Consider the following 97,157-nt stretch of genomic DNA (forward strand, 5'->3'; position numbering starts at 1 on the left):
TTGCCTCTCACGCCAGTCCGTATTGCTGCCCTCGCGCATCGCCGTCGTGGCATTGGGTGTGACCAGTTGGTCACGCTTCGTCCGGCCTGTGCGGAGGGTGCAGATGTTTTTGTGCGTTTTTTCAATCCTGATGGATCAGAAGCAGGTGCTTGTGGAAATGCCTCGCGGTGTGTGGCAGATTTGATCTGGCAGGAAACAGGGAACAAAACGCCCGTACTGCAAACGCGTGCAGGGCGTTTGCCAGCCCGTATCGAAGAAAATGGCTTGATTACGGTAGATATGGGCATGCCACGCCTGAACTGGCAGGATGTGCCTTTGGCGGCCGAAATGGATACGCTGCATCTGCCGCTGGAAGGTGATCCCGCAGCGGCCTCAATGGGCAATCCACACGCAACGTTTTTTGTGAAAGATTTTTCGCGTCTGTCACAGGGGCAGGCGCTTGAGCACGATCCGCTGTTTCCTGAACGGGCGAATATTGGTTTTGCGCGTATTGAGGGTCCCGCGCGTATGCAGCTCAAGGTGCACGAACGTGGTGCAGGTGTTACAGAGGCCTGTGGCTCTGGCGCATGCGCTGCCGTGGTGAATGCCGCGCGCCGTGGTCTGGTAGATCGTGTATGTGATGTGGAACTGGATGGGGGTGTGTTGCGGATTGAATGGGCCGCCAACAACCATGTGTTCATGACGGGGCCAGCAACCACATCTTTTGCAGGGACAGTTGATCTGGCGGGTTACCCAGAATGAGTAAGCCGGAAATTCTCACATTTGGGTGCCGCCTGAACACGTGGGAAAGTGAAGTGATGCGAAACCACGCAGCTGCACTGGATAACGTGATTATTGTAAACACGTGCGCTGTTACGGGGGAGGCGGAGCGGCAGGCACGGCAGGCTATTCGCCGTGCGCATCGGGAAAACCCAGATGCCCGCATTGTGGTCACAGGTTGTGCCGCCCAGATTAACCCGGAAAGCTGGGGAGAGCTGCCCGGTGTGGCCCGTGTTTTGGGGAATGAGGAAAAGCTGAAGGCTGAAAGCTGGTCTGCTTCAGCCATGGCGGAACCTCTTGCCGTATCCGACATTATGGCCGCCAAGGAAACAGCTGCGCATCTGGTGACAGAGTTTTCCGGCCGTACGCGCGCTTTCGTTCAGGTTCAGCAAGGGTGCAACCATAGGTGTACCTTTTGCATCATTCCGTTTGGTCGTGGGCCTTCGCGGTCTGTGCCTGTTGGCGCGGTGGTAGAGCAGGTGCGCGCGTTGGTGCGCTCCGGGTACCGGGAAGTGGTGTTGACTGGGGTAGATATGACATCCTGGGGGGAAGACCTACCAGGTAAGCCGGTGCTTGGTCAGCTTTGCCGCCGTGTGTTGCGGCTGGTGCCCGAATTGGAGCGGATGCGTCTTTCCTCGGTTGATCCGGTGGAGATTGATGAGGATATCTGGCAGCTTCTTGCGGAAAACCCACGGTTTATGCCTTATTTGCATCTTTCCTTGCAGGCTGGGTCAGACCTCATTCTCAAACGGATGAAGCGACGGCATCTGGTGGCGGATGCTGCACGTGTGGTGGAACGCGCCCGGAGTTTGCGGCCAGATATTGGCATTGGCGCGGATATTATTGCGGGTTTTCCAACAGAAGATGAATCGCTGTTTGACGAGACTCGTAACTTTCTTGTGCAGCAGGCGCTGCCGTATCTGCACGTTTTCCCTTACAGTGAACGCCCAGGAACGCCAGCCGCCCGTATGCGTGCAGTGCCTGTGCCAGAGCGTAAGGCGCGTGCCGCGCAATTGCGAGAGGTGGGTGCAGCCTCTGCAGCCCGATACTACAAAAGTCTTATAGGTCAGCCCCTACGTGTGCTGATGGAAACTCCTACAACCGGGCATAGCGAGCAGTTTGCACCGGTAAGGCTTGCGCAGGGTGAAGCCGAAGTGGGGGAAATTATAACCCTTCAGCCCACAATGGCCGAAAATGCCGGGCTGGTAGCGGAAAGGATCTGAGATGGCGCTTGGTTTTTTCTCTCGTCTCAAGCAGGGATTGTCACGTTCCACCCAAAAATTGGGTGGGGGCATTACGGGCATTTTTACCAAGCGCAAGTTGGATGATGAAGCGCTGGAAGAGCTGGAAGATCTGCTGATTACCGCAGATATGGGGCCAGCGGTGGCCGAACGTATTATCGAATCCTTCCGCTCCTCCCGTTTTGGAACTGAAGTGACGGACGAAGAAATCAGGACGACTCTGGCAAATGAGATCGCCACGATTCTTGAGCCTGTTGCCAAGCCGTTTGAGCCAGATCCGGCACATAAACCGCATGTTGTGCTGGTGGTGGGCGTAAATGGCGTGGGAAAAACAACCACTATCGGCAAAATGGCCCGCTTTTTTACCGAAGAAGGTAAAAAGGTGATGATGGTGGCTGGAGATACCTTTCGTGCAGCAGCGGTGGAGCAGTTGCAGATTTGGGGCGAAAGAACCGGCTGCCCTGTGATTGCAGGCCCACCTGGGGCAGATGCAGCAGGTTTGGCTTTTGAGGCCCTTAAGCGCGGCAAGGCGGAAGGGGCTGACCTTCTGTTTGTTGATACGGCAGGCCGTCTGCACAATAAAAGTGCACTCATGGAGGAGCTTGCCAAGATTATCCGCGTTATGCGTAAGTTCGATGAAACCGCACCTCATTCCGTATTGTTGGTGCTGGATGCCACAACAGGACAGAACGCAGTGGAGCAGGTGCGTGTGTTTCGCGAACTTGTGAATGTAACCGGTTTGGTGGTGACAAAACTGGATGGTTCTGCCCGCGGGGGCATTGTGGTGGCCTTGGCGGATCAGTTCGGATTGCCCGTGCATGCTGTGGGTGTGGGCGAACAGGCAGAAGATTTACGGCCCTTCTCGGCAGTGGATTATGCGCGCGGTTTGGTGGGCGTAGGTGAGACAGCCTGATTTTTTGTGAGGAATTATGATGGAAAAGGCAGATTTTGATGCATCTACCCCTCATGGTTTCTTGACAGGATATGACAGCCCCGTTAGCAAGCGCCTGCACCCCTCTGAAGGGGCGAAGAATGAGTAAGAACAGCGACGATTCCTTTGATGCCCGGCTCAAGGCGGCAGAACGCCGATCTGGCCTGGAGCAAAAGGAGGATTTAACCGAGAAAGAAGATGCCGTAGAGCAATCTCTTCCTGGGTTGGCGCTAAGAGCTGGAACAGAAATGCTTTCAGCTCTGGTGGTAGGCGTTGCAATCGGGTGGGAGCTGGATCACTGGCTGAAAACCCGGGCTGTTTTTCTTATTATTTTCGCACTGATGGGCGGAGGTGCTGGCGTGCTGAATGTTTGGCGGCTGGTCAAGTCGATAGACGGCAAGTAAGAAGCTGTCATCCGGATGTGATTCGGGTGCGGTAAAGGGTTTTAGGAGAGCGGTTGTGGCGGGCGGTTCCAGCATCAACGTACTTGAACAGTTTGAGCTTCATCCCGTTCTTGGTGGGCTGGGCGAAGCACTGCGTTTTAGTCAGTCCCCCCTGTACATGATCATGGCAGTGTGTGTGGTTCTGATGTTCCTTTACATGGGAATGCGCCCGGCAGCTGTGGTTCCGGGCCGTTTACAGGCCGCAGCAGAAGTGTGTTACGAATTTATTCATAACATGGCGGTTGATACGATTGGGCCGGAAGGCACAGCGTTTTTCCCGTTCATCTTCACGCTGTTCTTCTTCATTCTGGCCGGTAACTATATTGGTCTGTTGCCGTTTTCCTTTACGTTTACCAGCCATATTGCCGTAACCTTTGCGCTTGCCATGATGGTGTTTGTGCTTACGGTTATTGTCTCCCTCAAGGTGCAGGGGCTGCGTTTCTTTGCGCACTTCATGCCGGAAGGTGCTAGCCCCTTTCTGGCTCCGCTGTTGATCCCGATTGAAATTCTTTCTTTTCTTTCGCGTCCTGTCAGCCTCTCCATCCGACTGTTCGCCAACATGGTTGCCGGGCATGTCATGTTCGATATTTTCGCAAGCTTTGTTATCATGCTCGCCGGTTTTGGTGTGGTGGGTGACGTGTTTGCGGTTGGGCCGATTGCCATTAACGTGGCACTGATGGCTCTTGAGTTGCTTGTTGGGGTGTTGCAGGCCTATGTGTTTGCTATTCTGACGTGCATCTACCTGCGGGAGGCCGTGGCTCACTGAGGAGCTGCTTTGCCCGTTTCGTTTGAACTGTACTTGAAACAAGGAAGTGACTGATATGGACATCGCTGCAGCCCGGGAAATCGGTGCAGGTATCGCCGTGATCGCCCTTGCCGGCGTTGGTATCGGCCTCGGCAACATCTTCTCCACGCTGGTAAGCAGCATTGCGCGCAACCCGGCTTCCCGTCCGCATGTGTTCGGTCTGGGTATGCTCGGCTTTGCTCTGACAGAAGCTATTGCTCTGTTCGCGCTGCTGATCGCGTTCCTGATCCTGTTCGTCTGAGAAAGCTTTCAGGAAAGAGGAGAACATTCCTGTGGGTGTGATTAAGAAGATGCTTCGTGCCGGCCTGTTGGCAACGGTTTCCGGTGTGTCTCTTCTGGCCGTTTCCGCGCCTGGTGCATATGCCACGGGAATGCCTCAGCTGGATTTTGCCAACCCCCTTGTAACCGGTCAGGTTATGTGGGGCGCGGTGATTTTCTTTGTCTTCTATATGGTGCTCAGCAAGGCCATGCTGCCCGGTATTGCCCGGGTGCTGGAAGACCGTAGCAAGCGTATTTCTGGAGATCTGGAAATAGCACGTGCGGCCAAGCAGGACGCCGATAAAGCTGTTGCTGAACTTCAGCAGGCCCGTAAAGATGCCATGGCAGAAGCCCAGGCGCATCTTGATCAGGTTCTGGCAGAAGAACATAAAGCAGCAGAACAGCAGATGCAGGAAATCAACGCACGGGTAACAGCAGAAATTGCTGATGCCGAAAAACGTGTGGCTGAGGAAAAAACACGTGCATTAAGTGCGCTTAAAGAAATTGCAAGCGATACCACGCAGGCCATGGTTCAGCGTCTGACGGGTATTGTGCCTGATGCACAGCTTGTTGCCCAGAAGGTTGAAAGCGCTTCGGCGCACAGCACTATCTGACCAGCTCCGGGGGAATTTTCGTCATGTCTGGCATTTTTCACGAAGCGGGTTTCTGGGTCGCTGTTTCGTTCGTTCTGTTCTTTGTGCTGGTTGGTAAAAAGATTTGGGGCCCGATTGCCACCATTCTGGATAGCCGCGCAGACCGTATTCGCGAAGAACTGGATGAAGCAGCCCGCTTGAGAAGAGAGGCTGAGCAGATGCTGGAAGATGCCACGCGTGATCGTGAGCAGGCTATGGCAGAAGCAAAGTCTTATGTAGAGCAGGCTCATCAGCAAGCCGCTGAAATGGCTCAGAAAGCACGCGCAGAGGCAGAAGCAGCTGTGCAGCGCCATGAACAAATGGCGCGAGATCGTATTGCTGCTGTAGAACGCGCTGCTGTTAAGGAAGTGCGCCAGCTTGCAATTGATGTGGCCGTGCAGGCCGCCAACGGTGTTATCCCCCAAACTCTTGATGAACAGAAAGCCGCAGGGCTTGTTGATCAGGCGTTGGCTGGTTTGCCTGCCGCTTTTGCGCGCAAGGCAGCCTGAAATATTATCAGCTGAATGGTGAATACGTGACAGGTCTGGTGCCAACCTTACCGTCACAGCATAACGATGCTCAGTATGAACTGAGCATCGTTATTGCTGTTTTGGACGAACAGGATAACCTGCCACAGGTTTGCCGGGAACTGGCTGAGGCCATGCCGCAATTGCCTGCCACCGAAGTTGTATTTGTAGATGATGGCAGCCAGGATCAGACCGTAAAGGTGTTGCAGCGCCTGCGGGATGAGTGCCTGCCAAACTTACGTATTCTTTCTCATGATCGGCGGTGTGGTAAATCTGCTGCGTTGCGCACGGGCATTACAGCAGCACGTGGTGCATGGATTGCCACAATTGATGGGGATGCGCAGGACGACCCGCGTGAGCTGTGTGCTCTGGTTGCGCTCGCACAGAATCAGGCGGTTAAAGGAAAGGCGCCCCTTGTTGTAGGGGTACGCACACGCCGTAAAGATGGTTGGTCGCGCCGATTTGCAACACGTTTTGCCAATGGGCTGCGGCAAAAGCTCCTGAATGATCAGTGTCCAGATACTGGGGCTCCAATCAAGGTTTTTCAGCGGTCTGACTTTTTGCGCTTGCCGCAGTTTGAGGGTTTACACCGTTTTCTTCCGGCTTTGTTTGCGTCTTATGGCGTGCCGTTGGTGTGCCATCCTGTTACGCACCGGCCGCGTTTGCATGGGCAATCCAAATATACCAATTTCAATCGTGCCGTGGTTGGGGTGCGTGATTTGCTGGGTGTGATGTGGCTGCGAAATCGTACACATCTTCCAAAATCGATTCGTGAATGCTGAACCAGCAAAACGGTTATCAGCCTCTTTCTGTTAAGGCGTTAGTACTTTTAGGTCTTGCGGCTTTTTTGCTGTTTCTTCCGGGGCGCGCGGTTACGCCGCCATTTGATCGGGATGAACCCCGATATATGGAAGCCACAGCACAGATGCTGGAATCGCATAATTTTGTAGATGTGCGCTTTCAGGATAAACCCCGTTATTTGCAGCCTGCCGGTATTTACTGGTTGGAGGCTGCTGCTGTTTCCCTAACCGGTTCACAGAATCAGCGGGCTGTTTGGTCATACCGTATCCCTTCGCTTTTGGCGATGTCGGGTTCGGTGGTTTTAACAGCACTTATTGGCTCCATGTTATTTGGTCCGCAGGCTGGTTTAGGGGCCGGTTTGCTTTTTATGGCTTCTGTGCTGGTTGCAGCCGAAAGCCGTATGGCAACCATTGATTCCTGCCTGCTTTTTACCGTGTTGCTGGCACAGCTGGCGCTCACTGGCGCTTTGCAGGACCGTATGCGGGGCGTGTCTACTCCCGTAAAACGCGCTGTCCTGTACTGGGGCGCCATTGGGTGCGGCCTGATGTTGAAAGGGCCGGTCATTCTTATTCCATCGTTTGCCACGCCATTGATGCTGGGAATGCTGGAGCGAGATTTTGGTTTATGGCGCAGAATGCGTCCGGCATGGGGCTGGCTTTTATCTGCCGCTATTCTGGTGCCGTGGTGCATCGCTATTGGAGTTGTTAGCCACGGTGAATTTTTCCGGAACGCTGTTGGCACCAACTTTTTAGGTAAAGTTGCATCTGGGCAGCAGGCGCATGGCCTCCCTCCGGGGTATCATCTGCTGGTGTTTTTGTTGGCTTTTTGGCCGGGATCATTTTTTGCCGCTTGTGTTGCACCAATGGTTTGGCACGCTCGTAAGCAGGAGCGTGTGCGCTATTTATTGTGCTGGATTGTGCCGCATTGGCTAGTGTTTGAAGCTATTGCAACAAAGCTTCCGCATTACGTGCTGCCAACTTACCCGGCTATTGCCATTCTTACGGCCGCTTTTCTGGCGCAGGGCGGAGATGTATGGCGCAACTGGCCTTCGCGCATCTGGGGCAGGGCGCTGTTGGCCGTTTATGGTGTGGCATGGGTTCTGGTAGGTATTGCTCTGGCCGTTGCTGGCCCTACGCTGGTGTGGGTGCTTGAGCACCAGATATCTGTTGGCGCAATTGTTTTGGCCGTAGGCGTATTGCCACTTGTTGGTCTTTCTGCGTGGTATATGACGCGTGCCTATTTGCAGCGGGCGGTCTTAAGTGCGCTAGCGGCAGCCATGTTGCTCTATGTAGGATTATTTACAGTTGTGGTGCCGCAACTTCAGAGCATCTGGTTGGCGCCGCGTTTGACAGCATTGGTGCAAGCGCATCAGCCGTGTGCAGAATCACGCGTGATTTCGGTATCATTTTCTGAACCTAGTCTGGTTTTTCTGCTTGGGGGCAAGGTGCTGCTGACTGGTGCAGAAAATGCTGCTTCCGAGATGAAAGCGCATGCAACGTGCACAGTCGCGCTTGTTGATAAACGGGATACGCCAGCATTTATGGCCGCTCTGGGTGATAAGGCGAAGGATGCTGTTAGCCTTGGTGCCGTAAGTGGTCTGAATTATTCTAATGGCCGCCACTTACTTATAAATTTGTATAAGCTGCGCACAGCATCCCAATAGTAAAAGCTGTTGGGGTGTGTAAATCCATGACGCTTTTTTAAGCAAGATATCACGGCACGATAAATGTTTTTGGGAATGCAAAGGGAAATGCCCGCTGGCGGATTCGAACCACCGGCCCCATCATTACGAATGACGTGCTCTACCAACTGAGCTAAGCGGGCACATTTTGTTTGCGGGGCGGTGACTATCATGATCTTTATGCCCACGCAAGGAGAAATTATAATTCTGTTAAGGGCTGAAGCACAATAAAGCGGCATTTCCAACCGTAAGCAGGGGTGCCATTCTGTTTTGAGTGTGACGGAATAGTTTTTTCGTTTTAAGAACTATCTGTATGAATATGTCGCAGTTATTTGGCCTGGTGCGGGAGGCCCTTAATCCCGGGCAGAATGTTCCGGTTGATGAAAAGCGGCATGTTCGGCTTGTGCAAGGCATTGTGGAATGCCCATGTTGCGGGCATTACCAGCACCTGTCAGAGCTTAAACCCGGAACCCAGGCGCGGTGTTGCCGGTGCGGGCAATTGCTGGATCGGCGTAACCGCACATCTCCCATTGCTACCCCGCTGGCTTTTTGCATCAGCTCGGCATCTCTGTATTTGGCCATGCTGCTGTCTACCCTGATGATGCTGGATTTGTATGGGCGGGAAAGAACCGTAGATATTCTTACCGGCCCGTTAGAGCTACTGCATGAGGGCTGGGGAGAAATTGGTGTGTTGGTGGCAGTTGCCACCATTATTGTGCCAGGCCTTGTTATCAGCATGATGATGCTGGTGCTGGTGGGGGCACTTCAACCCAAGCTGCCTTTTTGGGTGCCACATCTTCTCAAATGGTACGAACGGCTGCGCCCGTGGTCCATGGTGGAAGTGTATATTCTGGGCGTTTTCGTGGCCTATACCAAGCTCTCAGATATGGCTTATGTGCAGGTTGGGGCCGCAGTGTTTCTGGTGGCTTCGCTTATGGTCACCATGTCTGCCACAGATGCCACGTTGGATACGGAGCTGATCTGGCGGCGCCGGCAAACAGATACCAGCCTCCGGCGGATGGATAATCAGCGTGTTCGCCTCTCTTGTGAGGAAATCGGGCCGAATGACCAAATGCCTTCGGCCAGTCATATGGTGTCTTGTCTGTCCTGTTCTGCGGTACTGGTATTTGATGAAAAACTGGATCAAACGGCCCCGTTAGGGTTTTGCCCGCGCTGTGGGCATGTGCTGCGGCAACGTAAGCCAGACAGTATTGCCCGTACGGTGGCGCTGCTTGTTTCTGCGGTGGTGTTTTATCTGCCAGCCAATATCTACCCGGTTATGACAGTTATCAGGCTGGGTGCGGGAACAGGGCATACCATTGTAGAAGGCGCCATAGAGCTGTGGGAAAGTAATATGATCCCGCTTTCCCTACTGGTGCTGTTTGCCAGTGTATTGGTGCCGGTTCTTAAAATTATCGGGCTGATGTTTATGGTTATCAGCACCAAATGGCATTCCGCCCGTAATCTGGTGGCCAGATCCAAGCTTTATAGGTTGGTGGATATCATTGGGCGTTGGTCTATGATTGACGTGTTCATGGTTTCCATTCTGGTGGCTATGGTGCGTTTCAGCAGCATGGCCAGCATTAGCGCCAATGGGGGCATGGTATGTTTTGCCGCCGTTGTGGTGCTGACAATTTTTGCAGTGCATGCATTTGACCCGCGGCTGATGTGGGATGCTGCGGGCAAAAACGGTGATACGGCCCCAGCCGATGCCGGGCAATGTGGCCCGGCACAAATTGAGGCCGCTGCATATTGGGATAACATGGAGCCGGATAGGGCGTGAACGGACACAGTCATAATCAATTCTCTCCGCCAGAAGGGGAGAGTGCGCAGGATGCTCTGGTCAGGCGCATTCGGTTTTCCATTATCTGGATCATCCCCATTGTTTCGGTGCTGATTGCCGGTTTTCTGGTCTGGCGCAGTTTTATGGACAATGGGCCAGAAATTACCGTTGTGTTTGATACGGCAGATGGCCTGACAAGCGGCCAGACACAGGTCAAGAACAAATCTGTGGTTCTGGGCACGGTGGAAGGTGTTTCACTGACGGATGATCTGCGGCATGTCAAAGTGCGTATCCGTATGAATAAGGGTACGAATGATATGCTGACCGATAGCGGTCGGTTCTGGGTTGTGCGGCCGCGTATCAATGGTGCCAGCATTACTGGCTTGGAAACCCTGATGTCTGGCGCATATATCGCCTTTGATCCGGGTCTGAACAAAGATGGCCACCCTGCTGGCAAACGCACCACCACATTTGAAGGGCTGGAAGCGCCTCCGGGTGTGCGCTCTGATCAACCGGGCCGCATTTATACGTTGGTAGCGGGTAATATCGGGTCTATTGGGCAGGGCGCTCCTGTTTTCTTCCGTGATGTAGATGTGGGGGAAGTGCTGGGTTACACCATGCCGCCGGGCGGACGGGGGCCAGTGCTGATTCAGATTTTTGTGCGGGAACCTTATGATCATTACCTGAACACCAATTCCCGTTTCTGGAACGTGTCTGGCGTTAAGGTTGGATTTGGTGCCGGTGGACTTAAGGTGCAGTTGCAATCCTTGCAGGCGTTGTTTTCTGGGGGTGTGGCTTTTGGTCTGCCACCTGTTGCAGAAAGCCGCATGCATCCGGCTTCGGAAGCGCCAGCCAACACAGTGTTCAAGCTGTATGATACGCATGAAGATGCCGATAATGCCGGCTACCGTGAGCGGGTGCCTCTGGCAACCTATGTGATGTCTTCCGTTAAAGGGCTGGATGTTGGCAGCCAGGTGACAATGTTTGGGATTCAGGTGGGGAATGTGACCAGCGTGAAGCTGGATCTGAGCTCCAACCCCGGACATCCACGTGTGCGTATTGGTATGGAAGTACAGCCTGAACGCGTGTTGTCTCCTGCAGAACTGCGTAACAGCAATCTGACAGATATGTTCCGTACATTGGTCGCGAACGGTCTGCGCGCTTCAACTGACAGTGTCAGCTTCCTGACAGGCGAGGGGATGATTTCCCTCAACTTCATCAAGAACCCAGCCCCGGCCACAACCAGTATGGAAGGTGCTACTCTGGTTATTCCAAGTCAGGCCGGTGGCATGGGTGGGATTATGGATTCCCTTTCCACCATTACATCGCGTCTGGCTGCCATGCCGTTTGAGCAGATTGGCACAAATGCCAATAATCTGCTGGCGCATGCAGACCAAACGCTTGTTAGCCCGGAAGTTAAGCAGTCTCTAATTGGGTTGCGCAATTCCATGCAGAATTTGCAGGAGCTTACAAAAGACCTGCGTAATGGGATGGCCCCGCTTAGCAAGCGTCTGCCAGAAATGGCACAACAGCTTGATCAGACACTCCAGAACGCCAATCGTCTGTTGGCAAGCTACGGCGGCAACAGTGATTTCCATCGGAATCTGCAATCCATGGTGGTGCAGTTGGGGCAGACGGCGCGCTCCCTGCGGTTCCTCTCAGATTTCCTGACCAACCATCCTTCCGCGCTGCTTTCAGGACGTTAAGATCATGACGCAAACTGTTTCTTGCCAGCCCATGAACACCCGTCTTGGCCGCCGGACATTGCTGCGTTTGAGTGGTGCAGCCGGATTAGGGGTTATGGCTTTTACACTTACAGCCTGTTCTGGCGGCAGCCCCACATTGTACACATTGGCGGTTGTGCCCGGTCAGCCGCAGCCGGGTGGTCCGCGCTTTGTGGAAGTGCGTCTGCCAACCGTGGCATCTGGTCTGGATCGGGACCGGATTGTTACGGCAGATAGTGGCTACAAGCTGACAGTGGCGACCGCAGATGCGTGGAGTGATTCCCTGCCAGCGCAGATCAGCCGAGTTATGGCGGGTGATTTGGCGCAACGTTTGCCGGGTACAGGCGTGTTTGTGGAAAATGATACCGTGGCGACAGAGCCGGAAGCCTATGTGGATCTGTCTATCAGCCGTTTTTCAACGGGTCCTTCAGGTAATGTGGAACTGGATGCCACGTTATCTATCCAGCCTGCTTCTGCTGGAGCGCCGGGTAAGGATGAGCAGTATTATATGCAGAACTTTACGCTGCAAGGTGCACAGGCCAGTGCCACCATGCCAATGGTGCAGGTGTTAAGCCAGCTTTTAGGCCAATTGGCAGATGTTGCTGCCCAGCAGTTGCGGCAGCTGCCTTCAGGCCAATCCACGGGTTGGCATACTATTGTGCGCAAGAAAGCGCCGCATGAGTGATGCTGCGCTAAAACACACAGCATAAAGGTTACAAAAAAAGCGGCCTAATTGGCCGCTTTTTTATTGGGTGAGGATGTTGGCCTCAGGCAGTGCCGGGGCCAAACTCTGCATCATGATCAATCAAGGGAATGGGATATTCTCCCGTAAAGCAGGCATCGCAATAATGGGCATTGCTGGCTTGGCGGTCTTTGTAACCCATAGCGCGATACAGGCCATCTAGCGAGATAAAGGCGAGGCTATCTACGCCAATCAATTCTGCCATGGCTTTCAGATCATTCTGGGCGGCCAGCAATTTGCTGCGTTCTGGCGTATCAATGCCGTAAAAGCAGGAATGCCGCGTGGGAGGGGAAGAAATGCGCATATGCACTTCTGTTGCGCCTGCGGCCCGCACCATATCTACAATTTTGCGGGACGTTGTGCCACGCACGATGGAATCATCCACCAGAATAACGCGCTTGCCGCTCAGAATAGGGCGATTGGGGGAGTGTTTCATCTTCACGCCCAAATGCCGGATTTGATCTGTGGGTTCGATAAAGGTGCGGCCCACGTAATGGTTGCGGATAATGCCGAGCTCAAAAGGAATACCGCTGGCTTCGGCATAACCAATGGCAGAGGGCACGCCTGAATCTGGCACAGGCACAACCACATCGGCGTCTACATGACTTTCACGCGCCAGTTCGTGGCCAATCTGTTTACGCACTTCGTAAACCGGCAGACCTTCCAGCACAGAATCGGGGCGGGCGAAGTAGATGTATTCAAACACGCAAAAGCGTGGGTGTGTTTCACCAAACGGACGCAGGGAGCGGATACCGTTTTCATCAATTACAACCAGTTCGCCCGGCTCCACATCACGCACAAATTCTGCGCCGATAATGTCCAGACCACAGGTTTCAGACGCCAGAACCCAAGAAGGCTTTTTGTCATCTCCGGTAGGTAGCTTGCCCAGCACCAGCGGGCGCACACCCATGGGGTCACGCACGCCAATCAGCGCATCTTCAGAAAGTACTACCAATGAATACGCACCGGTGACGCGTTTGAGCGCATCAATCAGGCGGTCTTCCACTGTTGCGTAAAGAGATATGGCAATCAGATGGATAAAAACTTCCGAATCCGTAGTGGACTGGAACAGGCAGCCACGGCGGATCAGTTCGCTCCGCAGGGTATCTGCATTGGTCAGATTGCCGTTATGGGCCACGGCCAAGCCACCAAACGCAAATTCAGCAAACAATGGCTGCACGTTACGTAGGAGCGTGGCGCCCGTTGTAGCGTAGCGGTTATGGCCAATGGCACGCGTGCCTTTAAGCGTGGCCATAACGCGGGAATCTGCAAACACATCACTAACAAGGCCAAGGCCCCGGTGAGAGTGGAAGCGACGGTCTTGCGGGTCAAAACTTACAATACCGGCGGCTTCTTGCCCGCGGTGTTGAAGGGCGTGCAAACCCAGAGTGGTAAGGGGAGCGGCATCCTTGGCGTTCCAGATACCAAAGACAGCACATTCTTCATGTGGATGATCATCATCCAGTGTCAGTGGATCGGGCAAAGAAGCAGACGGCGTGGGATGGGCGAGCATAAGCGTGCAGGGCCTCCGCAGAAGGTCAGAAACTGGCCGTATGGGATCACAAGGTGGCGTCATGACCTGTAGAAGGATTCCGCGCAACCCCTTTTGCGCTTAAATCCGGTAGATATGGCTGGATATAGGATGCTCCAAGCCGGATGTAAGGGGTAAGCCGGCTATCTTCTGTCAGGGCGGCCATGTCCTGAGGTTGTAGTAGCCATTGTGCAGCCATGAAGAGCACAATTACTAAAAACATCCCGCGCACAATGCCAAATAGCAGGCCAAGAAGCCGATCCAGTGCATCCAGTGGCGTTGCTTTCACGATTCGGACAATGGCAGCAGAAAGCACATAGCCCACACACAGCACAACAAGCAGCACTAAAACAAAGGAAGCGATGTGTGCACCAGTCGGTGATGTCACAAAGCGCTGAACAAAGGGCAAAAAGGCGGCATGGAAGTGCAAGGCCAGAACAATGGCAATGCCCCAACTGACAAATCCAAGCGCATGCCGCGTAAACCCTCGCCATGCGCCATGCAGGGCTGAAAGACCAATAATCAGCAGGGAAAGAGCATCTATGGCAGCCATGAGGGAGGCTTTATGCCAACGAATGGGCTGGCTGTCATGCGCTTCTGTATTTTTAAGGCAGCTTGCTGGTGGTCACACGCCACGGACGCATGATTTTACCGTTCCGTTTTTTTCTGTGCGGCGGCTGGTTCAGCTTCATGAGTAATTCCGCTACTTCCAGCCTGCGTAGCAGTTCTGTCCACACTTCAGCCGGATCAACATCCTGGCTTTCCCACAGTTTGTGCAGGGTTTGCAGGAACAGGGCACTTTCATGCACAATATCCTGCTGCCGGTCATCTATAAACGCGGCAGTACAATTTGTGGCATGGAGCCCAACCTGCCGGCAGAGCCGCTTGAGAGCGGCGCTGGCTGGAGGAGAGGCAGGTGGGTGAGGCGTAACCATAAGGTGAATGATGCGCAGCATATTCACCCTTGGTCAATGATATTAGATTGTGAAGTATTTTGCGTGCTTGTTTAAAATAACAAGAGCAGAGGTGGACTGCTCCGGATGCAGCTGATCTCCATCTGTCAGCGACACACCAATGCGTTCAGCACCCAGCAAAGCCAGAATGGGGTGCTGGTCTTCCAACCGCGGGCAAGCCGGATACCCGAAGGAATAGCGAGACCCGCGATATCCCTGTTGCAGCAGTTTCTCCATATCTCGCGCATCTTCTCCAGCAAAGCCAAGTTCGGCCCGGATACGCTTGTGGGTGTATTCGGCCATGGCTTCGGCCATTTCAACAGAAAGACCGTGGAGGTACAGATAATCCTGATACCGGTTTTCCTCAAACCAATCACGGGCGATGTCAGAGGCTTTCTGGCCGACGGTGACAACCTGTAGGCCAATAACGTCACGCTCCGGGTCTGAAATGTCACGCACGAAGTCAGCAATACACTCACCATCCGCTTTTGGCTGGCGTGGAAGAGTAAAGCGGCAGACTTCAGTCGTGCCGTCTTCTTCAAACAGTACCAGATCATTGCCATCCCCGGCAGCTTTCCAGTAGCCGTAAATAGCTTGCGGTTTGAGAATGTTTTCTTTGGCTGTCAGATCCAGCATGCGGCGCAGGATTGGGCGCAGCTCTTGCCGGGCCCATACCAAGAAATCATCCAAGGAGCGGCCTTGTTTACGGAAGCCCCACTGGAACTGATAAAGCGCGCGTTCGTTCAGGAACGGCAGAACGGCTTCTGGCGTAGCTTCCAGAACGCGGGAACCCCAGAATGGCGGAACCATCGGCGGTTCATCTGCCGTCAGGCGTTCACGTCGTGCACGGGCTGCAGCAACATCAACCGGGCCAAAGCCACGTGTTTCTGCTGTTTCTGGCGTGCGTGCGTTGGTGCGGGTGGCTTTGCCTTCGCGCCGTTTCTGGATAGCGGCCAGATAGTCATCAAACTTTTTCTGGCTGATCTGGTCCATCAGGGTCAGGCCATCAAATGCATCACGCGCGTAGGCTACTCGGCCGGTGGGTGCATAGGCAGCCACGCAATCTTCTTCCACATAATTGCGGGTAAGAGCTGCGCCGCCCAGAAGAACGGGTGTTTCCAACCCGGCGCGGGAAATTTCTTCCAAATTTTCGCGCATGATGACGGTAGATTTCACCAGTAGGCCAGACATGCCAATGGCATCGGCCTTTTCCTTGCGTGCCGCGTCAATCATGTCCTGCACGGGCACTTTGATGCCCAGATTGACTACACGATACCCATTGTTGGTGAGGATGATATCCACAAGGTTTTTGCCGATATCGTGTACGTCCCCTTTAACCGTAGCCAGCACGATTGTGCCGCGCTGCTGGCCATCTATCCGCTCCATATGCGGTTCCAGATAGGCAACAGCGGCTTTCATGGTTTCGGCAGATTGCAGCACGAAAGGCAGTTGCATCTTGCCTGCACCAAACAGTTCGCCAACTACCTTCATGCCATCCAGCAGAACGGTATTGATGATGTCTAGCGGGGCCATGTTTTGCATAGCTTCGTCAAGGTCTGTTTCCAGTCCTTTACGGTCCCCGTCAACAATACGGTCTTTCAGGCGTTCTTCTGCTGTTTCTGCTCGTTTCCGCTGTACTGCATCTGCTGCCTTACGATCTGCAAACATGGCCAGAAGTGTTTGCAGGGGATCATAATCTTCTGTGCGACGGTCAAAAATCAGATCTTCTGCAACTTTCACCTCTTCAGGGGCAATCAGATGCAGGGGGCGGATTTTGGACACATGCACAATGGCGGCTGTCATGCCGGCTTTTACAGCGTGGTCCAGATAGACTGAGTTCAACACCGCGCGTGCGGCCGGATTAAGCCCGAACGAAATATTGGAAAGACCGAGCACGATCTGAATGTCCGGGAAGGCATCCCGAATCATTTTAATGCCCTCAAGCGTCCACTGCCCCAGTTTGCGGTCATCTTCCGCACCGGTGGCAATAGTGAAGGTGAGGGGGTCTATCATCAGGTCAGACTGAGGCAGACCGTATTTTTCGCAGGCAAACTCCACAAGGCGGCTGGCAATGCGCAGCTTGTCTTCCGGCTTGCGGGCCATGCCTTCTTCATCAATCGTCAGGGCAACAACAGCAGCACCAAACTTGCGGGCCAGTGTCATGCGGTCTGATGCCGGGCCTTCGCCATCTTCAAAGTTGATGGAGTTGATGATGGGTTTGCCACCGTGCAGCTTGAGTGCAGCCTCGATAACCGGTGTTTCGGTAGAATCGATCACGAGTGGTGCGTTTACGGATGAGGTGAAGCGTTTGATCACTTCATCCATTTCTGCGCGTTCATTGCGGCCAACAAAAGCTGTGCAGATATCCAGCGCGTTGGAGCCCTCGCGTATTTGCTCACGCCCGACGGTTACGCACCCATCCCAGTCATGTGCTTCCTGAAGTTCACGCCATTTTTTGGAGCCGTTGGCATTACAGCGTTCCCCAATGGAGAAATAGGCGTTTTCTTGTCGGAGGGAGACCTGAGAATAAAGGCTGGCGACAGATGGCACCCATACAGATGTGCGGGGCACAGGGGCCGGGCGCAGGCGACCTGTGCCTTCTGCACGGCGGCGTAGCATGGCATCCAGCGCTTCTGTATGAGGTGTGGAGGTGCCACAGCAGCCGCCAATCAGGTTCAGACCGTCTTCTGTAATAAAACGTTCAACCCACGTGGCCATTTCTGCTGGTGTGAGGGGGTAGTGGGTCTGGCCGTTTACCAATTCAGGCAAGCCAGCATTGGGTTGGACGGAAATCAGCCGCGGCCAGTTTTCAGAGAGCCATTTGACATGCTCTGCCATTTCCTGCGGCCCTGTTGCACAGTTCAGGCCCATGAGATCGACATCAAGGCTGTGAATAACAGTGGCGGCTGCGGCAATATCCGGCCCCACAAGCAAGGTGCCCGTGGTTTCTACAGTAACCTGCACAAAAATCGGGGTTGTGGTGCCTAGTTCTTTCCGTGCGATCTTTACGCCATTTACGGCTGCCTTGATCTGAAGGGTATCTTGGCAGGTTTCAATCAGAATAGCGTCTACACCGCCTTCAATCAGGCCGCGTGCTTGTTCCGCCAGAGCTGCTTCCAGGCTGTCATAATCAATATTGCCCAGAGAGGGCAGCTTTGTGCCGGGGCCCATGGAGCCCAGAACATAACGGGTGCGGCCATCGGCAAAGCTTTCTGCCGCTTCACGTGCCAGTATGGCGGAGTTCTTATTGATTTCTCGCGTTCTGTCTGTCAGACCAAATTCACCCAGCGTGATGGGGGAACCACCAAATGTGTTGGTTTCCACCATGTCTGCGCCGGCTTCAAAGTAACCGCGATGGATTTCACGGATAAGTTCCGGGCGTGAAAGTGTGAGGATTTCGGTGCAGTTTTCCTGTCCCCAGTAATCACGCTGTATATCCAGATCCAGCATTTGGATACGTGACCCCATGCCTCCATCACAAAGCAGAACCTGATCACGTAGGGCATCGAGAAGCGGCAGACGAGAAGACATGGCGACCATAAAATGTAAAAAGAAAGGGGAAAGTGCTTTCCCAACCCTGCAAAGCACAAGGTTCCACGTTATTCCAGAGAGCAGCCTTTATGTCCACTAGCCTTATGGAGCCGCGTGCACAGTGCGGAGATGGCCGGATTCTGTTGCATGTGTGTGCATCTGTGCCAGATAACAAATATAATAAGCAGGAAGTCGCACTTTTATTTGTTAATTTAAAGGAAACGAAAGAACAAACACAGCAATGGGCTCACGTCTGGTATTGGAAAGGAGTATTGTCGCCTCAGATAGGGCGGCATTCGGCCCAGTGTTTGTGCTGTACAGGGCAAGCTGGTTTGTCGGCTTTTTTACTTGCACGCGCCCAAGAAAGTGTTCTGGGGCGTTGCATGCCGTATCGTTCTGTGTGGATTATATGCAGCCCTAACCAAATAGAGATGGTAAGGAATCAATTGCGGAAAGAAGGATTTCTCAATTCTTTTTATCAATTTTCAGCCTAAAATTTTTCTATCTTTAGTTAGGTCTTGGGTTTCTTTGTATGTTTTGTGATGCGCTACATAGAAAAACTTGGAGAGTGTGTATTCTCCTGTCATAACGGCGCATGTGCCGGAGCAGAGATACATCTGCTATATTTGTGTGGTACTTTGTTTATTAAGTTGGGTTAACCAAAAGGGTTGTGCGTGGACCAGACTGATCATGTGCCGGAACAGGCCGGTTCTTCCTCAGATACAGGGCGTGGCCAGGACGCTTCTGTTTCTGCGCCAATTATCCGGTTGCGCGCTGTTATTGCAGCAGCCAAGTATCACGGTCTGGAGCTAGACACTCGTGATTTTGCTGCAGAACCAGGGGAGGATACGCCCTCTCCGGCAACTCTGGTGCGTTGGTTGGAAGATCAGGGGGCTGTTGCAAAAGCAGTACGCATAAAGTGGCGTTATCTGGTAAAGATGACGCAATCGCCGCCAGTTGTTTTGATGTTTCGTGATGGTTCGGCAGCCCTGATGGTAAATACAACACCAGATCGTGGTGTTGTATGGTTGCAAGACCCACTTAAAACTGCAGCTGCGCCGGTAGCAGTGGATGAATTGCGCCTGTCACAGATATGGACAGGCGATATCCTGCTTATCAAACGGCGCAAAGGGGAATCAGAGGCCGATGCTCCCATTTCTCTGGGGTGGCTGGCAAAGATGGTGTTGCGTGAAAAGCGCTCCTTACGAGATATAGGCCTCGCTTCTATCACGCTAAGTATCTTGCAGATTTTTCCGCCCCTCATTGTGATGCAAGTTATTGATAAAGTTGTAAGTTATCATTCCATGTCGACACTTGTGTCGATTTCTGGGTTGTTGTTCATATTTTCGATTTATGAAGTTTTGATCAGCTACGCACGGCGTGATCTCTCTTTAGTGCTCACAACGCGTATTGATTCCCGTATTTCTCTTCATCTGTTCAGCCGTCTTTTAGCGTTGCCGTTAGAATATTTTGAACGGCAACAGACCGGGAATGTTCTCGGTCGTGTCATGTCAATTTATAAAGTACGAGATTTTCTGACTGGTCGACTGATGTCGACTTTTCTCGATCTTTTTACGTTGGTTGTCATACTGCCGTTTCTGTTCATTATCAGTTCAACATTGGCATGGATGACTGTTGCTTGTGCGGGCCTTATTGGTTTGATCGTTGTGGTGGCTATGGCTCCTCTAAGCAGAGTTATGGTGCGCCAGATGGAGGCCGAACGGGACCGGAGTGCAGTTCTTTATGAAAGTGTTGCTGGTATCCGCACGCTGAAAACACTTGCTTTGGAGCCTATTCGTAAGCAGGTGTGGGATGATGCAACTGCACGGGTCATTCGCTGGAAATTGGCCATGGGGCGCATGTCAAACTGGCCGCAGACACTTGTTATGCCACTTGATTTGTTTATTAGCCGTGGTGTTATTCTGGTAGGTGCATATCTGGCTCTTACCAGTCCTTCCACAGTTGGAGTGGGTGCCTTGGTTGCGTTCATGATGCTGGGTGGACGTGTTGCCACTCCCTTGGTTGGACTGGCAAGGCTTCTGGATGATTTCAACGAAGTCATGAGTTCGTTGGCTGAGGCCGCATCTGTTTTAAACCAGCCAACAGAAACAAAAGCACTCACAATGGGAATGCGTCCTCCTATCAAGGGTGCGCTTTTGTTTGAGGATGTAAATTTTTCGTATCCGGGTTCTACCCGTCTGGCTTTGAAGGATGTGAATTTTTCGGTGCCAGCGGGTACTATGCTTGGGCTGGTTGGTCGAAGTGGGTCAGGCAAGTCCACCATTACGCGTCTGCTACAAGGGGTTAGTCGGTCTTATACCGGCTACCTTAAGTTGGATGGTGTTGATCTGCGTGAAATTAATCTTACCCATTTACGACGTTCTTTTGGGGTAGTGCTGCAAGATAACTTCCTGTTCCGCGGCACCATTTACGATAATATTACGGCAGGCCGTCCCGGGTTTACGATGGATGACGTCGTGCATGCTGCCAGAATGGCTGGTGCGGAAGAGTTTATTGAGCGGATGCCAGCTGGCTACGATACGTTTATTGAAGAGGGCTGCACCAATATATCAGGTGGTCAGCGTCAGCGCCTTGCTATTGCCCGTGCAGTAATTACTGATCCGAAATTGATGATTCTGGATGAAGCAACGTCAGCTTTGGATCCGGAAAGTGAGGCATTGGTAAACGCCAATCTGGAACGGATTGGCAAGGGGCGTACCATGGTGATTGTGTCTCACAGGCTCTCCTCTCTTGTGAATTGTGATCAAATTTGTGTGATGAATCAGGGGGCTGTGGTTGATATTGCACCGCATGACGTTCTTCTGGAGCGCTGCGATATATACCGGACACTTTGGATGCAACAGAACCGGCATACATCATCACGTGCCCAATCTGAAGACTCATCCTTGATCGCGGAAGGAGAATAATCTCATGAGCGACCAGGATACCCACATTGTGCCGCAAGGCCCATCGGATAAAAATCAGCAGCAAGAAATTATGCCTGCTTCAGATGATTTTCTGAAGCAGGCTGATGATCCCTATGCACAAGGCGATATGCCTACGGCGTTGCTGGAGTTTCATTCTCCAACTGCAGCGTTGGTCAATATGCCTCCTACGCCAAGTGCACAATATCTGGTGTGGATCATTGGCGGGCTGGTACTGTTTTCCATGATAGGAATAACAGTGTTTCCTCTTGATCGGGTTGTTTCTACTGCAGGTCGATTGGTTTCCAGTGAGCCTTCTTTGGTGGTGCAACCTTTAGATACATCCATCATACGTTCGATTGATGTGCATGAAGGGGACTTTGTTCATAAAGGTGATATTCTTGCTCATCTGGATCCTACGCAAGCAGGTGCTGATACTGAAAATCTGAAAACGCAGATGGATCAATATCAGGCTGAAGTGGACCGTCTTCAGGCTGAAGCAAGCGGGAAAGATTACAAGCCAGATCTGAATGATGTTGCCGCATTGCCGCAGGGCGAAGCCTATATGCGTCGCATGGCTGAATTTAATGCCAAGGTTGAAAATTACGATAAACAGATTGCCAGTTTGCAAAGTGATCTGCAGGGATATGTTGCAAATGCTGCAATGTTTGCTGCACGTGCAAAAGTGGCGGCAGATGTACATAAAATGCGGATGCAACTGCAAAAAGACCAAGTGGGCAGCCGACTTTCCACTTTGGGTGCGCAGAATGATTTGATGGAAGTTGAACGTTCACAGATTTCTGCACAGCAACAGGCTTCTTCTACACGGAACAAGCTTGCTGCATCCATATCTGAAAAAGAAGGTTATGTGCAGACCTGGAAAGCCGAAGTTTATAGAGACCTTATAACAGCGCAGCATAAACTTGCTGAAGCAAAAGGTGAGTATCAGAAAGCTGTCTTACATAGCAGCATGATTACACTTAAAGCGGATGAAGATGCTGTTGTGCTAAATATTGCCAAAGTTTCCATTGGTTCTGTTGTGACCCCGGCTGAAAAAATTATGACTCTTGTTCCTGTTGGGAAAGGGTTGGAAATTGAGGCTGTTATGTCAGGTCAGGATGTGGGCTTTGTAGAGCTGGGCAATAAGGCATTGGTGAAATTTGCAACGTTTCCTTTCCAGCAATATGGTGGTGCAGATGCAACAGTGAAAACCATTAGTGCAGATGCTTTTACGCCTGACTCGAATTCTGATGAAATGACGCCAGACAATACGTCCAAGGCTTTTTATCGTGTTCGTTTGAAGGTTGATAAATATACATTACATGGGGTGCCTAACTTCTTTCATCCGCAGCCTGGTATGCCGGTTACAGCAGATATTCGCGTTGGCAAGCGTACTATCATGCAATATATGCTGAATAGACTTGTGCCGGTGGTGACAAATGGAATGCGTGAACCCTGATAGAAAAAGGGCAAAATCATATTCTGAAAGCAAAGGGTTAAAGCTTTGGTCTGGAAACCATTTCAGAAATTTTTTGGCAAGTCAGGTAAAGATGCTGAAACCCGGCTTGTAGAGGCCAAAGCGCTTTTGAAAGATAAGCCTGCTGATGCATTTGCTCAGTTGGCTGTTCTTGCACGGGAAAATGATCCTGAAGCACAGTTTCTGGTTGGGCAGTGTTATCTCAGCGCACAAGGGGCTCCACCAGACTTGGTGGAGGGCGCGCGCTGGATGCGCCGGGCTGCCAATAATGGTTGGACGCAGGCCTCTTTTATTTTAGCAACATTGTATTTGTATGGCTTGCCACCAGAGGTGGAAGAGCAGACATCTCTATCAATTTTCAATACATCAGAAGAACAGACAAAGCGGGAGCCGTCTTTTGTCAAAGCGGCAGAATGGGCCGAGCGCGCAGCAAATGCTGGGTACGTAGATGCACAAGCTTTGTATGGATATATTTTAACAGCAGGCCCAGAAGAAATCCGTGACCCCGAACAGGCTCTGATCTGGTATCAGAAAGCTGCTGATAAAGGGTGTGTACAAGGATATTTGGGCCTTGGCCTTGCGGCACTTGCCAAAGCAAAAACGCAGGAAGATTATAGTATTGCCGCAGATCAGCTTAAAAAGGCTGCTAAGGGCGGAATGGGTACGGCTTTGTACCTTATGGGAGTTATGGCGGAACGTGGATTGGGTGTTCCGCAAAATATTCAGCAATCCACAAAGTATTTTGCAGAAGCAGCAGAAAAAAAAGTCCGGGGTGCGCAAGCAAAATATGGCTTGGCGTTGCTATCTGGCAAAGGGGTTGCCCGTGATACAATTCGGGGGGAAACCTGGTTAAGGCGTGCAGCTTTGGCAGGGGATGCAGAAGCTGCCGCTATTTTGGGAGATATGCATGGCCGTGGGGGAGAGTTACCCCCTAATTATGCTGAGGCAATTTCCTGGTATCGTTTTGCTTCAAATCATGGGCATGCGGCTTCTAGTCGTACTCTGGGTAATATTTATCTGCGTGGCATTGGTGTGCCAAAAGATCCAGCGGCAGCGGCGCAATGGTTTAAGATTGCGGCAGAGCAGGGAGATAAGGAAGCAACAGCTGAATTGGGGAATCTGGCTCTGGCAGGTGTTATTCCAACGGCTGATGCAACAGAAGTGACAGAGAGTTATCTTAAAGCTGCAACACAAAATGATTTTCTTGCTGCGTTTAATGTGGGGGTTGCTCTTGCGCGTGGCATAGGCATTCAGAAAAATGAAGAAGAAGCCCTTAAATGGATTCGAAAAGCCGCAGATAACGTCGTAAATGCACAGTATTGGTATGGCCGTATGCTGTTGCAGGGGCGTGGCGTTGCGCGAAATCCAGAAGAAGGGCGGGAATGGATAAAAAAGGCTGCGGAATCTGGAATGGTAGAAGCCCAGCTTGCATATGGGCATTTACTGATTACCGGAACGGGTGGCGAAAAAGATCATTCTCAGGCACTGCAATGGTATGAAAAGGCTGCAGCAGCAGGCAATGTGGATGCCATGTTCTCTATTGGGGCCATGTATGGGGGCGGACACGATATTCCTGAAGATCTGGTGCTGGCGCGGTCATGGTTCCAACAGGCGGCAAACAATGAACATGGTTTGGCGCAACTTCTGATAGGGCGTTATCTGGCAAACGGTATTGGTGGAGACAAGGATCTGCCTGCTGCCCGCCATTGGTATCGTGAAGCTGAAAAGAAGAATATTGCACAGGCAAGTATTGAACTTGCCAAAATTAAGCCTGAAAATACTGTGCCAGCATCTTCGTAAGAAAACATCCGAAATTATAAAGATGTTTTCAATATCTGATAGTATGTTCAAAAGTAGGTAAATATTCATGCTCCACCTGAAACAGTCTGAGAGTCAGCAGGCAGGGTTTGTGGTGGAGGTAGATCGAAAAGCGCTTGAACACTATGCAAGTGCAGCGGCGCAGGCCTCCTTTCAGCAGGGAAATGCAGCTTGGGAGGAGGGGGCGTATAGTCTGGCGTGGAATTGGCTGGAAAGAGCAAACAGACAGGCGCGTGATAATCCACATGTCATGTTTGCATTGGTTCTGGCGCGTGAGGCGGTTGGGCAAACAGAGCAGGCGCTGGAACTTTTAGACAAGCTTTTAGAAAAATTTGATTTTCGTGAAGGCTGGAGTCTTCTGGCAACGTTAAAACAGACCCATGGAGCCGGATATCAGGCTTTGCATGCCATTCGGCATTTGCTTGCATATTATGCATGCACTCCAGATGTGGAAAAATTGGCACAGGTTATTACCCGTTTGAACGGTGTTACGCATTGGTGGGGCGTGCGCAGTAATGGGCAAATTATAGGTGCGGGATTACCAAAAACAGCATTGCAGTTGGTTGTTGATGGCAAGGTGCGTAAAGCCACACGTAAAAAGGAGAAATGGTTTTGTCCATCCGGTTGGCAGCAAGCGCACACGCTATGCATCATAACTGATCAAGGGAATATTTTTCCCAATGGTGGATTATATCCCCAACAGATTGTTCAGTGTGAAGGGATAGTGGATGTTGGGGAAAAAGGTCTGACAGGATGGGTATGGTTGCCGCGTGATTCAGACACTGTACCTGTTCTGGAGATTTTGGATGCACAAACCAACAAGAAAATTTTAACGTTCCACGCAGAAAGTTTTTGTGATTCTGTTAGTTCAGAAAAGCCATTAGCAAGATATAGAGTTCTGAATATTCCATTTACTGCTCTGCCTGATGGTCCGGTAAGAATAGTTGGGCCAGATGGAAAAGATCTTGCGGGAAGTCCAATAAACCCAACCATGATGCGTTGTGCCGCTAGTGAGATTGCTCACTATGTGGCAGCCCAGACCAAAGAAGAAGCATCCGCCTATAAGCATGTGGTTCTGCCAGAATTGATACCTATTCCAGTGACAGCGGAAAGGAATACGATACCTAAAGTTTCCGGAGGGCAAGCAGAAACTGTTGTTATTATCCCAGTTTTTAAAAATACCCCATGCACTCTTGCCTGTTTGAAGAGCGTGCGCGCGAGTTTGAAAGGCACGTCTGTGCCTCAGGTCTGGGTGGTGAATGATGCTTCCCCAGAACCGGATCTGGTGTCTTCAGTCATTGCGTTTTGTAAACAGGCAGGCTTTCGATATTTGGAAAGAGCACATAATGGTGGCTTTCCGTGTGCCGTAAATGAAGCTTTGCGTCATATAGATACGCATGATGTTGTGTTGCTGAACAGTGATACGCTGGTGCCAGCAGGTTGGTTGGCCGCGTTGCGAAAACTTGCCTATCACGCGGCCGATACAGGAACAGTGACTCCGTTTTCCAATGATGCCAGTATTTTTTCTTACCCGGATAAAAAAGGTACAAATCCTTTACCGGATCAGGAGGAAACAGAGCAGTTCATGCAACTGGCACAGGCGGCCAATGCAGGGCGCACTGTGGAGGTTCCGACGGCTCATGGATTTTGCATGTATATCCGGCACGACTGTTTACAACAAACAGGCTTGCTGCGTGAGGACCTGTTTGCACAGGGGTATGGGGAAGAAAACGATTTCTGTATGCGTGCCCGTGCCTTGGGGTGGAAGCATATGGCTGCCACAGGTGTGTTTGTTGCACATGTTGGGAGCAGTTCGTTTGGGGAAAGTGGTAGTCCCTTAATGCAGCGGAACCAAAAGGTTCTGGAACAATTGCACCCCGGATATCATGAACTTATTGCACGTTGGATTGCGACAGACCCTTTGTTCCCGGAGCGTCGGCGTTTTGATCTTGTACGGTTTAGAAATGATCGTGCAGAAGATGTTTCGGATCAAGCGGTATTATTGGTAACACACGCCGTAGGCGGTGGTGTGGAAAAAGTTGTGCAAGAACGCGTTGCTTTCTGGTGCCATCAGAAAGTGCGTCCACTGATTTTGCGCCCATCTGAACAAGGATACGTTCTGGAAGATGGGGGAAGCCAGCAAAAGTATCCTTCATTATGTTTTGCATTTGGTAAAGATATGCCGTTGTTACGGCGGCTATTGCATGCAGAAGGTGTGGAACGGATTGAAATTCATCAGGTTGCAGGTCATGACCAAGAGGTTATGCGTCTGCCTGCACATTTAAAATGTAAGTATGAAGTATTTGTGCATGATTATATTTGGTTCTGCCCACGCATTTCCCTGATGGGGTTGGAAAAACGTTATTGTGGTGAACCTGATGTGGCCGTGTGCAATGTGTGTGTGGCGATGTTGGGGAGGCGTGTTGATGATACTTCCAGCATTGTAGACTATCGCAAGACTGCACATGTTTTTTTACAAAAGGCTGATCAAGTTTTTGTGCCATCGCATGATGCTGCCCGCAGAATGCGTAAATATTTTCCGGATATTTCCTTTTCTGTTCACGAGCTTGAAAAAGACAGCCTTTTAAAAAAGCAATTTCATATTCCAAAACCCATAGATCGGAACAAAGCTCTGGCAAGCGCGTTTTTTGCACAAGGGCTTAAACGTGTTGAGCCACGTGTGCGGGTATGTGTGGTGGGCGGCATAGGCCCGGAAAAAGGTTACGACATTTTGCTGGAAGCTGGTGTGGATGCCGCTTTACGCAATTTGCCTTTGGAATTTGTAGTGGTGGGGCATACGTCTGATGATGCAGCATTGTTAAAAACAGGGCGTATTTTTGTAACGGGTGAGTTCCGTAAAGAAGAAGTTGTTTCTTTAATTCATGCAGTTGATGCAGATATTGCCTTCCTTCCATCTGTATGGCCCGAAACGTGGTGTTTTGCCTTGGGAGATATCTGGAAAGCCGGATTGCACGTTGTGGCGTTTGATTTGGGAGCGCCAGCCGAGCGTATTCGTGCCACCGGGTTAGGGGAGGTTTTGGCGTTGGATATTTCTATACAAGAGCTGAATAAAAAATTACTGGTAAAAGGCAAGGAGATGGAGAGAAAAAGAAGGCTTTCATCTCCCTAACTCTTTCTTTACGTTCAGGCGTTTTTTGTTTTACACTTCAACCGAAAATTTAGGATGGAAGAGGTTTTATGTCTCAGGGAAACCAGCAGCGGATTACTGATCTGAAAGTCACAGGTCATCTGATGACACTCCAGACCGGTCTGTTCTGTATCAGTCATGCTGCAGGTCAGCAGCCGCCCACACAAGCCGGTTTGCCTGGCGTGCGTGTTTCTCTTTCTCCTACGTCTGCTCCAGGCAACGTTCAGATTGTAACGTTTGAGCAGGATGGTTGGTTAGGTGGCAGAAATAATGCTGCCTTGGTGCGCGTGCTGCGTGGGCCAGCACAGGTCATGATTACCATTTATCAGGAAATGACCACGCAGCACCCTGCGCCGCGTTTGCAAGTTCTTCAGTTAAGTGCGGAAGCTGATTCTAATTCTAATCTGCAGCCAGTTGCAGCGCCAACTTTGGCACCGGCAGAACCAGCAAAAACATCTGTAGCGCCTCAGAGTAAGCCAGAAGTTGGCGCTCATATTCAACGGCGCGGTGATGTGACCGGGATGCTGGGTGAATGGATGGGTGTTCCAGGAAGCCAGTCCTGGATTGAAGGATTCGGTATTGCACCCACGCATCTGATTAAGCCCGAAGATATTGAATACCAAGCTGTTCTGGGTAAGGGATGGCTGTCTCCATGGGTGGAAAGTGGCCAGTATTGCGGCAGCCGGGGTATGGCGCTCCCCATTCTGGGTTTGTGTGTAAGACTGAAAGGGGCTGCCGCTAAAGAATTCATTTGCCGCGTTACGGCCAGTTTTACTGATGGCACCAAGATTGGCCCGGTTGATAATGGTGAGCCCATAGAGGCTGAGAGCCTTGCACCTTTGGAAGCTTTTCTTGTTGAAATTCTGCCGCGTGCTGAAGAAAGCGAAGCCAAGCCGCGTAGTCGCCAGAAAAAACGGAATGCATCTGAAGACCTAGCCGCTCTTTTGGAAGAGGAAATAGAAGAGCTGGAATCTGACGTTCTGGAAAGTGAAGAAGAACTGATTGAAGAAGAGATTATAGCTGAAATTGAAGAAGTTCCAGAAAAGCCAGCAAAGCCGGTAAAGCGTGTGGTTAAAGCGCAACCTCGTCGTGCCAGCTCTGCCAGCCAGAAAACAGCAAAGCCGAAAACAACAGGGCGTGGCGGAGCAAGAGGGCGGAAACCTTCTCGTAGCTAAAATACTTTAGGGACAGGCCTGGTTTAAGTATCAGGCCTGTTTTTATTTGTGATGAGAGCAGCACGCAGGTGCAAGTTTGAAATACCTTTTTATTCATCAAAACTTTCCTGGCCAGTATCTGCACATTGTGCGTCATCTGGTGCAAAATGATAATAATGAAGTTGTTTTCATTAGTGAAGACAACCAAAATGTTATTAAAGGTGTGCGGCGTGTCAGGTACCGTATGCCACGGGGGGCTGCTGTACAGGCCCATTTGGCTGTGCGTGAGCTGGATATGGGGATGGTACGGGCCAGTGAAGTGGAAAGAGCCGCGCGTACGCTCAAAAATCTAGGCTTCCACCCTGATATTATTATTGGTCATCATGGATGGGGAGAACTGCTGAATATTCAGGATGTTTACCCAGATGTACCAGTATTAGGATATTTCGAGTTCTATTATCATACAGAACCAGGGTTTGATGTAGGGTTTGACCCCGAATTTCCCCTGCAGCCACAGATGCTACCCATTGTGCGGGCCAAGAATGCCATTAACCTGTTGGCCCTTACCGCACCAGGTTATGGCCAAACGCCAACAGATTTTCAGAAAAGCGCTTATCCCGCATGGGCCGCAGATAAGATTTCTGTGTTGCGTGAAGGGGTGGATCTGGATGCTTGCAAACCAGACCCAAAACTTGCCAAAAAAACATTCAATTTGGGTGATATTAAAATTACGCCCAAGAATAAGCTGATTACCTATGTCTCGCGCGATTTGGAACCTTACCGTGGGTTTCATGTGTTTATGCGTGCATTACCTCGTATTTTAGAGGAAGAGCCCAATGCGCATGTTATCATGGTTGGCGGGGATGGTGTCAGTTATGGAGCACCACTGGCATCTGGATGCTGGCGGGAGAAAATGCTCCAGGAACTGGAAGGGCAACTAGACCTGTCTCGGGTGCACTTTGTCGGGAAAGTTGATTACCGTGATTTTCTGCGGCTTTTGCAGCGGTCTGATGCCCATGTGTACCTTACATACCCATTTGTGGCATCGTGGTCATTGCGGGAGGCCATGGCCATAGGGTGTGCCATTGTGGGAAGCGCGACTGCGCCTGTGCAGGAATTTCTGACAGATCAGGAAACCGCAATACTTGTGCCGTTTACGGAGCCAGACAAGATCGCATCTGGGGTGTTGGAACTGCTACGTAACAAACCTTTAGCAACGCGTTTGCGCCGGGCGGTAAGAGAAAAAGCTGAGCATACGCTCTGCATCAAGGCATACCTGGCCGAGTATGAAAATCTTATTGAGCATGTGATTGCAACACATAAGGCTAAAGTTCAGCTTCCACGTCAAAACGCAGTTGAAGTGGAAGAAAAGCCAGCAAAAACTGTAACAAAGCCAGTAAAGCGTCGTGTTACCACTCGCAAAACTGAGGGTAAAACTGGCACAGCGCGTGGCAGTAAAAAAGTAGTGCCCTTTCCCGCGCCAAAAGCAGTACGTTCGCCTGTTCAGAAAACTTCTGCAAAATCACGCAAATCTGTTTCTGCAAGAAAAACGCAAGGGTAATGCAGCCAAGTATAACCCCCTGCTTATAGATATAAGCAGGGGGTTATACCGGGTAAGTGTTTTACTGTGCTGATGGAATAGAGAGATTCACCTGATCGGCTAGCTGAATAACCAGCTTACGCATAAGTGCTGCTGTATCGGAATCTGTAGAAACAGATCCGGTTGCTGTCAGATGTGCACGGTTGCGGATAAGTGGCTTTTTAGGATCTCGTGGAATAACAGCCCAGTTTGCATCCAGAATTGCTTGTCCATCCACATTCACATCAAAGCGTGAAACGTTAATCTGAACGCGCATATTGGCGGCATCAGCCAATGGCTGGTCAGTAATCAGCTCATTGGGGTGAGAAGATGCAATCTCATTTGTCACCAGATCTGTAATGCCAAGGGAAAGACGTGTTGCCCACCGAGAGCGTGGACTACGAATAACCTCTTCTCCCTGTCGGGTAATCATGTCCTGACTATCAAGATAATCAGGCAACACTGCCCGGCTGATTTCTATGGTGGTCAGGCGGGCAGAAAGATGGGGCTGCTGGATATCCCGATCTCCCGGCATACCAAGCGTATAAAGCCGCAGAGGAGGAGAGGCGCAACCTGCAAGCAGCGTGCATGCCCCCAAGAAAGCCAAGGCGATACGGCGAGAAGATGACATCATGGGCGACGTCCCATCAGCAGAAGTTGCGGGTTACGTTCCACATCGCTGGCGAAGCCACGTAGAGAGGCCGCAGCAGCAGCAATATCACGCAAAGAAGCATCCAGATTTGCTCGGTCGATAGAACGTGGCGAGAGGATATCTTGCAAGGAATCCAGCGTTTTTGTCGCAGAAGCCAATGTGGCGTGCAGATCCTTGCCGCGGGCATCAAGCTGTGTAGTTCCGGTATCCATCAGCTTATCCATTTTCAGGAGTGTGACGTCCAGCTTGGCCTGTAGGTCTTTAATGGCTGTTGTTGCGGCCTGCACAGTCTCGTGGGAACGATCAGCCGTTTCCTTCACGCTGGAAATCAGCGGTGGAAGATCCTCACGCAAATGATCGCTCAAGGAGGTAATGGAAAGCAGGGCCAGATCAGCATGGTGGCTGATATCCTTGATGGGAATCTGGCCAATGGTGTCTTTCAGCTTTTCCATAGTGGAAAGACGGACAGGAATTTCTGGCAGATTGGTAATGCGCGGGTGCAGAACAGGTGCAACGGATTTATCAAAATCCAGCTCAATATTGGATTGCCCCGTTACAAAGCTTTGCAGGTTCAGTTCGGCGCGCAAACCATTGCTGATCATTTCCTGAATACTAACTTTTGTGCCCCCTGGCACGTCTTTTACCACATGGATCTGATCTGGTTCCAGCGTAAGCACAACGGGAATGTAAGCTTTACGATCTTGGGGATCAAACCGCAGCGTGATGCTTTTCACTGTTCCCACCTTAACGCCGCGGAAGTTTACAGGTGCACCTACGGAAAGGCCGGTAATGGAATTTTGGAACACAACGGCCGCTTCACGCGAGGGTGTGAAAAAGCGCATGTGACCAAATGCCATGATAATGAACAGGCCCAGCAAGCCGCCAAGGATCACAAACGCGCCGATCAGAGTTTTCCGGTTTGTGCTTTGAGACATGCCGTTCAGCCTTCTGTCTTGTCTGCGGAGGGAATAGAGGCAGATCGGTTCATAAAAGCCGTTACCTCAGGAATCTTGCAGGTATCATGCAGTGCGCGCGGTGAACCATGCGCAATGGGAGTGTGCGTTTTGGCATCTAAAAAGATGCCATCGTCTGCAATGGCAAACAGGCTGGGTAGCTCATGGCTGACAATCATAATGGTTGCCCCCAGCCCATCCCGTAATGTCAGGATCAGATCATCCAGACGGGCAGACGTAATGGGGTCCAGTCCTGCGGAGGGTTCATCAAAAAACAGAATATCGGGTTCCAGAGCTATGGCGCGTGCAAGGCCCGCGCGTTTGCACATGCCACCGGATATTTCGGAGGGAAACAGATCAATCGCCTGCTCCATGCCCACAAACCCGAGCTTGAGTTCCACCAGACGCCGAATGGTGTCGGGCTTAAGCGAAGTGAACATCTCCAAAGGCAGGGCGACGTTTTCTCCTACCGTCATGGAGCTCCACAAAGCACCGCTCTGAAACAGCACACCGTATCGGTGATTGATATCCGTGCGGCGGGCATCGGATTGCGCCCAGTAATCTTCTCCATCTACCAAAATCTGCCCGGCGGTGGGGCGCAGCAGCCCGATCATGCTTTTAAGTAAGGTGCTCTTGCCACAGCCTGAACCGCCCATAATGGCAAAAATAGAACCACGCTTCAGATCAAAGGAAACATGTTGCTGAATGATCTTGGGGCCGAACGATAACTGCAAATCGCGAACGGCAATAAGGGTTTCTGCGTCAGACATCATCAGATTCCAAGCGCGTTGGCTATCACGGCAAAAATGGCATCCATGGCAATAATGCCTACAATGCCAATAACAACGGCGCGTGTAGCAGCAACACCAACATCAGCAGCACTGCGTCCGGCTTTTAGGCCCACACGGCAGGCAGCCAGAGCAATGAAGCTGGCGAAAAAGAAGGATTTGATAAACCCGAATATAAATTCCTTCAGGTCCACACCATCAAAGGTCGAAATCCAGTAGCCGATGGGGGAAACGTCCATCATGCTCATAGAAACGGCAAAGCCGCCAAATATCGCAATAATGGTGCCGTAAAGATAAAGCAGCGGCATCATGAGAGCGAGGGAAACTATGGATGGCAGCAGAATGTAGCTGGAGATGGGAATGCCAAACACCTGTAAGGCATCAATTTCTTCATTCCCCAACATGGTGGAAATGCGGGCAGCATAAGCTCCACCAGTTCGGCCAGCCATGATAATTGCCGTCATGATGGCAGAAATTTCACGGGCGCAGGCAATACCCACCAGATCAGTAACGTAAATTTCCGCAGCAAATTTACGTAGTTCAACCAAACCAACAAAAGCCAGAATGGCGCCAACCAGAAAATTAACAATCCCTACAATAATCAGGGCATCCGGGCCGGCATTCCAGATATCCAGCAGCAGGTCTTTCATGCGCATGGCACTTTTGCCGCGCACGGCTTTTGCTGCACCCAGCGCCGTATCCAGGGCGAGTTCACTGACCGTACCTGTTTCAGCCAAGCCATTCAGTGTTGCTTCACCAACACGTGCAAAAATGCCTTCGTTATTGTGTGGTGGCTGAGCAGGTTGTGCCGGGGCATCGGGGAGGAGGGCTAAAAGCCTTTGTGCCGGGGCGGGGAGGTTTTGTTCATCAAAGTGGAGTTGTGCCTTGCTGGCGGCCTGTTTGACATCCCACAAAAAGGCAACAAAGGCTGAATCCCAATTTTGTAGCCCGGTGGTGTTCACATGCAGAATATGGCCAGGTTCTACGGGCAGTTTGTCTTGCGGGAAAGGCGTTGTGCCCCCAGCTTGAACTGTCCATGCCCCTTCAATGTTCAGGCAAATGCCATCTGCCGTGTTCTGAAGAGACCACGAAGGTGTATCGGCAGCCGCATGCGGACTGGAAGGGGAGGATTGATCAACCATAATTTGGTGGCGACATTACGGCACAGGCAAGCCTATGACCAGCCCCTTTGGTTCACACGTGTAAGAACCAACAAGCCGTGGGTTTGCCTTGGTTTAAGAACAAATAGTTAGCTGGCAATCTTTTTTAACAAGCCAGCATTGCGCTTGGGAGCAGCATTGCAAGGCATGCTGACCTTCGGTTACATGCTGCGCCGTGGGGGAAATATATATCTTCCATTCATGAGTATTGTACTAACGCGAAAACCTTCTGGCTAAGCCGTTCTGGGCTGCTGCATGGTAATTGGTACATCGCATACGGGAGTTTTCATGCGACGCAGACGTGGGCGGCCACTTAACGGCTGGCTTATAGTAGACAAGCCTTCCGGAATGACATCAACGCAGGTGGTAGGACGTGCCAAGCGGTTGTTTGATGCGCAAAAAGTAGGGCACGGTGGCACGTTGGACCCGTTGGCAACGGGCTTATTGCCATTGGCGTTTGGAGCAGCCACAAAAACTGTACCTTATGTAATGGACGGCACCAAAGTGTATCGCTTCACTCTTAAAATGGGAGAAGCGCGTGATAGCGATGATGCCGATGGTGAGGTGATTGCCACATCTGACATACGCCCATCTGATGCGGAATTGCGGGCGGCCCTTCCTGCGCTGACGGGTGATATCATGCAGGTTCCTCCTGTTTTCTCAGCCTTGAAAGTGGGGGGAGAGCGTTCCTACGATATGGCGCGGGCGGGACGCCCACCAGAATTGCCGCCACGGCCAGCGCGGGTGGACCGGTTTGAGCTGATAGAACGGCCAGATCGGGATACAGCAGTGTTTGAGGTCGAATCCGGCAAGGGTGTTTATATGCGTGCGTTGGCGCGTGATGTGGCTCTGGCATGTGGCACAGTGGGGCATATTACCGTGCTGCGCCGCCTACGTGTGGGGCCTTTTACAGAAGCCGATGCGATTGTGCTGGACAAAATCACCCCAAACGACGACAACGCCCATGCTTCACCGGAACTTCTGCGTCCGGTCTCGACCGCGCTGGCCGACATCCCGGCGCTGGCCTTGACACAGGATGAAGCGGTTCTGCTGCGGCACGGGCAGGCTCTTGGCCTTGTTGATCTGATGGGGCGTATCCCACAGACCGTCGGGGAGGAGAGTGTTGTGCGTGTCATGGACGGTGAGCACGTGCTGGGTATTGGCCGCCTGGAAGATGGATGGTTGAAGCCGGTACGGATTCTCTAAAACCTGATATGTTTTTTGATGGAGACATGTGATGTCGATTACTGCTGAACGTCGCACGCAAGTTATTGCTGAATACCAGACTGCACCGGGTGATACGGGCTCCCCGGAAGTGCAGGTGGCGATCCTGACCGAACGGATTAACAACCTGACCGAACATCTGAAGACCCACGCGAAGGACTTCCATTCCCGCCGTGGTCTGCTGATTCTCGTTGGTCGTCGCCGCAGCATGCTGGACTACCTGAAGGGCAAGAGCCAGACGCGTTATGAAACGCTGATTGGCCGTCTGGGCCTGCGCCGCTAAAAACGGCTTACCGGACGGGCAAGAGGAATACATACGTATGATCCTTTTGTCCGTTCGGGATTTTCGCTAGCACTTGGTTGTTGGCGTTACCATATTGGATACAGCCACAGGTTTTACATCAGGGCGTTTCGTGCCCGGTAAGCCACGGCGTTTCCGACCACATGGCGCCTGGGAGGTTTGTTCCGCCAGTCACCATGCCGTCCGAGGCGCTGTCCGCCCAGCCGGTCTGTCCTGTTGTTCTGTGGCTCTGAAGTGAAATAAAAACAGAGGCTTACAGAATGTTTAACTACTATCGCAAAGAGATTGAATGGGGCGGCCGCCCGCTGATTCTGGAAACCGGCAAGGTTGCTCGTCAGGCTGATGGCGCCGTGATGGTTACCTATGGTGAAACCGTTGTGCTGTGCACCGCCGTTGGCGCAAAGGACGTAAAGCCGGGTCAGGACTTCTTTCCGCTGACAGTGAACTATCAGGAAAAAGCTTACGCTGCGGGTAAGATTCCGGGTGGGTTCTTCAAGCGTGAAGGTCGTCCTTCTGAAAATGAAACACTGGTTTCCCGCCTGATTGACCGCCCGCTGCGTCCGCTGTTCCCCGAAGGGTTCCGCAATGAAGTGCAGGTGATTGCAACAGTGCTGACGCACGATATGGAAAATGATCCTTCCATTCCTGCGCTTATTGGCTGTTCCGCAGCGCTGACTTTGTCCGGTATTCCGTTCTTCGGCCCCGTGGGCGCTGCCCGCGTTGGCTTTAAGGATGGCGCATTCCTCCTGAACCCCACACAGGATCAGATCAAAGATTCCGATCTGGAACTGGTTGTGGCAGGCACGGCAGAAGGCGTGCTGATGGTGGAATCCGAAGCTTCCGAACTGTCTGAAGATGTCATGCTGGAGGCCGTAACCTTTGGTCATACAGCTTTCCAGCCGGTTTTGGATGCCATTATTTCTCTGGCAGAACATGCTGCTAAGGAACCGTGGCCACTGGCAGAACCCACCAAGGAAGAACAGCAGCTGCGCAAGCAGGTCGAAAAGGCTGGCCGCAAGCTGATTGCCGATGCCTACAAGGAAAAGCAGAAGCAGGTTCGCTACGAAAAGCTGAAAGCCGCGCGTGAAGCGATTGTTGAAAAGCTGACCGCAGATGAGCTGGATGTTGCCGCCGCTAAGCCGATGATCAAGGATCTGGAAGCTGATGTGGTGCGGTCTTCCGTTCTGAAAACCGGCAAGCGTATTGATGGACGTGATCTGGTTACCGTGCGCCCGATTGTGCCGGAAGTGGGTATTCTACCGCGTGTGCATGGTTCCTCCCTGTTCACTCGTGGTGAAACACAGGCGTTGGTTGTGACCACTTTGGGCACCGGACAGGACGAACAGGTTATTGATGCGCTGGAAGGTGAATACCGCACCAACTTTATGCTGCATTATAACTTCCCGCCTTTCTCTGTCGGTGAATGTGGGCGTATCGGTTCTCCGGGTCGTCGTGAAATCGGGCATGGCAAGCTGGCATGGCGCGCCATTCATCCGCTGATGCCTTCCCGTAAGGAATTCCCGTACACAGTGCGTGTGGTTTCTGAAATTACGGAAAGCAACGGCTCTTCCTCCATGGCAACCGTATGCGGTGGCTCTTTGGCTCTGATGGATGCTGGTGTGCCGTTGAAGCGCCCGGTTGCCGGTATTGCCATGGGCCTGATCAAGGAAGGCGATGATTTCGCTGTTCTGTCCGATATCCTTGGCGATGAAGATCACCTTGGGGATATGGACTTCAAGGTGGCTGGCACCGAACAGGGTGTGACAGCCCTGCAGATGGATATTAAGATTACCTCCATCACGCCGGAAATCATGAAGATTGCTCTGGGTCAGGCGCGTGATGGCCGGATGCACATTCTGGGTGAAATGAGCAAGGCGCTGACAGAAACACGCACCAATGTGTCTTCTACAGCTCCTAAAATCACCACCATGAAGGTACCGCGGGAAAAAATCCGTGATGTGATCGGCTCTGGCGGTAAAGTGATCCGCGAAATCGTGGAATATTCTGGCGCCAAGGTTGATATTGGGGATGACGGCACAATCACCATTGCCGCAGCTTCTGATGATCAGGCCCAGAAAGCCATTGATCGTATCAACGGTATTGTGGCGGAACCGGAACTGGGCCGCATTTACGATGGCAAGGTGGTAAAAACCGCTGATTTTGGCGCGTTTGTAAACTTCCTTGGTGCGCGTGATGGGCTGGTACACATTTCTGAACTGACGCAGGGCCGCGTTGGTAAAACCACGGATGTGGTGAAGGAAGGTGATACCGTGAAAGTTAAGGTCATTGGCTTTGATGATCGCGGTAAGGTTAAGCTGTCCATGCGTGTTGTTGATCAGAACACGGGTGCGGATATCACGGAAACTGTGGGTGAAAAGCCCTCACGTGGTCCCCGTCGGGATGCTGAATAAGCATCCCTTTTCGGGTCAGTTTCAACCATACGAATAGTTGCAGGAACGATAGGACGGTCATGAAGGCGATCAATACGGTTCGCATGGGGGGTGTGGATATCCTACCGCTGGTAGAAGGCGGTAAGGGGGTTTCCGTTTCCACAGGCGTATCGGCCGGGGCATGGGCTGCAGCAGGTGGCGCGGGCACGGTTTCTATCGTCAATGCAGATAGTTATGATGAAAACGGGCAACCAGTTCCCCAGATCTATCACGGACGCACACGCCGTGAACGGCATGAGGAACTGGTGGACTACGCTATTCGTGGCGGGGTTGCCCAAGCACGCGTGGCGCATGAAATGGCCGGCGGAAAAGGCCGGATTCATGCCAATATCCTGTGGGAAATGGGATCAGCCGAGCGCGTGATTACCGGTGTGCTGGAAGGTGCGCCGGGTCTTATCCACGGTCTTACATGTGGTGCGGGCATGCCGTATCGGCTGTCCGAAATTGCAACACGTTTTGGGGTCTATTATTATCCCATCGTGTCATCTGCACGTGCTTTCAATGCATTGTGGCGGCGGGCTTACCATAAATCAGCCGACCTGCTGGGTGGCGTGGTGTATGAAGACCCTTGGCGTGCCGGGGGACATAACGGCCTTTCCAACACAGAAAACCCGTTAAAGCCGGAAGATCCTTATCCGCGTGTTGCGGCTTTGCGTAAGCTTATGCGTGGGTTTGGGTTAGACAATACGCCAATTATCATGGCAGGTGGTGTGTGGTGGCTGGAAGAGTGGGAAGACTGGATTGATAATCCGGAGCTTGGCCCCATTGTATTCCAGTTTGGCACACGTCCGCTGCTTACGAAGGAAAGCCCCATTCCGGATGCATGGAAGCAACGTTTGCTGACCCTAAAAAAGGGTGACGTGTATCTGAACCGTTTTTCTCCGACAGGGTTCTATTCTTCTGCGGTGAACAACAGTTTTCTGCAGGAACTGCGTGAGCGGTCAGAACGGCAGGTTCCTTTTGCAACAGCAGCGGAAGGGGATCTGACCGTATCTTACGGCATTGGTGCACGTAAGCGCGAAGTGTTTGTAAAGGCGGAAGATCTGCCACGTATCCAGCAATGGGAACGGCAAGGTTTTACAGAAGCCATGCGCACGCAGGATTCCACGCTGATTTTTGTAACACCAGACAGAGCGCGGGAAATTCTGGCAGATCAGACCGATTGTATGGGCTGTTTGTCAGAATGTCAGTTCTCTAACTGGAGCCAGCGTGGCCCCAATTATTCTACGGGCCATAAGGCAGACCCGCGTTCTTTCTGTATTCAGAAAACACTTCAGGCTGTGGCGCATGCCAGTGGGCCTGATGCAGCCGAGGTTCTGGATCATAATCTGATGTTTGGTGGCACAAATGCTTGGCGTTTTGCGACCGATCCTTTCTATGCTAACGGGTTTGTACCTACGGTGCAGCAGTTGATTGATCGGATTATGACAGGGCGTTAAGCCTTGTGAATGCAAAAGTTTTTTCAAAAAAGGCGGCTTCCTATGGGGGCCGCCTTTTTTATGAACTCGAGATAAGAGCTTTATCGCCCCATGCGAGAGAGCTTTTTATCTGTTTCATACTGGTTAAGTGCGTAAACAGACCAGATGGCTGCCGGAATCCAGCCAATAACAGTTATCTGCAATATCAGACAGATAATGCCCGAAAACGGGCGACCAATTGTAAAAAACTGAAACCACGGAAACAGTAATGCCAAGAGCAGGCGCATGGCGGGAACTCCTTATAATGTGCAGCATGATGGGCACAGCCTTTTGCCTGAAGCAAGTCTGCTCTTTCAGCCGCTAGGTGGTGTGGGTTTTGTGTGCTAGAAAATATTCTGCAAGTGCCGGGTAACCGGTGCAGAAGTGGATTTGGCACATGCTCCATAATCTGGAGCGTGCAGCATGACAGAGCGGATAAACCTTGACCGAGATTTCTGACCAGCCGGGTGTACCGGAACCCTCAGACCTTCTGCCCGTAACCATTGAGGAGGAGATGCGTTCCTCCTACCTCGCATATGCGATGTCGGTTATTGTCAGCCGTGCGCTGCCGGATGTGCGAGATGGTCTTAAACCTGTTCATCGTCGCATCCTGTATGCCATGCATGAAAGTGGTTTTACTTACGATAAACCTTACCGCAAATCTGCCCGCGCAGTTGGTGAGGTTATGGGTAAATACCATCCGCACGGTGACTCCTCGATTTATGATGCCATGGTGCGTATGGCCCAATCTTGGTCCATGCGCGTCAAGCTGATTGACGGGCAGGGTAACTTTGGCTCGGTGGATGGTGATAGCCCCGCCGCCATGCGTTATACGGAAGCCCGGCTGGCCAAGGCTTCCACATTTCTGTTGAATGATATTGACCGCGATACGGTCGATTTTCAGCCGAACTATGATGAAAGTGAAGAAGAGCCAACCGTTCTTCCTGCCACATTCCCGAATCTGCTGATCAATGGTGCCACGGGTATTGCCGTGGGTATGGCCACCAATATTCCCACACATAATCCTTCTGAGGTTATTGATGCCACGCTGGCGCTGATTGCCAACCCGGATCTCTCACTTGATGATCTGATGGAATATGTGCCGGGCCCGGATTTTCCCACAGGCGGCATTATCCTTGGGCGTTCTGGTATTCGTAGTGCGTTTGCCACAGGGCGTGGGGCCGTTATTATTCGGGCCAAGGCGGATATTGAAGAAATCCGTAAGGACCGTAAGGCCATTATTGTTACGGAAATTCCGTATCAGGTTAACAAGGCCACTTTGCAGGAACGTATTGCCGATCTGGTGCGCAATAAGCAGATTGAAGGCATTGCCGACATTCGTGATGAATCTGACCGCTCTGGTATGCGGGTGGTCATTGAAATCAAGCGGGATGCCACACCAGAAGTGGTGTTGAACCAGCTTTATCGTTTCACCCAGCTTCAGACATCCTTCGGCGTGAACATGCTGGCGCTGGATGGTGGCAAGCCCCGCTTGATGGGCCTGAAGGATGTGCTGGAAGCCTTTATTGCGTTCCGTGAGGAAGTGATTCTGCGCCGCTCACGGTTTGAGCTGAACAAGGCGCGAGATCGCGGGCATATTCTGGTTGGGTTGGTGATTGCTGTTGCCAATATTGATGCTGTTATTGCGCTGATTCGTGGTGCGCCAGATGCAGCCGCTGCGCGTGAAGCGCTTATGGCCGCCCAGTGGGATGCCGCAGATGTGGAACCTTTGCTGGCCTTGATCCATGATGACGGCAACGTAGTTGTGGATGGCAAGGTAAGGCTGACAGAGGCACAGGCGCGCGGTATTCTGGAACTGCGTCTGCAACGTCTGACAGGGCTGGAACGCGATAAGATCCAGCAGGAACTCTCGGAAGTTGCCCAGCGCATTAACGAGCTTCTGGAAATTATCGGCAGTCATGTTCGCCGCATGGAAGTACTGCGTGATGAACTTTCCGTAGCCCGCGCAGAAATTGCCACCCCGCGTATGACCGAAATTGCAGATTATGCGGGAGATCAGGATGATGAAAGCCTGATTGAACCGGGCCAGATGGTTGTAACCATCACGCGGGAAGGGTTTATTAAACGCACGCCGCTGGATGTGTTCCGTGCGCAAAACCGTGGTGGCCGCGGCCGCACAGGTGCCAGCACTCGTGGCGATGATATTGTTGTAAGGTCCTTTAATGCCCACACCCATCAGTGGGTGATGTTCTTCTCTTCTGGCGGTAAAGTGTATCGTCAAAAGGTCTGGCGTCTGCCAGAAGCCGGGCCAGCTGCCAAAGGCCGCGCCTTGGTGAACCTGTTGCCAGATCTGGGTTCTGATAGCATTACGGCCGTGCTGCCTTTGCCGCAGGATGAGGAGCTGTGGGAAGCCCTGCATCTGGTTTTTGCAACAGCCAGTGGCAATGTGCGCCGTAACCGTTTGAGTGATTTCCGCAATATCCGTTCATCCGGCATGATCGCCATGAAGCTGGATGAGGGAGATAGCCTGATAGGCGTTGCCACCTGCCGGGAAGGGCAGGATGTATTCCTTGCAACGCGTGGGGCGCGGTGTATCCGTTTCCAGATTACCGATGACACATTGCGTGTGTTTGCGGGCCGTGGGTCTTCCGGTGTGCGCGGGATTCGCCTTGCAGAAGGTGACCGCGTGATCAGCCTTGCTGTGCTGAACCATGTTGAAGCAACGGTGGAAGAGCGTTCGGCCTATTTGCGGATGGCCAATGCCAAGCGCCGAGCTGAAAACGCAGCAGAAGCGGCTGAGGAAGATGCAGATACCGTGCAAGTCGATTCGGATGAAGAAGAAGGCAGCAACACCGATGCACTGCTTTCTCCGGAACGCTTTGCACAGCTCGAAGAAGCTGAAGAAATTCTGCTGATTGTCAGTGATGGTGGCTTCGGGCGTCGCTCTTCCGCGTATGATTACCGTGTAAGCGGACGTGGTGGGCAAGGCATTACCAACATGACGTTCTCGGCTAACAAGCGCGGGAAAGAAGTGGCGGCTACATTGCCCGTGTTGGAAGGCACGGATGTGATGCTGGTAACAGATGCGGGCCGTCTTATCCGTGTGCCGGTTGATCAGGTGCGTATCATGGCGCGTCAGGCCAGTGGTGTGACCTTGTTCCGCCTGAATGATGATGAGCGCGTAACCAGTGTTTTCCCTGTTATGGATGATGGGGAAGATGAAGCAGGAGAGGCTGAGGGGGAATGAACACCCCCGTAGGCTCCGTGCCCAAGCGGGTAGGCTTTTACGCTGGCACGTTTGATCCGGTAACGGTTGGCCATCTGGATGTGATTGAACGTGCCTCGCGCCTGGTTGATCGGCTGGTTATTGGTGTTGCGCATAATCCGGGTAAAAATCCGCTCATGCCGTTAGATGAGCGGATTACCTGTGTGGAAGAAGCCTTGCCAACCATCCGTGAAAACACGGGTGGGGAAATTGTGGTGGTGCCGTTTGATTCCCTGTTGGTGAAAGCCGTGCGGGAACTTGGTGCCACACTGATTTTCCGTGGCCTGCGGGTGCTTTCCGATTTTGATTACGAAATCCAGATGAGCGGCGTAAACCGCAAGCTGGATGCCGGAATTGAAAGCGTATTCCTTATGGCTTCGGAGCATACTCAATTCATTTCTTCTCGTCTGGTCAAAGAGATTGCCAGTTACGGTGGAGATATTTCGGAATTTGTAACACCGGGCACACAGGCGCGCCTATTGGCGCATCTTGCTGATAGGAAAGACGTTTCTGCCTGCGGTGGCAAATAACTGGGTGTTACAAACACAAGGAGAGTTTCTGATGTCTTCAGAAGATAAAAACGATATCATTCATATGGATATCCCCCACGGTCGCGTCATTATCAAACTGCGTCCGGATCTGGCGCCAAAAGCTGCGGAACGTATCCGTACGCTGGCAGCAGAAGGGTTTTACGATAACGTTCCTTTCCACCGTGTTATTCCTGGCTTTATGGCGCAGGGCGGTGACCCAACGGGTACAGGCATGCATGGTAGTAAACTGCCGGATCTGCCCGCAGAGTTTACAAATAAAGCCAAGTTTGAACGTGGCACCATTGGTATGGCTCGGACGTCTGATCCGAACAGTGCCAACAGCCAGTTCTTTATTATGTTTGAACCTTCTCCGCACCTTGATGGTCAGTACACCATTGTGGGTGAAGTGATTGAAGGCATGGAAAACGTAGATAAAATCAAACATGGTTCTGGCATGTCCGGCATGGTGAAGGATCCGGACCGGATTTCTCGCATGCGTCCGGCAGTTGGCGAAAAATCCTGATTTTTCGCATATCTGTGCAAAAAGCGTCACTCCATTGGGGTGGCGCTTTTTTTGTATCTGAAACCAACCAAACCATCTGATTTTGTTGGAAGTGCACAAAATTCTTTCTGCTGCTTGACAGAGGCAAGGTAATCCGTTTAGGAACACCTCCATCGCGCAGACATAAAGTTTTGCACGGTAAAAGGTGTGAGCCGGTAGCTCAGTTGGTAGAGCATTCGACTTTTAATCGAATGGTCGAGGGTTCGAGTCCCTCCCGGCTCACCACACCTTCTAAAAAATAGCGGTAAACCGCCATTCTCCCCAAGGTTAGACAATTAGGTTAGACAATTTTCCGGCTCTGTAGAGCGGCCATTGCATCTTCTGCCAGTTTTTTACGCTGGGCTGATTTTGTATATCGTTCAACTTCTGCCAGTGTTGTGTGACCTGTGATTGCTGCAATCTGGTGTGTTGTGCATCCGGCTTCAGCTAGTCGGCGAGCCGCAGCTTTTCTTATGCCATGCGGAGCACATCCAGAAGGCAGACCAGCCTGGGCGCACCACTTCACAAACTGATTGTAAAATCCGTTTGAGGAAAATTTCTTTCCCTTGTCTGTTTGCAGGAATGTTGTCCCAGATGATGGGCAGGCATCTATTGCGGCCTGTAGCTCAGGATGCACGGGAATTTCCAGATATGCGTTTGTTTTGATCTGAGATAAGCGCAGCACACCATCTCTGATAGAAAAGCTGCCTAGTTCCACAATGTCGCTACGCCGTTGCCCTGTGTAAAGCAGCAGGGCGAATGCAAGCCGCTGGCGTGTGCCTATGGGCCAATGCTTCTCATATTGGGATATCTGTTCCTCTGACCATGCCTGCACGCCTTCTTCTTTCGTTCTTAGGCGCTTCACTCCCACGGTTGGATCCGACTCTAGCCATTCCAATTCTATGGCGTAAGCAAAGAGCATGCGGAACATCCGCAAGATATGGTTTGCCCGCGCTGGCGTAGATGCACGCGCCTCCAAGATTTTCCTGATATGGGTTGGCCTGAACTTGAGAACATGAAACTGCGCATATGCCTGCGCTCTCATGTATTCCAATATCCGGCGATATGTTACTTGTGTAGTTGGCTTTATTCCCAAGAAATGCGGTGATCCATACCATTTCTCTATTAGATCACAGAGGGAGCGCGGCGCATATTTACGCTCACGCTCCATATTTTTCAGGGTTTCAAGTGCCTTTACATACGCAATGGCAAAATCAGGGCTATCTACGGGTGGTAGATTTACTTTTTCTTTACCGGGCACCCGCAAATAGCAACGCTGCTTTCCGTGCCGATCTTTGTAGCTCTGGACGTATTTCAGTCTAATTGTTGGTGATCGCATTCATCAAATCATCGTCTTGTGCTGGGCCTGAAGCAATGCCTGCGCGTGTATCTATCCATCTGTCTAGTTGGTCACGCAGCCACACAGGCCTGCGCGGCGTCAAATAGACAGGCTTTACCTCTTTGGCGACTGTGTTGCGGAACGCTGTTTCTTTTAGCCCCACATAATGGGCAGCCACAGAAATAGGCATGCCGCGTGGCATTACATCCATCATGCTCTCCCCAGGTAGCGTGTTTCAGATAGGGCGCCGCGTTTGTCGGCCTGCATGCCCTGGTGCAGGCGTATGTTTTTCCCAGCCAGAACGCCTTGGCTGTAAGCATCATTTGCTTCAGCTCCGAATGCGCCAGATCCGCGCAGATCTGCTTCCTTGGGATTGAATTTCATTTTGACGAGCTTTTTTGTTAGCTCACTTTCCTTCTGGCTAACGGTATCGGGCACGATGTTCTGCCGTACGCCACGCACCCAGCCCTCGCAGTATTCTTCTGCAAGTGCCACCTTTTTGCCTGGGCTGCATTTGAGGTGGGTAATGCTGAACTTATATTCAGCCATCTTTGTTTTCAGGATGCGGGCAAGCACTGTCCACGTGTAAACGCAGATCTTCGTTTTGGACTTTGTCCCCACAAAGATGATTTCTTTGTTGCACTGCCCATCACTGAAAAGGCATTTCACCCCAAAAGCCGATTCCACAAGGGATGCCATGTAACAGACATATGCTGGCATCCTGTGGCCGGATTTCACCAGGATCATGTCTGTGTATTCTGTTGCGAAATCCGTTAGCTCCAGATCCTCTTCCGTTATGGACAGTTCGCGCATCAGCTTTTGCGCTTTGGACATTGCCGCAGCTGCTTCATGCTCATTTGGGCTTTTGCTGAGTGCTAAAAGCCGCTTGATGCGTTCAATCAGTTTGTTTCTTTGGTCTTCAGTCATGTTTTACATGCCCAATGCGCGGCGGTAGATATCCAGCATGGTTTCCTGTTCTTCCACCTGTGCGGGATCCATCTTCCTGACCTTGATAAGCTGCCGGATGATTTTCACATCAAAGCCCGCGCTTTTGGCTTCTGTGAAAATGTCCTTTACGTCTCCACTAAGTGCAGCGCGTTGCTCTTCCAGATTTTCGACACGTTCGATAATGCTGCGCAGGTGACCCGCAGAAATTCCGGCCGTTGGATCCTTGCCTACCTTCTGGTTGCCATCGTGGTTATCTGGAAAGCTCATGTTGCCTTCCTTTTTAATGCGGCTTCTGCTTTTTCCTTAATATCTTCAAGGTATGCGCCGGGATCTGTGTCTTCTCCAATTTCAGCTAAGCAAATGACATTCTTGAGGGCTTCTTCTAGTTCCACAATTCTTGCATGACACACTGCAAACTTTGCCTGAGCATCTGATTGGCGCACCACACGCAGATCTTCATCAACGTTGATGAGATCTGGGCGATAGCAAAAAACTTCAGGCATATATCTTTTGCCAATTTGACGAAGTGTTGCCACCACATCCAAATTTACATCAGGAACAGCATCAGCGGCCAGGATTGCAGCCGTAAAGGCCTTGCGCAATTCTCCAGCAGCATATGGCTCTTTTTCCTGATACTCGGCAAAAGACATGCCGCCTTTGAACTGCGTTGTATGTTGCCATATAGCATGAACAGCAGCTTCAATTCTAGGATCTGTCATGCTTCCAATCCTTCAAAAAACCATGTCAGCGGCACGTCCAGTGCGGTGGCGAATGTGGGCAGGAGCGTTGCCTTTATGGCGTTCTTGCCGGTTTCATACTTCTGCATCTGCTGGTATGTGCAGCCTATGGCGTGGCCTAGCTGTTCCAAGCTCATGTGCAGTTCATGACGGCGCTGGCGGATGCGAAAACCCAAGCGTTTATCATTACGGATACGCTTTGGCGCTTCTACCTGTGGTGGTGGTGCGTAGGTGCCTAGAAGCTGCTCCAGATCTATCTGTGCAGAAGGAGGGATGTGCTGTGCAGAAGTAGGAACGTATTTCCGCATATTCCGATAACTGACAGCACAATCCACAACATGGTGAGGCGCTGAGAGGGTGCAGGGTTGCGCATGTTGGCGGTCTAGTGCTTGGCTGTTGAACATGGCATGCCATCCATTACGATATCTATGCTATCTCCGCGCCCAACCTGAATGCCATTATTGATAATATCCGCTATCTTTTCAGGCTTTGCATTTTTGGGAACATGCCGAACAGTGGCATCACCAAACACAATGGATGCTGCCCCAAGAATATAGTTAGGGTTCCCAAAATGATTTTGGAAACACATGAAATCGTTTCCTTCCACATTGATAACCCCTAACCCAGCAACAAATGTGAAATCTGCATTTTCACCTGCTTCCATGATCTGCGTGCGAATATTGTCGTAAGTTATCTGCAAGCATTCGAGGGCCATTTGCCGTTTGTCGGTCATTACGCAGCCCTCACTTCACGCTGGCGGAAGATGGAGGGCAGCGGGAACATGCGGCGCTTGGCGTAGCCGATGCGCAGGGCAGCATCTGCAATGTCCTGCTCAGCTTCCATTGCGGCGGCCATGTCTTTGACCAGGGAAAGCATGGCCAGCTTTTCTTTGCTGTCCACATTGCGGTGGATGAGCTGCTCCAGCTGCGTGCGGGCAGCCTGAAAGGCGTGATTGTTCATTTGGATTGTCCTGCAAGTTTATCAGCCAGAGAAACAAAGTTTTCGGCTTCTGTGCGGGTTACGTTTGCAATGCGCTGCCAAGCTGCCGCTCGTTCTGGCAAGCCGCTGGCCTGATTGGCGCGGCGGAAGCGTTCCATCTGATCCGCCATAACAAACAGATCATCAGCAGCGGTGCGGTATTCTTCAATTTTCTTGAGGGCCGCTTTGCGCTGTGTAGGGCAGGGGATGGCATTCATGCTGCCTGCTCCCTACGGCGGTACACCACGTTAAGCGCAAAGTGCAGCCGCGTGCCGTAATCCATATGCGCAGTTTTTGTGTTGAGGTTGCGTTTGAGCGTGCCCAGATCATCCAGAACAAGCTGGAAATCCTGTGCGTTGGCCATGCCTTCCAGATCAAGGTTGCAGACGCGGGAATGGCACACACGCAACAGCTTGTTGGTGAGGTCATACACCTTGTTGCGCCTTGGTGTTTCCTTGAGTTGGAAGTGATCTACTACGCGCCGGATGATGCGCAGAATGGCTTTGCCCTCAACATGAGAGAACACATACCGTTCTGTCCGATTAGGCTGATGAACCATCTTGCTTCTCTTTGAAGGGGAAGTCTGTTGCCAGACTCCCCCAACTTTTTCCATTCTTGGCGCACCAACAGACCCAAGAAAGGAAAAACGCTATGTCAGACCAAATAGATACAACTATTGAGGCGGCTCTTATTCAGGCTGCTGCAACACTAACAGCTTCTCATTTAAGTGCTCGCTCTGCTTCCAGATGTAATCCTAACACTGAATACGAGCACTCTAAGGTTTCCAGTGAGTTTTATAACCTTTTGAAGCGCCTGAAATCCGATTACCCACAGCCAAAATAGTATCTACTGACTAACACCTAAACTATAGGCCGTGCCTATTATTCTGTTTGTTGGCTGGGCACGGCCGCATTCTTGCGCAATTCCGCAATGGAAGCTGTTACCAGTTTTTCCACATACTCACGGATATCGAGTAGGCGTTGGGCATCTGGATCTTTTTCGATAAAAAATGATGCGGCATACCGCGCTAACTTAAGCGCTTCCACTTTGCGCTGATCCCTGAGCACATCACCATTACGGGATGCGGCGTCTGTTCCGCTTTCTGCTTCCTGCGCGATGGAATAAGGCACGCGGATTTCTGTGGGGAATGGCCCTGTGCGTTCTTCTATCAGCACAAAGCCGCCATCGGCTTCTTCAATTTTGTATCGTGTATTTGACACGGTTTTTCTCCACCACGAGTTGTGATGGAGGGAATGTGGGATATACTCACATTTAATGTCAAGAAAAAATGTGGGAAGAAATCACACGCGTGTTTATTTTTTTCCTTATTTAGTGGAGATGAAAAAAATATTGATCTTAGTGTCTGCCATATTTTTTAACTCATTAACCTTAGAGGCTAAAGCGCAAACGCCATATTCGCCTATTATAGGGCCGTGGCAGTTTCGTTCGAACCAAACGTCCGATGGATTATGGCAGTGTCAAATGGTAACCTACCTTCCTAATCGGGCGGGGTTACTTTCTATAAATATCTCTGATCCTAGTAGAAAGATGTCTATTTTTCTTGAAAAGTCTGGATGGGATATTCCTGATGGAACTCAGGTTCCGATAGATATTGTATTTGAAAAACATGGACTGATTAACTTCATGGGGTATGGCAAAGGGGATGCCATTATTATTATTCCAAATGAAGAGCAGAAAATAAAATTTCTTATTAGATCAACTTTTTCAAAAAACTTTATTCTTCATTTTATTAAGGGAAATGAAGGTGTTTGGTTTGTAACAGGAAAATATATGAAGGAAGCGATGAAAAATATGTCAACATGTTTAGATTATATTCATCAACTATCTCAACCCCCAACACAACCTTATTAGTGAGCAGGAGGCTTAACTCGATTTAGCAGCATTGCTAATAATGGTTCAGCTTCATCTCTCGGTAGAGCCCTGTAAGCATAAAGTAGCAAAGCCTCTTGCTCATTTTCAGCCACAGCAGAACGTTTGCTATTAGGTTTGTCACCAGACGTTAACCAGTCTAGTGAAACACCGTAAAACTCTGCAGCAGCCATCAATACCTCCCTACCTGGCAGGTATTCGCCAGTTTCAATCTTGGTCAGATTTGACCGAGATGTCCCTATGGCGACCGCTGCCTCGACTTGGGTCATATTGCGCTGCTTGCGTAAGTTCCGCAAACGTTCTCCTATACTTGACACGGCATTTTTCCGTCTTTCACGATTCTGGTATAATTAAATAGACGAAACATGCTTTATGACGGGTGAACTGAGCCCACATTTTTCTTGACATAGAATGTGGGAATATCCCACATTGCAGCTTATGAATGGCTTAGAAAGAGCAATTTCTGAGGTAGGTGGCGTCTGCAATCTAGCTCGCAAGTTAGACCTCCATCATTCCTCCATCATCCTTTGGAGGAAGAATGGAAGGGTTCCTGCTGAACGAGTGCTTGCGATTGAGCAAGCAACAGGAGTTCCTCGTGAAGAAATCCGTCCAGATATCTTCTCTAAGCATGAAAGCACTGGAGTTGCGGCATGACTGATTCCCATGAGGCAACAATTCCGCACACACCGGACACCGTCACGCGGATGGTGTCCGGTGAGGATGTGAAGGGGCGTCCTGCTGCGTCCCCGACTGATCTGGAAATGCTTGGCCTGCGTATCATTACAGATATGTCTGGCACATATGTTGTGAACAAAGACCAAGCACGTCCAGTTGCCATTAGCCGTAGGCAGGCATGGCTATTTATCAGGCTGCTGCAAATTTTGCAGCGAGCAGCTGACGGACATGATCCGCAATTTCCCCTGCTTCGGTTGATGGTAGATGTGGCTCCACAAAAGTTGCCGACATCTGAAGTTCTGGCCCAGCTTCATTTTGTAGAAGGCGGAAATTCACATTGATGGAAAATCCTTTCTGCCTTGTGCCAGCAGAAATAAACAGCTGGTCGATACAAATGGTTGGTGGTTTAGGCACGCCTTTTGTTGCAGGCATAGAATCGTCCTTTCATGGTTTGGGGAAACGCATGATGGACGTAGCGGGCAGTGGCGACAATGCTACTGCCCGCATCCCTGTTTTTCAGAAAAATACGAATGCTGGAGTTGCGGCATGACTGATTTCCATGAAACCAACCATGCCGCAGAGGCCGGAAGCCGTCACGCGGATGGTGTCCGGGGCACAGGCCTGAGCAATGAGCAAGCCCTGCGTAAATGGGCCTTGCAGACAATTCTGCTCAGCCCGCACCCCATGCCTAAATCATGGGCAGAGTTAGAACGTGGGGCATCGCGCTTGATTGCTTTTGTGGAAACTGGATCTTCAGTCCTTCCAGATGTCAGTTCTGTCGTAAATGCTTCCTTCTTCGACTGGAGCGTTCAAGCCGGGAATAAGAATGTTGGCACCTTTAAGGGCTTCCAAAATCTTGGTCTGCGTACGCTCCAGTTCGGAAATGCGGCGTTCCAGTTCTTCCGTAGTCGGCTTCATAAGAATTCGTCCTCTCATGGTTTTTGCAATCACATGATGGACGAAGCGGGCAGGGGCGACAACGCCGCTGCCCGCACTACAGATTGCCTGCAAAATGCAAATGCTGGAGATGCGGCATGACTGATTACCAGAAGCGTAATTCAAGAGACGTTGATCCAATTTGCATGATCAGCGTGGCAGATTGCGGTAGCGAATTGCTCCAGGTGAACAATGCTTCACAAGATGCAACCGTGCTGGAGCTGGATGCCAAACAAACATGGCTATTGGCCCGTTTGCTTTACATCATGCAGGAGTTCCAGAATGGCGCTGATGCCAATAAGGAATTTCGGTATCTGCTGCGTGATTTGGCTCAAAACGCATGGCCCACAATGTCTTGTGATCACGTTATGGGTGTGGATTATCAGGATAAGGCCAGAGGTTGTTTGGCGACTGTGTATGGGCCGGAAAAACCGCTTCAGCCCGAAGATCTTAGCCCACTGAAATCAGTCTCTTATCCGGTCTTGTTTCAGGAAGTAGCAAAGCATGGTTTTGCCAAAACAAATGGCGAAGCACGGCGCTTGGTGCGTGGTGGTGGCATTTGGGTAAACGGCAAACGCGCCAATGATGAAAACATGCCGGTCAAAGTTGGTGATGTTGTAGGCATGTGCCTTGGCACACCTAACCGGCGTGAATTTACCGTTTGCGCTCCAGATCAAGACGAGATCCGGGAAGGTTGATCATGCTGAATGAACTACGTTTCTGGTTGCATTCTGCCCCATGGTATAGCCTGCGAATGCAGCCTGACACACGGCTTTTGCAAGCCGTGGCTGTAACTGAGATTTCCATACAAAAGTTTGGGCAAAGCGAAGCCGTTACGGTTTGCTTTTACTACCCCAGACTGCGCGATTTTGTGCGCCATGTGAGGGTTTTCGGTTTTCCGAAATTGTATTGCCCTACGTTTGCACGCCTGAAGGCGTTTTTTACGCCATGACGCCATTTTCTAACCGCTTTCTGGCATCCATCAAAACAGCCACAAAACATGCGGTTGAAGCCGTTGGAGATTTCCGGGCCGCAGCCGGTTTTACGCGCGTGCAGAAATCCCAGCTAGAAGCATATGCGAGCAGACATCAGCCAACCGTTATCCCGCTGGACGTTGCCATAGATCTGGACAGATGTGCTGAGCAGCCCATTCTGCTTTCAGAAATGGCCAATGCAGAGGGCTTTGCTCTGGTTCCGGTCAAGTTCGGAAGCGGCCCACTGCCGCACGATATGGGCAAATTCGCCAAGGCCACCAGTGAGGTTCTGCAAAAGGGCTTCGAGAGCATGGCGGATGGCAACGTGGATGTGCAGGAAGCGCAAGAAATTCTCACATATGCGCAACGTGCCCGCACATCGCTGCATCACATTGAGTCCACAGCTCATAAGATCATTGCAGAAGGCAAGCCATTGCAGGTGACCTTTCCGCATGGGGCTAGTGGCTCCTGATGGCTGACGTGTTTTTTGATCTTGAGGCGGTGTATTCATTTTTGAATACACGCATGCGCAAAGCCGGTGGCAATTCGGCTTTTGCCCGCATGATGGGCCTGAATGACAAAACACTGTCAAACATGGCCAATGCACGCCGCAGGCTGAATGATCAGCTGCTGGCAGCGTTGGGCCTGGTTGAGGTTGAACGGTATGTGGATGTGGATGGAAACGTCCTGCCCATGCTGGAAGTGTATTCAAAACTGAATACAGCAATAAGGCGGGCTGGCGGCAATTCGGCATTTGCGCGGTTGCACGGCCTAAACGACAAACACCTTTCCAATATGATGAATGACCGTAGGCAGCTTTCCAAAGCATTGCTGCGCGTTGTCGGTATTAGGAGAGCAAAGCTGTACATGTATGCGGCAAGGAGCGCGGCAGCATGATATGCCCCAATATTGCGGAATTTGACCGCAGCCAAATACCATCACCCAAAACCTTGCGTTCAGCACCGTGCGAAATGCGCGGCGTGCTGGACAAGCTGCTGGATGCGCTGAAGGAAATGCGTTCTTGCGTGTTTCGTGCTGGCACACTGGTTTTGAATGATGCGGAAATTGCCAAACAGGCTGGATTGCAGGCCGATGAGCTGGAACGCAACCTGCCGCAGATGATTGCCCGTGGCATGCTGGCGCGTGATGATGAAAACGCGCTGTTCAGCACAGTCATGTATGATCGGCTGCTCCGGCGTGAGGAACGCGCTGCCCGCACAGCCACAGCAGACGCAGACTGGCAGCAGAAGCAGGAAAGCGGTGATGTGCCGGAAGGTATGACGCGCCAGCAAATGGCCAATAAAAAGAATGCCCAGATGGCAGGCAGACCCCGCAAAGGAGAAAGCCGGGAACAGGCATTTGAACGCAGGCAGCGTGAACAGGCTCAAAAACGCCAGCAGCCACACCTGCTTATGCCCATTTCAGGCGCAAAGACCGAAATCGAAAATCGAAACGGGAAATCGAAACAGGAAAATTCGATTAATTCGATTCCCATAGATCTAGAATTAGAGAGAGATATTAATATTCCTTCTAGTTCTATTTCTGGGGAAATCGAAAACCCAGCACTGGCTCAGGAGCAGGTGGCCCAGACAGTAGCCCGCGTGATTGCCACAACCGGCATGAACGATCAGGCGCCGTATGCGGTCTCGCTGGTAAGGCGCTGGATGGGGCAGGGCGCAGAACCGGATACCATTATTTCTGCCATTCGGGAGCATACCGAGGCCATGCGCAAGAATGGTGAGAAGCCTCGGCGGCTAAAGGTGTTTGAAGCCGCAGTTTTGCGCGGCATAGAGGTGCAGCACTTGCGCCCGAAAGCGCAGGATACAGCCCCCGAAAAACCGCAGACAGCCAAGGAAAATGCCAAATTCGAGCAGGCATGGGCCAAGGCCGCCAAGGTTTGGGAGGATGCGTTTACCGATTGCCGAGATTTTGGGGCTGTAAAGCGTCGCTGGCCAGAACTGGCGCAGGAAAATGGCCTGCCGCCCGTGCCGTTTGAGAAAGCCGCATATCAGCAGCACTTCATGCACCAGCAAAGCGCACAGGTGGCAGCATGAGCCTGCGTGTGTTGCTGCGAAACCTGCGGTTGAGGGCTGAAGGCAAGCCCAACGCGATTGATGCAATGGAAGATCTGCGGGCCAAGTTGGCCCAGGAACAAAAACGGCGTGCAGAGGCTGAACTGGAAATCACCACTCTGCAACGCCGCTTGTTTGATTACGAGAATGACCGTCCCCGTGATGCCAGAGGAAGATATGCACAAAAACGCGGGGCTGCAACATGCAAGAATTACCTCCCACGCCGGAGCGCCTAGAAAAAGGCGATATCACCAGCGTCTATATTGAAGATCCGGTTAGTAAATCAGATCAGCCGCGCCTGAGTTCATCGGGCGCGGTTTATGCGTTGCAGAAGTCTGGCACGTTGTCAGATGCGCAAGTTGCCGCAGCCGAACAGTGGGCGCGGGATTATGAAACAGGCATTTTAGGTGCGCGGGATCCTGAATCGTCAAAACAGTCTGGAAAGCCAGATCACGAATACTGCATGCTTTCGCGCATTCGTGCAGCTGATCGGTGCCTATACATTCGGGAACACATAGGGCCACTGGGCGAGAAGTTCCTGATAGATTTAATGGTAAACGGTCTTTCTGTTCAGAAGATTTCTGAAAAACATGGCAAGCGGCGGGAACGTATAGCCGGTGCCATTGATTTCTGCCTGGAGCAGCTGGCAGACCTTTATGCAGATATGCCAGGGAAGCTCTGGTTCAATAAATAGTTGCCTGCGGCAGCTTTTGCGTTTAATTTGTCAAAATCTCCGAAGTCGTGTGTCCATCTGGGCCACGGCTTTTTTTGTATCTTCTGAAAAGCTGAACGCATGAAACACTGGCAGAAGATCTGCCGTGGTGCTGTTCTGCTGCGCGGGAAGAAGATTGTTCTAGTCGTTTCGGCAGATGGAAATGTGGCGCATTGCGTGCGCATGGTTCCAGATCGTCTGCCACGGCATCGGGCTGATGTGATTTTGCGGGCCGTTGGTAGCCTGAAAAATACGGTTGCCCGTTGCAATGCCCTTGCATGCGAAAAATATGGCCACCTGCAATCGCTGCGCGAACTGCCAGCGGGTGCGGTGTATGCTGAGCACGACATGCAGCGCATTGATGCCGCACTACGCAAAGAACATGCTTCCCGCGCGGTGGAAGAGTTGCCACCCGGCGTGATGGAAACAACATGGCGCGGGCCAAAATGGGGCGATTGCGGCCGCAAGGTTGGCGGCGCTCCATCCGATTAAGCGAAACCCCCGGCTGTTCGAGCAGCGCGGGGGTTTCTTTTGTCCACCCCTGACCTTTCCAGGAATGAACATGCCTGATCTTAAAGATCTCTGGCGTTTGGTACAAGTGATGAATGAAATTAAAGCATGGCGCTTCACCGTGATTATGCTTGTTGCTCTAATCACTGGTCTCGCATTTGCTATCGAAAAAGCACTCCCAGGCGTGGCTGCTATCATTCAGGCATGTCGGTAAAAAGCGTCATGATAACGCGGTATTATCTGACAGGGCATACCTGCCAAGGTGTCAGATAACCCGCAGAACACCCCCCAAACCCGTCAGATAATCTCTGTTATCTGACGGATTTTGAGGGTTGGAAATGACCCGATAATATAGGGAAATCAAATGGTTAGCGGTGATCAGCCCAGATCGACCGCGCCAGCAGTGCCGGATGATGGCATTCACCGTGCGGATCTTCCGCTGGTCAAAACGTGGCTGCACAACCGCAGCAGCAACACGGTGCGGGCCTATCGCACCAATGTTGCGGAGTTCGCCCGTTTTGTTGCCAAGCCCATGGCAGATGTTGCCCTGGCTGACATTCAGGCATGGAACGACAGCATGGCCGATGCGGCGGACAGCACGCGCCGGCGCAAGATCAGCGCCGTGAAATCGCTGCTGACCTACGGCCACAAGCTGGGCTTTCTACTGCAGGATGCAGGCGCTGCGTTCCGCATGGAGCGTGGCCGCGACAATCTGAATGAGCGTATCCTTTCGCGCCAGCAGGTGTTGGCCATGCTGGCAGGTGAGAAGGATCCGCGCCGCCATGCGTTGCTGGCGCTGCTTTACGGCACCGGCCTGCGGATTTCAGAAGCCTGCGCGTTACGCTGGCGCGATATGACACGCCGCCAATCGGGCGGCATTGCAACGGTTTTCGGCAAAGGTGGCAAAACCCGCCATGTGCAGGTTTCACCATCGTTGTGGAAAGAGATCGCGGCTGTGCGGTCTGATGTCGGGCCTGATGCGCCCGTTATCCCCGGCCACGATGGCGGCCTGCTTCATGAACGCGCTGTGGATCGCGTTGTGAAGCGGGCCGCAAAACGAGCGGGCCTGCCGCCTGATGTCTCTGCTCACTGGCTGCGCCATGCTTTTGCGTCACACCAGTTGGACGCGGGGCAGCCGGTGCATTGGGTGCAGGCCCAGCTCGGCCACAGTTCGCTGGCTACGACAACACGATACAGCCACGCCAGCGCAGACGCGGCGGGCGCTGACCTTCTGGCCTGACGCCAACCGGCGCAGGCATTTCTGACAACGATGGAGAATGACAATGCAAACCGTGCCTGACGGTTTCATGCAGGACAGTCGCGGGCGTTTGGTGCCAGAAGCGAATGTCCGGCCATCTGACAAGCTGCAAGATGATCTTGTACGTCGGTTGCATCGTGAAGCTGACCCGGTGCGGCAGTTCATGATGGATTTCAAGCGGATGTGTTTCACTGACATCAATGCTTATCTGGAGTTGGTGGCCGAGAAATACGGCACCAAGATCGGCAGCGACAAAGGGAACATCACGCTGACCAGCTATGATGGCACGCTGCGCGTGACTGTGGCGGTCGGCAATATTAAGACGTTTGGCCCTGAAATTCAGGCGGCGAAAACGCTGATCCATGGTTGCCTGAACCGCTGGTCTGAAGGTGCTAACGCCAACCTGAAAGCCGTTGTGCTGGATGCGTTTGACGTGGACAAGCAGGGCAGCATGAACGTGGACAAGATCCTTGCACTCCGGCGCTTGGAGATCGAGGACGAGGAATGGCAGCGTGCCATGCAGGCGATTTCTGACAGCGTGCGCGTGGATGTAACCAAGAACTACGTGCGGTTGCACCGGCGGCCATCGCCAGATGCCAAATGGGAGCTAGTGCCATTTGATCTGGCAAAGATGGACGTGGCCACAGCATGAGCAGCCGCAAGAAAGCCGTTCTGACGTGCATGAGGCCGCTTGTAGGCGTTCTGGACACCAGCATAGCCAAAGAGCCACCCAAACGCGCTGACGGCTTTTATACAAGCCCTGAGTGGCGTGCCCTGATGGCATCCATCAAGCGCAAGCGGCCGCATTGCTGTGAACAGTGCGGCCGCACCGGCACGCGGCTCTTTGGGGATCACATTCAGGAGCTGAAGGACGGCGGCGCACCGCTGGACGAGAACAACGTCCAGTTGCTCTGCGGATCCTGCCATACCGCCAAGACCGCACGGGCGCGGGCAGAGCGATATAAGCAGGAATATTGAGCGGTAAGCAGGCTTATACAGCCTGCTCGCGGTTCAGTTTTTCCCAGGCGGCTTCAGCCAGAAACTTGGAGCGGTTTTTGCTGACAGCTGCAATGGCAGACACAAGGCTTTCGTCCAGCGTGACGTTCACACGCACGGCCTTAGATGGCAGCCGTACATGAACCATGAAGGCAACACCTTGAGCAAAGTTCGGATCCTGCATGACCTTATCCAAAGGCGATGGAGCAGGGATGGGCTCACCATCTTCTGTCATGCCAAAGATATGGAATTCCAAGGCTTCCTGAGCCATTTTCCGGGCCTCTTCCAATGAAGAGCCTGCTGTGATGCAGCCGGGAAAATCTGGAAAGCTGACCCCGAAATCACTTTCGGGCTCTTTGTGGATGATGGCGATATAGTCGCTCATTTCAGTTTGACCCCTGATTGTTTCTCTACGCTCCGCAGAGTGCCGAGTGGAAGATCCCGCTTAGGGTGAGGCACCGTTACCCGACCTGGTTTTGTCGGGTGCTTGAACTGCTGATGACTGCCTTTCGTGGCGACAAGATACCAGCCGTCTGCCTTGATCTTCTTGATTATCTCTCTGCTGTCCATGTGTATGATCATACACATAACGATACACAAAAGACAATGCAAGGAATGTGTATCAGTGTGTATTTTCAGGCATCTCCTGCCATGCGCTCAGCGGGTAGGGGGAGGGGTAAAAGTGCAGCGAACGCATGGCACCTGAACCGCGCCAGTGGCACGCGTGAAAAATTTTTCGTTCCAGCGTTTTGAAGTGCGCACTTTTGTTGCGCGGGATGGTGGGGAATGCCCAAAAAAACTGACACGGATTGGCACGCGATAGAGGCTGATTTTCGCGCAGGAGCCTTGTCAAACCGCCAAATTGCAAAAAAACATGGCGTGGCCGAAAGCACGCTGCGCAAGCGCATCGCGTCCGGTGGATGGGTGCGCACTTCTGCGCAAAAAGTGCGCAAAAACACCAAAACTGCGCACCAACCTGCGCACAATCCCCAGCGCAACCCAGCTCCACCACGGGAGAAACCACCATCAACCGGGCGCGGAATAGCCAACAACCTAGATGAACGCACCGAAAATCTGGTGTCGCGGCTGCTTGGCGAAGTTGAGGACACGACTGCGCATCTTGGCGAGATTTCCGAAGCGATTGAGCTGGAAACAGCCAGCGATACCGGATCGCGCCGGCGCGATGCGATGTTGAAGGCCATCAGCACGAAAGAGCGGGCGGAAACCGTACGCACGCTGAAGCAGATCCAGATGATGGGCGTCACGGGTTCCGGAAAAAAGAAGGGCGTGAAGGAAGAACGCCGGGAAGCTGCTGAAAAAGCAGCCAGCGGCAAGTTCTCGCGCATGTCTTCCCCCAAACTGGTTGTGAACAATGGCAAGTGAAACCGAGAAAAAGCCCGCAACACGCAAGCGCAAGGCGGCAACCACTGCACGAAAGACCGGGACAGCCACCACACGGCGCAAAGCAACGCCTACGGCCAAGACTGGCCTGTCATGGAGCACAGCCTGCCGGGATTGGGAAAAGCGCATCATTGCGGGTGAAAGCCTTGTGCCATGTGATCCGCTTTTTCCGGACGCCGCTGCGCAGGGAATGGCTGTTTTCAACGCCCTGAAGATCGTGGACGTGCTGGGTGAACCGACCATTGGTGAATCCTGCCGTGATTGGCTGAAGGATTTTGCCGCCGCCATTTTCGGTTCATATGACCCGGAAACCGGCAAGCGCATGATCACCGAGTTTTTCCTGCTGGTGAGCAAGAAGAACACCAAAAGCACCATTGCCGCGGGCGTGATGTTGACGGTGCTGATCCTGAACTGGCGGCAATCAGCCGAGTTCCTGATCCTGGCACCGACCAAGGAAGCCGCAGACAACGCATTCAAGCCTGCGCGGGACATGATCAAGGCGGATCCTGAACTGGATGCCCTGTTCCATGTGCAGGATTACACCCGCATCGTGACGCACCGCGAAACCGGGGCAACACTCAAGGTTGTGGCGGCAGATGGATCTTCCGTTGTGGGCAAGAAAGCCACCGGCATTCTGGTGGATGAGCTGTGGGAGTTCGGCAAGAAGCCTACGGCCGAGAATATGCTCATGGAAGCCACTGGTGGCATCGCCTCCCGTCCGGAAGGCTTCATCATTTACCTAAGCACGCAGTCGGATGAAGAGCCTGCCGGTGTGTTCAAGAGCCGTCTGGAATATGCGCGTGGCGTGCGGGACGGCAAGATCAATTCGCCCCGTTTCCTGCCGGTTATCTATGAATTTCCCAAGAAAATTCTGGATAAGAAAGGCGAGCACAACCCGGATAACTGGTACATGACCAACCCCAATCTGGGCGTGTCGGTATCGGATGAGTTCCTGCGGGACAGATACGCCCAGGCTAAAGAGGCGGGGGAAGGCGTGCTGCGCGTCTGGATGGCCAAGCATCTGAACGTGGAAATGGGCATGTCCCTGCGCGAAAAGGCATGGGCCGGGGCCAAATATTGGGAACGCCAAGGTGATCCGCTGGTCACGTTGGAACTGATCCTAGAATGCTCTGATGTAATTGTCTGCGGCATTGATGGCGGCGGTCTGGACGATTTTCTATCTCTGGCTGTGCTCGGCCGGGATGAAGAAAGCAGCGATTGGCTGCACTGGCAGCGCAGTTGGGTGTTTCAGGACGTGCTGAAGCATCGCAAGGAGGAAGCGCCGCGCTATCTGGATTTCCAGAAGCAGGGTGATCTCGTCATTGTCCATGAAATGCGTGACGACAATCGGCAGTTGGCGGACGTGGTGGAAATGATCGACCAGTCCGGCAAGCTGGCCATGGTTGGGCTGGATCCTGCAGGTGTGGCTGAAATCGTGTTTGCCCTGCATGCTCGTGGCATTGAGCAGGAGCGGATTGTGGGGATCAGCCAGGGCTGGAAAATGACCGGGGCCATCAAGACGCTGGAGCGCAAGCTGGCGGATGGCACGTTCTCCCATGGGGCGCGTCCGATCATGGCCTGGGCGGTTGGCAATGCGAAGGCGCAAGCCAAGGGCAACAATATCGAAATCACCAAACAGATGGCAGGCGGCAAGAAGATCGACCCACTGATGGCACTGTTTGATGCCGTGGCCTGCATGAGCCGGAACCCGGAGCCACCGATCCAGAGTATTTATGATCGTGAGGAACTATGGGAATCCTGAACAGCATTTTCGGTGGCGGGCAGAACACGCCGCAGGAACGTAAGGAACCCTCGTTCTTTGCCTCTGGTAACCCGGAAAATCCCAGCACACCGCTGACCGATATTCCAGATTGGTCGGAATGGCTGGGATACCCTGGCGGCCGGAGCATGGATTGGGCACCACGGGTAACGGAACGCACGGCCATGGCCTGTTCGGCCGTGTATCGGTGCGTGACGCTGGAAGCCGGTGTGATTGCCGGTCTGCCATTGAAGATCTGGAAACAGCATCCGGGCGGCCAGCGGGAATTGCAGCCGAACCACAAGCTGGTTCCGTTGCTCAATACAGTGCCATATCCGGGGCGTTCCCTGACCTCGTTTGTCTGGCGTGAGCTGTGGGGCCTGAATGTGCTGCTGTGGGGCAACCATTACAGCGCCATACGGTATGACGGCGCTGCACGGGTGATCGGGTTTGAAACCTTCATGCCGTGGCAGGTGCAGGTGGTGCGCTTACCTGCCAAACCGGGTGTGAATTACTACGTCTGCACACATCTGGACGGCACTGTGGAAACTGTCCTGCAAGAGGATATGATCCATATACCCGGCCCCGGTTTTGATGGTGTGAAGGGGCTATCGCGCATTCAGGCGTTTGCGCGTGGATCCATTGGTCTTGCGCATGCGATGGAAGAACGTACCGGCCGGATGCACCAGAATGCTACATTGCCCAGCGGGGTAATGCAGGTGAAAAGCCGCATGAATGCTGATTCCTTCCGGCGCATGAAGACGCAGCTGGAACAGAATTACGCTGGGGTAGGGAATTGGGGCAAAACCATCATTGTGGATGATGGTGCCGAATATACTCCATTCCAGCTTAGTCCGCAGGATCTGCAAACCATTCAGGCCCGTGGCTATCAGGTGGCAGATATTGCCCGATTTTTCGGGGTGCCGCTTCATATGCTCAATGCCACGGAGAAAAGCACATCATGGGGCACGGGCCTTGCAGAAAACACGCTGGCCTATCTGATTTTCACGCTGGATGCGGATCTCAAACGCATTGAGAGTGAACTGAATGCCAAGCTGTTCCTGGGCACGAATTTCTTTGCGGAGTTTGACCGCGAAGGGCTGCTTTCCATGGATCCGCTAAAAGCGGCCCAGGTCACGGCAGCGCAGGTGCAAAGCGGCCAGCTTACAATCAACGAAGGCAGGGCAAAGGATAACCGGCCGCCGGTCTCTGGTGGCGATACGGTGTTCATCAATGGCGCATATGTGCCGCTGGAACAGCAGATCAAAGATCCTGCACCACCCACGCCTGCTAAAGAATGAGGCAACATGTACCGACATAATTCACCAGCAGCCCGGTTTTCCAACCGTGTGTTGCTGACGTGTGCGCAGGCTGGTCTGCCCCAGACATTGGACATGCGGCCGCGTGCCGCAGCTGATCAGCCTGCCGTTATTTACCTGTATGATGAAATCGGCCTCTGGGGCGTCACCGCGCAGGATTTCACGCAGATCCTTGTCAGTGCTGGCCCAGGGCCGATTGAATTGCACATCAACAGCCCCGGCGGTGATGTGTTTGACGGTCTGACCATTTATAATGCGTTGGAAGCGCATGATGGGCCAGTTTCCGTTGTGGTGGATGGTCTGGCGGCGTCTGCGGCATCCTTCATCGCCTTGGCAGGGGATACCATCAGTATGGCTCCAAATGCCTTTCTGATGATCCATAATGCCTGGGGCGTTGTAGTCGGCAATCAGAACGACATGACGGAAACCGCCGCAGTGCTTGCCAAGATAGATGGCAATCTTGCCAACCTGTATGCTGGGAAAACCGGCCAGACCGTGCCAGCCATTGCCGACATGATGAACGCAGAAACATGGTTTACGGCGCAGGAAGCTAAAGATGCTGGCTTTATTGATAGCATTACGGATGCCAGCCAGAACAAGGCGCAACTGACGCTGAGGGCAGGGATATTTCCCAAGCAGCCCACGGCTCAGCAGAAGACCAAGAATACGCTGTCAGTGCCCGATATCGCGGCACGCCGCCGCATCGTTCAGCTGGCTGAAGCTGAAAACTGACACCGGCTGCTGAACAGCGGCCACCCCATTTTTCCGGAGACAAGAGAATATGAAATCCAAGGAACTGCGCGCCAAACGGGCGAAGCTGGTTGAAGACGCACGCGCTCTGACCAATGGCGACACCATGACTGACGAGCAGGCAGCTCAGTTTGATGCCATGATGGCTGAAGCTGACCAGATCAAGGCACAGATTGACCGCATTGAACGTGCCGAAGATGCTGAACGCACACTGGCACAGGAAATCGCCAACCGTGCAGATGAAAATGGCACCAGCACTGATGAACAGGAAGACGAGGAACGCCGCCATAAGCGTGTGTTTGCTTCATGGTTGCTGGGTGGCATCAACAGCCTGACAGGCGAAGACCGGGATTATGTTGTTAAGCGTATGTCGGCAGCTCAGTCCCAGTTCAAGAATGATGCCAATGGCACAGGCACAGGGCCTGCCGGTGGTTATCTGGTGCCGCCTGCCTTTGCCGATCAACTTCTGGTTGCCCTGAAGGATTATTTCTCGGCTCTGGATCTGTTTGATGAGGTCTCCACCGGGACGGGTGCAGATCTGCCTTGGCCTACCAATGACGACACCAGCCGCCGTGCCCGGATCATTGGGGAGAATACCCAGATCGGGCAGTCTCCCATGACCTTTGGCCAGTCCGTCCTGAAGGCTTTCCTTTACGCTACGGATGCCGTGCTTGTTCCGTGGACACTCATGGAGGATAGCTTCATTGATCTGGATGCCTTCATCACCACCGCGCTGGGGACTGCATTTGGGCGCACGCTGGCAGATGATCTGACCAATGGCACCGGTAACGGTATGCCCATGGGCGTGGCAACAGCCGCAGCAGCGGGCCCAACCTCTGTGGGTGCTGCTATCGCCTTTGAGGACATCATGGAGCTGAAGCACAGCGTAAACCGTGCGTATCGCACTGGCGCCGTGTTCATGATGAATGACAATACAGTCAAGTCTCTGGCGTTGCTGAAGGATAACGAAGGCCGGCCGCTCTGGATCCCGTCCTTGCAGGTGGATTGCCCTGATGTGCTGGCAGGCTTCCCGATTGCCGTGAATGAAAGCATGGCAGACGTGGGTGCGGGCAACGCGCCCATGCTGTTTGGCAACATGAAGAACTACAAGTTCCGCATGGTCAAACAGGTGTCCATCGTGCGCCTGAACGAACGGTATGCCGATTTCCTTCAGACCGGCTTCTTCGGATATGCCCGGTTTGGCGGTGGCCTACCTTCTGCAGCGCAGCCGATCAAGAAGCTGGTCATGAAAGGCACAGCAGCTCCGGCCACAGGCGGCTAATCATGCACACGCTTTCGCTGGATGGTCCGTCAACAGTGGTTCCGCTGGCCCTGCTGGCGGATCTGAAGGCGGAACTGGGCATTACCGATAGCACTACAGATACCATGCTGGCAGACAAACTGATGGATGCCTCCAGCATGGTGCTGGATTACATCGGCAGCCCCTTGCTTTCGGGGGCATGGACAGAGGAATTTGTCATTGAAGGTGGTGACCAGCTGAAAGAGATTGTTCTTTCAGTGCGGCCGCTGGATTCCATTTCCTCCATTTCCCGAAACGGGCAGATGTGGACGCCTGATCAGCTTTCAGACCTCGTTCTGGATAAGCGGGCAGGCATCCTCTCACACCCCACGCCAACGCGGCGTAGGTGGCAGCATGGTGTGTATAGTGCCGTTTATACGGCTGGATATGTGCCACCGCAGGTTGCTGAGGATGGCACAGTGAACAGAGGCACACTGCCACAAACCATTTCCCGCGCCACAGTGCTGGCAGTTGCGGCCATGGTGCAAGGGGCAGGGCGAGATCCCAACCTGAAATCGGAAAGTGTGCAGGGTGTTGGTTCTACCAGCTGGAACATCGCTTCAGGCACAGGTGGCTTGCCGCAGCAGGTAGCCGATATGCTCGCAAACTATCGGGGAGCACATCTGTAATGGGCTGGATCACACAGTCACGCCGCCGCCAGATCATGGCCAAAGGCCGCCCGATGGTGCTCCGGACAGCGGATGGCACAACATCCGTCACACTTATGGGCTACGCGCCACCAGCGCAGGCCGCACAGATTGTGGATGCCACGGCAAAAACGGCCTTTGTCTGCCAGATTACCAATACGGAACTGGCAGCATCCGGTTACGGCGCTCCAGCCGCGCTGGACCGGATCAGGGATGGGCCAAGGCTCTATGTCCTCACAGACGTCACCCCGGTTTACGATGGCGCAACCCTGTGCGGCTGGACGCTTGTTGCCGCAGGAGGCGAAACCTCATGACATCACCCGCAGTATGGAACAGCGCCTGGGCCATTGCCACAGCAGCAGCACAGGCAGATGGCCTGCAACTGCTGGATCCGGCAGCCCAGAACCGTACGGTGCCCGATGGCCCCTACTGGCTGATGGAAACCACATCCGGTACCTCAGACCGTGCCGGCGCGGGTGATCCCGTCAATCTGGAGGATGGCACCATCTGGCTGCACCTTATGGTGCCACGCGGGACAGGATCACCCACCGCTCTGGCGCATCGCAAAGCCATGTCAGATGCCTTCCGCACCACCATGAAGCAGGCCGAAACATCCCGCCCCGCAGATCTGCCGGTTGGACTTTACTACCACGGCCACAGCTTTGACCCACCCGATCTTGATCAGGATGGAAACCGCGTGCGGTTTTCCCTGGGCATTAATTACGAATATCAGGATATCCTCACATGAAATTCTTCCCTCTGTATGAAACAGGCGCCAATACCGGCACGTATGCTCTGGGCAGCACGGAAATCGAGGCCGACAGCACATCCGATGCTGTCACGCAGGCTGCACAGGCCGCACCGGCTGGCTGCCGCACGGGTGTGTGGCCTTATCAGATGATTTCTGGCACGCCAGCCGCCATTGCCCCGGCTGCGGATGAAAACGGCAAGCAATACAACGTGCTGACGGAACCTGCCGGCGCAACGGGATCATTTTCAGCCAATGGTCAGGTTTTTGCCTCCATCGGTGCCGATGCCGCAGGCATGTGCCTGAGCCTGCAAAAGTTCTTCGGCTACCGTCTGGGTCTGATCCCCACAGATGCCAAACCTGCCGCCGCGGCTACCCCGGCAAACACAGGCAGCGCCGGTTCCGGCACAACCAGCTCTGGCACAACCGGCAGTAGCACAACAGCTTCCACCAGCAGCACGGTCACATCAGGTGGCACCGCCACGCCTGCTGCGTAACCGGCAGTCTCGCACCTCTGTTTTTCTCTAGGGTCGGCATCATTGTGCGGCCCTTTTTTATTGGAGCAACATCATGGCTGCGGGTACAACCACCGGATATGCGGCTGGTGAACAGACCAATACCAGCCCTGTCGATTACGCGCAGGAAATCACTTACAACACGCCGCCAGCAGGCACCTACCAGCGCCTGCGCATAACGGGCGAAAGCGTGGCGGCGCAGGACAGCACCACCGCCCTGGATGAAATCAACGATCTGCCAGAAACTGCCGAAACCATTCTGACAGCACGTTCCACCAGCGGCAGCATCAATGGCATGCTGTCCTATGGCACGTATGATGACTTTTTCGCGGGCATTCTGGGTGCGGACTGGGGCACCACTTTTTTTGCCAGTCAAAGCTCTGGCGCAACCCTTAACCCGCGCCCTGATGGCGCCACCTGCAATATCAAACTATTCACGGCGGATTCAATAACCGGACAATATGTAAGCAGAAGCTTTGTCTCCGTAACGGGATTTTCCAATCCTGCCAATAACGGTATTTTCCTGTTAGACGTGTGTGGCTATAATCCAGACACCGCGCCAAACTCCATCGTCATACGGATATTCAATCCCAACTGTGTCAATGAGACGGCAACAGGAAGAGTTACGGTCAAATCACTGGATCTGATCAACGCCAACACGGACAAAACCTATACACTCCGCAAAAAACTTGCGGGACAATGGCAGGTCTTTTCCGGGCTGATGGTCAATCAGATACAGATCCAGCTGCAAAAGGGCCAGACACCCACTGTCCAGATTGATTTTATCGGCTCGGACATGAGCATCACTTCGGTGGATATCTCCAGCGCGGTCAATGCTGTCACCACCAGCCCGCTGATGGATGTGGTCTCCGGTTTTCTGGGCTGCTCCATTTTTGGGGCCAAGCCCGCAGGGTGCATCCAGTCCGCCACCATCACCCTCGCACGCGATGGAGCTGCGCAGGATACGGGCATGGGCCATGTAGGAGCCTGCGGCGTGCAGTTCGGCGCGTTCAAGGCAAGCATGGATATCGAATATTTCTTCAAGGACTACACCGAGTTTCTGGCATGGCAGGCCGGACAGACAGGTGTTGTCTGGGTGGGTATTCAAGGCAGTGATGGCTACGGATATCAGTTTGCTATTCTCAATGGTCAGATCTTCAATCCCAAGAACCCGACCAGTGGCAAGAACAGCACCATTGTCACCACCATCTCTGTCACGGGCAATCCGTTGCCCGGTGGGGGCACGTTCGGAATGACGCGTCTCACGCCATCTTCGTGATATTTCGCGTTCTTTCTGACTTTTCCGTTTTTCTTTTTCCAAAGGCCGCCACTGTGCGGTCTTTTTTTATTGGAGCAATGCAATGGCTACGGGCGCCACAACCGGATATGCTGCCGGTGAGCAGACCAATACCAGTCCTGTCGATTACGCACAGGAAATCACCTATGACACGCCGCCTGGAGGCACCTACCAGCGCCTGCGCATGACGGGCGAAAGCCTTGCCGTGCAGGACAGCACCTCAGCCCCGGATGAAATCACAAGCGTGCCAGAGGTGGCCGAAACCATCCTGACGGGACGTTCCACCAGCGGCAGCATCAATGGCGTGCTGTCCTATGGCACATATGATGACTTTTTCGCGGGCATTCTGGGTGCGGACTGGAGTGATCTGGAATTTACAACCACCAGTACCCTGATCATCACTTTAAATGACAATGATTCTTCATATGGCGGGTACGCCACGATGTGGGCTAATGATGGCAAGGAAGCCGTTCTCACATTTCCAAAATCAATGGGGCCATGTCTCGTAACCGCTACGGATAAAACAACAGGGTTTACCTTTACCGCGCCTTGTATGGGCTCGGACCAGAACGGATACGCCCTGAAATTTGAGAAAAACGCCCTCAGCCCTCTGATGTCTGCGGTCGGAAAAAATACCCTCAGTCCAGGTAGCACGATCACAATCCAGAGCCTGACCAACGGTGCGATGGGCAAAACCTTTACCATCCGCAAGAAAGTTGCAGGGCAGTGGCAGGTCTATTCCGGCCTGATGGTCAATCAGGTGCAGATCCAGTTGCAAAAGGGCCAGCCCCCTACGGTCCAGATTGATTTTATCGGCTCGGACATGACCATCACCTCTGTGGATGTCTCCAGCGCGGTCAATGCGGCCACCACCAGCCCGCTGATGGATGTGGTCTCCGGGTTTCTGGGCTGCTCCATTTTCGGTTCCAAGCCCGCAGGGTGCATCCAGTCCGCCACCATTACCCTCGCACGTGATGGTTCCGCGCAGGATACGGGCATGGGCCATGTGGGGGCGTGCGGTGTGCAGTTCGGCTCCTTCAAGGCGAGCATGGATATCGAATATTTCTTTAAGGACTACACCGAATTTCTGGCGTGGCAGTCCGGGCAGAAAGGTCCCGTCTCTGTGGGTATTCAGGGCAGTGATGGCTACGGGTATCAGTTCGTCATCTACAATGGCCGGATCTTCAATCCCAAGAACCCGATCAGCGGCAAGAACGCCACCATTGTCACCACCATTTCCGTCACGGGCAATCCGCTGCCTGGTGGGGGCACGTTCGGGATCGCACGGATCATGCCGCCCTCGTAACGCGCTGCGTTCTTTCTGACTTTTCCGTTTTTCTTTTGTCCAGAGGCCGCCACTGCGCGGCCTTTTTTATTGGAGCATTTTCATGAACCCGACACTTTCTCTTGCAGACCTGAAAACCGACAGCGCCGCCATTGCTGATGGCAAATGGGTCAAAATTGACAAATATCCCGGTCTGGAAATCAAAAGCCGTGGCTATACGGACCAGTTTGTGGATGCACAGGCACAGCGTCTGCGCAAGGCAGCGGAACGCTTCCGGGGTGATGTCTCGGCCATTCCCAACGCCGTGCGCCGCCAGATCAATGCGGGGCTGTTGCGGGACTTTCTCGTGCTGGATGTCAAGGGCCTGCACCATGACCGTGACCGGAAAAATCCTGTCACAGTCGATCAGTTCCGCGAACTGCTGGGCAATCCCGATTACCGGGAACTGATGGCAGCCTGCTGGGAAGCCGCAGCCCTTGTGACCACGCAGGCCTCTGAGCATGCCGAGGCAGCCGAGGGAAACTGACCAAGGCGCTGGCATGGCACCTGGAATGGGGCAGCTATGATGAGGAACTCTGGAACGATCTGCCAGAGGAACATGCCCGCGTGGATCCACAGCCTGAGTTTATGTGGATCTGGCGGGCATGGCATCGGCTGTCCGCATCACGCCAGCGTCTGCCGCAAGGTTTCAGTGTGGCATTAGGTGCCACAGTCTTTGAAAGCAGCCCCGGCATGATCCCGTGGGAAGTCGTGCAGGCCTGGTCGCATTATCACGGCTACACGCATGCCGAAATGGCGCTTCTGGATCGGTGCATTGGCGCCATGGACAGGGTGTTCATCGCGTATTGGTCGGAACGCATGAAAAGGCGGATGAAAAAATGAGCTGGGCTGCACGACTGCAAAAACCCATGCAGGTTGCCATCAGCCGCAACATGCGTAGTGCAACGGCTCACAAAATTGTGGCCAACAGGATCCGCAAGGAACGCGATGCGCTTATTCAGTCAGGCGTGGCATCGGCGCAATATGTGCGGCGTGTGGATGGCAAGATAGGCCTTCCGGAAGAAGCGGCAAAGCTCAATGGCGGCAATGTCAGCTATATTTTCAGCACTATTGGCGCAGCCACGGTCTGGGCCTTGGCGGAATTGCGCCAGCGTTCGCCATGCCGCAGTGGAGCCTTCCGTAAAAGCTGGGCGGTTCTGGTGAATGGCAAGGGCTGGACGGATGCGCCCGGCAAAATCCCCATGGGATCGGAAGTGCGCATTGTGAACACGATGCCCTATGCCCGCAAGATTGAGGTGGGCGGCCAGCGCATCAGCGTTCCACCTGGGATTGTAGAGGCTGTGCGCAGGCCACTGATGCGCCGCTTTAAACGCATTCGTGCCCAGCGTGCCTTCAAGCCATTGCAAGGTGGCCGCGATGCCCGTGGTGATCCCCTCCCTTACATTCTGAAGGGTGCGGGCATCGCTTCGGGCATTTCATGGGACAAAAAAGAGAAAAAATGGACGCAAAAGCATGCTGCTTACGTGAGCAGGCGTGCTGATCGGCAGGCTGGTGAGCAGATGCTCTACCCCACGTTGATCCTGACAGAAAAGTGATGGTGCCCCATGGCAGAGACAGATCTGGTTGAATCGCTAGAGGTTCAGATCACAGCCGTTGATCAGACCGAAAAGGCTACAAAAACTGCCGGTGACAGTCTGGACAGGGTTGCCGAAAAGGGCGTGACGCTTTCCGATGTCATGTCCGGCATGGGTAAAGCCTCAAAAGCCGCCACTGATACGCTGGCAGAAGGTGCCAGTGCTGCGGCCGGATCTTTCGAAACGCTGGGCACGCAGGCCGTCTCCCGCGTGAATAGCCTGACCAAGACGCTGGCAGTTCTGAGCGCGCAGCGTGACAACCTGCGTGCAGAGTTCCAGAAAGCTGCGGATGAAGGGCTGGATACGGCTGCCATCACGGACAATCTGGAGCAGTTGGAAAGCCGGATTGGCCATGTTGCCACGGAACTGCAAACGGTTTCCACCAATCTGCAGGCCGCAGCCTTGGGCCAAAAGGCATGGAATGGCCAGCTGGGTGAAGAAAATGCCCTGCTGAATGGCATCCGTGAGGCAGAAGGCAACCGGGCGCAGGCGCTGGACAAAACCACGGCTGCCATGGCCAGAGGCATTGCCGAGGCTGACAAGCAGGCCGAAGCCCTGGCCAAGGTCGGAAATGAATTTGATGATCTGACATCTGCAGCCGAACGTCTGCCCGATGCCATGGAACAGGTTGCTGATGCCGCTGTTGATGGCATCAATGATATGCGCCGCGTGGCCGAAACCGGGCAGGATGTTCTGGATAGCATGAGTGCGCCGGATGTGGATGCCAATGTTTCTGGAACCGTGGACATACAGGCGCCAGATCTGTCCAAAACACTGGATGAACAGGAAAAGCTCAAGAACAGCATCAGCAATGTCACGCATGAAGCCAGCGTTGCCAGAGATGAACTGTCCCAGATGGGCAAGGCAGGACAGCTGGCTGCAGAAGGCATGCAGGCCGGCATGGACAAAGCCACGGCTGCCATGTCCAGAAATGCCGCTGAAGCGGGCAAACAGAAGCAGGCGCTTTCTGGCGTTGATGCTGAATACAATCTGATTTCTGATACAGTGCAGCGCATGCCTGATGGCATGGAAACAGTATCTGAATCCGTATCTGCTGATATCAGTAAAATTGAGCGTGCAGCCAAGACCGAACAGGAATCCCTGGGTAGCATCACTGCGCCTGATGTGAATGTCCAAACCCCAGATATGTCTGGAACATTCCAGCAGCAGGACAGAATTAAGGAGGATCTGAACGATATTAAGAGCGACGCAGGCCTGGTTGCGGGTGAGCTTGCTGGTGTGGACAAAACAACGCAGCAGGCATCTGCAGGCCTGCAGCTTGGTCTGGATAGAAGCGCGACCAGTTTTATGCGCACAGGGCGTGCGGCAAGCCAGCTGGCCAAAGTCATGTTGCAGCTCAATGCAGCAGAAACTCGCTACGATGATATTGTGGCCCAAGCTGCCGCAGTTCCAGATGGCAAATTGGATCCACAGGTCAAGCAGATCGTCGTGCAGGATGCCAAAGCCAAGGTTGATGCGCTGAAGGCGCAAAAGGATGCCTTGATTGAAGCAGCCCAAGCTGAAGCTGATCTGGACGCGGCGCAACAAAAGTCCACCAGATCTGGCAAGCTGGAAGCCTACCAGATCACGGAAATCATGGATGATGCCCATAAGTTCTTTGATATGGTTCTGGCTGGTGGCAATCCGTTACAGGCGTTGTTTTATGAAGTGCCTAACGCGCTTGCAATCGCAGGTGGTAACGGGGGATATGGCGCAGGCCTGTCCATGCTCAAAAATGCTCTGACTGGTCCGGCTGGCATTGCTGTTGCTGCCGCCGCCGCGGGTGCGGCCATTCTTGGCGTGGGCAAATATGCCGAGAGCGAACAGGAAAGCCTTGCCCAGCTTTCCACACATCTGCGCGCCACACGCACTGACTACAATGATATGGCGACCTCTGCTGAAAATGCCGCCCGTGCGCTGCATGATCAGTATGATGATATCTCGCTCTCGGACAGCCGCAGCGCGGTGCAGACCATTGCGGCTGTGCCCACAGTGGATGCCAGCCAGATCCAGCGTCTGACAGCAGACAGTCGGGATCTGGCCGCCGTCCTGAACACCACAGTGCCTGATGCCGCCAAGACATTGGCAACAGCGCTTGAAGATCCTGCCAAGGAAGCGCAGGAACTGGCTGATCAGCGCCTGCCCGGTTTCAACGCCGGTCTGGTGCTAAGCGTGCAGCATATGGTGCAGATGGGCCAGCAGGCCGATGCGGTTTCCCTGGTGATCCAGAAGCTGGAAAGCGCCATTCATGGGGCTGCGGATCAGGGCTTAACATCATTCCAGATGGCATGGCGCAACCTGAAGGATGAAATGGGCAGCAGCTACAGTGCGATAGCGTCCGAAGCGCGTGGCATTGGAGATCTGTTTGTTTCCATGGCCACATCTGGCATCAACAGCCTGACGGATCTGGTCAAGCTGCTGAAAGAGCTTCCGGATGAACTATCCACCGTCTGGGTCAGCATAAAATCCGGGGCTTCCACCAGCTTTGGCTGGCTGGAAGGCAAGATTGAAAACCTGATGCCCGCCAACGTGCAAAAGCTTATGGCACAGGGCAACACGGCAGATCCTACGTTCGCCATGCCCAGCAATCCGGCAACATCTGCCACGCATGTGCAGGCAGATGGTGGCATCAAGGCCGTGCAGAGCATGATTGATCAGGTCGCGCAGGAACAGCACCTGAATGGTGATATCACCAGCCTGATGCATGCCATTGCCCCGGCGGAAAGCAGCACGGGCCAATACCTGAAAGGCCAGATTGTGCGCTCCAGCGCGGGAGCCATTGGCGCCATGCAGGTAAAGCAGGACAATGCCGCCGGGAATGATCTGACAGATCTGCACGGCAATGTTTCTGCCAGTGCCCAGCTTCTGGAGCATCTATACACCAAATATGATGGTGATCAGACACTGGTTGCCATGGCCTATAACTGGGGAGAAACCAACCTAGACCGCTATTTGAAAAGTGACGGTGATCCCAGCCGCATTCCGGCGGAAACCATGGATTACCTGGCAAAAACCACAGAGGGCGTGCCTTATGGCGCTGTCACATCTGCAAACATGCGGCAATCCGTGGATAGTGCAGTTTCCAAGGGTGATCCAAGCGTTGTTGGGCAGCGCGATGATTTAACCCGTTCCTTGCAGGGTGAATACACGGCTCTTGGATCTTTAGACAAACAGTATCAGGCGGGAATCATTTCCCAGCAGGATTGGGCTGAACAGTCCAAGGTCATCAATGCCCAGATTGATACTACCAAAGCATCCCTCGCCAACCTGCGAGATCCCTTGCAGGACGTGGATCATTCACAAACGCTGGCCGCTCAAAGTGCGTCTGCCTTAACAGGCTATGACCGGCAGATGGTCAGCGTGGCGCAGGAAGTGGACCAGGCACAGCTTTCGCTTAACGGTACGCATGCATCTGCAACCCAGATCATGGCAGCGCAGGCGCGTGAGCAAGCTATTCTGGCTGATGAGTGGCACGCGGGCACATCCTCTGTGGTGGATCAGACACAGGCTCTGGATAAGGCCAACGCCGCCTATGCGGATGGCAAAATGTCTGCGCAGGATGCAGCATCTTACGTGTCTGCCTATACGGATGCAGAAAACAGCTTCCAGAAAGGCACGCCAGAGTTTGTGCAGGCTATGCAGGAGCGTATCAGTGCTGCCAAGGCACTGACAGTGGCCCAACAGAATACCCAGATGATCGGGCAGACCAATCAGAACAATGATCAGGTTGCTATCCTGCAAACTGAAACATCCCTGATTGGCACAAATGATGATGCCCGGCAGAAGCTGATTGCCCACATGCAGGTGGAACAGCAGCTCTACCGGCAAGGGCGGCCGCTGACGGATGAATACGCCCAAGGTCTTTTGGCCAGCACGGATGCCCTGTCTGATGCCACGGCGGAATACCAGCACCAGCAACAGGTGATGGATGATTTCACCGGCTCCATCGGTGACATGGCGGATCAGCTGTCCGATGGCGTTGTGCAGGGCTTCATGCAGGGCACATCGGCGGGCATGTCTTTCAAAAGCATGTTGCAGGGTGTGGACGCATCTGTTGCCAGCGTGATTGCACGCTTTGCGCTCATCAATCCGCTGATGAACAGCATTGATGGCGGCACACGCACCACGCTGGCAGATCTGGGCAACCTGTTTGGCAAGGTGGGCGCAGATGGTTCCAGTGCTGACAGCATTCTGTCCGGATATGGTGGAGAAAACGCCATCACATCATCCGGCTGGGCCTATTCCCCCTGGGAAGCCCTGAACATGAAAAATCAGATCAGCACGCCATCCGGATCCGCTGCACAAAGTGGCGGCATGTTTACAGGAATCGGCAACCTGTTTTCCGGAAAGGCAGCAGATGGCAGCGGCATGTTCAGCAGCTGGGGCAGTGCGCTGTCCAGCATCGGCTCGTATGCGGGCATGGCGGGTGCTGCCTTTGGTGTGGGGGACATGATCTACAATCTGGTCGCGCCCTTATTCGCCAAGCGTAAAAAGGACTATCAATACGTTTCCGTAGATAACGGCCAGCTTGCTGTCAGTGGTCATGTGTACAAGGACATTCATGGCAACGACAACGTGCTGCCCGGCCTGCAGAGTGATCTGGATAGCATCAACAATGCGTTTGATTACACGGGTGTTTCCGCCACCAACACAGACACCATCGGCAAAGTGGGGTGGTCCAAGAAAGGCAAAAGCTCCAAAACCTACAGCCTGACAGATCTGCTGCCTGATCTGGATCTGACAAGTTCAGATGCGACCATGCAGCAGGAGCTGAAGCAGCTCATGCCAACCAGTTTCGATAGCGTGGACACGTTCACGCAGGATCTGGAAAGCCTGAAATCCCTGGCGGATGAACTGGACAGCATGAAGGTGTCTGTCTCCAAGTTTGATGACAGCTCCCACGTTACGGTGGATCATTTCAACGATTACACGGGAGACATGGCCAAGGCTCTTTCCACTCTGGATGGAAAGACGCTGAGTGTGGATGATCTGCAAAGCCAGTTTGAGGCGATTGAGGAATTTGTCGGCACCACAATACCAGGGCTTCTGGATGTGACGGCATCCGGTTCCGAAAGCCTGATGCAGCAGGTGGATGACCTGAAGCAGAAATACCAGGATGCCGCCAACACGGCCGCATCTTACGGTCTGGATGCCCAGGCATTGCTGGACAAGGGCAACGCCATTGCCGCGATGATGATTGCCAATGAGCAGACTACGCTTTCACAATCTGATCAGTCTGTGCAGGCGCGTTATCTGTCTGCCACGGGCGATCAGGAAGGTGCGGATCTGCTCAACCAGCAGGTGAGTGCCGCGCAGGAAGTCCAGCAGTTGCAGGAAAACTGGCGGGGCTTTCTGGGTGACAGTTACGCCAGTAACGTCACCTACCAGCAGCAGCTGGCGGATCTGGAGAAAACACAGGCGGCCGAGAGGTTGCAGATCCAGACCGAGTATCAGCAAAAGGCGCTGGCACAGCAGCAGCAATATCAGGATCAGGCCAACGAGCAGCTTTCCAGCGTGTTCAGCAATCTTGTGTCCTACGCAAAAGGGCTGGATACGTCTGATGCCTCGCCATTGTCTGTGGCTGATCAGTACAAGGCCGCCAACAATAACCTGAATATGGATTATCAGGCGGCCATGGGTGGCAACAGCACAGCACTTGCGTCCTTGCAGACCGATATGCAGACATATCTGTCTCTCTCCCAGAAGTATAATGGGGGTGGCGCTGCCTATGTTGCGGATTATCAGGCTGTGCTGAACATGCTCAAATCCCTGGGCAGCATGAACACAGATGCCCTGACGGCAGATGCCATGCGGGACATCATGCAGGACAGCACCACCACGCTGGCCAGCCTTTTGCAACAGCTCCTGCAGGCCACAAACAACCTGTATGCGGAAACACGGTTCCAGAAACTCAAAGCCGTATCGTAACGGGGTATCACCACCATGCAGCAACGCTGTTTTCTGGGAACGCTGGCCTTCGGGCCAGCGGCTTCCCGCACGACCACATGCCTGTCATCTGGCGGGTATGTGGATGTTGCCACCGGCACGAAATATCCACCCATTCTGGCCAGCCTGCCGGATGTGGACAGGGAACTGGATATGTCCATTTCCGGGAGCAGCATGACGCAGAGTTTCGGCCAGCTTACGGTCAATCTGTCCGATGGTGTGGCGGACAGCCTGAACGTGCGCAACCATACCGGAGATCTGTCCATCCTGACCGGCCTACGCAGCTATGACATGGCGCGTGGCTGGTGGGCAGATCCGGCACTCTCGGTCTGTCAGCCTCTGTTTACCGGATCTGCCACAGCCTGGCGCACCGGAGCCACGCAAGGCACGCTCACACTTTCGGGGCCTGCTGTGCTCTCGCGCCAGTTGCCACTGGCAACCTATGCCGGAACGGGTGGTGTGGAAGGTGGCTCGGATCTGACCGGCAAGGTCAAGCCACGCCTGCGGGGTTATGCTTTCAATATCACGCCGGTCTGCGTGGATAGCGTCAACCAGATCTATCAGGTTTCGGATGCGCCACTATGGATGGGCACACAGGGCAAGTTGCCTGATCTGACCGTTCTGGAAGGCGGTGTTCTGGGCAACTGGTCTGCCACATCCACGGATGGCAGCTGGTCGTACGCCGGCATGGTCAGTGATATCACCACCGCAGATCCGGCCGCTGGCACCTATGTTGTGGAAAGCTCCAGCCGGGGCGCGTTTTTCCGGCTGGGTGGTACGCCGGTCTATACCATCACCTGCTGGGCCACCGGCCTGATGCCCGATGGCACGTATGTGTCCAGCCTGCCTGACATCGTGCGGCAGGTGCTGGTGCAGGATGTCGGCATACCGGCGGCATCCATTTCCAGCGCCTGGACGGATCCGTTCGGGAGTGTGGACAGCGCCGCCGGCGCGTTCTGGGATGGCTCTGATAGCTATACCGGGCAGGACATGATTACCGCCCTGTTGCAGGGCAGCATGCGCAAGCTGGCCTTTGCGCGGGATGGCACGCTGACGCTGATTGGCATAACCGACAGCTTTCTGGGGCTGGTGCCAAATAAATGGGAAAAGCTGGCGATCCTTCCTGATGAGGTGATTGACATCAAGGAAACGGATCTGCCGTCCGAACTGGCGCTGCCGCTTACCTGCGGGCGGTGTACCTACAGCCGCAACTATACGGTGATGAGTGCCAGCACACTCAGCCCGAAGGCGGAACTGGCAACCCTGCGCACACAGCGCAGTGCTGTCACTGTGGGCACAGACAGCCCCACGGTGGAAGTGGTCAGCCCGCCTGAAGTGCTCACCAGTTTGCGCACGCAAGCCGGAGCACAAGTGGTGGCTGATGTCATCAACAAGCTGTGGACGGTGGCTGACCGGCGCGTGTTTTACGTCACGCTGCCGTTTGAGCGGCTGTTTGATTTTGAAATGGGAGACGAGATTGTGCTGTTTGCCAATGTGGACGGCCTGCGCGATGGCCTGGGTGGTCTGGTTGTGGGTGAAAGCTGGCGCGGCTCCAGCGCGGGCCAGTGCGTGCTGACGGTGTTGGTGTGATGCAGAACTGTGCTTTTGGCCTGAACAATCTGGTCAAGACCGCCAGCCTGAGTGGTTCGGCCTCCTTTTATGCCGGTGTCTCGGCTGCCAAGGATTTCTCACCCAATCAGCTGGCTACAGACCAGGGCAACACCACGGCGGCATTCTGGTCTGTAGGGGATAGCAACAAAACCGCATGGTTTCAGGCGCAATGGAGCAGTGCCCAGACCATGCGGGCCTTCTTTGTGGGGCGCACCAACCTTGGCCAGGCCGCAACGTGGCAGCTTACAGCCAGTTCTGGCGGCAATACGGTGTATTCTGCCTCTGGCAGCTTTGCTACGCTGGGCGGTGTTGGCCCGGTGCAGATGGTGCATGTGGCACCGCAGAACATTCAGGCCGATACGGTCAAGATTACCGTCACCAGCAATGGCAGCGTGTCGGAAAGTTATATTTCCATTGCCCTGGCCTATATCGGGCCGGTCTGGCAGCCGGTGCGCAACATGAGCACCAAGAGCACCACCGGGCTGGACAGTTCCATCACGGTGAATACCGGCATGAGCGGGGCCGAGTTTGTCACGCCCGCATGGATGCGGCGCAAGGCTGTGGTGGATCATGAATCGCTGGATCTGGCAGATGTGCCGGTGCTGGAGCAGATCCTGCTGCTGGGCGCATCTGGCGCCAATGTGCTGTTTGTGCCTGATCCGGATGCCGATGGCCCTACGCTGAACCTGCGCAGCCTGTTTGGACGTATCCAGCGCGGTGATCTGAGCAACCCTTACGGCGCTGCCCTGCGGCAGCAGACCAGTTTCACCATTACCGAGCGGCTTTAGGCCGCTTTTTTTATGCCTGAAAGGAAGAGTGTCATGCCTGATGCAGACACAGTGCGGCAGGATGAATTTGCCGCTTTTGAAACCAGCGTGAACGGTAAGTTCACCACGCTGGAAACTGGCATTGCCAATATCTGGACGGAACTGAAGCGGATCAACAACCGCAAGACCTGGATAAACGGCAGCCTGGTGGTGTTTGGCTCTGCCCTTGGCAGCGGAATTGTCTCCGCACTCCAGCATATGCACCCGTGACACCCAAAAAGCCGGCTTTTGTAAACCTGACCACGAAAACCTGCCAACGTATAAGGCCATTATAAATGGCTGTTTCCTGCGGGTTTTGTGCTCCGGTGGACTAATCCGGGCCAGATCACCTGTAAACTCGTCCACTCCGGCCGCGCATGACGCGGCCTTTTTTGTATCCGGAAAATTGATGAATGATCCGATTCTACTGGCGGCAGATCTGTGCCGCCGGTCTGAAGGCCTGCGCCTGTGCCCGTATGTTTGCCCGGCCGGGTATTGGACCATTGGCTATGGCTGCCGGTTTCTGGCCAACGGGGCCGCCGTAACAGCCAGCACGGCACCTATTACGGCCGAATATGCCGAAGGGTTGCTGCAAGCCACGTTGGCCAGGCTGCTGCCGCAGGTCCTGCGGCTGGTGCGTGTGCCGCTGACAACCGGCCAGCAGGCCGCGTTGCTGGACTTTACCTACAACCTCGGATTGCCCGCGCTGGCGGCTTCCACACTGCTGAAGCTGCTGAACGCAGGGCAGGGGAATGCCGCCCGCAATCAGCTTTTGCTGTGGAACCACATGCACCGCAACGGCCGGCTGGTCACCGTAGCCGGCCTTACGGCGCGGCGGCGTGCCGAATGGCAGCTGTGGGCCAGCTGATCCGAATTTTCAAAACATTTCACAGGGCATGTACCGCGTGCCCGAAAGGTAGATTGATGAACTTTTCCCGTATTGGTGCATATCTGCGCCAGCCGACCACGCTGTTTGCCCTCTCTCTGTCTGTTGGGGATCTGGTGGCAACGTGGTTTGACATTATTCCGGAAGCTGGCTCTCTGGCCATTCTGGGTGCGGCTCTGCCGCTGCTTTCCACCTACAATAGCAGCGTGATTTCTGGGCTGCTGGCAGACAAGCAGGATCTGGAACAGGCCGTGCATGCCGTGGCCACACATAAGGACATTGGCCCTACGGCTGCAAAGGTGATTGCCGATGCCGTGCCGGCCAGCACCATTCTGGCGGCTGCAACATCTGCCATGGCCACTGCCAATGCTGAAGCAGCACCCAAGAAAAGCAGCGCGGCTTCTGCCGTAGCAGGCGTCATGCTGCTTGGTCTGGTTGGCACCAGCCTGATGGCGTGCGGATCTGACCAGCTGGTGCAGCGCCAGCAGTCTGTTTACGGCCTGAGCCTGTCTTACGCCGCCGCAGCCCAGTTGGCGTCTGACTATGAAAAGAACCCGGCGGCAGATCCGGCTGTAGTGGCAAAGCTGAAGCCAGCTTTCCAGACTGCGCATGACCAGATCAAGCCGCTCGATGACGCCGCGGCTAAAGGTGATCCGCTGCCTGAAGCCGCGGTTGAGGCCGCACAGGATGCCCTGGACGCAGCCCGCAAGCTGCTGCCTGCCAGCAAGTAACCATTTTCCCGGCATCAGGAAAATGGCCCCCTCTGGTGTCGGTATTACCGACACCCTTTTTTATTGCCTGCCAGAAATGGCGGGAAACCAAGGAAAAACCACCATGAACTACGCAAGCATTGCCATTGCTGCGGTTGAAGCTCTTGTCGAAAACGGCCCGGTGATTGTGGAAGATATTTCCGCACTGCTGAAGCCGCTGAAGGAAGGCCGCGCACCCACGGCTGATGAGTGGGATTTTGCTGAAAAGCAGCTCGATGCCGCTAATGCGGCGGTGCAGGCTGGCTGATTATTCCGATTCGTTCAAAGAGCACGAATTTTTGACGGTGACACATGCCCCACCTTTGTGGGGTATGTTCTCGTATGCTCTAGTATGGAAAATTAGGTTATAAAAAAAACGGCTAAGCTATTGATATTAGGTGAGCGTAAATTCTAGGTTAGAAGATATAAGCCATTGATATTATTTGATATGCCTATTCCCTCCCGGCTCACCACACCATCCAAAAATGTTGTTATTTTTGCTTTCCCCGGAATAAAAATTACACAGTTTTTTCCCACGGTGGAGTTGGGCCGTAACAGTCTGCAAGATAATCAATCATGACCCTTACTTTTAAGGGAATACTCGTGCCGGGCGCATAAATAGCATGTAGGTCTGGGCCGGGTGTTGTGGGGTAATCCAAAGATAAAGCCATCAGCTGTTTTTGTTGCAGCGCGTGGCTAACAATAAAAAGCGGTAAATAAGCAATACCACCGCCCATTATGGCAGCTTCTCGCAAGGCATCTCCGTTATTGGCGCTGAGCAGGCCAGAAATGGGAACAGTCTTTTCTCCATTTTTGCCAAAATGCCAGCGGGATGCACCATTGTTTTCACTCAGTGTGTATCCAAGGCAATTATGGTTTTGCAAGTCATCCACATGCGTTGGTGTGCCAACTTTTGCCAAATAGGCTGGAGAAGCACAGATAACCATGCGAATGGCTGCCAACTTACGTGCCCGCAGTGTGCTTGCTGTGAGATTGCGGATGCGCAGTGTGAGATCCCAGCCTTCCTCAACCAGATCAACGGGCCTGTCGCTCATGCCCAGTTCTACCTGCACCTGTGGGTAACGCCTGTTAAATTCTGGCAAATAGGGCGCAACATATTGGATGGCGAAGGAAACCGGAGCATTTAACCGCAATTGCCCACGAGGTTCGCGGTACTGTTCGCTGACGGTTTGCTCCATGTTTTCCACATCTGCCAGAATTTTTTGGCAGCTTTCCAGAAAGAGGCGACCTGCTTCGGTTAGGGAAAGATGCCGCGTGCTACGCTGAAACAAAGAAACGCCTAAGCGTGTTTCCAATGCCGTAATATGTTTGGTAACCATTGTGGGAGAGAGTGCCATAAGGCGCGCGGCTCCCGTAAAGCTGCCAGCAACAACAACTTTTACAAAAACCTGCATGCTGGTAATGCGGTCCAGCATTTATAGTGCTCCTGCATGATGGAAAGGGTGCGTTTTTTCTAGCATGGGCCGTGGCTCCTTTGTCACGCAGGTCGTATGCTGCCAAAAGCAGCCGTGCAGCGTATTTGAGGTTGGGGGAGATGTGGCCACAGGTAAATCCACAATAGGCAGATATGTGTGCGGAATATTTGCCGCCTGTTTGCTCCAGCCTATAGTGCCAGCTTTAGCGGGTGAAGATGGTCTGCACGCTATTCCTGTTCCTGCTGTGCAGGAAGAATCGCTGGATGGTCAGCAAGGGGCATCTCTTTTTCTGCCAATTGGGGCAGAGGTCGCCCTTGCAGCTTTTTGGTCTGGTTCTGATCTGCTAATTGTGGCGGATCGTCCTGTAGTTTCTCTTGCACAAAATTTTACAGGGCAGGGCATATTTGCAGATGCAGATGTTACTGTTTTGGAAAACGCGACTGTCTTGCGTCTTCACGTCCCCTCTCATCCGCATATTGCTTTAAGCAAAAAACTGGATGGTTGGGTGTTGGTCCAGCTTCTCAAAAGCGATACCGGCAGCGTAAGAGCGGCACCTGCTGCTGTGATGATGCCAGAAACTGTTCTGTTTCCGCAAAAACAGTCTGGTCATGTTATTTCGTTTCCAGATCCAGCAACTGGTGCGCGTTTACTGATTGTGCCGTCTGTCATGGAAACCGGATACCGTTCTCCCTTTCGGGCGGTAGGGTATGGTGTACGTGCATCCTTTCAAGGCATGGTGGTGGCAGCAGATTCATCACAAATCAGATTGGATGTTGCCGCAGATAAAGGTGTGTTCCTTTCAGCTTTGGGGTTTGATGCCTTGCCTGTAGGGCTGGGAACGGCAGAAACAGCACCCGTAGAAGATGGGCTGGACTGGTTCTGGCTTGGGTTACATTCTGCATCAGATGCCATTTTGCAAAAAGACTGGTTGCAGGCAAAGATGGATGCTGAAAAAGCACCTCCCGCTTTGCGTTGGCCAGCACAGGTTGCCGCAGCGCGTGCGGCTTTTACGGTGGGCCATCCAGAAGATGCATGGCGTTTTGTAAAAAATATGCCCCAGCGTGCAGAACCGGGAGGCCCTCCCGCAGGGGTGCTCTTTCTACGGGCCTGTGCGGCCTTGTTAAGCCACGATATACGAGCCGCATCATCTGTTCTGGAGCAAATGGATGGCGCCCCCCCGGAACTGGAACTCTGGCATGGGTTGTATCTGATGTTCAGTGGAGGCAACAGCAAAGATGCTTCTATCCTGCTTGCGCGTCATTATGAACAAATCCTGCATTATCCAGAACCTTTGCGTGACCTCCTGCTTCCGCAGGTTACAGATTACATTGCACGTTATGGCGTAAATGAAGCGGCTCAAGTTCTGGAACCCTTGCCGAGTGATGGCGCGTACGATCTTGCGCGTGCGCAAATGCAGGACCGTGAAGGAAACACGGAAACTGCCCGGATCACGCTGGAAAATCTGACAGCAGCGGCAGATCCGGAAAAAGCTGCCTATGCGCGGGCAGATCTGGTGAATTTTCTACTGCGGCATGATCAGATTGATGCAGGTATGGCTGCAGAGAGTTTTCAAAATCTTCTTGAGGGCAAGGAAGGTGTTGGCAAACTTGCGCTTTCTGCGCGTGTTTATACAAGCTTTTTATTATCTGCAGCCCTTGTGCGGTGTGGCCGGGTGCGTCAGGCGTTAGCCGTGCTGGATGGGCTTTCGGCTTCTGCCCAAACGCCACAAGACAAGCTGGAGGGAGTAAGGCGTCAGGCGTTGTATGCGCTGGCTTTTAATACTTTGCCCTCTGGCAAATTTGTTACAGGAGAAGACGGTACCTTGTCTGCTGCACAAAGGGTGCATATTCTGCACAGCCAATTGCCTTTGCTGGAGGAGAATACGGCAAAGGCAAAACTGCTAACGGGGTATGGTAGCCTGCTTATGCAGGCAGGGCAGGCGGATGCTGCAGTTATGGTGTTCAAACAGGCTGTTGTGCTTACAGCAGACCCAGTGGCACGGGCAGAAATACAGGAACAGATTGTTCAGGCTGCTTTTAGGGCTGGTAATGTGAATGCAGCCATGGAAGCCTTGGAACAAGGCACTGTTCCGAGTTTACCAGAAGATATGGCTGCACGCCGCCATTATGATGAAGCCCATCTGGCCCTTATCAAAGGGGATAGGGCAGGTGCTTTGGCCCTGCTGGCCGATGATGAATCTGATACAGGTTTGGAATTGCGAGGCCAATTGTGTGAACAGGGCCAACAATGGGCAGATGCTGTGCAGGTGGTGGGGCGGCTTGCTAGTCGTGCCCTGCCAGAAAGAGGCCCTTTAACAGAACGGCAACAGGAGCTGGGTTTGGAACTTGCCTCCGATTCTGCTGCGGCACACGATGCAGATACTTTACAGCGCCTTAAGGCGTGGTTGGCGGGGCGAACCTTGGGTAAAGAGCGTGATCGCCAGTTTGACATGCTTGTGAAACAAACTGTGCATTCTTCGGCAGAGCATTGATTATTCTGCATTTTGCGCAAGTCTGTTTCTGAAAAATTTATGAAACACGTAAATAATGCTTGCAACGCAGGCGCAGTAGCCCTACCAAGCGCGCTCTTGGCCCAAGGGGGCAATTTTTGCCCAACAGGCTGTCTACTGGTTTGGGGGTACGTCAATGAACGCACTTGCTCAACTGGGGATGGTCTCGGAACACCCGAGCAATAACCAGGCATTTTCTGTTCCGGTCTCGTCTGCTGACGAAGAGCGAAAAGATTACTTCGTCGAAAAAAATGGCGAGAAGTTTGCAGGTACTCACCTGCTTGTCGATATGTGGGGCGCCACAAATCTGGATGATCCAGAAAAAATCGACGCAACACTGTGCGAAGCAGCGCGTGCTGCCGGGGCCACAATCCTGCACAGTCATTTCCATCATTTTTCCCCCAATGGGGGTGTTTCTGGCGTGGTGGTGCTGGCTGAAAGCCATATTTCCATTCACACATGGCCAGAACGCGACTTTGCTGCGGTGGACATCTTTATGTGTGGTGCGTGTGATCCACACCTGTCCATCCCTGTTATGCAGCGTCTTTTTCAGGCCAAACGGCTTGAAGTGGATGAAGAACGCCGCGGCCGCGTAGTTGCCTGAAGGCTGTTTTTCTTAAAGTTGTAAAACTCTGTTTGACGGTCGTGCTGATACAGTTCTGAAAAAGGGCGGTGTCAGCACGGCCCATCTGCGTATGTGGAAGATAAAGCTGGTATGGCAGAAACATGGATTGAAGAAACCCTGTACGATAACTGGGGGCAGCGTTTCCGTGTGACAAAGGAGCTGGCACGCACGCGCAGCCCGTTTCAGGATATTGTTGTTTTTGAAAGTGACTCCCACGGTCGTGTGCTCATGCTGGATGGCGTGGTGCAGATTACCGAAAAGGATGAATTTGTTTATCAGGAAATGCTGACGCATGTTCCGCTGTTTATCCACCCCAACCCCAAAAAAGTGCTGATTATTGGCGCGGGCGATGGTGGTGTTCTGCGCCGTGTTCTGGAACATCCCGGTATCGAAAAAGCCGTGATGGTGGAAATTGATGGTGCTGTAATAGAACTTTCAAAGCAGCACCTGCCTTCCATCGCTGGGGATGCATGGAATAATCCACGGGCAGAAGTGATTGTGGGGGACGGAATAGATTACGTTGCCCGTGCAGATGATGCCACGTTTGATGTGATTATTGTGGATAGCACAGACCCGATAGGCGTTGGAGAAGTGCTGTTTACAGATTCGTTTTACGAACACTGTGCGCGTATCCTGACAGCTGAAGGGCTGATTGTGAACCAGTGCGGCGTGCCGTTTATGCAGGCAGATGAACTGTATGAAACCAGTGTGCGGCGCGCAAAGTTCTTTCCGCATGTGTCTGCCTATGTGGCCGCTGTGCCAACTTATGTTGGCGGGTTTATGACACTGGGCATTGCCAGTAAGGGCTGTAACCTACAGGCACAGGACGTGGAGAAAGTGCGCACGCGTGCGCAGGATGCCGGTATTTTGGGGGAAACCCAATACTGGACGCCAGAAATCCACGTAGGGTCTTTTAATCTACCACCATATATTGCCAAACATCTGCCCAAGATTGCGGGGTAATGATCGCACCGGGAACCGTGATTGACTTGCAAGCGAAATGATGTCACGGTTCCTCAACGCAGAGGGAGAGACTGGTTCAGCCAGCGCCGAAGGAGCAACCGCCCCGGAAACTCTCAGGCAGAAGGACCCTGCGTTTTAAAACTTCTGGAGAGAGGTGCAATCGCACCCGCCGACGGGATAGCGATCTCAGGCAAAAGCACAGAAGGGGCAGCGGATTGTGTAATCCGGAGCCTCGCATTGTGCTGATGTGTCTGTCAGATTGCTGTGGGTTCCGGCCTTTTTGGCAAGGCGGCGGGCATGGGCACCGATACTCTCCTTCATACTCCCCTCTATTCATTGCATGAAGAATCCGGCGGCAAGATGGTGCCGTTTGCGGGTTATGCCATGCCTTTGCAGTATGCAGATGGCATTATGGCCGAACACCGGCATGTGCGTGAGCATGTTGGGCTGTTTGATGTCTCCCACATGGGGCAGGTGCTTCTACGCCCGCGTTCTGGTGATGTGGATGATGCGGCTTTGGCGCTGGAAAAACTGGTGCCAGCAGATATTGCTGCCCTTAAGCATGGCCGCCAGCGTTATACGCAGTTTACCAATGCCGCAGGTGGTATTCTGGATGATCTGATGGTGGCGCGTCTGGAAGATGGGCTGCTGTTGGTTGTGAACGCTGCATGCAAGGAGGCAGATATTGCTCTGCTGCAATCTGAACTGGTAGCGGAGTGTGTGGTAGAACCGCAGGAAGATCGTGCTTTGCTCGCCCTACAGGGGCCAGAAGCAGAGCAGGTCTTGGCATTGTTTGCCGAAGATGTGCGCAAGATGGTGTTTATGGATGTGCGCATATTGGATGTGGATGGTGCCCGCTGTGTTATTTCCCGTTCCGGTTATACGGGCGAAGATGGGTTTGAAATTTCCGTTTCCGCCAAGGATGCAGATCGGGTTGCCCGTAAACTGCTGGAACAGCCCAATGTAAAGCTGATTGGCCTGGGTGCGCGTGACAGCCTGCGGCTTGAGGCTGGCCTGTGCCTGTATGGGGCGGATATTGATACTACCACAACGCCGGTTGAGGCCGCTCTTGAATGGTCTATTCAGAAGTCTCGCCGCAATGGTGGCAAGCGGGCGGGTGGTTTCCCCGGTGCTGATATTATTCTTGGCCAACTTGAAAATGGTGTAAGCCGCCGGCGTGTTGGGTTGCGGCCGGAGGGGCGTGCACCTGTGCGCCATGATGCGCCTTTATATGCAGATGCAGAATTTGGCACGCGTATCGGTAAGGTAACCTCTGGTGCATTTGGCCCCACAGTGGGTGGCCCTGTAGCCATGGGTTATGTGGCAACTGATGATACCCAAACAGGACACACCATTTTTGCGGAATTGCGTGGGCGCCCTGTGCCTTCTGTAATTAGCGCACTGCCTTTTGTGCCTGCGCATTTCAAACGCTAGGCCATTGACATACTCACTTTACACATAACTGGAGAAATTGAGAAAATGACACTGTATTTCACAAAAGAACATGAGTGGCTGCGCGTTGAGGGTGAAACGGCAACTGTAGGCATTACGCGTCATGCTGCTGAAGAGTTGGGTGAACTGGTGTTTATTGAAGCTCGCCCATCCGGCACGAACGTAAAAGCTGGTGAAGCTATTGCTGTGGTGGAATCCGTTAAGGCGGCTTCGGATATTTATGCGCCGGTTGATGGTGAGATTTTGGAAAGCAATGCAGCGCTGGCAGATGATCCAGCACGCGTAAGCTCTGACCCAGAAGGGGAAGGCTGGATTGTCAAATTCCGTGTTGCCAACCCGGATCAGCTTTCCGGGCTGATGGATGCTGCGGCGTATGCAGCTTTTGTAGGCTGATTTCTGCCTGATTGGAAAAATTGGCCTGTCCTAGACAGGCCTTGCCCAGGAAAAATTTCTACATGTTCTCCCTTGCTCCCGGTTCGGATGCACGTTCCGAACAGAGTATTGAAGCTCTTCCCGCTTTTGCCGCCTTGAAAGCTGAAGGCGCGGCGTTTGCCACACGTCATATTGGCCCAACAGCAGCAGAACAGGCTGAAATGCTGCGTGTTGTTGGCGCGGCCTCTTTGGATGATCTGATAGATCAGACACTCCCGGCTTCCATTCGGGCGCATAAGCCTTTGGGAATTGGTGCGGGTTGGACGGAAACTCAGGTGCTGGCGCGTCTGCGTGAACTGGCCAACCAGAATCAGGTCATGACATCCCTGATCGGGCAAGGGTATTACGGCACAGTACTGCCGGCTGTTATCCAGCGGAATATTCTGGAAAACCCGGCATGGTACACGGCTTATACGCCGTATCAACCAGAAATCAGTCAGGGCCGTCTGGAAGCTTTGCTGAATTTCCAGACCATGATTACAGAACTGACGCAGCTGGATATTGCCAACGCGTCTCTGCTGGATGAGGCAACGGCAGCAGCCGAGGCCATGGCACTGGCGCGCCGGGTTGCAACGTCCAAATCAAACGTGTTTTTTGTAGATGCAGACTGTCTTCCGCAGACAATTGCTGTGCTGAAAACTCGTGCTGAACCTATGGGTATTACGCTCCAGATTGGTCAGCCTGAAACGGATATGGATGCCCAAAACGTATTTGGGGCCATTTTCCAGTATCCCGGCACATCAGGTCAGATTACAAACCCGCAAAAGCAGATCGAAAACCTGCATGGAGCCGGGGCTATTGCCGTTATGGCGGCAGACCCGCTGGCTTTGGTGCTCCTTGCGGCACCGGGTGATCTGGGGGCGGATATTGCCATTGGCTCTACGCAACGTTTTGGTATTCCCATGGGTTTTGGTGGGCCGCATGCCGCATATATGGCTGTGCGTGATGCCTATAAACGCAGCATGCCGGGGCGTCTGGTTGGGGTTTCGGTCGATAGTGCTGGGCGTCCGGCCTATCGCTTGGCGCTGCAAACCCGCGAACAGCATATTCGGCGTGAAAAAGCGACATCCAACATCTGCACAGCACAGGTGTTGTTGGCAGTTATTGCAGGCATGTATGCCGTTTATCATGGTCCGGAAGGGTTAAAGGCAATTGCACGGCGCATTCATGCTCTGGCTGCCACGTTGGCTGCTGGCCTGCGCGCATTGGGTGTAACGGTTGAAACAAGCGCGTTTTTTGACACACTTACAGTAAATGTAGGTGAAGGTACGCCTGATTTGCTGGAGCGCGCACGTTCTGCGGGCATGAATCTGCGGGATGCGGGAGATGGCCGTATTGGCATGAGTCTGGATGAGACCAGCACCCCGGAAACCGTTTATGCTGTATGGTCCGTTTTTTGTGCCGAGCATGGGCATGTAGAAAAAATGGCACAGGCGCTTTTGCCAGCCTCTGCAGCCTTGCCAGATGATTTGCGTCGACAGTCTGGCTTTATGGCACAGCCTGTGTTCCGCTCCTGTAGTTCAGAAACGGATATGCTGCGTTATCTGCGGCGCTTGTCCGATAAAGATCTGGCGCTGGATCGTACCATGATTCCGCTGGGTTCTTGCACCATGAAGCTGAACGCCACAGTGGAAATGCTGCCTATTACGTGGTCTGGCTTTTGTGACATCCACCCATTTGCACCGGCAGATCAGGCAAAAGGTTATCAGGTTCTTTTACAGGATCTGGAAAAGTGGCTGTGTGCCATTAGCGGTTATGATGCCGTTTCTTTCCAGCCCAATTCTGGCGCACAGGGCGAATATGCAGGCTTGCTTGTTATTCGTGCGTATCATCAGGCCCGTGGGGAAGGACATCGGACAGTTTGCCTGATTCCAGCTTCTGCTCACGGCACCAATCCGGCTTCAGCCCAGATGGCGGGCATGAAAGTAGTGGTTGTAAAGTGTGATGCCGGCGGGAACATTGATCTGGAAGACATGCGCGAGAAAATAAAGGCGCATGCAAATGATCTGGCTGCTGTGATGATTACCTATCCTTCCACGCATGGTGTGTTTGAAGAAAACATGCGTGAAATCTGTGATCTGGTGCATGATGCTGGTGGGCAGGTATATGTGGATGGCGCCAATATGAACGCGCAGGTGGGGTTGGCCCGCCCGGCTGATTATGGCGGGGATGTTAGCCACTTTAACCTGCATAAAACTTTCTGCATCCCGCATGGTGGCGGTGGGCCGGGTATGGGGCCAATTGGTGTGCGGGCGCATCTGGCACCTTACTTGCCCGGAAACCCCGCAGATGCCGCGGTTTCCATGGCTGTAAGTGCAGCGCCTTTTGGGTCTGCTTCTATTCTGCCAATCTCATGGGCTTATATTCGCCTTATGGGGGATGAAGGGCTGAAACAGGCAACGCAAGTTGCTATTTTGAACGCCAATTACATTGTAAGCCGCCTGAAAGACGCTTATCCAGTGCTTTATCAGGGCGCGCAGGGGCGTGTTGCGCATGAATGTATTCTGGATTTGCGGCCTATTAAAAATGCAACAGGCGTAACTGTGGATGATATGTCCAAGCGCTTGATTGATTATGGCTTTCATGCCCCAACGGTCAGCTTTCCGGTTGCGGGTACATTCATGATTGAGCCAACCGAATCTGAAGGGAAAGGGGAGCTAGATCGTTTTTGTGATGCCATGCTTGCCATTCGTGAGGAAGTCAGGACGGTAGAAAGCGGTCAGGTTACAGCGGAAGATGCAGTATTACGGCATGCTCCCCATACGGGTCTTGCGCTGACAGTTACTGAATGGACGCATCCTTATACACGCCAGGAAGCATGTTTCCCTGGTAATGTGCAGCCATCCATCAAATACTGGCCCCCAGTTGGTCGTATTGATAACGTATATGGTGACAGAAATCTGGTGTGTTCTTGCCCGGATATTTCTGAATGGATGGAATAAGTTTCTAGCATCCTGTTGCTGACACAAAAAAAGGGCGACCTATTGAATGAGGTCGCCCTTTTTTGTGTCTTGATATGAAAACGCATGTTGACAGAGTTAGCAATAAAAACGCCCGACAAAGCCGGGCGTTAAAAAAATGCTTTCACCAAAAAATGGAAAGCGCGTTTTAGTTGTTATCATCAAACGCAATATTGGGATCTTCCTGCCCAGCAGAAATCTGGCGAGGTGTTGCCGGAGCCTGCGCCAACTGTGTGGCTGTGCCTTTTTTGGCCCATGCAGTCATAACTTCTTGCTGCATGTTTCGTTCTGCACCGGGGTGACGCGCATAAATAAAGCCATAGGTAGGATAGATAGAGCCAAAACCACCAGAATGGTTATTGAGCGCTACACGAACGGCTGACCAGTCATTGTTTGGGGAAACATCAATCACAGCCACGTTGCGGCTAATGCCTGCCTGTGCCCAGTGTGACTGGTCGATCATAATGGTGCGGCTATCCACAACATTGCGTACAACGGCCACATGGCCCAAAGGCATCCGGCGTGTTGCACGGAAGTTCAGCACACTTCCTGCTTCGGGGGCATGGCCACGATCATAAACGCCGCTTGCATTGTGCCACCAATCACGCGCATTGCCGCGTAGCATAACTTCGGATGCAGACTTGGCATAGGCAACACATTGAATAACGTGGCCCCCGTGATAGCTGGAGCGATAGCGCCCCGCAGCAGGATGCCAACGCCCGCCTGCATATCGGCCTGCAGCATGCCCGGATGCAGAAAATACAATTTTATGCACTCCAGAATGCGTAGCATGATGAGTACGGGCAGAGGCGGAGGCAGCAAAGGCAGAAACGGACAGAAAAGATAGAACGGCCAGCTTCAGTTTGAGAATTCCGGACCGTCCATGCCGCATTGTGCTTACCTTTCCTGATCGCATTTGCCGTGAGTTGGGGTACTGCAATGTTCGGATTTAGGTATTAAACATCCATGCAGATCAGGCAAGCGTTGATTGCGCACCAAAATCGTTAAAGTTGCTCTTTGCTACATTAATGCCTGTTAAAAAAGAAAATTAGTATTTTAATCCTATTTGATGTCATGAATTCGCCTAATTCCGTTTCATTCTGACTATCATTCAGGAAAAGAGAGAACATGCGCCAGTTGGTGATGATTCGAGGGCTTGTTGCATGAATGCCACGTTTTTCACATCACCCACTGGCGCATCGTAAGATTTTTATTTTGTAGTAGTGACCATGATTTCCACAAGAATACGTGGATCAGCCATTACGGCTTCAACACAGGCGCGGGCAGGGGCCATGTTTTCGGGTAGCCATGCGCTCCAGATTTTATTCAGCTTATCGCGGTCATTCATATCTTTCAGCCAGATCTGGGCCTGCAGCAGCCGTGTGTTATCTGTGCCGTGCTGTTCCAGCAGGGTATCAATCTGTTCCAGCACATCGCGCGTCTGGCCTTCAATGTCCTGATCCAAATTGCGGGCTACAACACCCTGAGTGAAAATAAAGCCGTGATATTCAACCGCAGCGGAAAGAATGGGATTGGGGTTGGTGCGTAGAATTTTGCTCATGGTAAAACCTTGTTGAAAAACAGAGAAACGACCGTTCAGCATCAGCTACGGTCTGATTGAATTGTCGGAGGGTGGGCGCGCTTGGTCAACTGTTCGGAAAAATCATCTGACCATATATTTTCAACCGTTCTGGTGTATCAAAATCAACCAGTTCAGCAGAATTGGCAGGAATCAGGCGCATATTGGCACCAAGGGTGCGTAAAACGGAACGCCCGCCCTGATCTCCCATAATCTGAAGCAATTTTTCAAATTGTGAGGAATTCCAGACAACAGGGTTACCGGGTTTGTTATTGCGCAGAGGTGCTGTGGCAGCCGGGGTGAAGTGATGCTGGGTTTCTAGCAATGCGTTAAGCAACGTGGAGGAAACCAGTGGCATATCCCCCAAACACATAAGCAGGCTTTGTGCGTGCTCGGCTTGGGCAATGTGCACCCCTGTATGTAAGGAGGCAGAAAGACCCTCCTGCGCATTTGCGACAGTTTGTAACCTTAATCTTTCTGTTTTGAGTGTTTGCGGAAAATATGCACACACAACAGCATCCAGATCTGGTCTGTCTGGCGGTAAAAGAACGTAAACTGTTTCTACTTTACTCTGTAAAACGTTCTTAAGTGTTTGAACCACCATAGGTTGGCCGCTGGCATCTGGTGCCAGCAATTTGTTGGCGGGTGCTGTGCGCGTAGAAAGTCCGGCACATAGCACGCAGGCCACGCTTCCTTTTAAAAAAGGCGGCTTTACCATCCGCGTATATCTGCCAAGGGCGCATGGCGACGGGTTGCTACAATTTCTGCCATAATAGAAAGCGCAATTTCTTCCGCCCCCACAGCGCCAATGGCCAATCCAACAGGGCCGCGTATACGTTTCAGATCCTGTTCGGTAAAGCCAAGCGTTTGCAGCCGTTTCAATCGGCTGGCCTGTGTTTTGTGAGAACCCAGAGCGCCAATATAAAAAGCCGGACTTTTTAAGGCATATTCCAGTGTCGGGTCATCCAGCTTGGCATCATGTGTCAGGGTTACAATGGCGGTCATACTATCCACCCCCAAAGTGTCCAAAGCCTCATCAGGCCATTCTGTAATAAGGGTTGATCCCTGTTTCAGGCCAGGAAAGCGGTCTGGTGTGGCGAGTGCTTCCCGCGGGTCGATGACAGTAGGAGAAAAGCCGGTTATCTGCGCCATGCGTGCCAGATATTGTGCAATATGCACGGCTCCTACAATAAGAAGGCGTGGAGGAGGCAGAATGGGCTGTACAAACCATTTTTGCCCATCAGGTTCTTCTACAGTTATGCAACGTCCATCTTGCATTTGACGAGAAACGGCTTCCTGCACAGATAACGGAAGCCCTTCAGATGTATTTTGCTGCGGAGTTTGCACCAGTACATGCTGTGTACCATCCAGAGTGCGCACTAATACAGCCGCCTGCCGTGAAGACTGAAGGGTGCATATTTGTTCCAGCAGATGGAGGGGCCATGTCCCTGTTGGGCAGGCAGGGCTTTGAATAGCCTCTACCATAACATCCAGTTTGCCCCCGCAGGCCAGTCCGACTTCCCATGCTTTTGCGCTGCTGACACCATAGGAAAGCACAGTAGGAGGCTGCCCCTCCATAATGTCCTGCGCATGGAGCATGACGTCTGTTTCTACGCAGCCGCCACTTACAGAGCCTTCCATCAGGCCATTTCTGCTCATAACCATGTTGCTGCCTGCAGGGCGGGGGGAGCTCCCCCACGTGCCTGTTACGGTTGCAACGGCAACAGCTTGTCCCTGGCGTGCCCAAAGCAGGGCATGATCCAAAGGAGTAACAAGTTGGGAAAAGAGGGCTGGAACTGTCATGCCTCAATCCTATATCACTCACCACGCAGACTGCACATCAGCAGCGCAGCAGCGCTGGTGGTTAAATGTCGCATGATACGGCATGCTGGCAGGCTGATAGAGTGATTTGAAAAGGACGTATTCCATGACGGAAGCAAGAGATGGCCTGGTAGTTTATGTTGTTGCAGATGGCGGCAAGGTACGTTTTCTGCATGATGCAGAGGGCGAAATGCGTGATGTGCAGGATTTTGACACGCGTGGCCATGAAGGCACACCGGGTAAAATGCCTTCTGGTTCTACCCCGGCAGATGATGCGAAAGATGCTTTTGCCCGCGTTGTGGCAGACCGCATGAACAGCATGATTGCGCATGGCGGCAAGGTTGATGGTTTTGTGCTGGCTGCTCCCGCACCTGTGATTCATGAAATCAAGACGCATCTGAGCAAGCCTGCAACGGCAAAAATTATCAAGACCTTTACCAAGGATCTGACAAATGTGCCTGCGCACGAACTGCGCAAGCATTTTGATATTCCAGAAACAGGGTGGGTTCTGCCTAAATAAGCAGAACAGTTTCTGCCTATAAAAAACTGCCAGACACTGGTTCTGGCAGTTTTTTTTTGTGTAAAACACGGCAACGGATTGCTCAGCTCACAACAGAACAAGGAAAATAAGGCATGCAGGTTAATTATCCGGATATGCAGTTGCGTATCATGCCGGTTACGCCGTTTCGGCAGAATTGCTCTGTTCTGTGGAATGAGAAAACACGTAAAGCCATTATTGTGGATGCAGGTGGTGATGCAGACGTTCTGCTTGATTTCTTAAAAAAAAATATACTGGAAGTGGAAGCCATTCTGCTCACGCATGGTCATCTGGATCATGCCGGAGGGGTGGCCGCATTGTGCCGCGGCTTGGAAAATATGCAGCAAACGCAGCCAAATGTGATTGGGCCGAATATTCATGATCAGTTTCTGCTGCAATCCATTGTAGAACAGGCCCGTCATTTTGGGCTTTCGGGCTTGGAAAATGCAGATGTTGATCGTTTTACAGAAGATGGTGAAAGTCTAAACTATCTGGGATGCGCCTTTCGTGTCATGCACATTCCGGGGCATACACCGGGGCACGTGGTATTTGTGGATGAAAAAGCCCGTTTTGCTTTTGCGGGAGATGTTCTTTTTAGGGGAACAATAGGTAGAACCGATTTTGCGTATGGTAATAGCCAGCAGCTTATTTCAGGCATAAAGCAAAAATTGCTTCCTTTGGGCGATGACATTGTTATCGTGCCGGGGCATGGCGGCCTCACAACGTTAGGGGCAGAACGTACCGGTAATCCATTTTTGCAAAGATAATTGGAATTGAGGAGAACAGATAAGGTGCTGACAAAAAAGCTGTTGGGGCTGATGGCAGCCTGCATGATTGGCGGTGCTACAGGTTCTCTGTTACCGGCCTGCGCGGAAGAAACGGGGGAACCAACCCATGCCCAGCCAGAATTGCCACAGGAAAAACTGGCCATAGTTTCTCCCAGTGGGCGGCATGTTTTTTCAGTTGAGCTGGCAAAAACCCCGCGTGAACAGCAGGTAGGGGAAATGTTCCGTCAACATCTATCAGAAAATTCTGGTATGCTTTTTGTGTGGAAAACACCGCAGCAAAGCGACATGTGGATGGAAAATACACTGATTCCATTAGATATTGTTTTTATAGATGCAGATCATCGTATCCAGGCCATTACAGAAAATGCAGTGCCACGCAGTCTGGCGCGAATCAGCAGTCATGGGCCGGTTGCAGCTACTCTTGAGCTGGCCGGTGGCGTGACAGCCAAGTTTGGCATTACTGTGGGCGATAAGGTGGAAGCACCCTCTTTGGGTAAAAAGCTTTGATCAATAGCTGCATTTGTGACTGAGATTCTTGCAGTAATTGTGGGTGGGGCCAACGGATTGCCCTACGGCGTGGGGCAATACATTTTGACACTTTTGGTAACTGGAGCCGCTGGATTTGTGGGCTTCCATGTCGCGCAGGCTCTTCTGGCGCGTGGCGAACAGGTAATAGGGATTGATAATCTTAATGGTTATTATAATCCTCAGCTTAAGCAGGCGCGTCTTGCTCTGCTTAAGCAGCAGCCGCAATTTTCTTTTTATCGTTGTGACCTTGGTCAGCCAGAAAATTTGCTGGAATTGCAAAAGAAAGCCCCTAGCATAGAAGGAATCTTTCATTTTGCTGCGCAAGCGGGTGTGCGTTATTCATTAAAAGACCCTTACGTTTTTGCTGATTCCAATGTGCGTGGGCATGTGGCGATGTTGGAATTTGCACGTAAACTGCCTGCTCTTAAGCATTTTGTGTATGCATCATCTTCTTCAGTCTATGGGCGTAATCGCAAACTGCCCTTTTCAGAAAAAGATCCCGTAGATCATCCGGGATCTTTCTATGCCGTTACAAAACGCGCAGCTGAACTGGCATCATCTGCATATGGTCATCTGTATGGCATTCCACAGACAGGTTTGCGTTTTTTCACGGTGTATGGTCCATGGGGTCGGCCGGATATGGCCTATTATAGTTTTGCCCGTGCGATTAGGGAGGGAAGAGACGTCACACTTTATGAAGGGGCGTCTTTAGCACGGGATTTCACCTATATTGATGATGTGGTTGCAGCAGTGCTGGCCGTATATGAGCAGGCGCCAGCAGCAACAGAGCCGCGCGTGCTGAATATAGGAAACCACCGTTCAGAACCGGTAAAGCATTTAGTGGAGCTTTTGGAGCAGGCATTGGGCCGTAAAGCTGCAATTCGTTATCTGCCGCGTCCGGAATCTGATGTGGAAAAGACATGGGCCGATATTACGGCCATTCAGCAACTTACAGGATGGACCCCACAAACCACGTTGGAAAAGGGAATTCCTGAGTTTACGCGTTGGTTTCAGGCGTGTGGGCAAAATTTCAGTTGAGCTGATTCGTATAATAGAATCGGTTTTTGAGGAAAAGTTCTTATTTTTCAGTGAGTTGTATTTTTTCTGAAATTGGGTGTTGACGT

General features: G+C 52.8%; 104 protein-coding genes, 2 tRNA genes and 1 riboswitch (1 of these 107 only partly in view). Of the genes, 77 read left to right on the top strand and 29 right to left on the bottom strand.

All coding sequences use genetic code 11. The features are described 5' to 3' along the window. The 10 genes from dapF to CSR02_RS02430 form a co-directional block, all read left to right on the top strand. On the top strand, positions 1–741 hold the 3' portion of the coding sequence (gene dapF / locus CSR02_RS02385; RefSeq protein WP_042787976.1) for a diaminopimelate epimerase. It extends 72 nt beyond the left edge of the window; 741 of the gene's 813 nt are visible here — the last part of the coding sequence; its start codon lies beyond the left edge, outside the window; it ends in the stop codon at positions 739–741. Beyond that, positions 738–1,982, top strand: coding sequence for a tRNA (N(6)-L-threonylcarbamoyladenosine(37)-C(2))-methylthiotransferase MtaB (mtaB, locus tag CSR02_RS02390; RefSeq protein ID WP_099540435.1), 1,245 nt, complete (start codon positions 738–740; stop codon positions 1,980–1,982). The genes dapF and mtaB overlap by 4 nt, the downstream gene beginning before the upstream one ends. Before the next feature lies 1 nt (position 1,983). Further along, entirely contained in the window at positions 1,984–2,913 is a 930-nt protein-coding gene (ftsY, locus tag CSR02_RS02395; protein WP_042787979.1) for a signal recognition particle-docking protein FtsY, read from the top strand. A 119-nt stretch (positions 2,914–3,032) separates the two neighbouring features. Beyond that, entirely contained in the window at positions 3,033–3,335 is a 303-nt protein-coding gene (locus tag CSR02_RS02400) for an AtpZ/AtpI family protein (protein WP_042787980.1), read from the top strand. A gap of 55 nt (positions 3,336–3,390) precedes the next feature. Then, positions 3,391–4,140: a F0F1 ATP synthase subunit A gene (locus CSR02_RS02405; RefSeq protein WP_099540436.1), complete on the top strand. Its 750-nt coding sequence runs from the start codon at positions 3,391–3,393 to the stop codon at positions 4,138–4,140. A 55-nt stretch (positions 4,141–4,195) separates the two neighbouring features. Next, positions 4,196–4,420, top strand: coding sequence for an ATP synthase subunit C family protein (locus tag CSR02_RS02410; RefSeq protein ID WP_003624142.1), 225 nt, complete (start codon positions 4,196–4,198; stop codon positions 4,418–4,420). Positions 4,421–4,469: 49 nt separating this feature from the next. Beyond that, positions 4,470–5,051 (top strand): F0F1 ATP synthase subunit B family protein, encoded by a 582-nt coding sequence (locus tag CSR02_RS02415; protein ID WP_042788036.1) that lies wholly within the window; start codon positions 4,470–4,472, stop codon positions 5,049–5,051. A gap of 23 nt (positions 5,052–5,074) precedes the next feature. After that, positions 5,075–5,578 (top strand): F0F1 ATP synthase subunit B, encoded by a 504-nt coding sequence (atpF, locus tag CSR02_RS02420; protein WP_042787982.1) that lies wholly within the window; start codon positions 5,075–5,077, stop codon positions 5,576–5,578. Between the two features lie 26 nt (positions 5,579–5,604). Further along, entirely contained in the window at positions 5,605–6,378 is a 774-nt protein-coding gene (locus CSR02_RS02425; protein WP_099540437.1) for a glycosyltransferase family 2 protein, read from the top strand. Then, positions 6,372–8,060: an ArnT family glycosyltransferase gene (locus CSR02_RS02430; RefSeq protein ID WP_099540438.1), complete on the top strand. Its 1,689-nt coding sequence runs from the start codon at positions 6,372–6,374 to the stop codon at positions 8,058–8,060. Before CSR02_RS02425 ends, CSR02_RS02430 begins: the two co-directional genes overlap by 7 nt. 88 nt (positions 8,061–8,148) lie before the next feature. On the opposite strand, the gene CSR02_RS02435 is transcribed toward CSR02_RS02430, so the two are convergent. Next, a tRNA-Thr gene (locus tag CSR02_RS02435) sits at positions 8,149–8,221 on the bottom strand. A 170-nt stretch (positions 8,222–8,391) separates the two neighbouring features. Between CSR02_RS02435 and CSR02_RS02440 the strand changes: the two genes are divergently transcribed. The 3 genes from CSR02_RS02440 to CSR02_RS02450 are packed head-to-tail and all read left to right on the top strand — an operon-like array spanning position 8,392 to position 12,270. Further along, the gene (locus CSR02_RS02440; protein WP_099540439.1) at positions 8,392–9,861 is read left to right on the top strand and encodes a paraquat-inducible protein A; all 1,470 of its coding nucleotides are present in this window, start codon (positions 8,392–8,394) and stop codon (positions 9,859–9,861) included. Beyond that, positions 9,858–11,567 (top strand): PqiB family protein, encoded by a 1,710-nt coding sequence (locus CSR02_RS02445; protein ID WP_042787989.1) that lies wholly within the window; start codon positions 9,858–9,860, stop codon positions 11,565–11,567. Before CSR02_RS02440 ends, CSR02_RS02445 begins: the two co-directional genes overlap by 4 nt. A gap of 4 nt (positions 11,568–11,571) precedes the next feature. Continuing rightward, positions 11,572–12,270 (top strand): PqiC family protein, encoded by a 699-nt coding sequence (locus tag CSR02_RS02450; RefSeq protein ID WP_099540440.1) that lies wholly within the window; start codon positions 11,572–11,574, stop codon positions 12,268–12,270. An 82-nt stretch (positions 12,271–12,352) separates the two neighbouring features. Here CSR02_RS02450 and purF read toward each other — a convergent pair whose 3' ends face one another. The 4 genes from purF to metH are packed head-to-tail and all read right to left on the bottom strand — an operon-like array spanning position 12,353 to position 18,342. Beyond that, complete coding sequence (gene purF / locus CSR02_RS02455; RefSeq protein ID WP_042787992.1) at positions 12,353–13,840, bottom strand: amidophosphoribosyltransferase; 1,488 nt, start codon at positions 13,838–13,840, stop codon at positions 12,353–12,355. 46 nt (positions 13,841–13,886) lie between these two features. Beyond that, positions 13,887–14,411, bottom strand: coding sequence for a CvpA family protein (locus CSR02_RS02460; protein ID WP_099540441.1), 525 nt, complete (start codon positions 14,409–14,411; stop codon positions 13,887–13,889). Positions 14,412–14,463: 52 nt separating this feature from the next. Continuing rightward, positions 14,464–14,814, bottom strand: coding sequence for a phosphoribosyl-ATP pyrophosphatase (locus CSR02_RS02465; RefSeq protein ID WP_099540505.1), 351 nt, complete (start codon positions 14,812–14,814; stop codon positions 14,464–14,466). A gap of 21 nt (positions 14,815–14,835) precedes the next feature. Further along, a complete protein-coding gene (metH, locus tag CSR02_RS02470; protein ID WP_099540442.1) occupies positions 14,836–18,342 on the bottom strand; it encodes a methionine synthase in 3,507 nt (1,168 codons plus the stop codon). Between the two features lie 89 nt (positions 18,343–18,431). Here metH and CSR02_RS02475 point away from each other — a divergent pair, with 89 nt between their 5' ends. From CSR02_RS02475 to CSR02_RS02505, 7 genes are all read left to right on the top strand, one after another. Then, positions 18,432–18,836 carry a hypothetical protein gene (locus CSR02_RS02475; protein ID WP_208616788.1) on the top strand — a complete coding sequence of 135 codons (405 nt, stop codon included), beginning with the start codon at positions 18,432–18,434 and terminating at the stop codon, positions 18,834–18,836. 180 nt (positions 18,837–19,016) lie between these two features. Then, positions 19,017–21,269 (top strand): peptidase domain-containing ABC transporter, encoded by a 2,253-nt coding sequence (locus tag CSR02_RS02480; protein ID WP_095045889.1) that lies wholly within the window; start codon positions 19,017–19,019, stop codon positions 21,267–21,269. Between the two features lie 4 nt (positions 21,270–21,273). Then, positions 21,274–22,725, top strand: a complete 1,452-nt coding sequence (locus CSR02_RS02485) for an HlyD family type I secretion periplasmic adaptor subunit (protein ID WP_042787995.1) — start codon at positions 21,274–21,276, stop codon at positions 22,723–22,725. A gap of 45 nt (positions 22,726–22,770) precedes the next feature. Then, positions 22,771–24,543, top strand: coding sequence for a tetratricopeptide repeat protein (locus tag CSR02_RS02490; protein WP_099540443.1), 1,773 nt, complete (start codon positions 22,771–22,773; stop codon positions 24,541–24,543). Between the two features lie 67 nt (positions 24,544–24,610). Next, the gene (locus tag CSR02_RS02495) at positions 24,611–27,691 is read left to right on the top strand and encodes a glycosyltransferase (RefSeq protein ID WP_244176723.1); all 3,081 of its coding nucleotides are present in this window, start codon (positions 24,611–24,613) and stop codon (positions 27,689–27,691) included. 68 nt (positions 27,692–27,759) lie between these two features. After that, complete coding sequence (locus tag CSR02_RS02500; RefSeq protein WP_042787999.1) at positions 27,760–28,884, top strand: hypothetical protein; 1,125 nt, start codon at positions 27,760–27,762, stop codon at positions 28,882–28,884. A gap of 76 nt (positions 28,885–28,960) precedes the next feature. After that, a complete protein-coding gene (locus CSR02_RS02505; RefSeq protein WP_099540445.1) occupies positions 28,961–30,424 on the top strand; it encodes a glycosyltransferase family 4 protein in 1,464 nt (487 codons plus the stop codon). A 61-nt stretch (positions 30,425–30,485) separates the two neighbouring features. Here CSR02_RS02505 and CSR02_RS02510 read toward each other — a convergent pair whose 3' ends face one another. The 4 genes from CSR02_RS02510 to CSR02_RS02525 are packed head-to-tail and all read right to left on the bottom strand — an operon-like array spanning position 30,486 to position 33,977. Next, a complete protein-coding gene (locus tag CSR02_RS02510) occupies positions 30,486–31,073 on the bottom strand; it encodes a PqiC family protein (RefSeq protein WP_183172658.1) in 588 nt (195 codons plus the stop codon). Continuing rightward, positions 31,073–32,029, bottom strand: a complete 957-nt coding sequence (locus tag CSR02_RS02515; protein WP_042788004.1) for an MlaD family protein — start codon at positions 32,027–32,029, stop codon at positions 31,073–31,075. Before CSR02_RS02515 ends, CSR02_RS02510 begins: the two co-directional genes overlap by 1 nt. A 5-nt stretch (positions 32,030–32,034) precedes the next feature. Beyond that, a complete protein-coding gene (locus CSR02_RS02520; RefSeq protein ID WP_042788005.1) occupies positions 32,035–32,820 on the bottom strand; it encodes an ABC transporter ATP-binding protein in 786 nt (261 codons plus the stop codon). Then, positions 32,820–33,977 (bottom strand): MlaE family ABC transporter permease, encoded by a 1,158-nt coding sequence (locus CSR02_RS02525; RefSeq protein WP_042788006.1) that lies wholly within the window; start codon positions 33,975–33,977, stop codon positions 32,820–32,822. Before CSR02_RS02525 ends, CSR02_RS02520 begins: the two co-directional genes overlap by 1 nt. A 306-nt stretch (positions 33,978–34,283) precedes the next feature. Here CSR02_RS02525 and truB point away from each other — a divergent pair, with 306 nt between their 5' ends. The 4 genes from truB (at position 34,284) to CSR02_RS02545 (ending at position 39,409) form a co-directional block, all read left to right on the top strand. Next, the gene (gene truB, locus CSR02_RS02530; protein ID WP_042788008.1) at positions 34,284–35,201 is read left to right on the top strand and encodes a tRNA pseudouridine(55) synthase TruB; all 918 of its coding nucleotides are present in this window, start codon (positions 34,284–34,286) and stop codon (positions 35,199–35,201) included. A gap of 31 nt (positions 35,202–35,232) precedes the next feature. Further along, positions 35,233–35,502, top strand: coding sequence for a 30S ribosomal protein S15 (gene rpsO, locus CSR02_RS02535; RefSeq protein WP_014457520.1), 270 nt, complete (start codon positions 35,233–35,235; stop codon positions 35,500–35,502). A 278-nt stretch (positions 35,503–35,780) separates the two neighbouring features. Continuing rightward, the gene (gene pnp / locus CSR02_RS02540; protein ID WP_042788009.1) at positions 35,781–37,931 is read left to right on the top strand and encodes a polyribonucleotide nucleotidyltransferase; all 2,151 of its coding nucleotides are present in this window, start codon (positions 35,781–35,783) and stop codon (positions 37,929–37,931) included. Between the two features lie 59 nt (positions 37,932–37,990). Continuing rightward, positions 37,991–39,409, top strand: a complete 1,419-nt coding sequence (locus CSR02_RS02545) for an NAD(P)H-dependent flavin oxidoreductase (RefSeq protein ID WP_042788010.1) — start codon at positions 37,991–37,993, stop codon at positions 39,407–39,409. A gap of 80 nt (positions 39,410–39,489) precedes the next feature. On the opposite strand, the gene CSR02_RS02550 is transcribed toward CSR02_RS02545, so the two are convergent. Next, positions 39,490–39,675 (bottom strand): YqaE/Pmp3 family membrane protein, encoded by a 186-nt coding sequence (locus tag CSR02_RS02550; RefSeq protein ID WP_003624197.1) that lies wholly within the window; start codon positions 39,673–39,675, stop codon positions 39,490–39,492. Between the two features lie 194 nt (positions 39,676–39,869). On the opposite strand from CSR02_RS02550, the gene gyrA reads away from it, so the two are divergent. The 4 genes from gyrA to CSR02_RS02570 all read left to right on the top strand — a co-directional run bounded on the left by gyrA (position 39,870) and on the right by CSR02_RS02570 (position 43,970). Then, positions 39,870–42,635 (top strand): DNA gyrase subunit A, encoded by a 2,766-nt coding sequence (gyrA, locus tag CSR02_RS02555; RefSeq protein WP_099540447.1) that lies wholly within the window; start codon positions 39,870–39,872, stop codon positions 42,633–42,635. Then, positions 42,632–43,183, top strand: coding sequence for a pantetheine-phosphate adenylyltransferase (coaD, locus tag CSR02_RS02560; protein ID WP_099540448.1), 552 nt, complete (start codon positions 42,632–42,634; stop codon positions 43,181–43,183). The genes gyrA and coaD overlap by 4 nt, the downstream gene beginning before the upstream one ends. A gap of 31 nt (positions 43,184–43,214) precedes the next feature. Then, complete coding sequence (locus tag CSR02_RS02565; protein ID WP_014457518.1) at positions 43,215–43,706, top strand: peptidylprolyl isomerase; 492 nt, start codon at positions 43,215–43,217, stop codon at positions 43,704–43,706. Positions 43,707–43,894: 188 nt separating this feature from the next. Beyond that, a tRNA-Lys gene (locus tag CSR02_RS02570) sits at positions 43,895–43,970 on the top strand. 55 nt (positions 43,971–44,025) lie between these two features. On the opposite strand, the gene CSR02_RS02575 is transcribed toward CSR02_RS02570, so the two are convergent. The 11 genes from CSR02_RS02575 to CSR02_RS02630 all read right to left on the bottom strand — a co-directional run bounded on the left by CSR02_RS02575 (position 44,026) and on the right by CSR02_RS02630 (position 48,946). Further along, a complete protein-coding gene (locus CSR02_RS02575; RefSeq protein WP_167384080.1) occupies positions 44,026–44,769 on the bottom strand; it encodes a tyrosine-type recombinase/integrase in 744 nt (247 codons plus the stop codon). Between the two features lie 274 nt (positions 44,770–45,043). After that, positions 45,044–45,277, bottom strand: coding sequence for a helix-turn-helix transcriptional regulator (locus CSR02_RS02580; protein ID WP_099540450.1), 234 nt, complete (start codon positions 45,275–45,277; stop codon positions 45,044–45,046). Further along, positions 45,274–45,990: a DUF2786 domain-containing protein gene (locus CSR02_RS02585; protein ID WP_099540451.1), complete on the bottom strand. Its 717-nt coding sequence runs from the start codon at positions 45,988–45,990 to the stop codon at positions 45,274–45,276. Before CSR02_RS02585 ends, CSR02_RS02580 begins: the two co-directional genes overlap by 4 nt. A gap of 3 nt (positions 45,991–45,993) precedes the next feature. Continuing rightward, positions 45,994–46,278 (bottom strand): DUF2312 domain-containing protein, encoded by a 285-nt coding sequence (locus tag CSR02_RS02590; protein ID WP_099540452.1) that lies wholly within the window; start codon positions 46,276–46,278, stop codon positions 45,994–45,996. Further along, entirely contained in the window at positions 46,275–46,730 is a 456-nt protein-coding gene (locus tag CSR02_RS02595; RefSeq protein ID WP_099540453.1) for a hypothetical protein, read from the bottom strand. The genes CSR02_RS02590 and CSR02_RS02595 overlap by 4 nt, the downstream gene beginning before the upstream one ends. Then, a complete protein-coding gene (locus CSR02_RS02600; protein WP_099540454.1) occupies positions 46,727–47,152 on the bottom strand; it encodes a helix-turn-helix domain-containing protein in 426 nt (141 codons plus the stop codon). Before CSR02_RS02600 ends, CSR02_RS02595 begins: the two co-directional genes overlap by 4 nt. Further along, positions 47,131–47,481, bottom strand: coding sequence for a hypothetical protein (locus CSR02_RS02605; RefSeq protein ID WP_099540455.1), 351 nt, complete (start codon positions 47,479–47,481; stop codon positions 47,131–47,133). The genes CSR02_RS02600 and CSR02_RS02605 overlap by 22 nt, the downstream gene beginning before the upstream one ends. Beyond that, positions 47,481–47,708, bottom strand: a complete 228-nt coding sequence (locus tag CSR02_RS02610; protein ID WP_099540456.1) for a hypothetical protein — start codon at positions 47,706–47,708, stop codon at positions 47,481–47,483. The genes CSR02_RS02605 and CSR02_RS02610 overlap by 1 nt, the downstream gene beginning before the upstream one ends. After that, positions 47,705–47,944: a hypothetical protein gene (locus tag CSR02_RS02615; protein ID WP_099540457.1), complete on the bottom strand. Its 240-nt coding sequence runs from the start codon at positions 47,942–47,944 to the stop codon at positions 47,705–47,707. The genes CSR02_RS02610 and CSR02_RS02615 overlap by 4 nt, the downstream gene beginning before the upstream one ends. Continuing rightward, positions 47,941–48,285, bottom strand: a complete 345-nt coding sequence (locus CSR02_RS02620; protein WP_099540507.1) for a DUF6874 family protein — start codon at positions 48,283–48,285, stop codon at positions 47,941–47,943. The genes CSR02_RS02615 and CSR02_RS02620 overlap by 4 nt, the downstream gene beginning before the upstream one ends. Before the next feature lie 322 nt (positions 48,286–48,607). Then, positions 48,608–48,946 (bottom strand): hypothetical protein, encoded by a 339-nt coding sequence (locus CSR02_RS02630; RefSeq protein WP_244176725.1) that lies wholly within the window; start codon positions 48,944–48,946, stop codon positions 48,608–48,610. 55 nt (positions 48,947–49,001) lie between these two features. Between CSR02_RS02630 and CSR02_RS16230 the strand changes: the two genes are divergently transcribed. Next, positions 49,002–49,598 (top strand): hypothetical protein, encoded by a 597-nt coding sequence (locus tag CSR02_RS16230; RefSeq protein ID WP_143225522.1) that lies wholly within the window; start codon positions 49,002–49,004, stop codon positions 49,596–49,598. Here the strand turns inward: CSR02_RS16230 and CSR02_RS17145 are convergent. Continuing rightward, entirely contained in the window at positions 49,595–49,933 is a 339-nt protein-coding gene (locus tag CSR02_RS17145; RefSeq protein WP_264820386.1) for a helix-turn-helix domain-containing protein, read from the bottom strand. The two genes, CSR02_RS16230 and CSR02_RS17145, sit on opposite strands and share 4 nt — an antisense overlap. A gap of 121 nt (positions 49,934–50,054) precedes the next feature. Between CSR02_RS17145 and CSR02_RS17230 the strand changes: the two genes are divergently transcribed. From CSR02_RS17230 to CSR02_RS02715, 16 genes are all read left to right on the top strand, one after another. Then, on the top strand, positions 50,055–50,270 hold the full coding sequence (locus CSR02_RS17230; RefSeq protein ID WP_099540508.1) for a transcriptional regulator: 216 nt from the start codon (positions 50,055–50,057) through the stop codon (positions 50,268–50,270). Continuing rightward, complete coding sequence (locus CSR02_RS02650; protein WP_099540462.1) at positions 50,267–50,632, top strand: hypothetical protein; 366 nt, start codon at positions 50,267–50,269, stop codon at positions 50,630–50,632. The genes CSR02_RS17230 and CSR02_RS02650 overlap by 4 nt, the downstream gene beginning before the upstream one ends. Continuing rightward, the gene (locus tag CSR02_RS02655) at positions 50,632–50,841 is read left to right on the top strand and encodes a hypothetical protein (RefSeq protein WP_099540463.1); all 210 of its coding nucleotides are present in this window, start codon (positions 50,632–50,634) and stop codon (positions 50,839–50,841) included. The genes CSR02_RS02650 and CSR02_RS02655 overlap by 1 nt, the downstream gene beginning before the upstream one ends. Continuing rightward, complete coding sequence (locus CSR02_RS02660) at positions 50,838–51,329, top strand: hypothetical protein (protein ID WP_099540464.1); 492 nt, start codon at positions 50,838–50,840, stop codon at positions 51,327–51,329. Before CSR02_RS02655 ends, CSR02_RS02660 begins: the two co-directional genes overlap by 4 nt. Continuing rightward, entirely contained in the window at positions 51,326–51,925 is a 600-nt protein-coding gene (locus tag CSR02_RS02665) for an RNA-binding S4 domain-containing protein (protein ID WP_099540465.1), read from the top strand. Before CSR02_RS02660 ends, CSR02_RS02665 begins: the two co-directional genes overlap by 4 nt. A gap of 2 nt (positions 51,926–51,927) precedes the next feature. Beyond that, positions 51,928–52,179, top strand: a complete 252-nt coding sequence (locus tag CSR02_RS02670; RefSeq protein ID WP_099540466.1) for a hypothetical protein — start codon at positions 51,928–51,930, stop codon at positions 52,177–52,179. Further along, positions 52,176–52,673, top strand: coding sequence for a hypothetical protein (locus CSR02_RS02675; RefSeq protein WP_099540467.1), 498 nt, complete (start codon positions 52,176–52,178; stop codon positions 52,671–52,673). Before CSR02_RS02670 ends, CSR02_RS02675 begins: the two co-directional genes overlap by 4 nt. After that, entirely contained in the window at positions 52,673–53,098 is a 426-nt protein-coding gene (locus CSR02_RS02680) for a hypothetical protein (protein WP_099540468.1), read from the top strand. Before CSR02_RS02675 ends, CSR02_RS02680 begins: the two co-directional genes overlap by 1 nt. Then, a complete protein-coding gene (locus tag CSR02_RS02685; protein ID WP_099540469.1) occupies positions 53,095–54,255 on the top strand; it encodes a hypothetical protein in 1,161 nt (386 codons plus the stop codon). Before CSR02_RS02680 ends, CSR02_RS02685 begins: the two co-directional genes overlap by 4 nt. Next, a complete protein-coding gene (locus CSR02_RS02690) occupies positions 54,252–54,509 on the top strand; it encodes a hypothetical protein (protein WP_099540470.1) in 258 nt (85 codons plus the stop codon). Before CSR02_RS02685 ends, CSR02_RS02690 begins: the two co-directional genes overlap by 4 nt. Next, the gene (locus tag CSR02_RS02695; RefSeq protein WP_099540471.1) at positions 54,476–54,967 is read left to right on the top strand and encodes a hypothetical protein; all 492 of its coding nucleotides are present in this window, start codon (positions 54,476–54,478) and stop codon (positions 54,965–54,967) included. The genes CSR02_RS02690 and CSR02_RS02695 overlap by 34 nt, the downstream gene beginning before the upstream one ends. Positions 54,968–55,066: 99 nt before the next feature. Further along, positions 55,067–55,477 (top strand): hypothetical protein, encoded by a 411-nt coding sequence (locus CSR02_RS02700; protein WP_099540472.1) that lies wholly within the window; start codon positions 55,067–55,069, stop codon positions 55,475–55,477. Positions 55,478–55,547: 70 nt separating this feature from the next. After that, positions 55,548–55,709: a hypothetical protein gene (locus CSR02_RS16470; RefSeq protein WP_167384078.1), complete on the top strand. Its 162-nt coding sequence runs from the start codon at positions 55,548–55,550 to the stop codon at positions 55,707–55,709. A 150-nt stretch (positions 55,710–55,859) separates the two neighbouring features. Next, on the top strand, positions 55,860–56,735 hold the full coding sequence (locus CSR02_RS02705; protein WP_099540473.1) for a tyrosine-type recombinase/integrase: 876 nt from the start codon (positions 55,860–55,862) through the stop codon (positions 56,733–56,735). Between the two features lie 37 nt (positions 56,736–56,772). Continuing rightward, positions 56,773–57,405 carry a DUF3164 family protein gene (locus CSR02_RS02710; RefSeq protein WP_099540474.1) on the top strand — a complete coding sequence of 211 codons (633 nt, stop codon included), beginning with the start codon at positions 56,773–56,775 and terminating at the stop codon, positions 57,403–57,405. Further along, positions 57,402–57,731 (top strand): HNH endonuclease signature motif containing protein, encoded by a 330-nt coding sequence (locus tag CSR02_RS02715; RefSeq protein ID WP_099540475.1) that lies wholly within the window; start codon positions 57,402–57,404, stop codon positions 57,729–57,731. Before CSR02_RS02710 ends, CSR02_RS02715 begins: the two co-directional genes overlap by 4 nt. Before the next feature lie 13 nt (positions 57,732–57,744). Here CSR02_RS02715 and CSR02_RS02720 read toward each other — a convergent pair whose 3' ends face one another. Further along, positions 57,745–58,134 (bottom strand): type II toxin-antitoxin system HicB family antitoxin, encoded by a 390-nt coding sequence (locus CSR02_RS02720; protein ID WP_042787624.1) that lies wholly within the window; start codon positions 58,132–58,134, stop codon positions 57,745–57,747. Continuing rightward, complete coding sequence (locus tag CSR02_RS02725) at positions 58,131–58,319, bottom strand: type II toxin-antitoxin system HicA family toxin (RefSeq protein ID WP_035365565.1); 189 nt, start codon at positions 58,317–58,319, stop codon at positions 58,131–58,133. The genes CSR02_RS02720 and CSR02_RS02725 overlap by 4 nt, the downstream gene beginning before the upstream one ends. On the opposite strand from CSR02_RS02725, the gene CSR02_RS16745 reads away from it, so the two are divergent. The 22 genes from CSR02_RS16745 to CSR02_RS02830 all read left to right on the top strand — a co-directional run bounded on the left by CSR02_RS16745 (position 58,233) and on the right by CSR02_RS02830 (position 80,670). Next, on the top strand, positions 58,233–58,502 hold the full coding sequence (locus tag CSR02_RS16745) for a hypothetical protein (RefSeq protein ID WP_208616790.1): 270 nt from the start codon (positions 58,233–58,235) through the stop codon (positions 58,500–58,502). The genes CSR02_RS02725 and CSR02_RS16745 overlap by 87 nt on opposite strands. A gap of 33 nt (positions 58,503–58,535) precedes the next feature. Further along, a complete protein-coding gene (locus tag CSR02_RS02730) occupies positions 58,536–59,132 on the top strand; it encodes a terminase (RefSeq protein WP_099540476.1) in 597 nt (198 codons plus the stop codon). Next, positions 59,122–60,912: a terminase large subunit gene (locus CSR02_RS02735; RefSeq protein ID WP_099540477.1), complete on the top strand. Its 1,791-nt coding sequence runs from the start codon at positions 59,122–59,124 to the stop codon at positions 60,910–60,912. Before CSR02_RS02730 ends, CSR02_RS02735 begins: the two co-directional genes overlap by 11 nt. Then, on the top strand, positions 60,900–62,210 hold the full coding sequence (locus tag CSR02_RS02740) for a phage portal protein (RefSeq protein WP_099540478.1): 1,311 nt from the start codon (positions 60,900–60,902) through the stop codon (positions 62,208–62,210). Before CSR02_RS02735 ends, CSR02_RS02740 begins: the two co-directional genes overlap by 13 nt. A 6-nt stretch (positions 62,211–62,216) precedes the next feature. Then, entirely contained in the window at positions 62,217–62,960 is a 744-nt protein-coding gene (locus CSR02_RS02745; protein WP_099540479.1) for a head maturation protease, ClpP-related, read from the top strand. 49 nt (positions 62,961–63,009) lie between these two features. Beyond that, positions 63,010–64,260 (top strand): phage major capsid protein, encoded by a 1,251-nt coding sequence (locus CSR02_RS02750; RefSeq protein WP_099540480.1) that lies wholly within the window; start codon positions 63,010–63,012, stop codon positions 64,258–64,260. A gap of 2 nt (positions 64,261–64,262) precedes the next feature. Continuing rightward, complete coding sequence (locus CSR02_RS02755; protein ID WP_099540481.1) at positions 64,263–64,907, top strand: head-tail connector protein; 645 nt, start codon at positions 64,263–64,265, stop codon at positions 64,905–64,907. Next, the gene (locus CSR02_RS02760; protein ID WP_099540482.1) at positions 64,907–65,239 is read left to right on the top strand and encodes a hypothetical protein; all 333 of its coding nucleotides are present in this window, start codon (positions 64,907–64,909) and stop codon (positions 65,237–65,239) included. Before CSR02_RS02755 ends, CSR02_RS02760 begins: the two co-directional genes overlap by 1 nt. Then, on the top strand, positions 65,236–65,673 hold the full coding sequence (locus CSR02_RS02765) for a hypothetical protein (RefSeq protein ID WP_099540483.1): 438 nt from the start codon (positions 65,236–65,238) through the stop codon (positions 65,671–65,673). Before CSR02_RS02760 ends, CSR02_RS02765 begins: the two co-directional genes overlap by 4 nt. Further along, a complete protein-coding gene (locus CSR02_RS02770; RefSeq protein WP_099540484.1) occupies positions 65,670–66,170 on the top strand; it encodes a hypothetical protein in 501 nt (166 codons plus the stop codon). The genes CSR02_RS02765 and CSR02_RS02770 overlap by 4 nt, the downstream gene beginning before the upstream one ends. Before the next feature lie 73 nt (positions 66,171–66,243). Continuing rightward, on the top strand, positions 66,244–67,467 hold the full coding sequence (locus tag CSR02_RS02775) for a phage tail tube protein (protein ID WP_244176726.1): 1,224 nt from the start codon (positions 66,244–66,246) through the stop codon (positions 67,465–67,467). 82 nt (positions 67,468–67,549) lie between these two features. Then, the gene (locus CSR02_RS02780) at positions 67,550–68,791 is read left to right on the top strand and encodes a phage tail tube protein (RefSeq protein ID WP_099540486.1); all 1,242 of its coding nucleotides are present in this window, start codon (positions 67,550–67,552) and stop codon (positions 68,789–68,791) included. 82 nt (positions 68,792–68,873) lie between these two features. Further along, positions 68,874–69,296 carry a hypothetical protein gene (locus CSR02_RS02785; protein ID WP_099540487.1) on the top strand — a complete coding sequence of 141 codons (423 nt, stop codon included), beginning with the start codon at positions 68,874–68,876 and terminating at the stop codon, positions 69,294–69,296. Positions 69,297–69,376: 80 nt separating this feature from the next. Beyond that, positions 69,377–69,652 (top strand): hypothetical protein, encoded by a 276-nt coding sequence (locus CSR02_RS02790; RefSeq protein ID WP_244176728.1) that lies wholly within the window; start codon positions 69,377–69,379, stop codon positions 69,650–69,652. Continuing rightward, a complete protein-coding gene (locus CSR02_RS02795) occupies positions 69,649–70,365 on the top strand; it encodes a hypothetical protein (protein WP_099540488.1) in 717 nt (238 codons plus the stop codon). The genes CSR02_RS02790 and CSR02_RS02795 overlap by 4 nt, the downstream gene beginning before the upstream one ends. Before the next feature lie 9 nt (positions 70,366–70,374). After that, positions 70,375–76,332, top strand: coding sequence for a lytic transglycosylase domain-containing protein (locus tag CSR02_RS02800; protein WP_244176729.1), 5,958 nt, complete (start codon positions 70,375–70,377; stop codon positions 76,330–76,332). A 15-nt stretch (positions 76,333–76,347) separates the two neighbouring features. Next, the gene (locus CSR02_RS02805) at positions 76,348–77,940 is read left to right on the top strand and encodes a hypothetical protein (protein ID WP_099540489.1); all 1,593 of its coding nucleotides are present in this window, start codon (positions 76,348–76,350) and stop codon (positions 77,938–77,940) included. Then, positions 77,940–78,749: a hypothetical protein gene (locus CSR02_RS02810; protein ID WP_099540490.1), complete on the top strand. Its 810-nt coding sequence runs from the start codon at positions 77,940–77,942 to the stop codon at positions 78,747–78,749. The genes CSR02_RS02805 and CSR02_RS02810 overlap by 1 nt, the downstream gene beginning before the upstream one ends. Before the next feature lie 33 nt (positions 78,750–78,782). Beyond that, the gene (locus CSR02_RS02815; protein ID WP_099540491.1) at positions 78,783–78,998 is read left to right on the top strand and encodes a hypothetical protein; all 216 of its coding nucleotides are present in this window, start codon (positions 78,783–78,785) and stop codon (positions 78,996–78,998) included. Between the two features lie 178 nt (positions 78,999–79,176). Then, a complete protein-coding gene (locus tag CSR02_RS02820) occupies positions 79,177–79,635 on the top strand; it encodes a lysozyme (protein ID WP_099540492.1) in 459 nt (152 codons plus the stop codon). A 56-nt stretch (positions 79,636–79,691) separates the two neighbouring features. Then, complete coding sequence (locus tag CSR02_RS02825) at positions 79,692–80,384, top strand: hypothetical protein (RefSeq protein ID WP_099540493.1); 693 nt, start codon at positions 79,692–79,694, stop codon at positions 80,382–80,384. A gap of 22 nt (positions 80,385–80,406) precedes the next feature. Continuing rightward, complete coding sequence (locus CSR02_RS02830) at positions 80,407–80,670, top strand: hypothetical protein (protein ID WP_244176732.1); 264 nt, start codon at positions 80,407–80,409, stop codon at positions 80,668–80,670. A gap of 250 nt (positions 80,671–80,920) precedes the next feature. Here the strand turns inward: CSR02_RS02830 and CSR02_RS02835 are convergent, their stop codons facing one another. Continuing rightward, positions 80,921–81,838 carry a LysR family transcriptional regulator gene (locus CSR02_RS02835; protein WP_099540494.1) on the bottom strand — a complete coding sequence of 306 codons (918 nt, stop codon included), beginning with the start codon at positions 81,836–81,838 and terminating at the stop codon, positions 80,921–80,923. A 43-nt stretch (positions 81,839–81,881) separates the two neighbouring features. Between CSR02_RS02835 and CSR02_RS16960 the strand changes: the two genes are divergently transcribed. The 6 genes from CSR02_RS16960 (at position 81,882) to gcvP (ending at position 90,761) form a co-directional block, all read left to right on the top strand. After that, complete coding sequence (locus tag CSR02_RS16960) at positions 81,882–84,329, top strand: tetratricopeptide repeat protein (RefSeq protein ID WP_244176734.1); 2,448 nt, start codon at positions 81,882–81,884, stop codon at positions 84,327–84,329. A 154-nt stretch (positions 84,330–84,483) separates the two neighbouring features. Then, positions 84,484–84,951 carry an adenosylmethionine decarboxylase gene (gene speD / locus CSR02_RS02845; protein ID WP_014457515.1) on the top strand — a complete coding sequence of 156 codons (468 nt, stop codon included), beginning with the start codon at positions 84,484–84,486 and terminating at the stop codon, positions 84,949–84,951. Positions 84,952–85,062: 111 nt separating this feature from the next. After that, positions 85,063–85,935: a polyamine aminopropyltransferase gene (gene speE / locus CSR02_RS02850; protein ID WP_099540495.1), complete on the top strand. Its 873-nt coding sequence runs from the start codon at positions 85,063–85,065 to the stop codon at positions 85,933–85,935. Between the two features lie 52 nt (positions 85,936–85,987). Continuing rightward, positions 85,988–86,073, top strand: a riboswitch (glycine riboswitch). Between the two features lie 159 nt (positions 86,074–86,232). Next, positions 86,233–87,369 (top strand): glycine cleavage system aminomethyltransferase GcvT, encoded by a 1,137-nt coding sequence (gene gcvT, locus CSR02_RS02855; protein WP_099540496.1) that lies wholly within the window; start codon positions 86,233–86,235, stop codon positions 87,367–87,369. A 45-nt stretch (positions 87,370–87,414) separates the two neighbouring features. Next, positions 87,415–87,780, top strand: coding sequence for a glycine cleavage system protein GcvH (gcvH, locus tag CSR02_RS02860; RefSeq protein WP_042788017.1), 366 nt, complete (start codon positions 87,415–87,417; stop codon positions 87,778–87,780). Positions 87,781–87,842: 62 nt separating this feature from the next. Beyond that, a complete protein-coding gene (gene gcvP, locus CSR02_RS02865) occupies positions 87,843–90,761 on the top strand; it encodes an aminomethyl-transferring glycine dehydrogenase (RefSeq protein WP_167384081.1) in 2,919 nt (972 codons plus the stop codon). 166 nt (positions 90,762–90,927) lie between these two features. Here gcvP and CSR02_RS02870 read toward each other — a convergent pair whose 3' ends face one another. The 4 genes from CSR02_RS02870 to CSR02_RS02885 form a co-directional block, all read right to left on the bottom strand. After that, complete coding sequence (locus tag CSR02_RS02870) at positions 90,928–91,695, bottom strand: CHAP domain-containing protein (RefSeq protein ID WP_099540498.1); 768 nt, start codon at positions 91,693–91,695, stop codon at positions 90,928–90,930. Between the two features lie 294 nt (positions 91,696–91,989). Further along, positions 91,990–92,340, bottom strand: a complete 351-nt coding sequence (locus tag CSR02_RS02875; protein WP_042788019.1) for a RidA family protein — start codon at positions 92,338–92,340, stop codon at positions 91,990–91,992. 85 nt (positions 92,341–92,425) lie between these two features. Continuing rightward, the gene (locus tag CSR02_RS02880) at positions 92,426–93,076 is read right to left on the bottom strand and encodes a nucleotidyltransferase family protein (protein ID WP_099540499.1); all 651 of its coding nucleotides are present in this window, start codon (positions 93,074–93,076) and stop codon (positions 92,426–92,428) included. After that, complete coding sequence (locus CSR02_RS02885; protein WP_099540500.1) at positions 93,070–94,161, bottom strand: XdhC family protein; 1,092 nt, start codon at positions 94,159–94,161, stop codon at positions 93,070–93,072. Before CSR02_RS02885 ends, CSR02_RS02880 begins: the two co-directional genes overlap by 7 nt. Positions 94,162–94,285: 124 nt before the next feature. On the opposite strand from CSR02_RS02885, the gene CSR02_RS02890 reads away from it, so the two are divergent. The 4 genes from CSR02_RS02890 (at position 94,286) to CSR02_RS02905 (ending at position 97,071) form a co-directional block, all read left to right on the top strand. Beyond that, entirely contained in the window at positions 94,286–94,699 is a 414-nt protein-coding gene (locus tag CSR02_RS02890; protein WP_099540501.1) for a baeRF12 domain-containing protein, read from the top strand. Between the two features lie 113 nt (positions 94,700–94,812). Continuing rightward, positions 94,813–95,484 (top strand): MBL fold metallo-hydrolase, encoded by a 672-nt coding sequence (locus CSR02_RS02895; RefSeq protein ID WP_042788023.1) that lies wholly within the window; start codon positions 94,813–94,815, stop codon positions 95,482–95,484. Positions 95,485–95,535: 51 nt separating this feature from the next. Next, positions 95,536–96,012: a DUF192 domain-containing protein gene (locus CSR02_RS02900; RefSeq protein WP_042788052.1), complete on the top strand. Its 477-nt coding sequence runs from the start codon at positions 95,536–95,538 to the stop codon at positions 96,010–96,012. A gap of 84 nt (positions 96,013–96,096) precedes the next feature. Continuing rightward, positions 96,097–97,071 (top strand): NAD-dependent epimerase/dehydratase family protein, encoded by a 975-nt coding sequence (locus CSR02_RS02905; RefSeq protein WP_099540512.1) that lies wholly within the window; start codon positions 96,097–96,099, stop codon positions 97,069–97,071. Positions 97,072–97,157 lie beyond the last annotated feature (86 nt).

The organism is Acetobacter pomorum, from assembly GCF_002738225.1.
Lineage (GTDB): Bacteria > Pseudomonadota > Alphaproteobacteria > Acetobacterales > Acetobacteraceae > Acetobacter > Acetobacter pomorum.

What these genes read in the sequence shown, in the direction of transcription:
- mtaB (WP_099540435.1), top strand. Translation starts at nt 738, where the DNA reads ATGAGTAAGCCGGAAATTCTCACATTTGGGTGCCGCCTGAACACGTGG.
- ftsY (WP_042787979.1), top strand. Translation starts at nt 1,984, where the DNA reads ATGGCGCTTGGTTTTTTCTCTCGTCTCAAGCAGGGATTGTCACGTTCC.
- CSR02_RS02400 (WP_042787980.1), top strand. Translation starts at nt 3,033, where the DNA reads ATGAGTAAGAACAGCGACGATTCCTTTGATGCCCGGCTCAAGGCGGCA.
- CSR02_RS02410 (WP_003624142.1), top strand. Translation starts at nt 4,196, where the DNA reads ATGGACATCGCTGCAGCCCGGGAAATCGGTGCAGGTATCGCCGTGATC.
- CSR02_RS02415 (WP_042788036.1), top strand. Translation starts at nt 4,470, where the DNA reads ATGCTTCGTGCCGGCCTGTTGGCAACGGTTTCCGGTGTGTCTCTTCTG.
- atpF (WP_042787982.1), top strand. Translation starts at nt 5,075, where the DNA reads ATGTCTGGCATTTTTCACGAAGCGGGTTTCTGGGTCGCTGTTTCGTTC.
- CSR02_RS02430 (WP_099540438.1), top strand. Translation starts at nt 6,372, where the DNA reads ATGCTGAACCAGCAAAACGGTTATCAGCCTCTTTCTGTTAAGGCGTTA.
- CSR02_RS02440 (WP_099540439.1), top strand. Translation starts at nt 8,392, where the DNA reads ATGAATATGTCGCAGTTATTTGGCCTGGTGCGGGAGGCCCTTAATCCC.
- CSR02_RS02450 (WP_099540440.1), top strand. Translation starts at nt 11,572, where the DNA reads ATGACGCAAACTGTTTCTTGCCAGCCCATGAACACCCGTCTTGGCCGC.
- purF (WP_042787992.1), bottom strand. Translation starts at nt 13,840, where the DNA reads ATGCTCGCCCATCCCACGCCGTCTGCTTCTTTGCCCGATCCACTGACA.
- CSR02_RS02460 (WP_099540441.1), bottom strand. Translation starts at nt 14,411, where the DNA reads ATGGCTGCCATAGATGCTCTTTCCCTGCTGATTATTGGTCTTTCAGCC.
- CSR02_RS02465 (WP_099540505.1), bottom strand. Translation starts at nt 14,814, where the DNA reads ATGCTGCGCATCATTCACCTTATGGTTACGCCTCACCCACCTGCCTCT.
- metH (WP_099540442.1), bottom strand. Translation starts at nt 18,342, where the DNA reads ATGTCTTCTCGTCTGCCGCTTCTCGATGCCCTACGTGATCAGGTTCTG.
- CSR02_RS02475 (WP_208616788.1), top strand. Translation starts at nt 18,432, where the DNA reads ATGTCCACTAGCCTTATGGAGCCGCGTGCACAGTGCGGAGATGGCCGG.
- CSR02_RS02485 (WP_042787995.1), top strand. Translation starts at nt 21,274, where the DNA reads ATGAGCGACCAGGATACCCACATTGTGCCGCAAGGCCCATCGGATAAA.
- CSR02_RS02495 (WP_244176723.1), top strand. Translation starts at nt 24,611, where the DNA reads ATGCTCCACCTGAAACAGTCTGAGAGTCAGCAGGCAGGGTTTGTGGTG.
- CSR02_RS02500 (WP_042787999.1), top strand. Translation starts at nt 27,760, where the DNA reads ATGTCTCAGGGAAACCAGCAGCGGATTACTGATCTGAAAGTCACAGGT.
- CSR02_RS02510 (WP_183172658.1), bottom strand. Translation starts at nt 31,073, where the DNA reads ATGTCATCTTCTCGCCGTATCGCCTTGGCTTTCTTGGGGGCATGCACG.
- CSR02_RS02515 (WP_042788004.1), bottom strand. Translation starts at nt 32,029, where the DNA reads ATGTCTCAAAGCACAAACCGGAAAACTCTGATCGGCGCGTTTGTGATC.
- CSR02_RS02520 (WP_042788005.1), bottom strand. Translation starts at nt 32,820, where the DNA reads ATGATGTCTGACGCAGAAACCCTTATTGCCGTTCGCGATTTGCAGTTA.
- CSR02_RS02525 (WP_042788006.1), bottom strand. Translation starts at nt 33,977, where the DNA reads ATGGTTGATCAATCCTCCCCTTCCAGTCCGCATGCGGCTGCCGATACA.
- truB (WP_042788008.1), top strand. Translation starts at nt 34,284, where the DNA reads ATGCGACGCAGACGTGGGCGGCCACTTAACGGCTGGCTTATAGTAGAC.
- rpsO (WP_014457520.1), top strand. Translation starts at nt 35,233, where the DNA reads ATGTCGATTACTGCTGAACGTCGCACGCAAGTTATTGCTGAATACCAG.
- pnp (WP_042788009.1), top strand. Translation starts at nt 35,781, where the DNA reads ATGTTTAACTACTATCGCAAAGAGATTGAATGGGGCGGCCGCCCGCTG.
- CSR02_RS02545 (WP_042788010.1), top strand. Translation starts at nt 37,991, where the DNA reads ATGAAGGCGATCAATACGGTTCGCATGGGGGGTGTGGATATCCTACCG.
- CSR02_RS02550 (WP_003624197.1), bottom strand. Translation starts at nt 39,675, where the DNA reads ATGCGCCTGCTCTTGGCATTACTGTTTCCGTGGTTTCAGTTTTTTACA.
- coaD (WP_099540448.1), top strand. Translation starts at nt 42,632, where the DNA reads ATGAACACCCCCGTAGGCTCCGTGCCCAAGCGGGTAGGCTTTTACGCT.
- CSR02_RS02565 (WP_014457518.1), top strand. Translation starts at nt 43,215, where the DNA reads ATGTCTTCAGAAGATAAAAACGATATCATTCATATGGATATCCCCCAC.
- CSR02_RS02575 (WP_167384080.1), bottom strand. Translation starts at nt 44,769, where the DNA reads ATGAGAGCGCAGGCATATGCGCAGTTTCATGTTCTCAAGTTCAGGCCA.
- CSR02_RS02580 (WP_099540450.1), bottom strand. Translation starts at nt 45,277, where the DNA reads ATGATGGATGTAATGCCACGCGGCATGCCTATTTCTGTGGCTGCCCAT.
- CSR02_RS02585 (WP_099540451.1), bottom strand. Translation starts at nt 45,990, where the DNA reads ATGACTGAAGACCAAAGAAACAAACTGATTGAACGCATCAAGCGGCTT.
- CSR02_RS02590 (WP_099540452.1), bottom strand. Translation starts at nt 46,278, where the DNA reads ATGAGCTTTCCAGATAACCACGATGGCAACCAGAAGGTAGGCAAGGAT.
- CSR02_RS02595 (WP_099540453.1), bottom strand. Translation starts at nt 46,730, where the DNA reads ATGACAGATCCTAGAATTGAAGCTGCTGTTCATGCTATATGGCAACAT.
- CSR02_RS02600 (WP_099540454.1), bottom strand. Translation starts at nt 47,152, where the DNA reads ATGTTCAACAGCCAAGCACTAGACCGCCAACATGCGCAACCCTGCACC.
- CSR02_RS02605 (WP_099540455.1), bottom strand. Translation starts at nt 47,481, where the DNA reads ATGACCGACAAACGGCAAATGGCCCTCGAATGCTTGCAGATAACTTAC.
- CSR02_RS02610 (WP_099540456.1), bottom strand. Translation starts at nt 47,708, where the DNA reads ATGAACAATCACGCCTTTCAGGCTGCCCGCACGCAGCTGGAGCAGCTC.
- CSR02_RS02615 (WP_099540457.1), bottom strand. Translation starts at nt 47,944, where the DNA reads ATGAATGCCATCCCCTGCCCTACACAGCGCAAAGCGGCCCTCAAGAAA.
- CSR02_RS02620 (WP_099540507.1), bottom strand. Translation starts at nt 48,285, where the DNA reads ATGGTTCATCAGCCTAATCGGACAGAACGGTATGTGTTCTCTCATGTT.
- CSR02_RS16230 (WP_143225522.1), top strand. Translation starts at nt 49,002, where the DNA reads ATGTCAAGAAAAAATGTGGGAAGAAATCACACGCGTGTTTATTTTTTT.
- CSR02_RS17230 (WP_099540508.1), top strand. Translation starts at nt 50,055, where the DNA reads ATGAATGGCTTAGAAAGAGCAATTTCTGAGGTAGGTGGCGTCTGCAAT.
- CSR02_RS02650 (WP_099540462.1), top strand. Translation starts at nt 50,267, where the DNA reads ATGACTGATTCCCATGAGGCAACAATTCCGCACACACCGGACACCGTC.
- CSR02_RS02655 (WP_099540463.1), top strand. Translation starts at nt 50,632, where the DNA reads ATGGAAAATCCTTTCTGCCTTGTGCCAGCAGAAATAAACAGCTGGTCG.
- CSR02_RS02660 (WP_099540464.1), top strand. Translation starts at nt 50,838, where the DNA reads ATGACTGATTTCCATGAAACCAACCATGCCGCAGAGGCCGGAAGCCGT.
- CSR02_RS02665 (WP_099540465.1), top strand. Translation starts at nt 51,326, where the DNA reads ATGACTGATTACCAGAAGCGTAATTCAAGAGACGTTGATCCAATTTGC.
- CSR02_RS02670 (WP_099540466.1), top strand. Translation starts at nt 51,928, where the DNA reads ATGCTGAATGAACTACGTTTCTGGTTGCATTCTGCCCCATGGTATAGC.
- CSR02_RS02675 (WP_099540467.1), top strand. Translation starts at nt 52,176, where the DNA reads ATGACGCCATTTTCTAACCGCTTTCTGGCATCCATCAAAACAGCCACA.
- CSR02_RS02680 (WP_099540468.1), top strand. Translation starts at nt 52,673, where the DNA reads ATGGCTGACGTGTTTTTTGATCTTGAGGCGGTGTATTCATTTTTGAAT.
- CSR02_RS02685 (WP_099540469.1), top strand. Translation starts at nt 53,095, where the DNA reads ATGATATGCCCCAATATTGCGGAATTTGACCGCAGCCAAATACCATCA.
- CSR02_RS02690 (WP_099540470.1), top strand. Translation starts at nt 54,252, where the DNA reads ATGAGCCTGCGTGTGTTGCTGCGAAACCTGCGGTTGAGGGCTGAAGGC.
- CSR02_RS02695 (WP_099540471.1), top strand. Translation starts at nt 54,476, where the DNA reads ATGCAAGAATTACCTCCCACGCCGGAGCGCCTAGAAAAAGGCGATATC.
- CSR02_RS02700 (WP_099540472.1), top strand. Translation starts at nt 55,067, where the DNA reads ATGAAACACTGGCAGAAGATCTGCCGTGGTGCTGTTCTGCTGCGCGGG.
- CSR02_RS16470 (WP_167384078.1), top strand. Translation starts at nt 55,548, where the DNA reads ATGCCTGATCTTAAAGATCTCTGGCGTTTGGTACAAGTGATGAATGAA.
- CSR02_RS02705 (WP_099540473.1), top strand. Translation starts at nt 55,860, where the DNA reads ATGGTTAGCGGTGATCAGCCCAGATCGACCGCGCCAGCAGTGCCGGAT.
- CSR02_RS02710 (WP_099540474.1), top strand. Translation starts at nt 56,773, where the DNA reads ATGACAATGCAAACCGTGCCTGACGGTTTCATGCAGGACAGTCGCGGG.
- CSR02_RS02715 (WP_099540475.1), top strand. Translation starts at nt 57,402, where the DNA reads ATGAGCAGCCGCAAGAAAGCCGTTCTGACGTGCATGAGGCCGCTTGTA.
- CSR02_RS02720 (WP_042787624.1), bottom strand. Translation starts at nt 58,134, where the DNA reads ATGAGCGACTATATCGCCATCATCCACAAAGAGCCCGAAAGTGATTTC.
- CSR02_RS02725 (WP_035365565.1), bottom strand. Translation starts at nt 58,319, where the DNA reads ATGGACAGCAGAGAGATAATCAAGAAGATCAAGGCAGACGGCTGGTAT.
- CSR02_RS02730 (WP_099540476.1), top strand. Translation starts at nt 58,536, where the DNA reads ATGCCCAAAAAAACTGACACGGATTGGCACGCGATAGAGGCTGATTTT.
- CSR02_RS02735 (WP_099540477.1), top strand. Translation starts at nt 59,122, where the DNA reads ATGGCAAGTGAAACCGAGAAAAAGCCCGCAACACGCAAGCGCAAGGCG.
- CSR02_RS02740 (WP_099540478.1), top strand. Translation starts at nt 60,900, where the DNA reads ATGGGAATCCTGAACAGCATTTTCGGTGGCGGGCAGAACACGCCGCAG.
- CSR02_RS02745 (WP_099540479.1), top strand. Translation starts at nt 62,217, where the DNA reads ATGTACCGACATAATTCACCAGCAGCCCGGTTTTCCAACCGTGTGTTG.
- CSR02_RS02750 (WP_099540480.1), top strand. Translation starts at nt 63,010, where the DNA reads ATGAAATCCAAGGAACTGCGCGCCAAACGGGCGAAGCTGGTTGAAGAC.
- CSR02_RS02755 (WP_099540481.1), top strand. Translation starts at nt 64,263, where the DNA reads ATGCACACGCTTTCGCTGGATGGTCCGTCAACAGTGGTTCCGCTGGCC.
- CSR02_RS02760 (WP_099540482.1), top strand. Translation starts at nt 64,907, where the DNA reads ATGGGCTGGATCACACAGTCACGCCGCCGCCAGATCATGGCCAAAGGC.
- CSR02_RS02765 (WP_099540483.1), top strand. Translation starts at nt 65,236, where the DNA reads ATGACATCACCCGCAGTATGGAACAGCGCCTGGGCCATTGCCACAGCA.
- CSR02_RS02770 (WP_099540484.1), top strand. Translation starts at nt 65,670, where the DNA reads ATGAAATTCTTCCCTCTGTATGAAACAGGCGCCAATACCGGCACGTAT.
- CSR02_RS02775 (WP_244176726.1), top strand. Translation starts at nt 66,244, where the DNA reads ATGGCTGCGGGTACAACCACCGGATATGCGGCTGGTGAACAGACCAAT.
- CSR02_RS02780 (WP_099540486.1), top strand. Translation starts at nt 67,550, where the DNA reads ATGGCTACGGGCGCCACAACCGGATATGCTGCCGGTGAGCAGACCAAT.
- CSR02_RS02785 (WP_099540487.1), top strand. Translation starts at nt 68,874, where the DNA reads ATGAACCCGACACTTTCTCTTGCAGACCTGAAAACCGACAGCGCCGCC.
- CSR02_RS02795 (WP_099540488.1), top strand. Translation starts at nt 69,649, where the DNA reads ATGAGCTGGGCTGCACGACTGCAAAAACCCATGCAGGTTGCCATCAGC.
- CSR02_RS02800 (WP_244176729.1), top strand. Translation starts at nt 70,375, where the DNA reads ATGGCAGAGACAGATCTGGTTGAATCGCTAGAGGTTCAGATCACAGCC.
- CSR02_RS02805 (WP_099540489.1), top strand. Translation starts at nt 76,348, where the DNA reads ATGCAGCAACGCTGTTTTCTGGGAACGCTGGCCTTCGGGCCAGCGGCT.
- CSR02_RS02810 (WP_099540490.1), top strand. Translation starts at nt 77,940, where the DNA reads ATGCAGAACTGTGCTTTTGGCCTGAACAATCTGGTCAAGACCGCCAGC.
- CSR02_RS02815 (WP_099540491.1), top strand. Translation starts at nt 78,783, where the DNA reads ATGCCTGATGCAGACACAGTGCGGCAGGATGAATTTGCCGCTTTTGAA.
- CSR02_RS02820 (WP_099540492.1), top strand. Translation starts at nt 79,177, where the DNA reads ATGAATGATCCGATTCTACTGGCGGCAGATCTGTGCCGCCGGTCTGAA.
- CSR02_RS02825 (WP_099540493.1), top strand. Translation starts at nt 79,692, where the DNA reads ATGAACTTTTCCCGTATTGGTGCATATCTGCGCCAGCCGACCACGCTG.
- CSR02_RS02830 (WP_244176732.1), top strand. Translation starts at nt 80,407, where the DNA reads ATGGCCCCCTCTGGTGTCGGTATTACCGACACCCTTTTTTATTGCCTG.
- CSR02_RS02835 (WP_099540494.1), bottom strand. Translation starts at nt 81,838, where the DNA reads ATGCTGGACCGCATTACCAGCATGCAGGTTTTTGTAAAAGTTGTTGTT.
- CSR02_RS16960 (WP_244176734.1), top strand. Translation starts at nt 81,882, where the DNA reads ATGGGCCGTGGCTCCTTTGTCACGCAGGTCGTATGCTGCCAAAAGCAG.
- speD (WP_014457515.1), top strand. Translation starts at nt 84,484, where the DNA reads ATGAACGCACTTGCTCAACTGGGGATGGTCTCGGAACACCCGAGCAAT.
- speE (WP_099540495.1), top strand. Translation starts at nt 85,063, where the DNA reads ATGGCAGAAACATGGATTGAAGAAACCCTGTACGATAACTGGGGGCAG.
- gcvT (WP_099540496.1), top strand. Translation starts at nt 86,233, where the DNA reads ATGGGCACCGATACTCTCCTTCATACTCCCCTCTATTCATTGCATGAA.
- gcvH (WP_042788017.1), top strand. Translation starts at nt 87,415, where the DNA reads ATGACACTGTATTTCACAAAAGAACATGAGTGGCTGCGCGTTGAGGGT.
- gcvP (WP_167384081.1), top strand. Translation starts at nt 87,843, where the DNA reads ATGTTCTCCCTTGCTCCCGGTTCGGATGCACGTTCCGAACAGAGTATT.
- CSR02_RS02870 (WP_099540498.1), bottom strand. Translation starts at nt 91,695, where the DNA reads ATGCGATCAGGAAAGGTAAGCACAATGCGGCATGGACGGTCCGGAATT.
- CSR02_RS02875 (WP_042788019.1), bottom strand. Translation starts at nt 92,340, where the DNA reads ATGAGCAAAATTCTACGCACCAACCCCAATCCCATTCTTTCCGCTGCG.
- CSR02_RS02880 (WP_099540499.1), bottom strand. Translation starts at nt 93,076, where the DNA reads ATGGTAAAGCCGCCTTTTTTAAAAGGAAGCGTGGCCTGCGTGCTATGT.
- CSR02_RS02885 (WP_099540500.1), bottom strand. Translation starts at nt 94,161, where the DNA reads ATGACAGTTCCAGCCCTCTTTTCCCAACTTGTTACTCCTTTGGATCAT.
- CSR02_RS02890 (WP_099540501.1), top strand. Translation starts at nt 94,286, where the DNA reads ATGACGGAAGCAAGAGATGGCCTGGTAGTTTATGTTGTTGCAGATGGC.
- CSR02_RS02895 (WP_042788023.1), top strand. Translation starts at nt 94,813, where the DNA reads ATGCAGGTTAATTATCCGGATATGCAGTTGCGTATCATGCCGGTTACG.
- CSR02_RS02900 (WP_042788052.1), top strand. Translation starts at nt 95,536, where the DNA reads ATGGCAGCCTGCATGATTGGCGGTGCTACAGGTTCTCTGTTACCGGCC.